This window comes from Sphingobium psychrophilum (assembly GCF_012927105.1).
GTDB lineage: Bacteria > Pseudomonadota > Alphaproteobacteria > Sphingomonadales > Sphingomonadaceae > Sphingobium > Sphingobium psychrophilum.
Window position 1 is genome coordinate 224,721 of the sequence record NZ_JABBFV010000001.1, and the last position, 110,076, is coordinate 334,796.

Here is a 110,076-nt window from a genome sequence, read left to right on the forward strand (position 1 = left end):
CGCTGATGGCGCGCATCACCGGCATACGCCGCCAGTTGTCGAAGGAACTGGGCTTCGTCGTGCCGATGGTTCGCGTGAAGGACAATCTGGCGCTGGAGCCGAACCAGTATCGCATCACCATCGCCGGCGTGGTCGTGGGCGAAGACGAAATCTGGCCCGACGATCTGCTCGCGCTCGACAGCGGCGCGCTGGAAGGCGTGGTCGCCGGTCGCCCGGCCAAAGACCCGACCTTCGGCCTCGACGCCGTCTGGATCAGCCAAGCCAAGCGCAGCGAAGCGGTAGTCGCGGGCTATACCGTGGTCGATCCGCCGACGGTCGTCGCCACCCATCTGAACCAGCTGATCGCGATGAACGCCGCCGAAATGTTCGGCCTGGACGAAGCGCGCAAGCTGCTCGACACATTGAAGGACGCCGCGCCCCAACTGGTCGATGGCCTGACGCCGGGCACGCTCAGCCTGACGCAGATCAGCGCGCTCTGCCGCGCTCTCCTGTCCGAAGGCATCGCGCTCAAGGATTTCCGCCGCATCTGCGAAGCCATGGTCGACGCCGCGCGCCCCGACATGAGCCACGAACAACTGGTCGAAGCGGTGCGCCAGCGCATCGGCGCGCTCATCATCCAAGGACTTGTGCCCGTGAAGATGCCGCTGCCGGTCATCACCCTGGACGGCGATCTGGAAGGATTGCTGGCGCAGGCGATGCGCGTTGCAGGCGATGCCAAGCATCCGATCGAACCGGCGCTCGCCAACCGCATCGTCGAAGCGGTGATCCACGCCGCCCGGCCGCTGCTGGGGCAGGCGCGCAATTTCGCCATCGTCACTTCGCCGGTCGCGCGCCGTGCGCTGGCCCGCCTGTTCAAGCCGCATCTGCCCGAAACGCCGATATTGTCCTTCCTCGAAATCCCCGATGGCAAGGGCGTCGAGGTCGTGGCCGTCGTCGGCAACGAACAACGCCCCACGCCCCGCCACGACCCCGCGCCCCAGCGCGAACCAGCGCGCGAGCGGGTCGCCTGAAAGGAGGCTGAGTCATGTATATGAACAAGATCGCGGCCGGCGCCCACACCTATGCCAAGCCCGGCGACAACAGTCCCGAACGGCTGGCCCGCCAATATATGCCGCTGGTGCGCAAGATCGCCTGGCACGTCCATGGCCGCGTTTCGACCGCGATCGATATCGAGGATCTGCTCCAGATCGGCATGGTCGCGCTGGTCGAATCCGCCAACAGCTTCGAGGATCGGGGGCTGGGCTTTGCCGCCTATGCCCAGTTGCGCGTGCGCGGCGCGATGATCGACCATCTGCGGCGGCAGGCAACAATTTGCCGGTCGGCCATGGCCAAGCGGAAACAACTTGCCGGGGTGCGTAATCGTCTGGAGCAGAAGCTAGGCCGACTGCCGACCGAGGCCGAAATGTCCGCGGACATGGGGCTGGAGCCGGCCGCCTATCGAGAGATCGCCGACAGCGTCGAAATGGTCCAGCACACCAGCATGGACGAGGTCTATTCCGACCAGTCGATGTGGTTTGCCGATGTCGAGGACCGCGCCGACGACATTATGGAGAAGGAATCGCTGAAAAAGGCGCTAGCCGCCTGTATCGGCGAACTGCCCCAGCGCGAGGCCTTGGTACTGCAACTCTATTTCGTCGAGGAACTCAATCTGGAGGAAATCGGCCAGACCATGGACATCGGCGCAGCGCGGGTGTGCCAGATCAAGAAAGCGGCGCTCGACAAGCTTCGCGAGAAACTGCGCGACTGGGACGACTGAAAGACCACACTTCATGTTCCCCGGCGAAGGCCGGGGTCCAGTTGAAACGGCTGGACTGGACCCCGGCCTTCGCCGGGGAACATGCTGTCACTCATCATTCGCCGCCAGCGGCCCGACCCGCCGACCGTCGGTGCTCGGCCAGCGGAAGCGCAGCGGGCGATAGCTTTGCGTGCGCCACCATGGATCGGCGACCTGGAACAGGCCATTCTCCTCCGCCTTGCGCCCCAGATCCTTGCGGGCGGTCAGCGCGGCCAGCACGGGCGCGGCGAACAGCCCGGCGACCACCGGCGACATCCAGCCCAGGCTCCCGACCTTCACCGCCATGGTGGTCAGCCCCGCGCCCAGCAGCAAATGCCATTTGAACAGCCAGATCGCACTGGTCATGGCCATGCCGTCGCGATCGCGGGTCTGCCCGTTCCAGCTCGCCTTGCGGCCCATCAAGATGCTGAACAGGTTGATCGTCTGGGTCAGCATTGCCACCGGCGCCATCAGGATCGACAGGATGATATCGACCAGCACGCCGCGCGTCATCCGCGCCGCCCCGCCAAAGCCGATGCGCCGCGCCGGATCGGCCATAGCCCAGATGATCGCCAACAGCTTGGGACCAAATAGCAGCACCGCCGTCAGCGCCAGCAATCCGCCCGACGGCAGGATCGCGCTCGGCGGCCACACGCCGGTCAGCGCGCCACCCAACACCACCAGCATCAGCGCCAGCCACAGCGGCGACGTGCAATAAGCCGATGCGCCGACCAGCAGCTGAAACCGGCTGACCGGATGCAGGCCCTTGATCTTCACCAGCAGGGGCACATGCTGGATATTGCCTTGGCACCAGCGGCGATCGCGGGTGAACAGGTCGGGCATGGACGGCGGAAATTCTTCGAAACTGTCGTCGGCCGTGACCATATGCACGTCCCAGCCGCGCCGCCGCAGCAAGGCGGCCTCCAGCATGTCGTGGCTCAATATATGCCCGCCGAACGGCGCGCGGCCCGGCAATTCAGGCAGGCCGCAACTCTCGGCGAAGGCGCTGACCCGCACGATGGCGTTATGGCCCCAGAACATGCCTTCCGATCCCGCCCACCAAATCATGCCGGCGGCCGAGGTCGGCCCGAACAGGCGGCTGGCGAACTGCTGCCAGCGCGCGAACAGGGTGGCGGCGCCCATCACGGTGGGGACGGTCTGGATCAGTCCGACATGGGGATGTCGTTCCATATCGGCGGCCAGGCGCGCCATGGTCTGCCCGCTGACCACGCTGTCGGCGTCCAGCACGACCATATAGTCGTATCCGCCGCCGAAGCGCTGCACCCATTCGGCGATATTGCCCGGCTTGCGCCCGATATTGAGCGCGCGCCGACGATAATGGACGGGGCGCGAGAAGGAGGCGCGCATCTCCTGAAAGGCGCGGCGCTCGATTTCGCCACTTTCGGGATTGGAATCCGACAGGATGAAAAATTCAAACCGTTCGCCGCCCATCACCTGCGCCAGCGATCGTTCCATGATCGACAGGCGGCCGAGCACGCCCAGGAAATCCTCGTTGCATACCGGCAGCAGGATCGCGGTCTTGCCCTTCAGCGGGGTGGCGGCATTGAGCGGCCGGGGCGTGACGCTGCGGCCCTTGCCGACCGTCAACAGCAGGAAACCGATCATCGCGGTGGCGAAGCCGAAAGCGATCCAGGCAAATAGCGGAATGAAGAGCGCGAGATAGACGCCCTCCCACGCGGAAATGCCGTCCAGCCCGATCGAGCGGCGCATTTCATGCGCGGCCATGGCGGCGGGGAGGAGGGCAAGCAGCACAACCAGCAAACGGCGCGCCCAGATATCGATGTTGAGCGGGCGACGCGCGATCAAATCCGGTCGGGCACCGAAATCCTGTTCCGGCATGGCCAGCGCGCTTTCCGGCGGCACCTGTTCAAAGGCGCGCGCCAGCGGCTTGCCCCCGGCATCGGTGGTCGGCGCCTGCACGCCTCCATTCCCCGTCATTCATCAGACCCATCGCGATTGACCCAATATGTCACAACCGCCCGATGCATAGACGGTTCCCTTCAGACACCCAGCGGATAATGCACATATTCGCTTAAGGCCCGATCGCCCGCCCGCAATTGCAGCCGGATATCGGCCGACTTGCCCTGCGCGCGCTGTATGTCGAGCACCGTGCGGAACAGGCCTTCGCGGCCCAGTACCGGATAACCGGCTTTCTTGATGAGCGTGCCGCCGGCCACATCCGCCCAGATGTCGGGCTTGCTACCCGCAGCGACGCCGGCAAAGTCGATCACCAACCGATCGGCATCGCCGTCACCGCGTCCGCGCCAGACATTCTCGACGATGGCGATGCCGGTAGAAGCTGGGCCGGTCGAAGCGGGCGTGCGCGCCGCCGACCAGTCGAGCCGATAGGCGAGGTCGATCCGTGCACCCGCGCGCGGCGCAGCGTCGGGCGTCCAGTAAGCGGCGACATTGTCGGTATATTCGCTGTCGGTGGGGAAGGCGTAGAGGCGCACGGCACCTGCACCAAGCGGCCTGGTGGGCGTCGACCAGAGCGAGGGGCGACGATCGTAGAAGACGCCGTCATCCTGATAATGGTCGAAGTCGCGGTCGCGCTGGAGCAGCCCGAAGCCCTTGGGACTGACTTCCTTGAAGGCGCTGAAATGCGGGGCGGACGGGTTGACGATCGGCCGGGCATGGGCGGAACCATCGGCGCTCGCGATGGATAGCATGTCGCTGTCATGGATTTCCGGCCGCCAGTCGGTCCCCTGAACCCGGTTCGCCTGATCGTACCAGAACATGCTGGTCATCGGCATCAGCCCCAGTTCGGGGATGGCGCGGCGCGGGAAGAGCGCGGCGGTGACGTCCTGCTGCACGCCCTGCGGCCCAAGGCTACTGACGAAGCGGAAGGCACCGGCGATCGACGCGCCGTCCAGCAGCGCATAGATGGTGACGCTGCTATTACCCGTCCGCTCCAGCCAGAAATGGGTGAAGCGGGGAAACTCTTCTTTGCCCGCCAGGCTGGTGTTGATCGCGATCGCGCGGGCCGACAGGCCGAACTGCTTTTGCGGGCTGGGCGCGCGGAAATAGCTTGCCCCCAGGAAAGACAGCCAATCGCCGTCGCGCGCTGCATTCATGATGCGGAATCCGGCAAAGCCCGCATCCGGTCCCAGCGCTGCGACGGCATTCCCCGCGGGCGTTTCGAACATGGTCGGGTCATAGCGCAGCGGCGTCGCGCGGCCCTTCTCCACGATCGCGATCGACACCGGCTGGGCGGCGTTCACCGACAGCGGAAAGAAACGGACCCCGGTATCACCGGGCAGGTCGCCCCACAGGGTGCGCGCGTCACGGAACCGCGCCTGATGCAGCGCGTCATAATCGACCTTCGCCGCGCCGGGATGGGGCGGCGTCTCCTTGAACGGCGCGCGCGCCAGGCGCTGCGCCTGCGCCACCAGCCGGTCCCAGGAAAAGGCGTCGCCGCCGGTCTGGGCGAACAGCATGTCCGGAAGGAGCAGGGCGGATGCGGAGGCGGCGATCATCGCGCGCCGGTTGATCTCATTCATGGCTTTTATCATGGGGCGGACAACCGGCGAAGCCAAGTCTGTATCCGCGCCCATGCGAAGAAGCCTCCGCCCGGGGGGACGGAGGCTTCAATGAGGCTGGTCGTTCGATCGAAGGTGTCGCCCCCGGCACGGTGGGGACTGTTGATGTGCCGGGGGCCACTTGGGCGGCTTTCGGTGACCAAGACCTCAGCCGACCAATCTGGTTACGCCTTAGCCGATCAGCTTCAGAACGCCCTGCTGGCTCTGATTGGCCTGGGCCAGCATCGCGGTGGACGCCTGGCTCAGGATCTGCTGCTTGGCGAGCGCCGTCGTTTCGGCCGAGAAGTCGGCGTCTTCGATGCGGCTGCGGGCGTCGGTCAGGCTGGTGATGTTGTTGGTCAGGTTGTTGACCGTCGATTCGAGGCGGTTCTGCACCGCACCGAGATTGGCGCGGGTCGTTGCGACCGAAGCCAGCGCGGTGTCGAACGTGTCGAGGTCGGCGGTGGTGGCGGTGGTGGCGTCAACCGCCAATGCGTCGGTCATGGCGGTCGTCACATCGTCCAGCGTGATCGTTACCGTGTCGGATGCATTGGCACCGGCCTGGATCGTCACGTCCGTAACCGAACCGTCGAACAGCTTGGTGCCGTTGAATTCGGTGTTGGCCAGCGTGTCGGTGATCTGGGTCTGGAGCTGGGCGACTTCCGCCTGGATGTTTGCCTTGGCGTCGGTGTCGTTGGTGCCGTTCAGCGTCTGGACGGTCAGTTCACGCATACGCTGCAGCATGTTGCTGACTTCGTTCAGCGCGCCTTCCGCCGTCTGCGCCAGGCTGATGCCGTCATTGGCGTTGCGGACGCCCTGGGTCATGCCCTTGATCTGCGCCGTCATGCTGGATGCGATGGCGAGGCCGGCGGCGTCGTCCTTCGCGCTGTTGATGCGCTTGCCGGTCGACAGGCGTTCCATCGCGGTGCCCAGCGCCTTGGTGGCGGCGGTCGAAGCGTTGGCCGAGCGCATGGCGCCAGTGTTGGTTCCGATAACAGTCATGGTGTTCCCTTTCGTTTCACTATCAGGTCGCTGCCATCCGTTAGTGCGCTTGCGGCCTCGAAAGGGGATAACGGCGGGGCGTCACGAGCTTTTAGCGCCGACGTCGTTTTTTTTTGAAAAGGGTGTGATTCGGGCGGCCCGGAAATGCCCTTACGCGGGCGCGACGTGCGCGCTTTAGACCAAGGTCGAAGATATTGCCGTTTTTGCCGGAAAAAAACTGCCGCATTGCGGCAAGCGGACCGACGGCATTAACTATCTGATAACCACAGATGGCGTAATTATTAACCATCGAAGGGGGTTGGGGCGTACGGGGGTACAAGCCAGCCAAAAGATGGGGTTTTGTTCATGTCGACACTAGACGTGAGCCGTGGCGTCTGCGCGCTTCTTCCGGGCTTGCAGCACTGGCTTGAAAATGCCTTTTATGAGGTGCGCATCGTCGATGCGGCAGGCCCCCGTGACCGGGACAGCCAACGTATCTTGTTGGCGACCGAAATCGGTCACGCCACCTATCGCGATATCCTGATCAACGTGCATGACGGTGCGCCCTCCCTGGTGCCCGCCGCCAACGGCCTGCCGGCGCGGGTCGCCTTTGGCATAGCGGACATGGGCTTTGCCTTTGCCCTGATCGCCGAACTGGCCCGTCCCGCCGCGATCCCCGCAGTCGGCGACAGCGGCAGCGCACGGCTGATGACGCTGGCCGGCCGTGTCGCCCGCAGCGACGCCACCGTCCTGATCCAGGGTGACACCGGCACCGGCAAGGAGGGCATGGCGCGCTTCCTGCACGCCCAGTCGGGCCGCATCGACCATGACTTCATCGCCGTCAACTGCGCCGCACTCCCCGAAACCATGATGGAAGCGATGCTGTTCGGACATAAGAAGGGCAGCTTCACCGGCGCGTCGAACGCATCGGATGGCCTGTTCCTGGCGGCCGATGGCGGCACGCTGTTCCTCGACGAAATCGCCGAACTGCCGCTGGCGCTCCAGTCCAAGCTGTTGCGCGCGCTGCAAGAGGGCGAAGTGCTGCCCGTCGGCGCGACCCACCCAATTCCGGTCAATGTCCGCATCATCGCGGCCTGCAACCGCGATCTGGCGGGTGAAGTCGCCGCCGGCCGCTTCCGCGAAGATCTGTACTGGCGTCTCAACGTCATGCCGCTGGAACTGCGCCCGCTGGCCGAACGCCCTGGCGATGTCGCCGCGATCGCCGCCGCCATGCTGTTGCGGCATCAGGACATGGCCAAGGCATCGTTCGTGTGGCCGACCGCCGCTGCGCTCGACAAGCTTGCCGCCCATGTCTGGCGCGGCAACGCCCGCGAACTGGGCAATGTCCTGCAACGCGCGCTGGTGCTCCGCGACGGCGCGATGATCGAGGCGGACGACCTGCACCTGACCGGCGCGCCGCAGCCGCTGCGTATCGTGCCGCCGATCGTTGCGCCCGCCTCTATCAATGTCGAACCGACCCGCCTGCGCGACGTCGCCCATCACAGCAAGCTGGAGGCCATCCGCATCGCCCTGCGCGAAACCGATGGTCACCGCGCCGCCGCCGCCCGCAAACTGGGCATTTCCGAACGCACGCTTCGCTATCGGCTCGCCGAAATGCGTGAGCTGGCAGCGGCTTGAAGGAGGGCTGAACCATGGCCATCAACGGCGTTTCACCCACAGACAGCGTCATGGCGATCCGCAACGCCATCCTGCAAAAGAACGCGGCCCTGCGGGACGTCGCCTCGACCGGAACGGTCGGCGCACCCGGCGTCGGCGGCGCCCAGGGCACGGCGCCGGGTGGCTTTACAGAAGCGCTCAACAGCGCCCTGCAACAGGTCAACGGGCTCCAGACCCAGGCCGGTGAAGCCGCCGCCTCGTTCGAGCGTGGCGAAACCACCGATATCGCCGCGGTCATGCTGGCCAAGCAGCAGGCGTCGGTCAGCTTCGAAGCGACCCTCCAGGTCCGCAATAAACTCCTGTCCGCCTATAAGGACATTATGAGCATGCCGGTCTAAACCATGGAAAACGCACTCAGCACCAATGTCGGCGCATCGGCGCCTGCTCTCACCCCCGCTTCCGGCTTTGGCGGCAACGCTAAGGGCATGGACGCACTCAAGGCGCGCTTCACCGGCTTCATCAAACAGCCCGCCGTGGCCAAGAGCCTGCCGCTGCTCGGCCTGCTCGGCACTGTCGCGGTGGCTGGTGCGGCGTGGCTCGCGCTGCGCGAACCGCCGCAGCGCGACCTGTTCCGCGCCTTGCCCGACACCGACAAGTCCGCCGTCGCGCAGATATTGGACCAGAGCGGCATCAAATATGACTTCGACAACGGCGGCGGCATGACCGTTGGCGAAGACGATTATTTCAAGGCCAAGATGATGCTCGCCGCCCAGGGACTGCCCAAGAGCGCGCCCGATGGCAACAGCATGATCGACAGCCTGCCGATGGGCGCATCGCGCGCGGTAGAGGGCGAAAAGCTGCGCACCGCCCGCGAAATGGATCTCGCCCGCACGATCGAGGCGATCGACAGCGTCGAAACCGCCAAGGTCCATCTGGCCGTCGAACCGCCCAGCGTGTTCCTGCGCGAACGGTCGAAGCCCTCCGCGTCGGTCATGCTGCGCCTGGCCAATGGCCGCACCCTCACCGATGCGCAGGTCAACGCCATCGTCCATCTCGTCGCCTCCTCCATTCCGGAACTCAACCCGGACGATATCTCGCTGGTCGATCAAAATGGTCGCTTGCTCAGCAATAATGACGGCAACGCCGCCGACGATCGGCAACTGGCGGTCCAGGGCAAGATCGAGGATCGCTATCGCCAGTCGGTGATTGCGCTGCTGACCCCGATCCTGGGCACCGGCAATTTTTCCGCCGAGGTCCATGCCGAACTCAACTTCGCCGAACGCCAGGCGACCCGCGAAACCTACCCGCAGGACGAAGCGCGGCTGCGCAACGAAACCGGCACCTGGGCGTCCGATCCGCGCGGCCAGGGTGCGGGCGAAGCGTCCGGCATCCCCGGCGCGCTCAGCAACCAGGCCCCAGTCAACCCGACCGTGACCCAAACCAATCCGAACGGTCAGGCGGTGACGCAGGGTCAGACGGCGCAGGGCGCGCAAGCGGCCCCCGGCTCTCCGCCCAACCCGCTGATGAAGACCGAGGAAACCTTCAACCGCAGCTTCGAACTGGGTCGTGAAGTTTCCGTCACCCGCGATGCCATCGGCACGGTCAAGCGCCTGTCGGTCGCCGTGGCGCTCGACACCGCACCCGACGGCAAGGCCCGCACCCCGCAGGAAATCGCCGCGCTGGAAGCCTTGGTGAAGGGCGCGGTCGGTTTCGACCAGGGGCGTGGCGACGTGGTCGCCCTGTCCTCGCGCAGCTTCCTCAAGACGGCGGAGGTTACCCCGCCCTGGTATGAGGCGGACTGGATGTCGCCGCTGGTGCGCAACCTGTCGGCTCTGCTGGTTGCCCTGCTGGTCATCTTCGGCATCGGTCGCCCGCTTCTGAAGCGCCGCGCCGCTGCGCCCGACGCTCTGGCTGCCCCGACCCCGCAGGAAGGCCAGCGCATCGGTCGCGAGATTTCCAGCGAGATCACCAAGCAGGCGGTCGTCGCCGGGCCGGACGGCGCGGAAGCCAAGATCACGCTCGACATGATCTCCTCCACTTATGATTATGCCCAGCGCGCCGACCTCATCCGCAACTTCGTCAAGCAAGACCCCGATCGGGCCGCGCTCGTCGTCCGCGACCTCCTGAAGGAGGGGAAGAAGGAAAATGCCTGAGATCGTTCCCGGTCGTCCCGAAGCGCTGAAGGGCAGCGCCGCCGCCGCCGTTCTCCTCATGCTCTTTGACGAGGATGAAGCCGCCCAGATCCTTTCGCGCCTGGAGCCTGACGAAGTGCGCCAGCTCGGCTACGCCATGTATGATGTGGCGGACGTCGATCCCGAAGAGGTGAACGAAGCGCTCGATCATTTCGTGACCAAGGCGAAGAAGCGCACCACCATCGGCTATGGCGCCACCCGCCATATCCGCGGCGCGATGACCAAGGCCCTGGGCGAGGAACGTGCGGAAACCATCCTGGCCCGCATCACCCCGCCGACCCGTTCGACCCAGCTGGAAATGCTGAAATGGATGGACGCCAAGGAGATCGGCACGCTGATCGAGGCGGAGCATCCGCAGATCATGGCGATCGTGCTGGCCCATCTGGAAGCGCCGGTCGCGGCCGATGTGCTGCAATTGCTGCCGTCCGAATATCAGGAAGAGATCGTCTATCGCATTGCCACGCTCGGCCCGGTGTCGAACGAGGCGCTGGACGATCTGGAGCAACTTCTGCTGCGCGGTCCGGTCAAGAAGCAGGGCGCAGCCTCGCAACGCGGCGGCACCGTCGAAGCCGCGGCGATCATGAACAACGTCCGCAAGGATAATGAACAGCGGATCATGAAGGCCGTCGCCAAGCGCGACAAGATGATCGCCCAGACGATCGAGGAGGAGATGTTCGTCTTCGACAACCTCATCGACATGGACGACAAGAATCTGGGCACGCTGATGCGCACTGTGGACAGCGCCGTTCTGGTCGTCGCCTTGAAGGGCGTCAACGACCTGCTCAAGGCCAAGATCTTCAGCTGCATGTCCGCCCGCGCCGCGCAGGCCATCGCCGACGAGATTGAGGAACGCGGGCCGATCCGCCTGGCCGAAGTCATGGATTCGCAGAAACTCATCATCGCCACCGCGCGCCGCATGGCCGACGCCGGCACCATCATGCTGGGCGGCAAGGGGAACGACTTTGTCTAACTTTTGGGGCGCGCAGGCGATTCAGGAGGCCGCGCCTGTCGCGGTCGCCGGCTTCCGCCCGGCCGAAGGCGGCTTCCGCAGCCTCTACACCTCGCCGCAAGCGCCTCTGGCCGGCACGATGCGCAATGGCGTGATCGAGGCGGAACCGGAAATCGACCTGATGGAGGAGGCCCGGATGGAAGCCTTCACCATGGGTTTTGACGAAGGCTGCCGCGTCACCGCCCAGACCCATGGGCAGGAAAGCGAGGCGCGCACGCGCCTGACCGATGCGCTCGAAACCCTCGCGCCCGCGCCCAGCGGCATGTTGTCCACCATGTTGTCGGCCACGGTCGTCCGCCTGGTCGAACAGATTGTGGGTGAGGTCGAAATCGACATCGAACGGCTGGTCCAGCGCTGCGACACCGTCGCCGCCTTCATCGAAGATAATGAAGGCAAGAGCGCGCTGCATCTCCACCCCGAAGACATCACATTGCTGGAAGGCGAGACGATCGGCGTCAAGCTGGTGGCTGACAAGGCCATGCATCGCGGCTGCGTGCGGCTCGAAACCGCCGATGGCTGGGTCGAGGATGGCCCGGACGTCCGCCTCGCCCGGCTGCGCGCCTTGATGGACGATATGGAAGGCAAGCCATGATCCGCGCCGCGCTGACCCAGGCCGAAAGCCTGTTCGACCATCTCCAGGTTCAGAACCGCGCGCCCCGCCGGATCGGCCGACTGGTCAGCCATGACGCCGGGATGCTGGAAGTCACCGGCTTCCGCCGTCCGATCGGCTCCGGCGCGCGCGTCATGGCCAGCGACGGCTCCGTCTGCCGCGCCGAAGTCGTCGGTTTCCGCGGCGACCGCACCCTGCTGGTGCCGCTGGACGCCGACGCACCGCTGGAAAACGGCATCCGCGTCGAACCCGACAGCCAGGCCAATATGGTGCAGGTGGGCGACGGCCTGATCGGACGCGTCATCGACGCCATGGGCCAGCCGCTCGACCGCAAGGGACCGATCATCGCCGGCGGCACCTGGCCGCTTAACGGCGTGAAGGGCAATGTCCTCGACCGCGGCCGCGTCACCGAAGCCTTTGACCTGGGCGTTCGCGCCGTCAACGCGCTGCTCACCGCCGGGCGCGGTCAGCGTATCGCCATCATCGCTGGCTCTGGCGTGGGTAAATCCGTCCTGATGGGCCAGATGATCGCCGGAGCCGAAGCCGACATCGTCGTCGTCGGCCTGATCGGCGAACGCGGCCGCGAAGTCAGCGACTTCCTCGAAACGAAACTCAAGCACACGATGCACAAGAGCATCGTCGTCGCCGTCCCTGCCGATCATCCCCCGGTGCTGCGCCTGCGCGCCGCCGCGCGCGCCACCGCCATCGCCGAATATTATCGCGCTCGTGGCAAGAAAGTGCTGCTCCTCATCGACAGCCTGACCCGCTGCGCCCATGCCCAGCGTGAAATCGGCCTGGCGCTGGGTGAACCGCCCGCGATGAAGGGCTATCCGCCCTCCGCCCTGGCGCTCATCCCCCGTCTGGTCGAACGGGCCGGGGTGGACGCCCGCACCGGCGGTTCGATCACGGCGCTCTACACCGTGCTGGCCGATGGCGATGATACCGACGATCCGATCGTGGACGCCGCCCGCGCCATTGTGGACGGCCATTTCGTCCTGTCGCGGCACCTGTCCGAACAATCCATCTTCCCCGCCATCGACATCGGCAAGTCCTTGTCGCGCGTCATGGCCGATGTGGTGGACGACGATCATCGCATGGCCGCCGCCAATTATCGCCGCCTCTGGGCCGCCTATGAGGAAAATCGCGACCTCATCCTGATGGGCGCCTATCGCCCCGGCAACGATCCCGTCATCGACGAAGCGGTCAAGCGGCGGCAGGAAATATTGGACTTCATCCGGCAGGACCAGAAAAGTCGGATCGACCTAACCATCAGCGCTGATGCGCTGATCGCCGGATTCGGCGCATGAAGGGCCTGGTCGGCCGCCGCCAGCGCGTGTTGCGTGTGCGTCACGTCCAGCACGCCATGGCGGTCGCAGAAACCGCCCGCGCCCGCGACGAGGCCGACGGCCTTGCCCGCAATATCGACCGCCTGACCAAGGTGCGCAGCGAATTGTTCGAAACTGAAGGCATGGCCACCGGCGCGTCCTTCGCCGCGATGCAGGAACTGGCGACCCGCCTCGAACAGGCCGGGCGACAGCTCGACGGCGCGCTTTATGATGCCAAGCGCAAGGTCGAGGCCAAAGAAGGCATGACTCTTGCAGCGAACCGGGAAAAGGAAATCGCCACCCGCCTCAAGGACCGCGCCCGCGCGGATCTGGAGGCGTGGCGCGAGACAAAGCTTGCCGCGCTGCCGCGCTATCGCCGGATGCAGCGCAACGGGGACGTTTGACGATGACCATGCTGACCAGCCTCAAGGCGCTTTTGTTCGCCACGCCCGCATCGCCGGGCGGGAAAACAGACGCTATGCCGGCCGGGGGCAGCACCAATTTTGCGCAATTGTTGAACAGCGTCGACGCCGTACCGACCGTCGCCGCGCAGTCGGGCGCGCCGGTTTCCGCCGACAGGGAAACTACGGCACCTGTTCAAAATAACTTTGAAAATCAGGGTGTTGATATTCCTGTTTGGCATCCTGCCATCGCGATTGCGACACCTCCGGCTGCCGCTGTCGCATCCTTGCCAGAATCGGAAAAACCCCAAACAACTGTCCAACTCGCCGTCGCACGTCCCGATGTGGACGAGACGTTAGCGCCCGCCACACCCGCCACACCCGCCACACCCGCCGTGCCTGCCGCACCCGCTGTGCCCGCCACACTGACCGCAGCGGTCGAGCCACCGGTTGAGATGGTTTCCATCGATGATGACGAAGCGCCGGCCGACATTCCCTTGCCGCAACAGACGGAGGGTGCCGGGGCTGCTCCGGAGCTGCTCGCGCCCGTAGCGGTTGCCACGGCCCCAACCGCACCTGCTGCCGTCAAGCAGGAGTCCGCGCCCGCGCCGGTCAGGGCGCATCCCGCGCAGCCGCATGATGCTGTCCCGGTCGATCCTGCCGCCGCCTCGCTGCCGACCGAAACATCCGATGTGCAGGACGCCCACGAACCGTCGGCGTCCGAAGACGAGACGGTGCCCGTTGCGCCGGACGACAGCCAGCCGCCGGTTCAGCCGACCGCGCCGGTCATGGCGTCCCCTGTTCCAATCGCTCCGCTAGTCGTCGCGCAATCCGAAATAGCACCAGCCCAAGCGACCCACGCCACGGCCGCTGGTCCGTCCCCCGTCTCGCGATCGACCGCCGCGCCGACCCCCATGCCGCGGCCTGTTCCGGGCGCATCGGTCGATAGCCCCAGCCTCGCCGCTACGGAAGCGACCAAATCGCCAACCCCCGTCACCTCGACGCCCCCAGCCGTCGCGTCGAACGACGCCGCGCCGCTGCCGATCGAGGCCGCGCCGCTTTCATCCGTCGCACCAAAGCCGGAGGCGATCGCCGCATCGCCGCTGCTGACACAAGCTGCGATCGACCCCACCGATAGGCTTGTGGAGCAGACGGCGATCGGCAAGTCCGCCGCCACGCCTGCCCCGCGCCCGGCCAGCCAGCCCGCTCCGGCAACCCCGATACAGAATGCCAGCCCGCCGCCAGCCGCCGAGCCGGCGCCGCAGGCTACGCCCGCGTCGCCTATCACTGCGCCGTTAGCGGAAACCGTGGCGACCACCCCAGTTGCGATGCCCGTACCCGCGGAACCGCTCGAAACTGCCGACCAGCCCATCGACATCGCACAGGCCAGTCCCCCCGCCGCACCCGCCAAGCCGCGCGCGGAGGCCGTCTCGCTGCTCGAGTTGGTGCGCGACCATATGGGCCTGCGCGTGCCGCGCCGCATCGAAACCGCCGTGCCTGGCCAAGATGTCGCCACCGACGCTGCGCCCGCGATCCTGACGATGGCCACGAATGACAGCATATCGTCTCTGGCGCCACTGGTGCAGCCGACCGTCCAGCCGCTCGCGGCCACCGCGCCGTCCATCCCGACCGTCGATCTGTCCGCCAGGCTTGGCGCGCAGGTGGTCGATATGGGCGTGTCGGGCCAGTGGATCGACGGACTGGCGCGCGATATCGCTGGCCTGTCTGCCAATGGCGCGCAGGGCCGGTTCCAGATCAACGCCGATCAGCTCGGCCCGATCCAGGTCGATATCCGGCAGGGCGAAGATGGCGCGACCATCAGCCTGACCGTAGCGACCGAGGCGGCCGAACAGGCGTTGCGGCAGGAAGGCGACCGGCTGAAGCTGGACGCTGGCTTGTCCGCCATGCGCATCAGCGAGATGAAGATCGAGCGGGCACCCCATGTCGCCGAAACCGCGCGTGCGGACAGCAGCGGCAACCAGACAATGTCGCAGCAGCAATCTGGCGGCCAGAACCAAAATCAGGGCCAGAACGGCCATCAGGCCATGGGGCAGGGCACTGGTCAGGGCATGGGCCAGTCGTCGGCCCAGTCGCATATGCAGGGCCGTGGCCAGCAACGTGAAAATATCGCGCTGGGGCATAAAGCGGGGAGCGACGCTGCCGTTCTTAACCATACGGACGTCGGCGAAAACGCCGGCGGTGCCGTTCGCGCGCGCTATGCGTGACCAGCGCTTTTCCTAGGGGACCAGAACGATGAGCGACGAGCCAAAGGCCAAGAAAAAGAAAGGCGGGAGCATGAAAATGATCCTGCTGCTGGTCGTGGGCGTCGTCGTGGGTGGCGCAGGCGCAGCCGGTGGGCTCTATGCCGCCGGTTTCTTCAGCCCGAAGGCGGAGGGGCCGAAGGAAGACCCCAACAAGCCCGTGCTGGTGCTGGCCGGTGAGGATGCGCAGGCGATCGCGACCGCTCATGGCTGGGCCGGCGAAGCGGGCGGCGGCGAAGGCGGCGGTAAATCCGGCGGCGGCGAAAGCCATGCCGTGTCCGCGGGCCACGCGCCGGGCAAGGGCATCGATCTGCCCACGCCAGCCAATCCGGCCGCCTATCAGGCCACCTATTTCCAGCTCCAGGCACCCTTTACGTCGAACATGTCGGACACCGACGCCTTTGCCCAAATCTCCGTCGCGGTATCGACCTATTATGATTATCGCGTGATCGCCGCGATCAAGCAGCATGAAATGCCGATCCGCAGCCAGATGCTCATGATGTTGGCGGAACAGCCGCAGGAGGTGCTCGACACCCCGCAGGGCAAGCAGGCGCTACAGGGCAAGATCAAGGTCATCATCAACGATGTGCTGAAGCAGAAGACCGGCTATGGCGGCATCGACAACGTCTATTTCACCAACTTCGTCATTCAGTAAGGCGGCCGCTTTGGCGCTCGTCCGCTGGCGCCGCTCGTCGCCCTGTTAACTCCAATTTTACCATTTTCGTTATTAATGGCGCTGCGCCAAAGGATCAGGACGTCCCCTGATCCGCCATGGGGCAGGGGACCAATATGGACGACGTACAGACCTACGCCTTCGGGCGCGGGGATTCGCAGGCGCCGATCATGCTGTCGGGGCTGGACCGGCTGAGCGAGAAGCTCGGCCGGCGCATGCGCGCCCTGATTGAGCCGATCGCCGGCGTGCGCCCGCATATCGTGGCGCAGGATACCCGTGTGCTGGATTTCGCCGCCTGGACGGCCGAAGTGCCTGCCTTTTGCAGCCTGTCCATCTATCGCCTGCTGCCGCTGAAAGGGCAGATGCTGTTGCGGATGGATGCGGCGATGATCTCCACCATGGTCGATTGTTTCTATGGCGGCATCGGCAACCGGGCTTTGCCCGCGCGCGGCGAATTCACGCCGACCGAAGACCGGCTGATCGCCCGCCTTTCCGATAGCATCGTCACCCGCCTGGTCGAAACCTGGGCCGACATCCTGCCGCTGGAACAGGGGCTGATCCTGCGCGAAAGCGCGGTCGGCTATGCCGCCTCCGCGCAGCCGGGCGACCAGATGGTGCTGCAACGCTTCACAATCTCCATCACCCGCGATCAGGAATGGCCGATCGACATCGTCTTTCCGTTGTCGGCGCTGCGCGGCGTTGAAGCGTTGATGGGCAGCAACCTGCCCGCTGACGAGGAACAGCGCGATCCCGTCTGGCAGACGCGCATCGCCCGGCGGATGCGCGACATCCGGATGCCCGCGCGCACCGTATTGGCGCGCCCCAACCTCTCGCTGGCCGAGCTGATGCAGCTCAAGGTCGGCGACGTCATTCCCGTCACCATCGGCCGATCGCTGCCGTTGATCGTCGGCAACCGCATCGTCGCGCATGGCACGATCGGCGAACAGGACGGCCGCGCCGCCTTCCAGATTGAAAAACTCGCACAGGAACCCGACCAATGAGCGATATGAGCGAAGCCCCCCGCATGGATCGGGGCGAAGACCCGCTGAGCAAAATGACCAACAATCGCCAGTTCAAGCTGCTGGCCGATATCCCGGTCCGCATGTCGGTGGAGGTCGGTTCCACCTCGCTGCGCCTGGCCGAAGTCATGGACCTGGCCGAAGGCAGCATCGTCGAACTGGATCGCCAGGCTGACGACCTGCTCGACATCATGGTCAATGGCGCGCTGATCGCCAAGGGCGAAGTGGTGACGGTCAATGGTCGCTATGGCATCCGGATCGTCGATATCGCCGCGACCGAAAATCGCCTCGCCGGGATCGAACGGCGCGGCTGACGGGCCGCTTCTGATTTTAAGCTTGCCTTCGGCCGCGAAACTGCGGATCGCAGGCGCTGTTAACCATAGCTGCGGGCAGGCCATTTCATGTTCTGGTATTTCGTCAAACTGCTGATCATGCTGCCGTTGGTAGGCGGGATGGCCTTTGGCGCGCTGTGGCTGTGGCGCAAATATCAGCCCGGCATGATGGCGGGGCAGGGCGACCGCTCCTTGAAACTGCTTGAAGCGCTGCCGATGGGCGCTTTTGGCAAGCTCGCCGTGGTGGAGTTTGAGGGCAAGAAAATCCTGCTGTCCGTCACCCGCAGCCGGATCGAGAAGATCGCGGAAGGCGATCATGTCCGCCTTCGCTGAGGCCGGACCGTTGAGGCGGTGGTTGCCCGCCCTTGCGGCCATGATCCTTTTCGCCCTCCTGCTCTTCACCGTCCCCGCCTTCGCCCAGGCCGCGCCCGCCGCCACCCCGCCGGTCGACAATAGCGGCGCATTGAGCCGCGCCATGGGCCAGATTTCGGGCGACGGTCGCTCGCTCTCGCTCAGCCTCCAGATCCTCGTCCTGATGAGCCTGCTGACGGTGCTGCCGTCGCTCGTGCTCATGATGACCAGCTTCACCCGCATCATCATCGTCCTTTCGCTGCTGCGCCAGGCGCTGGGCCTGCAACAGACGCCGCCCAACCAGGTGCTGGTCGGCCTCACCCTCTTCCTCTCGCTGTTCGTGATGCGCCCCGCGATCGATGCGATCAACGCCCAGGCCTTCGACCCCTATGGCAAGGGCCAGATCAGCATCGAGGAAGCGGTCGGCCGGTCGGGCAAGGTGCTGCACGGCTTCATGGCCAAGCAAACCCGCGAAAGCGACCTCAAACTGTTCCAGAATCTCGCCAAGGCACCGGCCTTCCGTACGCCCGACGACATTCCCTTCACGATCCTGCTGCCCGCCTTCGTCACCAGCGAATTGAAGACCGCGTTCCAGATCGGCTTCATGATCTTCCTGCCCTTCCTCATCATCGACCTGGTCGTCGCCTCCACGCTGATGGCGCTGGGCATGATGATGCTGTCGCCCACGATCATATCGATGCCGTTCAAATTGCTGCTGTTCGTGCTGGTCGATGGCTGGGCGCTGACCATGGGGTCGCTCGCGGGATCGTTCGCGACATGACCGGCGTCATGCTCCAACATCCGTTCGTTTCGAGCGTGTCGAGAAACGGTTGCGCTGCCGCTTCTCGACTGCGCTCGAAGCGAACGGAACGGGGTATCTAGTCCGCATGGAAAATGCCGATTTCTTCATGGGGTTGGCCCAACAGGCGTTGTGGATCACGGCGCTTGCTGCTGCGCCTGTGCTGATTCCGGCGCTGATCGCAGGCCTCATCATCGGCATGGTGCAGGCGGCGACCTCTATCAACGAGCAGACATTGAGCTTCATCCCCAAGATCATCGTCGTCGGCGGCATGCTGGCGCTGTTCGGCGGGTCGATCATGGTGCTGATCGCCGACTTCACCCGCGAAATCTTCGAACGCATCCCGGACCTGTTGCAATGAGAGTCGGGCCGTGATCGCGCCGGGCTTCGCCGGGGTCGAAAATCAGCTCTGGGTCTGGTTGATCGCCATGATCCGGCCGGGCGCTGCTTTCATCGCCGCGCCGGTCTTCGGTGCGCCCGCCGTTCCGCTGCAACTGCGCCTGATCCTCAGCCTCGCGCTGGGCCTTGCCGCGCTCAACAGCGTCACCATCACCCTGCCACAGGACGGCGTCGCCAGCTTCGAAGGTGTGATGATGGTCGCGGGCGAAGTCATGGCGGGCCTGGCCTTGGGCTTTGCGGTTCAGATCGGCTATGCCGCCGCCTTCGTCGCGGGCGAAACCATCGGCAACGCCATGGGCCTCAACTTCGCCGCCATGGTCGATCCGTCGTCAGGCCAATCGACCCAGGTGCTCGGCACCTTCCTCTCCATCCTCGCCACCTTCCTGCTGCTCGGCATGGATGGCCATCTGCTGCTCGCCAGCTTCGTCGTCCAAAGCTACCAGGCGATCCCGCCGGGCGCGGGCATATTGTCCAACGACACGGTCTGGCGCCTGATATCTTTTGGTGGCGCGTTGCTGGGGGCGGGCGTCACCGTCGCGCTGCCGGTCGCCTTCGCGCTGGTGCTGGTGCAGGTGGTGATGGGCATGTTGGCGCGCGCCGCGCCCTCGCTCAACCTGTTCGCGGTCGGCATGCCGGTGGCGATGATGGCCGGCCTGATCCTGCTCGCCATCGCCACGCCGATCATGGCCGAAGGCATGACCGCGTCGCTCAAGGCCGGGCTTGAAGAAGCCCAGTCGATTGCGGAAGGACGCTAAACCATGGCGGACAGTCCCGGCGGCGGCGAAAAGACCGAGAAACCGACCCAGAAGAAACTCGACGACGCGGCCAAGAAGGGCGACATCCTCCAGTCGCGCGAACTGGGCACGGCGCTGGTGGTGATGGCGGGCATCGCCTGGCTGGCGATCACTGGCCCGTCCCTGATCGACGCTTTGTCGGACATGCTGGCCGACGCCCTACGCTTCCGGCGCGAGGATATTATCGACTTCTCGCCAGCCGCGCGCGGGGCCGAACTGCTCGGCACCATCGCCTTGCCGGCCGCGGGCGTCATGCTCGCCACCTTCATCGCCGCGATCGCCGCGCCGGCCTTGCTCGGCTCCCTCGGCTTCCGTCCCGGCGCCTTCGCCCCCAAGATGTCCAAGATGAATCCCGGCGCGGGCCTCAAAAAGATTTTCGGCACGCAGGGCCTGATCGAACTGGTGAAATCCATCGCCAAGATCGGCCTGCTCGGCAGCATTGGCATCTGGTTCATTTGGGATCGGCTGACGCAGATCACCGCGCTGGGCAAGATGGGCGTCGCGCCCGCCATGGCGGACCTGGGCAACCTCTTCATCCTGACCTGTCTGGTGATGGCGGGCGGCCTGTTCCTGATCGCGGGCATCGACGTCCCCGCGCAGATCATGCAGCGCGCCAAGCGGCTGGGCATGAGCAAGCAGGAGATCAAGGACGAGCATAAGGAAAGCGAGGGCTCGCCCGAAATGAAAGGGCAGCTGCGCCGCCGCCAGTTCGAGGTGCTAAACGGCTCCACCCGCCAGGCGGTCGCCGAAGCCAGCGTCATCATCACCAACCCCACCCATTTCGCCGTCGCCCTGCGCTACAAGCCCGGCGTCGACGCCGCCCCGGTCGTGGTCGCGCGCGGCTGCGATGCGATCGCCGCGGCGATCCGCGAACTGGCGGACCAGAATGGCGTGACTGTCCTCCAATATCCCGAACTGGCGCGCGCCGTCTATTTCACGTCCCGCGCGGGGCAGATCGTCAACGAAGGCCTGTATATGGCCGTGGCGACCGTCCTCGCCTTCGTCTTCCGCGTGGAAAACAAGATGGCGACGGAAATGGACCGGCCCTTCATCACCGTGCCCGAAGACTTGCGGTTCAACGCGGACGGGCAGAAGCAATAGGCGCGATGGCGGCTCGGCCCAAACCCGGCCTCGCCCCCAACGCGGCACCCTTCATCTGATGCGCGAAAAAAATGTGGATGATGCCCTAAAGTTTAACCGCACCCGTCCGTAATCTCTTCATTGGGGACGCATTAGGATTGGTGCGTCATGAACGACTATGTTTCCAGAAGCGAACTGACGCCCGTCGACAGGGCCGTTTCGCGTGCGCCCGCACCCGTCCAGGCTGTTCAGCCTGTGGCACCCAGTCGTTCGACCCAGATCCCCGCAAACCAGGCAGCCAGGACGTCCCCGCAAGGCGACGGCGTCGTCGTGGATGATGATCTGGCCAGCATCGCCGAATATGTCGAGGTGCATGCCAGGATCGCCGACATATTGGCGGACCTCCAGTCGGGCGTCGGCGGGGTCGATGATGCGGCCGACGCGATCCAGTCGATGATTCCGCGCCCCATGGTGCTGGTGCCGCTGCCGCCCGCCAGCAAGGAAGCGGTGGAACATGCCGCCGTCCTTGCCAAGCGGATCGTCGAACGGGCATCCTACGCCCATGGCGCGCACGCCCATGTGTCGCGCGCCACGGTCGAGCAGGTCACGTCTGCGGGCTGATTTCCGCGGTTCCGGCGCAGCGCAAATCATTCCTAAAGGTCTTGCCGTTAGCGCCGTTCTATCCCCTTGAAAGGACGGCGCATGACTTCGGTAGGCAGCAGCATTTTGACGGCGCTCAACGCAGGGTCGGGTATCGACACCTCCGCGTTGGTGACCAGTCTGGTGAGCGCGACCCGCGAGCCCAAGCAGACGGCGATCACCAATCGCCAGACGCTCAACACCTCGCGTATTTCGGCGCTGGCCTCCGCCGCCAGCTCGCTCGACACCTTCGCCAACGCCCTGACCGAAGTGCTGTCGGGCGCCGCCTATACCGGCACGGCCGCCTCCAACGACGCCAGCATCGCATCGGTCACCCTGCTCAGCGGCGGCAGCCCCGCCGGTCTGCCTGCCCAACTGACCGTCGATCAACTCGCTTCCGCCCGTGTCTATTCAACCGGTGCGACCAGCAGCGCGACGGCGAGCAGCCTGATTGGCGCAGGCACGTTCACCATCACGAAACCCGGCACGGACCCCCAAAACCCGACCGTGTTCAATATCACCGTCGATGAGAACGCGACCTTCGCTGATGCTGCCGCAGCCATCAATGCCGCCGACACCGGCGTTACCGCGCGCGTCGTGACTGATACGCAAGGTACACGCCTCGTTTTCAAAGGCGAAACCGGCGCGGACAATGACTTTTCCGTTAGCGCCGCGCGTGCTGATGCTAACGATTCGTCAAGTCCAATCAGCCAGATGAGCTTTGCCAGCACTTCCACGGCGCAGAACGCCAAGATCACGCTGGACGGCGTCGCCTATGAATATGCCAGCAACACGATCGACGATGCGATCCCTTATCTGCGGATCGACCTGAACAAGGCGTCGCCCGGCACCACCGTCACCCTGTCGATGAGCCAGCCCACGGCCGGCCTGTCCGACCTGCTCAAGGAATTTGTCAGCGCCTACAACACGTTGATGGGCGCGCTAAACACCGCGACGGCGACCGGCGCGGATTCGTCCAGTGCGGGCGTGCTGAACGGCGTGGCCGGCGTGCGCGACATGAAGCGGCAGCTGTCGGCAATCACATCGACCCAGCTGGCGGCGACCGGCACCTACAAGACGCTGGCCGATATCGGCGTGTCGACCAATCGCGACGGGACGTTGACGCTCGACACGGTCCGGCTGGCATCGGTGATGGAGGCGGACCCTGAAGCCGTCACCAACATGGTGAACCCCAAGGTGTCGACCGCTACCAGCCCCGGCCTGTCGGCGCTGATGGACACGGTCCGCGACAATATCGAGAAAGAAGACGGCCCGCTCAAGACCGCGCAGGCGCGCTACGATGCCGAGGCCGAGGAATTTACCAGGCAGCTCGAAGATCTGGATGAGAAGATGACCAACTATCAGGATCATCTGACCACCATCTACGCAGCGATGGAGACGCGGTTGTCCGCGCTCAAGGCGACACAAAGCTACCTCGAACAGCAGATCGAGGTCTGGAACAATAGCGACAGTTAATCGGGGACGCAGACGATGTTCTATAATCAGGGTTATGCAGGCGCCAGCGCGGCGCGCCGTTACGCCGCCATCCATTCGGGCAGCCGCACCGAAGGCGCGACGCCGCACGCATTGGTGAAGATCCTGTTCGACGAACTGCTCCAGGCGCTGGAAGCGGCGGCGCTGGCCGAACGCAATGGCGACCGGGTCAAGGTGTCGGACAAGCAGGCGCGGGCGATGTCGATCCTGTTCGCGCTCGAATCGAGCCTGGACTTCGACAAGGGCGGCGACATTTCGGTCGGCCTGGCGCAAATCTATCGCGAAGCGCGCCGGTTGTTGCTGATCGGCGCCAAGGAACGGTCGGCCGATCCGGTCGATCAGGCCCACGCCATCGTCGCCGAAATCGCCGAAGCCTGGACCCAGATCGGCCGTTGACGGCCGCGCGCCCGCCCGTCCGGGCGGGGTTGCGCCCCAAACATGCCCCCTGTATAGGCGGCACTCGCACAAGGGCGGCCCGGCGGGGGCCGCCTTTTTGCGTTATATTCAATGCGCACAGGACGCGCAGCATCACCCAGAAAGGGAAGGCTCATGTCGATTACGCCGCTCATGCCCGTTTACCCCCGGTGCGATGTCCGTCCGGTGCGAGGCGAGGGCTGCTATCTGATCGGCGAGCGCGGCGAGCGTTATCTCGACTTCGCCAGCGGCATCGCGGTCAACCTGCTTGGCCATGGCCACCCCAGGCTGGTCAAGGCGATCGCCGATCAGGCGGCGACGCTGATGCACATATCGAACCTCTACGGCTCGCCGCTGGGGGAAGCGTTCGCGCAGAAGCTGGTGGACAACAGCTTCGCCGACACCGTCTTCTTCACCAATTCGGGCGCCGAAGCGGTCGAGTGCGCGATCAAGACCGCGCGGCGCTATCATTATGCCAATGGCGAGCCGCACCGGCACAAGATCATCAGCTTCGACAACGCCTTCCACGGGCGCACGCTGGGCACCATTTCGGCGACCAGCCAGCCCAAGATGCGCGACGGTTTCGAACCGCTGCTGCCCGGCTTTACCGTGGTGCCGTTCAATGATCTGGACGCCGCGCTGGCCGCGATTGATGACAACACCGCCGGCTTCCTGCTGGAACCGGTGCAGGGCGAAGGCGGCGTTACTCCGGCGACGCAGACGTTCCTCAAGGGCCTGCGCCAGGCATGCGACGCGCATGGCCTGCTACTGATCCTGGACGAGGTCCAGTGCGGCTACGCCCGCACCGGCACCTTCTTCGCCCATGAACAATATGGCATCACGCCGGACATCATGGCGGTGGCCAAGGGGATCGGCGCGGGCTTCCCGCTCGGTGCCTGCCTCGCGACCGAAGAAGCGGCCAAGGGCATGGTGTTCGGCACCCATGGTTCGACCTATGGCGGCAATCCGCTCGCCATGGCGGTGGGCTTGGCCGTATTGGAAGAAGTGCTGGCTGAGGGCTTTCTCGACCGCGTGACCGCCATGGGCGCACGCCTGCGTGCGGCACTGGAACAGCTCATTCCCAATCATGACGACATGTTCGAGGATGTGCGCGGCATGGGCCTGATGCTGGGCGTCAAGCTGAAGGACACGCATGACGCGCGCGCTTTCGTCGGCCATCTGCGCGACCATCATGGCCTGCTGGCCGTGTCGGCCGGCCAGAATGTGCTGCGCATCCTGCCGCCCCTCGTCATCGAGGAAAGCCATATCGCCGAAGCCATCGAGAAGATTTCCGCGGGCGCGCGGACCTTCGCGGCGGCGCAGGCGGCCTGACCAATCCCACCCCCGTTCGTGCTGAGTAGAGGCTGAGCGAAGTCGAAGCCCGTATCGAAGCATTGATCCTTCGATACGCCATTTCGACTTCGCTCAATGGCTACTCAGGACGAACGGCGGTTGGAAGCGGGGAAAACTTCCAATGACCAAGCATTTCTTAAATCTTTCCGATGCGGGCGGCGACGCCATCGCCGCGATGATCGCGGACGCCATCGACCGCAAAGCCGCGCGTGCGGGCAAGCCAAAGGGCGCGAGCGATGCCGACGCGCCGCTGGCCGGTCACACGCTGGCGATGATCTTCGAAAAGAACAGCACCCGGACCCGCGTCAGCTTCGACATGGCGATCCGCCAGTTGGGCGGCTCGTCCCTGATCCTGGAAGGCGCGACCAGCCAGATCGGCCGTGGCGAAACGATCGCCGACACCGCGCGCGTCCTGTCACGCATGGCCGACGCGATCATGATCCGCACCGACGACCATGCCAAGATCGAGGAGATGGCGCATTACGCCACCGTCCCGGTCATCAACGGCCTCACGGACCTGTCGCATCCCTGCCAGATCGTCGCCGACCTGCTGACCGTGGTCGAACATGGACTGGCGCTGCCGGGCAGCCAATGGGCCTGGCTGGGCGATGGCAATAATGTGCTCCATTCGATCGTCGAGGCGGCGGGTCTGCTCAAGTTCGATGTGCGCATGGGCATCCCCGACGGCTATGATCCCGACCCGGCCTTTGCCGATGCGGCGCGCGCGGCAGGATCGACCATCACCCTGACGCGCGATGCGGCAGTGGCGGTGGCGGGCGCGGATGTCGTCGTCACCGACACCTGGATCTCCATGGGTCAGTCCCACGCCGAAGAAAAGCTGGCGGCGATGATGCCCTATCAGGTCACGCCCGATCTGATGGCCAAGGCCAAACCAGACGCGAAATTCCTCCACTGCCTGCCCGCCCATCGCGGCGAGGAAGTGGTGGCGCAGGTTATCGACGGCCCGCAGTCGCTGATCTGGGACGAGGCGGAAAACCGCATCCATGCCCAGAAATCGGTGCTGCTCTGGGCGCTTGGGCACCTTGGTTGAGTTTGCGGGCGGGCTTCCTATCTAGGCAGCTCGCCCGCATCATAGGATGCCGCCTTCTTGTCCGATCGCTGATAGGCCGGACGACCGGAGTTCTACATTGACGTCTGCCGCCCATCTCGACCAGGCCATTGGCTTCACCATCCCCGCGCGTCATGCGCGGGGTCGCCTTGTACGGCTGGGGCCGGTGCTGGACCAGGTGCTGGCCGCCCATGCCTATCCGCCCGCGATCGAGCGGTTGCTCGCTTCCGCCCTGGTGCTGGCGGCGCTGCTGGGCAGCACGTTGAAGCAGGCCAACGGCCAGCTGACCTTGCAGGCGCAGACCGAAAACGGCGTCGTCAGCCTGCTGGTCGCCGATTATAAGGATGGCGACGTGCGCGGCTATGCCAAGTTCGATGCCGATCGCCTGGCCGAACAGGGCGCCGATCCGACGCTGTTCGGCCTGTTCGGCAAAGGCTATCTGGCGATCACCTTCGACCAGGCGGTGAGCGGCGAACGCTATCAGGGCATCGTCCCGCTGGAGGGCCAGTCGCTGGCGCAGGCCGCCGAACATTATTTCTTCCAGTCCGAACAAATCCCCAGCGTGATCCAGATCACCACCCGGCATGACAAGGGCGCGGGCTGCGTGGCCGCCGGTATGCTGCTCCAGCATCTGCCGGAGGGCGAGGTGGGGCGCGAGCGGCTGCACGTCCGCCACGACCACCCGGAATGGGAGCATGTTCAGGCGCTGGCCCAGACATTGAAGCCGGACGAGCTGACCGACGAGGCGCTTCCGCTGGCCGATATCGTGTGGCGCTTGTTCCATGAGGAAGACGAAGTGCGGGCAACCGATCCGACGCCGCTCGCCAAGGGATGCCGCTGCGACATCAACCATATTCGCGACGTGATCGGTCGTTTTCCCGCCAGCGAACGAATCGACATGGCCGACGAACAGGGCATCATTGGCGTGGATTGCGCCTTCTGCTCGCGGCTGTTCCCGCTCGCGCTCGACAGTTTCGTCGCCCATTGATTCGGCAATCGTTTCGCTAACGCTATTTGTAATTGGGGCAGGCATGGCCGCTTGCGCTATGAAAATGCCGTAATTTGGCGTCATGGACAGCGTGGGCGGCCATGAGCCGCGAGAGCCTTTGTGGCGGGTCACGGGATTGAGCGGAATCATGAAGAGGGCGGAACGGCACGCGCTCGGCGCGGTTGCGATGATCATGGCGGCGATGACCGCATCGTGGATCGGCTCCATGGCGGAGGCGGCGAACGTCCCGACTCCACCGATCGCGCATCAGGCTTTGCGCACGCTGGAACCTGGCGAATGGGAATTGCGCGGCCGGGGCGAAGGCGCGGAAACGCGCAAGCTGTGCGTCAGCGACCTGCGCCAGTTGTTGCAGGTCCAGCATGGCCGGGCGCTCTGCCGGAGCTTCACCATCAGTGACGATGCGCACGCGATCACGATCACCTATGATTGCGCGGCGGCGGGCAACGGCCGCACCGACCTGCGCGTGGAAACCAATAAACTGGTCCAGATTCGGTCGCAGGGCGTGGCGCAGGGCGCGCCCTTCGCCTTCGCCGCGGAAGGGCGGCGCATCGGCGCCTGTTCCTGATCGTGACGCCTGATCGTGCTGCGCTTGCGCATCGGCGTTCTGAGCGGTAGCGCGGAATAATGGTTGCCAATAATGGAAAATTCGCCGTCGTGCTGCTGTCGGGCGGTCTCGATTCGATGGTTGCGGGCGGGCTCGCGCGGGAGGCTGGCTATCGCATCCTGGCCCTGTCGATCGACTATAATCAGCGCCATCGCATAGAATTGCGCGCCGCTGCCCGCGTCGCCGAAGCACTCAACGCGATCCGCCACATCGTCCTGCCGCTGGACCTGACCGCGTTCGGCGGATCGGCGCTGACCGCCGACATCGCCGTGCCCAAGAGCGGGGTGGGCGACGAGATTCCCGTCACCTATGTCCCCGCGCGCAACACGATCTTCCTGTCGCTGACCCTGGGCCTGGCCGAAGTGGCGGGGGCGAGCGACATCTTTATCGGCGTCAACGCGCTCGATTATTCGGGCTATCCCGACTGCCGACCGGAATTTATCGACGCCTTTCAGACAATGGCGACGCTGGCGACCAAGGCGGGTGTGGAAGGCCATCCGATCCGCATCCAGACGCCGCTGCAATATATGAGCAAGGCCGACATCGCACGCGAGGCGCACCGGCTGGGCCTGAATGCGGGCATAAGCTGGTCCTGCTATGATCCGACGCCCGACGGCAAGCATTGCGGCCTGTGCGACAGCTGCCGCCTGCGGTCGAAGGGCTATCAGGAAGCGGGCCTGCCCGATCCCACCATCTATGCCACGCAGCCCTGAACGATGAGCTATGCGGTCAAGGAAATGTTCCTGACCCTTCAGGGTGAAGGGGTGCAGGCCGGGCGGCGGGCGGTTTTCCTGCGCTTTGCCGGCTGCAATTTATGGAGCGGACGCGAGCAAGACCGGCGCGATGCCGTCTGCCGTTTCTGCGACACCGATTTCGTCGGCACGGACGGGCTGGGCGGCGGCAAATTCGCCGACGCCGACGCATTGGCCGATGCGGCGCTCGCCTTCTGGGGCGAGGGCGGCGAGGGTCGCTATATCGTCCTGACCGGTGGCGAGCCGATGTTGCAGGTCGACGATGCGCTGGTCGATGCGCTCCATGCGCGCGGCTTCACCATCGCGATCGAAAGCAACGGCACCATCGCCGCTCATCCTGGCATCGACTGGATCTGCATCAGCCCCAAGGCGGGCAGCGACGTCGTGCAGCGGTCCGGCCACGAACTGAAACTGGTCTGGCCGCAACCCGATGGCGGGCATAGCCTGGCCGATGTCGCCGCGATGGAGGGATGGGCGTTCGACCATCATCTGCTCCAGCCACTGGACGATCCCCATGCGGCCGACAACGCCCGCGCCGCGATTGCCGTGGTGATGGACCGGCCGCAATGGCGACTGACGGTGCAGGCCCATAAATATCTGGGCCTGCGGTAAAAACGCTTTTTGGAGCGATTGTCGGCGAACCGGAATTGTTCGGGCGCTTCAGCACGCCCTCACATCATTCATTGATGCGTAGAAATCACGAACAGGCGGATTGCTTCCGTCCACGCATGATCATCGAAATATCGCTAGTACTGTCGCACTCGCTGTCTCAACCCAAGCTTTCCAACCCTGGCGTGCCGCCAAATTAGAGTATGATGATTTACTTTGATCCGTTCGTCCTGAGTAGCCCCTTCGACTGCCTGCGAAGGCAGTCGCTCAGGACAGGCATGAGCGCAGTCGAATTGGCGTATCGAAGGACCGCGCGCAGCCTCTGATGCTTCGATATGGGTCTTCGACAAGCTCAGCCCCTACTCAGCACGAACGGGGGTGGGCCGCTTCAATGTCATCACGCTCTGGGGCGGCTGGCCCGCCGTAATCGAGCCACTAGCTGCTATGCGTACAGCCTGTTTCTAAGAGCGCCAGAGGGCAGTCCAGGCGTCGGGAGTGGGTTCCTGTCTGCCCGGCAACATATGTTACCAAGCGGTCGGCACAGCCCTCACGGCTTCACGCCCGTCCGATCGTTCCATGCCTGATGACAGACCGGCAGCAGCACGCCCTTCTTCCAGCATGTGGGCGCGAAGGATGGCAGGGCGACGACATAATCATAGCCCGGTGTGCCATAAAATTGCTCGCCCGCTGCGACCAGCGACTTCTTGATCGAACCTAGGCCGACGCGCCCCACTTCGTTCAGCGTGCCGCGCTCGGCAAAGATCGCCTGCCGCCCGACTTCCGCTGTGGCCTGGCAGAAGCCCTTTTGCGCCTGCACCGTCGAATAGCCCGAATAGATTCGGGTATTATACATGTCCGACGCCGACTGGCCCGGCTTGCCCTTGCCCACGGTGCGCTGGAAATAGCCCAGCAGCACGGCCTGCGCCGTGTCCAGCTCCGCATCATGATGGGCGATCATCGCATTATAATTGCTGATCGCCAGCAAGGTCGGCTCGAACTGGCATTGTAGCGCCGCGACATTGAGCGCGGCGCGCAAATTCCACGCCAGCCCGGCCTTGACCTCCGCCGCTGTGGCGCCCGGCAGCCCCATCGCGGTCGCGGCGGCGGCATCGGTCAGCGGCGGGGCGCTCATGTCGGGCGGCGACCAGAAAAACTGGGCCGATGCCGGCTGCGCGATCATCGGCGCGATCGCCAGGGTGAGGCTGGCCAGCGCGCGGCGCAACGGGGAACGCAATGTCATTCGAATCTGCCTCTCGGGAAGCGCCTGGTAACCAGCGCCTTCATATTATGCGGTTATGATATCAGGCCTGAACGATCCCGCCAGCCCTACTGGTCGGACAGGACTTCCGCCTCTTCCGCCGGCGCTTGTTCCGGGGCGGCCTTGGCGGGCGTGCTGCTATTGTCTGCGGCATTGCCGCTGGGCAGGGCGATGGCAGTGCCTTCGCTCTGCACGCCGTCCAGGTCGGTCATGGCGTCGGTCGCGGTGCCGTCCACCACTTCCATATCCTTCATCTGCACCTTGTTCCCGCCCTGGTCCTTGTCGCCGCACGCCGCGAGCGCGATGCAACCGGCCAGCAATGCGGCGGTAAGGGCAGTCTTCGTCGTCCGGCGCATCCGGGTCTCCTTGATAGAGGGTTCAGGCGCGGCCCCGCCCGGCGAAAGAAGTCGCGAACCTAGCCGCCCGCCTCGCATTGCTCAACCCCTGTGCCGCAACGGGCCAAGCGACTGAGAAAAAGTGGGAAATGATCGTGCAGCGCCTTATCCAGCGCCGCCATGGAGGCGTCACCGCCAAGGGCCGCGATACTGGTCACCGGAAATTCGCTGATGCCGCAGGGTATGATGCCCCCGAAATGGGACAGGTCGGGATCGACATTGATCGAAAAGCCATGGAGCGTAACCCAGCGCCGCACCCGGATGCCCAGCGCCCCGATCTTCGCCTCGCGCCCCGCCGGATCGTCGGTCCAGATGCCGATCCGTCCCTCCGCCCGGCGCGCCGCTATGCCCACGTCGCCCAGCGCTGCGATCATCCAGCCTTCGAGATGATGGACGAAATTGCGGACATCCTTGCCCCGTTGGCCAAGGTCGATGTTGAGATAGCCGATCCGCTGCCCCGGCCCATGATAGGTATAGCGTCCGCCGCGCCCGGCATCATAGACCGGAAAGCGTGGGGACAGGAGTTCGGCCGGATCGGCGCTGGTCCCGGCGGTGTAAAGCGGTGGATGCTCCAGCAGCCAGACACGTTCCTTGGCCTGTCCCTCATGGATGGCGGCGGCGCGCGCCTCCATATCGGCCAGCGCCGTTGGATAATCGACCGGCGCGGCGGCGATTCGCCATTCGACCTGATCGGGAAAGGGCAGGGGCGGCATCATGGCGCTTCCTTGACTTGAAGTGGGTGAGCGATCAAGGCTCGGCTCTCCCATTTTCCGAACAGAGATCAGGTTCAACATATGGCGACAATGTCGATCGGCAAGGCGTGGGAAGACAGCCAGGCCTTCATCAAGCGGGAAGGGCACTTGCTTTTCCCCGTTGCCTTGCTGTTCCTGTCGGTGCCGCTCGCAATTGTGCAGCAGATGGTGCCGGCCAATTTCATGCAACTTCAGCCGGGGCAGGCGCTGGATGCGCTGCCACCTTTGCCGGTCGGTGTCAGCCTGAGCGTGATTTTGGGTGCGATCATCATGGTGGCGGGATCGCTGTCGGTCTACGCGCTCGCGTTGCGGCCGGGCATCAGCGTGGCGGAGGCTATCCGCCTTGCCTTGTCCCGCCTGCCTACGCTGATCGGCGCGTCGATGCTGGCTGGCCTTGCTCTGGTGCTGGCGTTGTTTGGGGTGGCGCTGGTTGGCGGCCTGCTGGCGGGCGTGCTTGGCAAGGCCGGGGGGGTGCAGATTGCGCTTCTGCTTATGACCGGCGCACTGCTCTATGTCGGGGGACGGCTGGTGCCGCTCAGCGCGGTGGTTATCGATCGCCGCCTGGGTGTGGTCGCGTCACTGCGGGCGACATTGGGGCTAACGAAGGGGCAGGTCGGCCGAATGGCGGCGTTCCTGATGATTTCGATGATCCTGATCTTCATCGTTCAGTTGGCGGTTCAGTCTGCGGTCGGCGTGGTCGGCACGCTGGCGTTCGGCAAGGAAGCTGGCCGGTCGATCAGCGAAGTGGCGGTCGCGCTAATGTCTGGGGTGCTCAACGTCTATCTGCTGGTGTTGACGGCTCGCATCTACCGCCAGCTTGAAGGCATGGAGTCCTGACTAGCCCAGCAGCGGCATATGCGGCGCGGCGTCGCGCGGCAATATGCCGGCCAGCCGCGGATCGGCGAAAGTCTCGATCTCCCGCGCATAAGGTACGAAACCAGACCGTATGTAGAAGGGGAGCGCCGCCTGGCTATCGAGCGTGCAGGTGTGGACCCAGAATCGCGTCACCCCCTTGCGCCAGGCCAGCGACTTGGCCTGCGCCATCAGCCAGCGGCCCATTCCTTTGCCGCCCAGTTCCGGCACCAGTCCGAAAAAGCTCAGTTCGCAATCGGGCAGGGATCGGAAATCCAGTTCCAGCAGGCCGATGGCGGTGCCGCGCGGATCGGTGACGGCATAGACCTCCACGGCCGGGTCATGGATAATCGTCGCCAGCGCCGAATCGGCCATCACCAGTCGCGAGAACCATAGCCATGGCGTTCCGACGCGCCGAAACAGCGTGCGGTAGGCGTCCAGATCGGGCGTCTTCCACGGCACCAGTCGCAGCGGGGCCACCGGGACCGGCGCGGGCCTGGGCCGGTCTCGCATTTCCAGATGGGTGACGATCGTCGCCACCATGCCCCGTTCGACCGGCGTCAGCGCCATGGGGTTCAGCTCCAGCTCGCCATCGGCGGCAGGCTCATCAGGATCGCGTCGATATTGCCGCCGGTCTTGAGGCCGAACAGCGTGCCGCGATCATGCACCAGGTTGAATTCCGCATAGCGCCCCCGCCATTCCAACATGGTGCGATAATCCGCCTCGCTCCAGGCATCCTCCATGCGCCGCCTTACGATCGGCGGGAAGGCGTTCAGGAAGGCGTCGCCCACCGCCCGGGTGAAGGCGAAATGGGCGTCGAACGCGGCATCATCCGCACATTCCAGATGATCGTAGAAGATGCCGCCCACGCCGCGATGCACGCCGCGATGAGGGATGAAGAAATATTCGTCGGCCCATGCCTTGAAGCGCGCATGATAGTCCGGGTCATGGGCATCGCAGGCGGCCTTCAGCACGCCATGGAAATGCTCCGTATCTTCCGCATGGGGCAGCGGCGGATTGAGGTCCGCGCCGCCGCCGAACCAGCTTTTGGTCGTGACCAGATAGCGGGTGTTCATGTGGACGGCGGGCACATGCGGATTGGCCATATGCGCGACCAGGCTGATGCCGGTGGCGAAGAAAGCGGGATTGTCGGCCGCGCCATGAATCGTCTGGGCGAATCCGGGCGCAAATTCGCCGCCCACGGTCGATATGTTGACGCCGACCTTTTCGAACACTTTGCCCTTCATCACGCCGCGCACGCCGCCCCCCCCCTGATTATTGGCGCCTTCGCCGGGGGCCTGTCCTTCGGCTTCCCGATCCCAGGCGGTATAGTCGAACCGCGCGTCGCTACCCGCCTCCCGCTCGATCGCCTCGAACTCGGCGCAGATCCGGTCGCGCAGCGATTCGAACCAGTTGCGCGCCGCCTGTTGCCGGGCGTCCAGGGCGAAGGGCACGGCGGGAATCGGGTTGCTGGCGGTCATTGGGGAAACTTTCCGGTCTGGCGAAGGGCTTCGGCGACGGCGATGCCCGTGGAAACGGCGATGTTCAAGGATCGAAAGCCCGGCGCCATGGGGATGCGGACACGAATATCGGCCAGATCGCGCACATCATCAGGGACGCCGGCGCTTTCCGATCCCATCATCAGCACGTCGTCGGGGTGGAACTGGACGTCGGGCAACGTCTGGGAGGCATGGGCGCTCATCAGCAGCAGGCGGCGGCCTTCCGCGCGGCGGACCGCGTCGAAAGCCGCGAAATTGGCGTGGCGGGTGACGTCGGCCGCCTCGCCATAATCCATCGCCGCGCGTTTCAGGCGGGTGTCGGAAAAGGCGAATCCGGTCGGCATGATGATGTCCACGGGAACGGCGAAACAGGCGGCCAGGCGCAGGATCGCGCCGACATTGCCGGCGATCTCTGGTTGATAAAGGGCGATACGCATGGCCCGCGCCTTAATGCACTGCGGCAAATTGTCATAGGGGGCGCGAGTTTGCTGTTGGCAAAGAGCGCGCAGTCCGGTTATCAGGCGCGCAAACCACGCCGGGGGGTAGGCGGGGACCGTACTTGCACGGCACCCTAAACCCCTTGATAAACAGAGTCGGTCACGGCATTGCGGCGGGGTCAGGGACGTTATTGCAAGGGTAGAGGTGCATGGCGAGCGTTGAACATATAGACGGCACGGGTCCATCGGGCGAAGATGGCGTGCGCCGCCGCGATTTCATCAACATCGCCGCGGTCAGCTTTGCGGGGGTCGGGGCTGTCGCCGTCGTCCTGCCGCTTATCGACCAGATGAACCCCAGTGCCGACGTGCTGGCGCTTGCGACATCGCCGGTCGATCTTTCGGCGATCCAGCCGGGGCAGGCGATCAAGACCACCTTCCGCAGCCAGCCGCTGTTCGTGCGCCAGCTGACGCCGAAGGAAATCGCCGAAGCCGACAAGGTGGACGCCTCCACGCTGCGCGATCCGCAGACGCTGGAAGAGCGCACCGTCGACGGCAAGAAGCAGTGGCTGGTGACGATGGGTGTGTGCACCCATCTGGGCTGCGTGCCGCTGGGCGCGGGCGAGGGCGAGAATCGCGGCGAATATGGCGGCTATTTCTGCCCATGCCATGGGTCGTCCTACGACACCGCCGCGCGCATCCGTAAAGGCCCCGCGCCCAAGAACCTGGAAGTGCCGAAGTTCAGCTTCACTTCCGACACCGCCATTCTTGTAGGCTGAGGTAAGAAACCATGAGCTTTCCCTGGGCTGAGCAATACACCCCCAAAAATCCGCTGACACAGTGGATTGACGAGAAGCTGCCGCTGCCGCGTCTCGTCTACAACGCCGTGGGCGCGGGCTATCCCGTGCCGCGCAACCTCAACTATTTCTGGAACTTCGGTGTTCTGGCCGGCCTGGCGCTGGTGATCCAGATCGTCACCGGCGTCATCATGGCGATGCATTATGGCGCCAATGACCTTGTCGCTTTCACCACCGTCGAACAGACGATGCGCGACGTAAATGCGGGCTGGCTGATGCGCTACGCCCACGCCAACGGCGCCAGCTTCTTCTTCATCGTGGTCTATCTCCACATTTTCCGCGGCCTCTATTTCGGCTCCTACAAGGCGCCCCGCGAAATGGTGTGGCTGCTCGGCCTCGTCATCTTCCTGCTGATGATGGCGACCGCGTTCATGGGCTATGTGCTGCCCTGGGGCCAGATGTCCTACTGGGGCGCGAAGGTGATCACTGGCTTGTTCGGCGCGATCCCGGTCGTGGGTGAACCGATCCAGACCTGGCTGCTGGGCGGTTTCGCCCCCGGTAACGCCTCGCTCAACCGCTTCTTCTCGCTCCACTTCCTGCTGCCCTTTGTGATTGCCGGTGTCATCATCCTGCACATCTGGGCGCTGCATATTCCAGGGTCCAACAACCCGACCGGCGTGGAAGTGAAGGGGCCGCAGGACACTGTGCCCTTCCATCCCTACTACACCGCCAAGGACGGCTTCGGCGCGGGCATCTTCCTGATCGCCTTTTCGATCCTGCTGTTCTTCGCGCCGAACTTCCTGGGCCACCCGGATAACTATATCGAGGCGAACCCGCTTTCGACCCCCGCGCATATCGTGCCGGAATGGTATTTCTGGCCCTTCTACGCCATCCTGCGCGCCTTCACGGTGGACTTCCTCTTCATCCCCGCCAAGCTGCTGGGCGTGCTGGCGATGTTCGCATCGATCCTGCTGCTGTTCTTCTTGCCCTGGCTCGACACCTCGCCGGTGCGGTCGGGCAAGTATCGGCCCACCTTCAACAAGTTCTTCTGGATTCTCTGCCTCGACGTGGTGATCCTGGGCTGGTTGGGCGGCGCGCCGGCGGAAGAACCCTATGTCATGATGAGCCAGGTCGCGGCGGCCTATTATTTCGCCCACTTCTTGATCATCCTTCCGCTGATCTCGCGCTTTGAAAAGCCGCTGCCGCTGCCCGGCTCGATCACCGAGGCCGTGTTGGCGAAATATGGCAAGACCGACGGCGCAACCGTCGCGGTCCCGGCCGAATAAGGGGTAGAGGTAAAATGGTACGCTATGGTGCAATCGCCGTTGGCCTCTTCTTTGCAGGCTGGCTGTTCATTTCCTTCCTGATCGGCGCGGTGGCTTATGTCTCCGAGCCGCCAGTACCCACCGTCGAACATGAGTTCCACGAAGCGCCCAAGCATGTGTCCTTCTCGTTCGACGGACCGCTCGGCAAATATGACCAGGCGCAGCTCCAGCGCGGCTTCCAGGTGTTCAAGGAAGTCTGCTCGGCCTGTCACAGCCTGAAGTTCGTGGCGTTCCGCGATCTCGCGGCGCTTGGTTATAACGAAGCCGAAGTGAAGGCGATTGCCAAGCAGTGGGCGATCAAGACCCCGTCGGTCGATCCGGCCACGGGCGAAGCCTCCACCCGCGAACCTGTGCCGTCGGATTATTTCCCCAAGCCCTTCGCGAACAATGTCGCGGCGGCCGCGGCAAACAACAATGCGATCCCGCCAGACCTGTCGCTGATGACCAAGGCTCGCCACCATGGCAGCGCCTATGTCTATTCGCTGATCACCGGCTATCAGGCGCAACCGGCCGAATTGCTCAAGGAGTTCCCCGACTCCAAGACGCCGGAAGGGTTGCACTACAATCCCTATTTCGCCAACCTGAACCTCGCCATGGCGCCGCCACTGTCGGCCGATGGTCAGGTGACCTATGGCGACGGCACCAAGCCGACGGTGGACCAGATGGCGCAGGACGTCGCTGCCTTCCTGACCTGGACTGCCGAACCCAAGCTGGAAAACCGCCGCCGTGCGGGGCTTGCGACTATCCTCTTCCTGCTGATCGCAACGGGCCTGGCCTATATGTCCTATCAGAATATCTGGGCGGACAAGAAGAAGGCGGCCGCCTGATCCACGTCCGTCACGGACGGTGGTAGAGATCGGGGCGCGGTTCCTTGTGGGAACCGCGCCCTTTCTTTATGGGGGCCGCCATGAGCACCGACAGCCTGACCGCGCTGGTCCGCACCATCCCCGACTTTCCCAAGCCGGGCATCCTGTTTCGCGACATCACCACCCTCCTGGCCGACGGCGACGGCCTGCGTGACCTGGTGGATCGCATGGCGGCGGTTGCCCGGCCGCTCGACCCGGACCTGATTGTGGGGATAGAGGCGCGGGGCTTCATTCTGGGTGCGGCCCTCGCGCTGGCGCTGGGCAAGGGCTTCGTGCCCGTTCGTAAAAAGGGCAAGCTGCCCGGCAAGACCGTGGGCATCGACTATTGCCTGGAATATGGCACCGACCGACTGGAGCTACATGAAGGCCAAGTGCCGGTCGGCGCGCGCGTGTTGCTGGTCGATGATCTGATCGCCACCGGCGGCACGGCGCTGGCGGCGACGCAATTGCTGCGCGAACAGGGCGCGAGCGTGCTGATGGCGCTGTTCGCCATCGACCTGCCCGATCTGGGCGGCATGGCGGCACTGTCGGCTGACGGCGTCGCGGCGCAGGCGATCATCGCCTTCGACGGCGAATAGCCGTCAGGCGGCGCGCGCCAGCGCTTCAGGCAGCAGGTCCACGGCCGCCGCCAGCCGCTCGTCGAGCAGGCCCAGCAATGCCGTCCAGCTGTTGATATGGTCCAGTTCGCCCGGCCCGTCCGATATGCCGCGCAGCCCCATCAGCGGCACATCGAAACGCGCGCAGGCCCGCGCCACCGCAAATGTCTCCATATCGACCATGTCGGCATCGATCGTGGCATAATCCTCGCCGCCCACGATATTCGCGCCGGTCGACAGGCGGGCGAGGGGCAGGGCCAGCGGCGTCGCCAGCGGCAGGTCGACAGGGTGGTCGATGAACGGCGTCACCCCCTTGGTGAAGCCCAGCCGCGACGCATCCATGTCGCGCCACGACACGCTCGCCACCTGGAATATGTCGCCCAGCGGGCAAAGGCGCGATCCCGCCGAACCTAGGCAAACGACGAGATCGGGCAGGGTCCGTTGCCGCGCCAGTTCCTGTAGCGCCATGCCGGTGGCCAGCGCCGCTTCGACCGGTCCGACGCCGGTCAGCAATGGGGTGAAGCGCGCGCGCAGATGCGGCCCATATTCGGCATCGACCGCCATCACGAACAGCACGCGCCGCGCGCTTATGGTTTCGCATCCCATCGTCATGGCTGTGGTCCTGCCCTCATTGCCTGTCTGTAATGTTCGGGACATCCCCGTGACAGCCGCGCAGACTATAGTCGAGATCATGTTTCCTCATGAGTTGACCATCGACATGCCCGTTCCCATTCCCTTTCCCGCCCGATTTTCCGATACGGAAACGATCACCGCTGCCGACATAGAGGCCTGGGCCAAGGTCGAGCGCGCTCTGGCGGGCAAGCGCGACGCTTGTCACAAGCTGCGTCAGGGACATGTCGCGGCCCGCTGAACCGGGTCTAACAGAAACTGGAAAAGAGAAAGCCCGCCGCTTCGAAAGAAGCGACGGGCTTTGTCATGGTGGGCGTGGCAAGGATTGAACTTGCGACCCCTGCGATGTCAACACAGTGCTCTACCACTGAGCTACACGCCCGCCGTGGAGGGGGCCAATAACGGGGGTCGGGCTGGCGCGCAAGCAGGAAATTGAAACGGGCCGATATTCTTCTGGACAGGGCAGGGGCGGCCCATATGCTGCCAGTCAAACAGGGGACGCCAAGACATATGCTGCCATCGCCATCCTCGCCGATTCAGACGGCGCCACGGCTGCCCTTCTACCGTCAGTTGTACGTCCAGGTGCTGGTCGCGATCGCGCTGGGCGTCCTGATCGGGCATTTCTGGCCCGATGCGGGCAAGCAACTCAAGCCCTTGGGCGAGGCCTTCATCAAGCTGGTGAAGATGATCATCGCGCCGGTGATCTTTCTGACCATCGTCACCGGCATTGCCGGCATGAAGGAACTGGGCGCGATCGGCCGGGTGGCGGCGAAGGCTTTCGCCTATTTCTTCACCTTCTCCACCCTGGCGCTGATCGTCGGCCTGATCGTCGCCAATGTCGTTCAGCCCGGCGCGGGGCTCAACATCGATCCGGCCACGCTGGATGCGGGCAAGGTGGCGGACTATGCGCATAAGGCGCATGAAAGCAGCCTGACCGGCTTTCTGATGAACATCATCCCGTCGACCATGGTGTCGGCGGTGGCGGACGGCAACATTCTCCAGGTGCTGTTCGTGGCGATCCTGTTCGGCATTGCGCTGACCATGATCGGCGACAAGGCGCAGCCGCTCATGACGGTGCTCGAATCCGCCAGCCATGCGGTGTTCAAGCTGGTTGCCCTGCTGATGAAGGCGGCGCCGATCGGCGCGTTCGGGGCGATGGCCTTCACCATCGGCGAATATGGGGTCGGCACGCTTGCCAATCTCGCGGGGCTGGTGGCGACCTTCTATCTGACCGCGCTGCTGTTCGTGCTGGTAGTGCTGGGGACGGTGGCATGGTTCGCCGGCTTCAACATCCTGCACCTGATCCGCTATCTTAAGGCGGAATTGCTGCTGGTGCTGGGCACCTCCTCGTCCGAAGCCGCGCTGCCCAGCCTGATCGAAAAGATGGAGCGCGCCGGGTGCCGCAAGTCTGTCGTGGGGCTGGTCGTGCCGACCGGCTACAGCTTCAACCTGGACGGCACCAATATCTACATGACGCTGGCGGCCTTGTTCATCGCCCAGGCGTGCAATGTCGATATCAGCCTAGAGCAGCAGATATTGCTGCTCCTGGTCGCGATGATCTCGTCCAAGGGTGCTGCGGGCGTCACTGGCGCGGGCTTCATCACGCTGGCCGCCACGCTCTCGATCGTGCCGTCAGTGCCGGTGGCGGGCATGACGCTGATCCTGGGCGTCGATCGCTTCATGAGCGAGGTCCGGGCGCTCACCAACTTCATCGGCAATGCGGTGGCGACGGTGGTGGTGTCTGTCTGGGAAAAGGGGCTGGACCGCGAACGGTTTAACGCCGCCATGGCGGGAATCCCGCTCGATCCGACCCCCGACATGGAAGAAGTGGTGCCCGACTAAGGCTGATCGGTCGACGCCGGCACGCTTTCGGCGCCGAACATCCGTTCGACCTCCAGCACCAGGTCGCGCAGGTGGAAAGGCTTGGACAGCACCTTGGCCTGCGGCACCGCCTTGCCAGCCTTCAGCGTGACGGCGGCGAAGCCGGTGATGAACATGATGCGCATGTCCGGCGCTACGGACGCTGCATGTTGCGCCAGTTCGATGCCGTCCATTTCGGGCATCACGATATCGGTCAGCAAAAGGTCGAACCGGTCCGAATCGATATGGGGCAGCGCATCGCGGCCATTCTCCACCGACACGACCTCATAACCCGACCGTTCCAGCGCACGGGCCAGATAGGTCCGCATGCTCTCGTCATCTTCGGCCAATAAAATGCGAACCATCGCCCCCAACACTCTCATCCGGCCGCCCCGCAGCCCTTTGCACGCACCCGACGGGGTGGCGCGAAGCCGCACTATATGCGACAAGGTGTAAATATTATCCAGCCGGGCAAGATTTTTCGGCGTGCTGGCGAAAGGAGCCGCATTGGATCATTCCGCGCCGCGCGCCCCGACTCATAGCGAAGCCGCTTTCGACCTTTATGGTCCTGCGATTCCCGATCGCCCTGTCCTGATTTCCGTCCCCCATGCGGCGCGCGACTATAGCGATGATTTGCTGGCCGCCGCGCGCGTGCCCTTGTCGATCCTGCATCGGCTGGAGGATCGCTGGGCCGATCTTCTGGTCCATCCGCTGATCGCGCAGGGTTTCACCGTTATAGTCGCCCGCGCGCCGCGTGCATTGATCGACCTCAACCGGCATGAGCGCGAGATCGATCCCGGCATGATCGCCGACCTCCCGCGCGACGCCGCGCTGCACAGCAGCGCGAAGCTGCGCGGCGGCCTCGGCCTTTTCCCGCGCCGCCTGCCGGGCGCACATGAATTGTGGCGCGGCCCGATGCGCTGGGCGGAGGCGTGCAGCCGGATCGAGACGCTGCACCGGCCCTATCATGCGGCGCTGGGTCAGATGATGGCCGCCGCGCGCGACGCCCACGGCCATGCGATCTTGATCGACATCCATTCCATGCCGCCGCTGGCGCCCACCGGTGCGGGACAGCCTGCGCCGGGCGTGGTGCTGGGGGATCGCTTCGGCCGCAGCGCATCGGGCCGGCTGATGACGCTGGCGGCCGATGTCGTGGCGAGCCATGGCCTCATCGTGGCGCAAAATCATCCCTATGCCGGCGACCATATGATCGACCGGCATGGCCGGCCCGATCATGGGTTGCACGCGCTCCAGGTGGAAATCGATCGGGTGCTGTATCTGGACGCGACGCTCGACCGGCCGGGGCCGGGCGTGGCGCGGATGCAGGCGGTCGTGACGCGCATGGCGCAAGCGTTGGCGGCCGAATTGCCGCGGGCGGGCTATGCGCTCGCCGCCGAATAGGTCAACGGCCGGCTGCGATTACCCACCGCGCGCCTGCGGTGCTCAGATGATGCGAATCGAAATAGAGCGGCTTGCCGTCGCGTTCGATGGCACACGTGCCGGTCGGGCATAGCGCCGCGACAGGATCGATCAACGACACGCCGCGCGCCTGCCACCGGGCGAAGAGCGCGCGCAGGTGCCCGGTCCGGGCTTCCACATAGGCGCGGTCGATGCCGCGGGCTTGCTCCAGTTGCCCGGCCTGCGCCAGATGGGCCAAGCGGCGGGGCACGTCGAAGGGCTGGGGCGGGACGGGACCGATCAGCACCACCTGCCGCCCTAGCCCCCGGATCGCGGCGATGGTGCGGTCCAGCTGGCGCACGAAGGCGGTATCGTCGAAAACGCCATTGGCCCAGAAGGCGGCGAGATAGACGCGCCTGATCCCCGGATCGGCGCGAATCGCATCATATGCCGCCTGGTTGGCGGCGGCGCAGCGCGTATCCTTCGCCTGATAGACCAGCACCGGCGGGCAACTGGACGTGGTGCGTTCGATCAGCGATCGACCCTGCGCCTTGGCGTCCAGCGACAAGGCATAGACCAGTTCGACGCCATGGCTGTCGCCCCACAGCATCGCGTCGGGCGGAACCGCCGCGCCAAGCATGCAAGGCGTCGCGTTGCGCATGAACGTGTCGTGGCATGACTTTCGCGTGGGTGCGAAATCCTGTTGCCCGGCCATCTGCGCCAGCACCCGCGGGGCGAAGCGCGACGGCCAGCCCCCCATCGCCAGCAGGGCCAGCGCCATGACGCAGAGCAGTCCCATCGCTGCGCCGGTGAACAGGAAGATCGCCCGCCTTGGCACGCGCTGCGAAACGCGGAAAGGGCGCTCGACAAAGCGCCAGGACAGCGTCCCCGCCAACAGCGACGCGGCGATGACCGCAACCTGCGTACCCCCCGACAGCGGCAGGTCGGTCGCATATTCGGTGAAGACGATCAGCGGCCAATGCCACAGATAGAGCGAGTAGGAGATCAGGCCCAGGCCGACCAGCGGACGCCAGCCCAGCATCCGCCCGATTCGCGTGCCCGGCGCGGCATGGATCAGTGCCGCAGAGCCCAGGACGGGGGGCAGGGCGGTGACGCCGGGGAAGGTCGTCGTGCGATCGTAAAGCGCCACCGCCAGCACTATCGCGACCAGCCCGCATCCCGCAATCGCCTCGCGTAGCCAGCGCGCGCGGACGACCGGCGCCGCGCCTAGCGCCAGCAAGGCCCCGGCGAACAATTCCCAGGCCCGCGTCGGCAACAGGTAGAAGGTGAAGCCGCTGGTGTCCCGCTGCATGACGATGGCAAGCGCCAGCGATCCGGCCGCGATGGCCGCGACGACCCCGGTGCGCCATCGCGGCGCATGGCGCGCCAGCAGCATCAGCAGGATCGGGAAGCCGATATAATATTGCTCCTCCACCGCCAGCGACCAGGTGTGCAGTAACGGCTTCACGTCCGCGCCGCCGGAAAAATAGCCGGTGTCGGTGAAAAACCACAGGTTGGAGGCGAACAGGGTCGCGGCCAGCGCGGATCGCGGTACGCCTTCCAGGTCGCCGGGCAGGTAAAGCCAAGCCGCACAACCCAGCACGGCCATGATCATCAGCGCCAGCGCGGGCATGATCCGGCGGAAACGGCGTTCATAGAATCGGGCGAGCGAGAAGCGGCGGTCATCGACTTCGCGGGCGATGATGCCGGTAATCAGATAGCCCGATATGACGAAGAAGATATCGACCCCTACATAGCCGCCCGAAAAACCCGGCACATGGGCGTGGAACAGCAGCACCGGCAGGATCGCGAGCGCGCGCAAGCCGTCTATGTCGCGGCGATACCGCCCGGTGGCATGAGGGGCGTTGGCGGTCCCATCCGCCGGTCCCGAAGCTGGCGCTGGTCCGTGCATGGAGTCGGGCTTAACCGCCAAGCCCTGACATTTGCTTTATGCGGGCGGGGGCGACTCGGACGCAGGCGACGATCGGGTGCCGGGCCATCACGGTGCCGCTATTTTCGGCAAGCGATTGCGGATTTTGCAATCGCGCTTTTGCCCTTCGCATTTGCGTAAATTCGGCCAGCAAGACAGAAAGACTGTGCCTTTCAGGCATCCTCTCCTAAAACTTTCGGGCCGATCTCGCGATCGGCCTTTTTTTTGTCGCGGTGTTGGTCTAGAGGATCGTTGCTGCTCGGCGCGCCAACTATAACAAGTTTCTGGAGAGGAGCCGCCGGTAAGACCGGCAAGGCGAGCCGAAGCATCAGGGGGATCGAGCGCACACCGCGCTCTCCCCCTTTTTTCTTGCTTGGCTCAGGCGCTCGCCATTTCCTTGCCATAAGCGACCACCGCTTCGACTTCAGCCTTGTCCCCCAGCACCACGCCGACCCGCTGGTGCAGGCCGGTTGCGGGCACGTCCATGATGGGCACGAAGCCGTCGCTCGATGCGCCGCCCGCCTGTTCGATCAGATAGCTCATCGGATTGGCTTCATACATCAGGCGCAGTTTCGCCTTGCCCGGATTGCGATGGTCATAGGGATATAGGAAGATGCCGCCGCGCTTGAGGATGCGATGCACGTCCGCCACCATGGAGGCGGTCCAGCGCATGTTGTAATCCTTGCCGCACGGCCCCGCGCCGCCCGCGACGCGCTCGTCGATATAGCGGGTGATGGCGGGCGACCATTGGCGGCGGTTGGACATATTGATCGCAAATTCGCACTTGCCCTGGGGCATCTGCATGTCCGCGTCAGTCATGACCCAGCTGCCGACTTCCCGGTCCAACGTAAATTCATAGACGCCGGTGCCGACGCTCAGCACCAGCAGCGATTGCGGGCCATAGATGGCATAGCCTGCCGCGACCTGCTGACGGCCGTCCTGCAGGAAATCCTCTTCGGTCACTTCGCGGCCCGCGCAGGCGTCGGGGGCCTTGAGCACCGAGAATATGGTGCCGACGGACAGGTCGACGTCGATATTGCTGGACCCGTCGATCGGATCGAACAGCAGCAGATATTCGCCCTTGGGATAGCGATTGGGGATGAGGTGGATCGTCTCCATCTCTTCGGACGCCATCGCGGCCAGATGCCCGCCCCATTCATTGGCGTCCAGCAGCAGTTCGTTGGCGATCACGTCCAGCTTCTTCTGGATTTCGCCCTGCACATTTTCGCTGTCCAGGCTGCCCAGCACTTCGCCCAACGCGCCCTTGCTGACCGCATGGCTGATCGTCTTGCAGGCGCGGGCGACGGTTTCGATCAGCAGGCGCAGTTCGGCGGGCAGGACATTGGCGTTGCGTTGCTGTTCGATCAGGAAACGGGTCAGGGTGGTTCGGGACATAGGCCGCCTTTCGCAAGAAATGTGGGACGCCGGGCAGGAAAGAGTGAATGCGCCCTTCGCTAGGACAGACGGCCAGCCTAGTCCAGCCATGGCCCCCTTTCAAACCGGCCTGTTAGCGCTGTCATGTTACAAAGCATGTATGAGGGAACCGGGCGCGCGGGATTTTGGTTTCGGGACCGTGCCGATCAGCAATAAGCATCAGCATTGAGCAAGGACCGATATGGACAGCCTGATTACCGCCTTCACCGACCCCACGGCCCTTGCCGCGCTGATCGCGCTGGTGGTGATGGAGGTGGTGCTGGGCATCGACAACCTCGTCTTCATTTCCATCCTGACCAACAAATTGCCGGAGGTGCAGCGGCCCAGGGCGCGCAAGATCGGCATCGGCCTTGCGCTGGGCATGCGGCTCGTCTTGCTCTCGATGATCGCCTGGATCGTCGGGCTGACCGCGCCGGTATTCGATCTGGGCATCAGTGGCCCGCTGGACCAGCATGGCGCGCCGACCTTCGAAACCGATTTTTCCTGGCGCGACCTGATCCTGATTGCAGGCGGCCTGTTCCTGATCTGGAAGGCGACCAAGGAAATCCATCATACGGTGGACCCGGCCGGCGGCGACGATGTGCTGGACAAGAAAAGCGTGGCGACCATCACCTTCGGCGCGGCGATCACGCAGATCATCCTGCTCGACATGATCTTCTCGCTCGATTCGATCCTGACCGCAGTGGGCATGACCGATAATCTGGCGGTCATGTACATCGCCGTGATCGTGGCCGTGACGGTGATGCTGATCGCGGCCGACCCGCTGGCCAACTTCATTGCGCGCAACCCTACCGTGGTGATGCTGGCGCTCGGCTTCCTGCTGATGATCGGCGCGGTGCTGATCGCCGACGGCTTTGGCGTGCATGTGCCCAAGGGTTATATCTATGCGGCGATGGCCTTTTCGACGCTGGTGGAGTGCCTCAACATCTTCGCACGGCGGGCGCAGAAGCGGAAAAGCGCGCAGTAGAAAGGCAGCGTGGAAGTGCACAAGGCTGGGGCGCGATGACTTTTGCTCTATGCAGTTCAACCTAAAGTCATCCGGCTCTAATTTTCGAGATAATGCTAAATCATCGTTTTGAAGAAATATTACCGACGCCAGTAAAATCATTAACCCTTTCAGCGCATCGTTGTACCAACTGGATAATGTATCGCTAAATGTAAGGACATTTATGAGAGGGTGGGATTTCTTCTACTTTTCACGCCGTAGCAGGAAGCAACGATCAATGGCGGTTACGGCACATTTACCTGGATGTTCGGTAACATACTCTTTGTTGGCTGAAGAATTTGCGGAGCAGGCATCGCTCGCGATGGTTTGCGATGGGGCGACCTCCGCGCCGTCACGCAGCTATATCCTGGCCGGTCGTCTCCAGCGTTTCCGGACGTTGATGAACAAGAGCACCGCAAATCGTTGCCCCTCGAAGATCGTGCAGGTCGCGTGATCCCCATTTGAACTGCTCCGGCGCTGCCATACCATCCCTGGCAAACGTCTTCCTATTCCGCCGCTATCGAACGGTACGGATTATCGGTCGCCCCACAATGATGCAGGGCCACCCCGCTGCCGCCGTGTCTGGCACGCAATAGATCTCCAGGCCAGCAGCGGCAGAGGGACGAACGCCGCCTATTTCTCACGCGGCCGCGCGGCGCTCCTTCAGTTCTTCGTTCAGCATTTCGGCTAGCAGGAAGGCCAGTTCCAGGCTCTGCGCCGCGTTCAGACGCGGATCGCAATGGGTGTGGTAGCGGTCGGCCAACCCTTCGTCGGTTATGGCGATCGCGCCGCCGGTGCATTCCGTAACATTTTGCCCGGTCATCTCCGCATGGATACCGCCGCCGAAGCTGCCCTCCGCGCGATGCACGGCGAAGAAACCGCGCACCTCGGCCAGGATGCGCTCGAACGGGCGGGTCTTGTAGCCGTTCGCCGCCTTGACGACATTGCCGTGCATCGGGTCGCACGACCAGATCACCGGATGGCCTTCGCGCAGCACCGCGCGCACCAGTTTGGGCAGGCCGGCCTCGATCTTGTCATGGCCATAGCGGGTGATGAGCGTGATCCGCCCGGCTTCACGAGCGGGGTTCAGCGTGTCGAGCAGGCGCAGCAGCGCGTCCGGCTCCAGCGAAGGCCCGCATTTCAGGCCGATCGGATTGCCGATGCCGCGCAGATATTCGACATGGGCCGACCCTTCGAACCGGGTGCGGTCGCCGATCCACAGCATGTGCGCGGATGTGTCGTACCAGTCGCCTGTCAGCGAATCCTGCCGCGTCATCGCCTGTTCGAACGGCAGCAGCAGCGCTTCGTGGCTGGTGTAGAAGCTGGTTCCGCCAAGCTGCGGCACGGTTTCCGCCGACAGGCCGCAGGCGCGCATGAAGTCGAGTGCCTGGCCGATCTGGTCGGCCATCAGTTCGAACTTCGCGGCCCAAGGGCTGCGGCCCATGAAATCGAGCATCCAGCCATGCACCCGGTCCAGGCTGGCATAGCCGCCGGTCGAGAAGGCGCGCAGCAGGTTGAGCGTCGCGGCCGACTGGTTATAGGCCTGCACCATCCGCTGCGGGTCCGGCTCGCGCCCTTCCGCGGTGAAGGCGATGTCGTTGACATTGTCGCCACGATAGCTGGGCAGTTCGACCCCGCCGATCGTTTCGGTGTCAGCCGAACGGGGCTTGGCGAACTGGCCGGCCATGCGACCGACCTTCACCACAGGCAGCTTGGACGCGAAAGTCAGCACGACCGCCATCTGGAGCAACACGCGAAAGGTGTCGCGGATGTTGTTCGGATGGAACTCCGCGAAGCTTTCCGCGCAGTCGCCGCCCTGCAACAGGAAGGCTTCGCCGTTGACGACCTTGGCCAGGTCGGTCTTCAGGTTGCGCGCTTCGCCCGCAAAGACGAGGGGCGGAAACTGGCCAAGCTGGGCTTCTACCGACGCCAATGCGCCTGCGTCCCGGTAAAAGGGCATCTGAATGCCCTTTTGGCTCCGCCAGCTATCCGGCGTCCACTTCGCCGCCACGTCGAGTCTCCTTCGCATGTGATAAAATAGGGGGCGCACCTACGCTTGTCTGGGGGGCAAGGCAAGATTGTACCAGTTGGGCCATAGCGCTGCGCAATGATTTGTCTATTTCTGGCAGGGCCAGCGTTCGTTGAGCGCGACGCTGACGAGCAGCGAGGCGGGCGTCTTGCGCTGGTCGGGCCAGCGTTCGAGATAGGCGATGACGGTGCGCCGGGCATCGTCCGCACTCATCCGGTCGGGCCAGCAAACCGGGCGCGCCCGGCCGATGAACATGTCTTTGCGGATGCCATCGACCACGCCGACGATATAGGCGGTGCAAGCCAAGCTATATTCGGGTTCCTTGTTGCGGCATTTGGCGAGCAGGGTCGTGCCGGTTTCGAACATGAACGCCTGCGCCGCGACCGGGGTGGGGGACGCGGCGAGCAGGGACGTGGCGAGGAGGAGGCGCATCATTCTTGTCTCTCACGGAAGAGTGCGAGTCTAGATCACGCCCCCCGTTCGTGTCGAGCGAAGTCGAGACACCGTTGCGCAGCGTTAGCCGCTTCTCGACCCTTCGACAGGCTCAGGACAGGCTTCGCTCGAAGCGAACGGAGGATGTCAATCCTTCCGCTTCGCGGTGAAGGCGAAGGTGAGCGCGACCGTGGGCGTCAGGCCGGTGCTGCTGTCGCCATTGCCCACGCCAAAGGCCGCGCGGGCGATGGTGGCGCTGCCCGATACTTTGCGGGTGGCGTCCTTGCCAGCAAGCGTGAAACGGATTGTCTGCGGCTTCGACACGCCCTTGAGCGTCAGCGTGCCGCGGGCGCGATAGGCGTTGGGGCCGGTCGCCTTTGCGCCCTTGGCCACGAAGGTCGCGGTCGGGTGCGCGGCGACGCCGAAAAACTCGTCGCCCGGCAGCATTCCGTCCTTATAAGAGTCGCCCACGTTGGCTGACGCCATGTCGATCGTCACCTTCATGTCGGCGCTGTCGGGATGGTCGGGGTCCATCACGATCTGCGCGGTCCATTTGGAAAAGCTGCCGCTGATCGCCTCGCCGTCATTGCCGACCGAAAAGCCGATGCGGCCGCCCGGCTGGACGGTCCAGGCGGGGGGCGGGCCAACCGTGTCTTCGGCGGCGGCTGCGCTGACGTTGGCGGTTGCGTTGTCGGCGGCGTTGACAGCTTCGGCGATGTTGGCGGGCGCGGTTTCGTCAGCGGTTTCGTCAGCGGGTTCTGCCGCGATGGGCGCGGGCGCGACTTTTGGGCCCGGTAGGATCGCGCGGCCAGCGACGAAGCCGACCAGGATCAGGGCAGGGAGCGCGACCAGCAGCGCGGTCGAGCGCGCCGGGATTATGCGCCAGATCAGGCCATCGCGCATCAGGATGTGATGGCGCAGCGCGCCCGCGACATGCAGCGCCACCAGCGCGATGCCCAGCCAGGCGATCAGGCCATGGCCGTTTTCAGCCAGGCCATGTACGGCGGCTGGCAAAGGCAGATGGGGCAGGGGGATAACGCCGAAGATCAGCGTCGGCACCTTCACCTTCGCCGTCGACACCAGCGCCCAGCCGGTGAGCGGCGCGCCGAGCATGAAGGCGTAGAGGCCGATATGCACGCCCGACGCCAGCGCGCCCTGCCAGCCGCCCTCCACTTTCGCCGGGCGGGGTTTCCAGTATCGCACTGCGATCCGCGCCAGCGTCAGCGCCAGCACGGTGATGCCGACCGACTTGTGCAACTGGTAGAGGGCGAAGCCGCGCGCGCCCAGATCCTCCAGCGCCCAGCCGACGGCGATCTGGAAGGCGAGCAGGGCGGCGATCGCCCAGTGCAGAAAGATGGCGGCCCGGCTGTATCGTTGCATGGTGGTTCCCTGGATCATGGCGGACCCGAAACTATGATGCCCGCATGGCCAAGTCCATCGGGCGGGCGCGAAACGCTTTGTTGCCGCTCTGTCGCCTTCTGTGTCCCAAAGGACGCAGTTGCGGCATTTTTATGGGCGCGATTGCATCACCCGTCATCCGGGTTAAGAGGCTTATCTGTTGGATTGACGCGATTTCCGGGCGTCGGACGCCTGTCCGATCGGCAATCGCTACGGCACGCTCATTATCAGGGAAATAGCAGGACATGGCCAAACCCGAATCCTGGCGTCTGAACGCAGAGGCGTATCGCTTCGTCACCAGCATCGACACGCGGTTTCAGGATCTCGACACCATGGGCCACATCAACAATGTGGCGATTTCCGGCATTTTCGAGACTGCGCGTATCCGCTTCCACCATCATATGGGGCGTCATCCGCAGGAACAGGGCGTGCGCTGGCTGGTGGCGAACGTGAACCTGAATTTCGTCGAGGAATCGCACTTCCCCTATCCGTTCGAAGTCCATTGCGCGATCGGCCATATCGGCCGCACCAGCTGGACGATCAGCTCGGCCGGGTTCCAAAAGGGCGTATGCGTCGCGACTTGCGACACCACGGTCGTCACCCATGGCGCTGAAGGCCGGCGGTCGATCGACGAAACGCTGCGCGAGGCGATGGAACTCAACTTCCTGCGCCAGCCGGACTGACTCCGAGCGCGCCGCGCTTAAATTTCGGGGTAACCGTTAACGAAAACCAGCCATGCGCCGGCTCCATTGCACCGCGATCACCGCGCCCTTGACCGGTTGGATCATCGCCAGCGCCAGCGCGATCGCCAGGCTGGGCCAGATCAGCGCCTGCCAGCCCAGCGGTATGGCCAGCGCGCTGTTCACTTCGATCATAAGGGGCACCAATATATGCCCCAGCAGCAGGATCACGATATAGGCGGGGAAGTCATCCGCCTGATGCACGTCCAGCACCAGGCCGCAGGTCGGGCACGCCGGCGCGGTTTTCAGGAAGCGCGCGAACATCCGCCCCTGCCCGCAGGCCGGGCAAAGGCCGCGCAGCCCATGGCCGATGGCGGCACCGGTCGGGCGGTCGGACGAGGGCGCAGGATCGGTCATGCCTTGGCAGCTAGGGTCTTTGAGGGCCAAGCGCAACGGCGTGCGCCCTCCTTACCGTCTTTCGCCGATTGTAAAGCCTGTTAAGAAGCGCCCATGCGTCTGCCCGGTCCCCATGAAGTCTATTGCCTGTTCGACGATGCGCGCGCGCGCAGCGTCGCGCCGGCGCGCCTCTACCGCGACCCGGTGGACGTCGTCGTCGCGCATCGCATGGCCGATGTGCAACCCGCGCTCGACCGGATCGCCGAAGCGCAGGAAAGCGGCCTGCATGTCGCGGGCTATATGGCCTATGCGGCAGGACTGGCGCTGGAGGATCGGCTGGCACCGATCGCGCGCGGGCAGGACGAGGGGGGCGCGCCGTTGCTATGGTTCGGCCTGTTCGAAGGGGTCAGGCTGATCCCGCCCGGCACGCTGCCCGACCTGCTCCCCGATCCGGCGGGTGCGACCGTCGGCCCGCTGCGCCCGCTGGTGGACGAGGCCGCCTATGGCGCTGCCTTCGCCCAGGTGCAGGACTATATCCGCGCCGGCGACATTTATCAGGTCAACCTGACCTTCCCCTGCGACGTCGATGTGACCGGCGATCCGCTCGCCCTCTATGCCGCGGTCAGGCCGCGCGCCGCGGCGGGCTATGGCGGGGTGATCCGTACCGGCGATCGATCGATCCTGTCCTTTTCGCCCGAACTCTTCTTCACCCAGGTTCGCGGGCAACTGACGGCGCGACCGATGAAGGGCACCGCCACCCGCGTCGCTGACCCGGACGCGGACGCCGCGCAGGCCCTGTGGCTGCAAAGCGACGCGAAGCAACGCGCCGAAAATCTGATGATCGTCGACCTGCTGCGCAACGACCTGTCGCGGGTGTCGCGCGCGGGCAGCGTGACCGTGCCCGACCTGTTCAAGGTCGAAACCTATCCCACTGTGCATCAATTGGTGTCGACGGTCCGCGCACGCATATTGCCCGGCCTGTCGCCGGTCGATGTGCTGCGCGTACTGTTCCCCTGCGGCTCCATCACCGGCGCGCCCAAGGTGCGGGCGATGGAGATCATTGATTCGGTCGAACCCCATGCGCGCGGCGTCTATACCGGCACGATGGGCTGGATCGACCCGGAGGGCGACGCCGCCTTCAATGTTGCCATCCGCACCATTTCCGTCGAAGAGGGCGCAGGGACGGGGCGGCTTGGCCTGGGGTCCGGCATCGTCGCGGATTCGGATTGCGCATCCGAATGGGCGGAGTGTCTGGCCAAGGGGCGCTTCCTCTCGCTCTCCTAACCTTGGGCTTGATCCTTAAAGGGGTGGTTGACTTTTGGTGCTCAAGGGCTTGAAAAGTTTCAATGGCATTGGCTGACGGACGGTTCGACCTCATCGAAACCATGGCCTTCGACCCGCTCGAAGGCATCAGGTTGCTGGAACTGCATCTGGCGCGGATCAAGGCCAGCGCCGACGCGCTCGGCTTTCATATCGATCGCCATGATGTGCGCAACGAATTGCAGGCCGCGACCTTCCGCCTGCGCGGCCGCAGCCGGGTGCGGCTGATGCTGTCGCGCGGCGGGGCGATCGCGATCGAGGTGCGCGATCATCGGGGCTGGCCCGATCCGATCATGAAGGTCGCCGCCGTGCCGCGCCATGCGCCCGCCGATGACCTGCGGCTGCTCCACAAGACCAGCGACCGCAGCCTCTACAAGGACGCGCTGAAACGTGGCGGCACCTATGAAGTGCTGCTGATCGACGCGCAGGGCTATCTGACCGAGGGCTGTTTTTCCTCCATCTTCGTCGAGCGGGGCGACAAGCTGGTGACGCCGCCTTTGGCGCGGGGCATCCTGCCCGGCATCCTGCGCCAGAGCCTGATCGATATGGGGGAAGCGGTGGAGGGCGATCTGCGCCCCTATGATCTGGAGCGCGGCTTCTTCATCGGCAATGCGGCGCGGGGCATGGCGGCGGCGACATGGTCGCGATGACGAGGCGGCGATAGCCGGTCTATTGTGCCGTAAATCCAATAAGCGGCATCTGGCGGTTGCCCCGTCTTCCGTTGCGCACTAAGGGACGCCGCGTCCGCTTTTATTGCGGGCCTTGGGGATTCTTCAGCGAGTTTATTACCATGAGCCAGACTTCCGCCGCCTTGGGTCGTATCCAGCCGTCCGCTACGCTCGCCATGAGCGCCCGCGTGAACGCGCTCAAAGCGCAGGGCGTGGACGTGATTGGCCTGTCGGCCGGCGAGCCGGATTTCGACACCCCCGATTTCGTCAAGGAAGCCGGCATCGCCGCGATCCGCAACAACCTGACCCGCTATACCGACGTGGACGGCACCGCCGACGTCAAGGAAGCGGTGATGTTCAAGTTCAAGCGCGACAACGGGCTGGATTACAAGCGCAGCCAGATCAGCGTCAATTCGGGCGGCAAGCATACGCTGTTCAACGCGCTGGTCGCGACGGTCGATGTGGGCGATGAAGTCATCATCCCTGCGCCTTATTGGGTCAGCTATCCCGATATCGTGAATTTCGCGGGCGGCACCCCGGTCTTCATCGAAGGGCCGGCGAGCCAGGGTTACAAGATCACCGCCGATCAGCTGGAAGCCGCGATCACCCCGCGCACCAAATGGGTGATGCTGAACTCGCCGTCCAACCCCTCCGGCGCGGCCTATTCGGCGGATGAATTGAAGGCGCTGGCCGACGTGCTGCTGCGCCACCCGCATGTGCTGGTGATGACCGACGATATGTATGAGCATGTCTGGTACGCATCGACGCCCTTCGCCACCATCGCGCAGGTGTGCCCGGACCTGTATGAGCGCACGCTGACGGTCAATGGCTGCTCCAAGGCCTTCTCCATGACCGGCTGGCGCATCGGTTTTGCCGGTGGACCCGAATGGATCATCAAGGCGATGGGCAAGCTGCAATCGCAGTCGACCAGCAACCCCTGCTCGATCAGCCAGGCCGCCGCCGTCGCGGCGTTGACCGGCCCACAGGACTTTTTGGAGGAACGCAATGGTGTGTTCCGCAAGCGCCGCGACATGGTGGTCGCGATGCTGAACGACGCGCCGGGGCTGGATTGCCCGACCCCCGAAGGCGCCTTCTACGTCTATCCTGATGCGAGCGGCGTGATCGGCAAGGTGACGCCCAAGGGCGTGACCATCGACAGCGACGAGACGCTGATCGCTTATTTTCTGGACGAAGCGAAGGTCGCAGCCGTCCATGGCGCCGCCTTCGGCCTCTCGCCCGCCTTCCGCATCAGCTATGCGACGTCGGACGATGTGCTGAAAAAGGCCTGCACGCGGATTCAGGAAGCCTGCGCCGCGCTTCGTTAAGGCTAAGACCGCACCGGCCCCCCCCCCCCCACCCGACCGCCCACCCAGGATATACTGTGGGCGGTCGGGTGGGGGGTGTGGGCCGGTGCGGCATCGCCACGCTCAAAAATGTCACAAAATGGAAACGGTCCTTTTCCCGCCGTGCCGTCTTGCGATTGACGCAGCGCGGCTTATATGTCCGTTGCATAGAGAAACTTATTTAAAGGCTGCCATCTTTCGTCGTTCTATCCCTGGCACTGGTCGAAACCCGCTCCCACGCGATCGACCGTTCAGTCAGGAGCAAGGCGCATGGAGGTAGTCGACAGGTCGAGACGGCCTGAACCATATTTTAGAAAGGCGTTGGCCATGGTGGCATTCCTGAAATCCGATCTGTTCCTGCGCTTCCTGGGCGGGTTCGCGATTGGCGCGGTGGGCATGTTCATGCTCCAGCCGGAGGAAGCGCCGGTATTCGGATCGCCCGCGATTGCGGCGACGTCGACCAACAGTGCGACGCTCTGACCGCCTAGCCCTCGTGTTCCTGGCGGCGCTTGCGCTCGCCACACCCCTGCGTGCCGAGCGCACGGTGCTCGCCCCCGTGCCTACTGTGGACGCCACGCCCACGCGCAAGCTGGAGACGGCAGTGTTCGCGGGCGGCTGCTATTGGGGTGTGGAGGGGGTCTTCTCCCACGTTAAAGGTGTCGAACTCGTCGTCTCCGGCTTTGCGGGCGGACCGCGCGATCGCCGCGTCGATTATGAGATGGTCAGCGTCGGCGACACCGGCTTTGCCGAGGCCGTGCGCGTCACCTATGACCCGGCACAGGTCAGCTATGGTACTTTGCTGCGCATCTTCTTCTCGGTGATCGCCGATCCCACGACGCTCGACTATCAGGGGCCGGACCATGGCACCCAATATCGCAGCGCGCTGTTCCCGCTCAACGCGGAGCAGGGCAAGGCCGCCAGCGCCTATCTGGCCCAGATCGGTAAGGCGGGCCTGTGGCGTGAGCCGATCGTGACGAAGGTAGAGCGCTTCACCGGCTTCCAGAATGCCGGGCAGGATCACCAGGACTTCATGCGCAAAAACCCGCGCCACCCCTATATCCTGCGCTGGGACGCGCCCAAGCTGGCCGCGTTCAAGGCGATGTTCCCGGCCTTGTATCGGGACAAACCGTCCGCCTGAATGGGCGGCGCGGTTCGTCCCGACCGTCCGTGCTTAGAAGTCCACCGTTGCCGACAGCCACAGCCGACGACCTTCCTGGTTTATCGAGTAGGCAGGCGTAAAGACGGTGGCAGCACCGCTTTGGTAGGAGACATATTCGGCATAGTCGGTGTCGAATATGTTGTTGACGGTGGCCGCCAGGCGGAAGGCCGGTGCGATCTGGTACGAGCCGCCAATATGGAACAACTCGTAACCCCGGAAGTCGCCGACCGCGCTTTGCTGCGCATTATTACCGCGATAACGACTCGACCGTATTTCCGCGCGCGCCCAGACGCTGGCCTTTTCACCCAGCTTCCAGCGTAGATTGCCGTTCAGCATATGTTTGGGCATGCCGACCAGCGGCAGGCCTTCTTCCGCGCCGCTTAACTGCTCGCTTTCGGAATAGGTATAGTTGGCGGACAGCGACAGGCTGGACGTGAAAGCGAAGCGGGCCGCCACTTCCACGCCGCGCGTGCGCGCCTTGTCGATATTGATCGACTGACCGAGCAGATCGACCGTGGGGAACGGCCCGACATCAAGGCAGCCCGGCCGGTCGGGATTGCCCGCGAACTGGCAATTGGGGATGCCGGGACCAGTTGCGATCTTGTCGTCGAAATCATTGTTGAACACGGTTATATTGCCGCTGAAGAAACCATGGCCGTCATAATAAAAACCGGCTTCGTAACTTGTGCTCGTTTCGGGGGTCAGCCCCGGCGTTCCGATTAACGGGATGCGGCCTTGACCGCCGAACCCGATAATCCCCTCGGCGATTTGTTCGACGCGTGGCGTCTTGAAGCCGCGGCTGACACCGCCCTTGACCGTGACAGCGTCGTTTATGTTCCACACCGCATAGGCGCGCGGCGACCATTTGCTGCCGAAGGTCGAATGATCGTCATAGCGCGCGCCGCCGGTCAGGTTGAAGCCGTCGACGATCGTCCATGTGGCTTCGGCAAAGCCGGCCCATTGGGTGAATGTGAAGGGTTCTGGCGCGACGCCTTCGACCATGCGGGCTTTCCAATATTGGCCGCCAACGGTGAAGGCGAGAGCACCGACCTTGCCTGCAAAGCGCGAGTCGACGATGTCGTTGCGCGCTTCGAGTGTACGGGCGCTGCCCGGCGTCGCGCCCGGCGTGCCGGTGGGGATCAGGCGACCGATGGTTTCCGTGTCGTTGCGCGTCAGCGTGGTGTCGAGCTGGCCAAAGCCCAAGCGCCAGCTATGAGCCAGGACATAGTTGCTGCGGTTGAACTGCTGTTCCGGTGCGTAGCCGCCCGATCCCAGAGTGCCCAGCCGCCCTTCGCTATTATCATAGCTCTGCTCGTTGCGATCATATTCGATCCACAGATCATGATCGGCATGGGGGGTGAACGTCAGGCGGCCACCATAGGTGTAGATGTCCGACCGCACCGGGTTGCGGCCTAGCGTGAGCGCCGGATCACCGGGGATGGGGATGTCCGATCCTTCGCGGTGGAACACGCTGCCGCGCAAGGTCAGGCCGACGAGATTGTCGATCACCGGACCCTGGGCAAAGCCGTTGATCGATTGGATATTACCGAAACGATCATCACCCTGGATGGTGCTTTCGGCGGTGGCGGTGCCGACCCAGCGGTCGCCGACCTTGCGGGTGATGATGTTGACGACACCGCCCATCGCATCCGATCCATACAGGGTGGACATTGGCCCGCGCACGACCTCAATCTGTTCAATTGCGGAAAAAGGCGGCAGGAAGCTGGTGGAGGTTTCGCCAAAACCATTAGGGGTAACGCCGCCAGGCGCATTCTGGCGGCGGCCGTCGATCAGGACCAGCGTATAGTCGCTGGGCATACCGCGAATCGAGATGTTGAGGCCACCGGTCTTGCCCGCTTCGCCGCCAACATCGACGCCTTGCACATCCTGCAAGGCTTCGGCCAGGCTGCCGAAACGCTTTTCCTGCAACTCCTCGCGGCGCAGCACGGTGATGCTGGCGGGGGCTTCGACGATGTCCTGGGCGTAACCGGCTGCGGTCACGACGATCGCGTTCGACTGGTCGTCCGTCCCTACGGGTGCCTGCGCCAAGGCTAGGCATGGCGATAATCCCGCGACCAGCGCCAGCGCGCTGACCCGAAGCCGCATGGAACGCGACGTCAGTGAATGATTTCGGACCATCAATTTCCACCCCAATTAATATTGCGAGTAAGTCGCACTATATGAAGCAGCCGATGACGGGGCGGGTGGATATGGTCAAGCCGACTGACGGTGGAGGGGCGGAAAGCAATCTTTCCTTACAATATTAGGCGGGAGATCGCGCCGATTATTGCTGTGCATTTACACAGCCGCCTTGCCAAATCAGCGCAAAGCAAAAGGGCGACGCCTTGCGGCACCGCCCTTTATATCTCTCAACCTGGTGTGGCGTCGCTTATTTCGGCGACAGCACCATCAGCATCTGGCGACCTTCCATGCGCGGATAGGCTTCCACCTTCGCGACTTCCTGGACATTCTCGGCCACCCGCTGGAGCAGGGCCATGCCGAGCTGCTGGTGGCTGAGTTCGCGGCCGCGGAAGCGCAGGGTGATCTTCACCTTGTCGCCGTCGCCGATGAAATCATGGACCTTCTTCATCTTCGTATCATAATCATGATCGTCGATGTTCGGACGCATCTTGATCTCTTTGAGTTCCTGCGTCTTCTGGGTCTTGCGGGCGATATTCGCCTTTTTCTGGGCTTCGTACTTGAACTTGCCGATGTCCAGAAACTTACAGACCGGCGGATCGGCATTGGGGGAGACTTCGACCAGGTCAAGGCCCACTTCGGCCGCCTGTTCGATCGCTTCCTGCGTAAACATCACGCCCAGATTTTCGCCTTCGTCGTCGATCACGCGCACCTTGGGCACGGTGATGAACTCGTTATACCGGGGGCCGGACTTCGGCGGCGGCGCCAGTGGGCGGCGCATCATCGGGGGACGTATAGCAGTATCTCCTATGGTCGTTTCAAAAACGAGTGGCTCTTAGCGGCTTTTTGGCAAAGCCGAAAGGGGTCCGTGTCCCCGCCGTAACGGAATCACGAACCCTTGTGGCATTGCTGCCTCACCGCATATCGGGCGCGCGGGCCTCAATTGCAAGACGCGAAATAACCTCGTCGAGGGAAAGGACGCTTTGCCCCTCCTTGCCCAGTTCGCGCAGCGCGACCGTGCCTTCATCCGCTTCGCGTCGTCCGACGACCAGCAGATTGGGCACTTTGGCGAGGCTATGTTCGCGCACCTTGTAGTTGATTTTCTCGTTGCGGACGTCGATTTCCGCGCGGATTCCCGCCGCGCGCAGCTTTTCGACGGCCTGCCTGGCATAATCGTCGGCGTCGGACACGATGGTCGCGACTACCGCCTGAACCGGCGCTAACCACAGCGGGAACCGACCCGCATAATGTTCGATCAAGATGCCGATGAAGCGTTCATAGCTGCCGAAGATCGCGCGATGCAGCATGACCGGCCGGTGCCGTCCGCCATCTTCGCCGACATAGGAGGCATCGAGTCGGTCGGGCAGCACGCGGTCGGACTGGATCGTGCCGACCTGCCAGGTGCGGCCGATGGCGTCGGTCAGATGCCATTCCAGCTTGGGCGCGTAGAAAGCGCCTTCGCCCGGCAATTCTTCCCAGCCGAACTCCGGCGTGTTCAGGCCCGCGGCGGCGACGGCGGCGCGCAGCTCATTCTCCGCCTTGTCCCACATCTCTTCGCTGCCGAAGCGCTTTTCGGGGCGCAGCGCCAGCTTGATCGAATAGGTGAAACCGAAATCCTTGTAGATGCGATCGGCGAGCGCGCAGAAGGCGCGGACTTCCTCGACGATCTGGTCTTCGCGGCAGAAGATATGCGCATCGTCCTGCGTGAACTGGCGCACACGCATCAGGCCGTGCAGCGCGCCATGCGGCTCGTTGCGGTGGCAACAGCCATTTTCGTAGAAGCGCAAGGGCAGGTCGCGATAGCTTTTGATCCCCTGGCGGAAGATCAACACATGCGCAGGGCAGTTCATCGGCTTCAATGCCATCCAATCGGCATCGTCCGACACCAGCGGGCCTTCATCGTCCACATTGGGCACTTCGTCGGGGATGACGAACATATTCTCGCGATATTTGCCCCAATGGCCCGACGTTTCCCACTGGCGCGCGTCCATCACCTGCGGGGTCTTGACCTCGCGATAGCCCGTCGCGTCGATCGCCCTGCGCATATAGGCTTCCAGGCTCCGCCAGATCAGATAGCCCTTGGGGTGCCAGAAGACGCTGCCATGCGCTTCCTGTTGCAGGTGGAACAGGTCCATTTCCGCGCCCAGTTTGCGATGGTCGCGCTTCCCCGCTTCCTCCAGCCGCGTCAGATGCTCGGCCAGCTGCTTCTTGTTGAGCCAGCCGGTGCCATAGATGCGGGACAGCATCGCATTCTTCTGGTCGCCGCGCCAATAGGCGCCCGACACCCGCGTCAGCTTGAACGCGGCGGGATCGAGCCGCCCGGTGGAGGCCAGATGTGGTCCGCGGCACATGTCGTACCAGTCGCCCGAGCGATAGACGGTCAATTCCTCGCCTGCCGGCAGTTCGGCGGCCCATTCGGCCTTGTAGGTCTCCCCCATCGCGCGCCAGGCGGCGATCAGCGCGTCGCGGTCCATCACCTCGCGCACCAGCGGCTTGTTGGCGGCGATGATCTTGCGCATCTCCGCCTCGATGGCGGGCAGGTCTTCCTCGGTAAAGGGCCGCTCTGCCGGCGCGAAATCATAATAGAAGCCATCGTCGGTCGACGGGCCGAAAGTAATCTGCGTGCCGGGGAACAGCGCCTGCACCGCTTCGGCCAGCACATGCGCGAAGTCGTGCCGCGCCAGTTCCAGCGCGTCGGCCTCGTCCTTGTTCGTCACCAGCGCGAGGTGGGCGTCGACCTCCAGCGGGCGCGTGATGTCGCGCAATTCGCCGTCCACGCGCGCGGCGATGGCGGCCTTGGCCAGGCCCGGCCCGATCGCCGCTGCAATGTCCGCCGGGGTAGTGCCGGGCGCGACATCACGCACGGAACCATCGGGCAGGGTAATCTTGAGCATGGCGGACACGGACATGGCTTTCTGTGAAATGGGCAGGTTGTGCGGCCCCAATTGCCGCGCCTTCCCCTTAAATGGGCCGCCCGCACTGTCAATAGAAGCCCTCTTGCCAACGCCTGTCGCAAAGCGCATGTTTCATGTGTTGTTATAACATATTTCAACAGGAGGGTTTATGGCTTTGCACCTTGCACGCCCGGATGTAGCGGACGCGCCGATGGGCGAGATGAACACGACGCCGCTGATCGACGTCATGCTGGTCCTGCTCATCATGTTCATCATCACCATTCCGATGCAGACGCACAGCGTCGGCATCGACCTGCCGCAGGCGCAGGTCCAGCCGTCCCAGCCCATGCCCGATCCCGTGAAGAACAAGGTGACGATCGATCCCGCCGGCATGATCCGGTGGAACGGCGCGGCGATCGATCGGCTGACGCTGCGCCGCTATCTGGCGCGGTCACTGGCGTTGCCGGTGGAGCCGGAATTGCAGTTCCAGCCCGACGCCGCTGCGCGCTATGTGGTGGTCGATGAAGTGCTGGCCGATATTCGCCGGTCGGGCGTGACCAAACTCGGCTTCGTCGGCAACGAACGCTATCAGGATTTCTGACAAAGCGCCTGCGCCTTGCCCCCGGCCTGCATCGCCGATAGCATCGGCGGGCGGAAAGGAGGGCAGGGCGCATGAAGATGGTTCGCTATGGTTTGATCGCCTTCTTCTGCCTGGGTGCCACCTGGGGCGTTGCCCATCTCGCGACCTTGCCGGGCGCGGATGCGCTGTCGCCGTCCGGCCTGTCGATCACCCCCGCCGCGCATGATCATGCGCAGCAACGCTGGCGCTTCCTGCCGGTCCTGCGATAGAATCAGGCGAAGAGCAGCCGGGCCTGATCGTCCGTCGTTTGCAGGAAGCCGACCGGACCGCCGGTTTCGACGCCGGTGGGCAGGTCTGCGGCTGTCATGCCGCACAGGGCCAGGCCGCTCTGGCAGGCGATCAGGATCACGCCCAGTTCCAGCGCGTCGTCCAGCAGCGCGGCAAGGTCAGGCAAGCCCGCGGCGCGATGCGCGCTATCGTGCGGCGCGGCGATCGGCGCGCGCAGCAACGCAACCGCGTCCAGTTGCAGGAAGATGCTTGCCGCACCGCCCAGCGCAGCCTGCGCCGCCGCCAGCATCAGCGCGCCGCGCAGCCGCTCCGCATCGGCCGTCGCAACGACGATGTTCAGGGCGCGCATAGTTCCACCGCGCATCCCGGACAGGCAGGGTCTTTCGGCACGTCCAGCGTGCGGAAACGCATGGAGAGCAGGTCGGCGATCAGCAGCCGCCCGGCCATGTCCGTGCCGAACGGCACCAGCGCGCGAATCACCTCCAACGCGGCCAGGCTGCCCATGGCGCCGGTCAGCGCGCCGATGACGCCGGTTTCCGCGCAATTGCGTTCTGGCGCATCCTGCGGCGCGCCGACCAGGCAGCGATAGCAGGGTTTGTCCGCTTCCCAGCCGCGATAGGTGGCGATCTGCCCCTCGAATGGGCCGACCGCGGCCGACACCAGTGGGATGCGCAGGTGCTGCGCGCTGTCCGCCACCGCCAGCCGGGTGTCGAAATTGTCGCAGCCGTCCAGAATAACGTCCGCGTCGCGCAGCATGATCGCGGCATTGTGCGCGTCGATCCGGGCGTTGATCGGGATCAGCTTCACGTCGGGATTGATCCGCGCCACCGCGGCCATCGCCGCTTCGGCTTTGGGCGCGCCGACATCGGCGGTGCCGAACATTATCTGTCGTTGCAGATTGGACAGGGCGACCGCGTCATTGTCGATCACGCGGATCGTGCCGACCCCGGCGGCGGCGAGATAAAGGATCGCCGGGCTGCCGATGCCGCCCGCGCCGATCACTGCGACGTCCGCCGACAGCATCCGTGCCTGGCCCGCGCCGCCGATTTCCTTCAGGATGATGTGCCGGGCGTAGCGGTCCAGTTGTTCGTCGCGCAGCGTCACGGCGCGTCGGACCAGAGGAAACGGACTTGCGAGCGCATCCAATAGGGTTCGGCCGCGCCGCTTTTGGGAAACGACCCGCGCAACGTGCCCAGGATACGGCCGCTCACGAACTTCTCCACCTCCGGGCAGCGGGCGTTGACCGGCGCGATCTTCAGCGGCTTGCCGTCGCCCGACAGCAGGAACAGCATGTCGATCTCCAGCAACCGCGATCCTTCATAATTGACCGCGCCGCTACAGCGGCCATTGCGATAGAGTTTCGCGACATTTTCCGACCAGCGCGGTGAAATTTTACGGCCCTGCCATTCCTGAATCACCGGGACGGTGGCCAGATCCTGCGGCATGGGCGGGGCGTTCCCCGGCATTGGGCCAGGCACCGGGATTGCAGCCAGCATCAGCGAAAGCAGCATCGTCATCGCATCACACTCCTGTCGAACCGAACCCGCCCTGTCCCCGGACGGTATCGTCGAGACTATCGACTTCTGTAAAGCTGGCAAGCTGCACCGGCGCCGCGACTAGCTGTGCGATCCGGTCGCCGCGCGCGATGGGGAAGGGGGCGTCGCCCAGGTTGATGAGGATGACCTTCAATTCGCCGCGATAATCGGCATCGATCGTGCCAGGCGTGTTGGGCAGGCTGATGCCATGCTTGAGCGCCAGGCCGGAGCGCGGGCGGACCTGCACTTCATAGCCCTCTGGAATAGCCATTGCAAAGCCGGTCGCCACCGCATGGCGGCCACCGGGCGCGAGTATGAGGTCTTCGGCCGACACCACATCCATGCCCGCGGCGTGCGCAGTGGCATAGGCGGGGACGGGCAGTCCTTCGCCATGGGGCAGGCGCTTGAGCTTTATGTCAATCGGCAAGAGCGGCGAGGGCATGGGCGACCTTTTCGATGAGTTTGTCGGCGACCGCGCTTTTGGGCAGGGTCGGCCAGGATTCGATGCCAGCGGCGGTGACGATCTGCACGGCGTTGGCGTCGCCGCCCATTACGTCACCCGATACGTCGTTCGCGACGATCCAGTCCGCGCCTTTCTTCGCCAGCTTGGCCTGGGCATGGGTTGCGATATGCTGGGTTTCGGCGGCGAAGCCGACCAGCAGCGTGGGGCGGTTGGCGTGGCGGCCCAGAGTGGCGAGAATGTCGGGATTTTCGACCAAAGCGAGCGGGGCGGGCTGGCCTGATCCGTCCTTCTTGATCTTTTGGTCGGGTGCATCGGCGGTGCGCCAGTCGGCAACGGCCGCGACCATGATCGCGGCGTCGGCGGGCAGCGCAGCCTCGACCGCGGCCAGCATCTGCCGGGCCGTCTCCACGTCGATCCGGTCGACGCCGGGCGGCGTGGGCAGATGCACCGGCCCGGCCACCAGCGTCACCCGCGCGCCCGCCTGCGCAGCGGCGGCAGCGATCGCGAAGCCCTGTTTGCCCGATGACCGATTGGCGATGTAGCGCACCGGATCGATCGGCTCATGCGTCGGCCCGGCGGTGATGAGGATGTGCTTGCCACCCAAAGCCCCGTTCGTTTCGAGCGAAGTCGAGAAACGAGGTAAAGCCGAGTTCAGCGAAGCTAAACGCTGCATCTCCCCCGCGAAATCCGGCTGATCCGCCAGCGGATCGACGCCCTTCGGCATCGCCAGTAGCCGCTCGATTTCCGCCGCGATCACCTCCGGTTCCGGCAGTCGCCCCTTACCAAATTCTCCGCACGCCATCGCGCCATCGTCCGGCGTCATGATGTGAACGCCGTCGGCATGCAGCCGCTCAAGATTGCGCTGTGTCGCCTTGTGATGCCACATCCGCACGTTCATCGCGGGCACGGCCAGCACCGGCTTGTCGGTCGCGAGCAGCAGCGTAGTGGCCAGGTCGTCGGCGATACCATTCGCCATCTTGGCCAGGATATTGGCGGTCGCCGGCGCGACCACGACCAGGTCGGCCTGGCGGCTTAGCTGGATATGCCCGATTTCCTGCTCGTCCTTCAGGTCGAACAATTGGGTAAAGACATGATCCTCTGTCAGCACGCCCAGCGACAGCGGCGTCACGAACTGCTGCGCGCTCTGCGTCAACACCGCCCGCACCGCGACTCCGCGCCTGCGCAGGACGCGGACCAGTTCGAGCGCCTTATAGGCCGCAATGCCGCCGGAGATGATGAGGAGGACGCGCTGGGTCATGGTCGATCGCACATTTGGTCGTGCGGTGATGGCTTGTCCAGACTATTGATCGTTTGATGAGGTGGAGTTGTCGCATGATAAAATGGCTTGCGCCCGGCGCGGCGATGCTTCTGGCGGGATGTTCGCCACCGCCACCCGTCGTTATTGCCGCGTTAGAGGGCGGCAAACTGACTTTTCATATTCGTCAAGGCGGCATGGTCGGACGCATTTTCGGCTGGGACGATAACAAGGAAACAGTTCAGCGGCTCACCCTGATGGTCGGAAAGACGGCGGCCATAAGCTTCGAAATGAACGGTAGGATGTTTCGCTCTTGTCAGTCGTCAATGAATTTTCCGGTTCAGTTCGCTGAACAGCGCTGCGGCTATGCGTGGAAGGGGGCGTCTGCTTTTCGGCCCGGCGTGATCTATGACGTCCATCTGAAGCCTTGTTTTGGGCCGCCGGGACAGTGCGATGACAGTTACGGGCCATATTGGTCAGATGGGCTTGTGGGGCGTTTCAAGATCGGCAGAGATGGACGTGTCGTCAATTTTCGGCCCGATTATGGCGCGACAGAGGGCGGCGCATAAGCCGCCGCACATCATCCCGGTAATAATCAGGTTGGTCAGAAGCGCCTGCCCCAATCCCAACGGAAAGGAATAGGCAAACAGAGCAATCGGCCCCAGGATGAAGCCGCCTCCAATCCAATAAAACCAGTTCAATTTTCGGGAAGCGGCAGGTTCGAAGCGCAGCATGAATTGCGTGACGAAAAGCACGATCGGCCAGACGGCGAACAGAGCAAACAGGCCGGACGGAAGGATCAGGAACAGCGCACCGACCGCCAAGCTGGCTGGGTCGGAAATCTTATCCCAATTCGGCCCGAAAGGTGATCCGGGATAAATCTCCAGCACGAAGCACAGCCCCGACAACCAGCATGTCAGGACGGACGCAAGAAGCAGGCGAGAATAAGGATTATCCCGCCGGTTCGTCGTCACAGGAACTGCGCGACCCACATAGCGCCAGCCCCGGCCGCCGCCGCGATCACTGCGACCAGTACGTAGCGCCAGCCGCCGCCCACGCGGATCAGCTTGATCTCGCTCAAGGGGGGCGGGGGCGGAGCGCCGCCCTTTTCGGGGAAGGCGTCCTCGATCCGCTTCACCAGCCCCGGCAGGCGTTGTAGCGTGCGCCAGTTTTCGATCAGCGTGTCGGCGGCCTTCGCTTCCGGCCCCAGTTCGTCGCGCAGCCAGCCCTTTACGAAGGGGCCGCTCGTTTCCCACATGTTGATGTCGGGATCGAGGCTGTGCGCCACGCCCTCCACCATCACCATCGTCTTTTGCAGCAGCAGCAGGTGCGGCTGGGTCTGCATGTCGAAATCGCGGGTGATGGCAAACAGGCCGTCGAGCATCCCGCCGACCGACAATTCGCTGGCCGCTTTGCCGCGCATCGGCTCGCCCACCGCGCGTAAAGCCGTAGCAAATTCATCCACATTATGATGGCCGGGCACATATTGCGCTTCGAAATGGATTTCCGCGACGCGCTTATAATTGCCGGTGATCAGGCCGTAGAGAATCTCCGCCAGCCACATGCGCGCGCGCCGGTCGATCCGGCCCATGATGCCGAAATCGATTGCGACGATGTCGCCATTGGCCCGCACGAACAAATTGCCCTGATGCATGTCGGCGTGGAAGAAGCCTTCGGAGATCGCCTGTCGCAGAAAGGCGTTGACGAGGCGGGCGGCCAGAACCTTCACATCATGGCCCGCCGCGATCAGCGCATCGCGATCGGAAATCTTGATGCCGTCGATCCACTGCATCGTCATGACCTTGCCGGTCGTGCGATCCCAGTCGATGGCGGGGATGCGATAGCCCGGCATCGCCTCCATCATTTCGGACAATTCGGACGCCGACGCCGCTTCGCGCCGCAAATCCAGTTCGCGCGCCGTCCACCGCTTCATGTTGGCGATGACCAGCCGCGGGCGCAGGCGCGCGATCTCGCCGCCCAGCATCTCGACATGGGCGGCAGCCCATTCATAGGTCTGGATGTCGCGGTTGAACTTCTCGATCACGCCGGGGCGGATGACCTTGACCGCGACATCGCGGCCGTCGGTAGTCAGCGCGCGGTGGACCTGCGCGATCGAGGCGGCACCGACCGGCACTTCATCGAACCGGCTGTAGAGCGCGTCGAGCGGGCGGCCGAAACTCTGCTCGATCTGCGCCTTGATCGTCTCGAACGGGACGGGGGGCAGGGCATCCTGCAACCGCAGCAGGTCGTTTGCCGCATGATCGCCAACCAGGTCGGGCCGGGTCGCCAGCGTCTGGCCCAGCTTGATCGCGGCTGGGCCGATCGACTGGAAGGCGTCGGCATAGCGCGGCTGCTTGGGCACCCGCGCGCCGAAACGGGCGATGCGGACCAGTCGGCGCACCGGTGCCGGGGTCAGCGGATCGCGCTCGATCCCGGTCAGCGCGCCATGCCGCGCCAGCGTGCGGCCCCATTTCAGGAGACGCCAGATATGCGTGATGTGAGCGGTCATTGGGGCGTCAAATCTTCCAGCCCGAATGGATCGCGACCAGCCCACCCAATATCGGCTCGACCTTCGTGTTCACGAACCCGGCCTCGCGGATCATCCCTTCGAACTTGGGCATCGGCGGGAAGCGGCGGATCGATTCGATCAGGTAGCGATAACTGTCGGCGTCATTGGCGAACAGCTTGCCCAGATGCGGCACCAACTTGTGCGAATAGACGTCATACACGTCCGAAAAACCCGGCCAGGTGGTGGTCGAAAATTCCAGGCAGAAGAAACGACCGCCGAATTTGAGGACGCGGTGCGCCTCGCTCAGCGCCTGGTCGATATGCGTGACGTTGCGGATGCCAAAGGCGATCGTATAGGCGTCGAACGCCCGGTCGCCGAACGTCAGATCTTCCGCATTTTGTTCGGACCAGATCAGACCTTCATGGCCCTTTTTCTGCGCCCGCTCGACGCCCACGGCCAGCATTTCGGGATTGATGTCGGACACGGTCACCTGCGCGCCAGCCCCATGCATCCGAAACGCGATGTCGCCGGTGCCGCCCGCCATGTCGAGTATCTGCTCGCCGGCGCGCGGCTTCACCCGGCGCACGAACTGGTCCTTCCACAGCCGATGCGCGCCGCCGGACATGGCGTCGTTCATCAGATCATATTTGGCCGCGACGTTGGAAAAGACTTCGCGGACCATGCCCTGCTTGTCGGCGGCATCGACGTCGCGATAACCGAAGGATGCTGTGTCGTTCATGAATAAGCCCTCTAAACAGAGATTGCGCGCCGTTCCAGCCAAGAAGCTGGTTATTGCACCTGCCATTTCCTAGATGTTCTCAATGCCTGAACTTCCCGAAGTCGAAACCACTGTCGCTGGCCTGCGCGCCGTCCTCCAGGGGGCGGTGCTGACGCGGGTGGAGCCGCGCCGCGCCGACCTGCGCTGGCCGATCCCCGTCGACCTGCGCCAGCGCATGACCGGGGCGCGGGTGACGGGGCTGTCGCGCCGGGCCAAATATGGCCTGATCGAAACCGATCGCGGCGACATGATGATCTTTCACCTCGGCATGTCGGGCCGCTGGCGAATCGATCCGACGGAGATCGGCACGCACGACCATCTGTTGCTGGAAACGGGCAGCGGCCATGTGCTGGCGCTCAACGACCCGCGGCGCTTCGGCTCGCTCGATCTGGTGCGGTCGGATGCCTGGGCTAGTTACACGCCCTTCACCCGGATGGGGCCAGAGCCGCTGGGGCCGGATTTCGACACAGCGCGCCTAGCCACCGCGCTCAAGGGCAAGGCGACGTCGATCAAGGCGGCGCTGCTCGACCAGCGAATCGTCGCGGGCCTCGGCAATATCTATGTGTGCGAAGCGCTCAACATGGCGGGCATCGCGCCGACTCGCGCGGCGGGCAAGATCGGTCGACCGCGACTTGGCGTTCTGGTGGAGGCGATTCGCGACGTCCTGTCCGCCGCCATCGTCGCGGGCGGCTCCACCCTGCGCGATTATGCGCGGCCCGACGGGGAACTGGGCTATTTTTCGAAACAATGGCGGGTCTATGGGCGCGAAGGCGAATCCTGCCTGTGCGGCGGCACGGTCCAGCGCCGGGTGGATAGCGGGCGATCGACCTTCTTCTGCCCCAAATGTCAGAAATAGCCTGGCCCGAATCCGTTGACGCCTGCCCCGAACCTCTGTAAGGGGCGCACCTTCACGAGGCATGTCGGTTGTTCGGCGGGCCTCTTCCCGAGATTTGATGAGAACCGAGGAATAGAATGGCCAATACGCCGCAAGCCAAGAAGCGCATCCGTCGCAACGAGCGTCGCGCCGAAATCAATGGCGCCCGCATCAGCCGGATCCGCACCCTGGTCAAGAAGGTGGAAGCCGCCCTCGCCGCCGGTGACAAGGATGTTGCTGCGACCGCCCTCCAGGCCGTCCAGCCCGAGCTGGCCCGTGGCGTCGCCCGCGGCGTGCTGCACAAGAATACCGCGTCGCGCAAGTTCGGCCGCCTGACCAAGGCTGTCAGCGCGCTCGCCTAAACCCTTTCGGGTTTTTCGGCAGATCATAAGGCCCGCCCCATCGCTGGGGCGGGCCTTTCGTCGTTAGTTCATAAATCGGTCATTTTTGACGATCGGCCAATTTCCCGCGATTCGACGCGAAGCGTTACGATTACATGCCCACAAAGTATTGAAATAAGGCGATAATTTCATTGTCGTTCGATTCCCGCGGCTTTGCTGAGTCAACGGCTTTATTTCACTTTTTTGAACCATGCTGCCCTTGATCCGGCGGTGCGCCCCTGTCTATTTTTGAAATCCGGCCGCTGTCGAATCACCTTGATGCGGCCGTCATGTGAGATTGCATATCGTAAGGAACTCGGGATGGCGGGGGCTTTTCCGATCGAGGATCTTTGCGTCTTTTTTCCTGCCCGGACCGGGGGGCATAGTTGGTAGGTCGTCGAAAAATATGAAGGATGTTGTGGGCGTGGTTGGTTGGCAGGACGGAGAGATGATCCAGGCCGATGCGGGTCTGGAATCTGTCTGGACCAGCATCCGTGCAGGCCTGCGTCGTGACGTCGGCGCGCGTATGTTCGACCAGTGGTTGAAGCCCGTCCGCCTGGGCGACTATTGCCCCGAATCGCAGACGCTCGACCTGCTGGTCGCCAGCGACTTCAGCGCCAATTTCGTGTCCGGCCAGTTTGGCGACCGCCTGCGCATGGCCTGGCGCAGCGCCGGGGCCGCCGTGCGCGAGGTGCGGTTGCGCCGTGCGCCCGACGCCACCGGCCCGCGCCTGCTGGAAGTAATGCATGTCGAACCGGCGACGCCGGCCGAAGATGCCACGCCCGTCGCCATCGCCTCCAACTTCCTGCCGCGCCACGGCTTTGACGATTTTATAGTGGGCGAAACCAATCGCTTGGCCTGGTCTGCCGCTCAGGCGATGGCCGGCGAAGCCACGCCGCGGTTCAGCCCGCTGTTCATCCATGGCGGCACCGGCCAGGGCAAGACCCACCTGCTTCACGCCATCGCCCGCGCCTTTTCGGCCCATTCGCCCGCGGCTCCCGTGCTCTACATGTCGGCCGAACGCTTCATGATGGAGTTCGTGAACGCGATGCGCGCCAATGAGACGATGGCGTTCAAGGGCCGGTTGCGCGCCGCCCGGCTGCTGCTGATCGACGATATTCAGTTCATCGCGGGCAAGGGATCGACGCAGGAGGAATTTCTCCACACGATCAACGACCTGATCGACAGCGGCGCGCGCATCGTCGTGACCGCCGACCGGCCGCCGCAGATGCTCGAATCGATCGACCCGCGCATTCTCTCTCGCCTGGCCGGCGGCCTGGTCGCGGACATCCAGCCGGCCGGCCTCGACCTGCGCCTCGCCATCCTCGAATCCAAGCGCGCGGTGGCTGGCGATCCGCCGGTTCCCGACGCAGTGATCGATTTCCTCGCTCGCGCGATCCGGTCGAACGTGCGCGAACTGGAAGGGGCGTTCAACAAACTGGTCGCCTATGGCCAGCTAACCGGCCGCTCGATCGACCTGGACTTTGCGCAGGGTATGTTGGCCGACGCGGTGCGCGCCAATGCGCGGCGCATTACAGTGGACGAAATCCAGAAGGCCTGCGCCGCCCATTTCAAGATCGACCCGTCGGAAATGCGCTCCAAGCGCCGGGCCCGCGCCGTCGCCCGGCCGCGCCAGGTGGCGATGTACCTCGCCAAGAAGATGACGCCCCGCTCGCTGCCCGAAATCGGCCGGATCTTCGGCGGGCGCGATCACAGCACGGTGATCCATGCCGTGCGCACGATCGAGGCGCTGCGCGAAAGCAACCCGGACATGGACGCCGACGTCCGCGCGCTCCAGCGCCTGCTGGAGGGCTGACACAGCCCCCTGGCGTCCAGCGGCGGAGTGACTAGGGTAAGTGCATGATTCGCCCGCTCCTGCTGCTCCTCGCCGCCCTCCTTGGCCTGTCGCCTGCAATGGCCCAGCCTCCGCAAGAGGCACCGGCCGACGTCCGCGTCGCGCTGGACACCGATGCCGGACGGATCGTAGTCGCCGTCCATGCCGACAAGGCGCCCGTCACCGCCGCCAATTTCCTGCGATATGTCGATCAGAAGCGGTTCGACGGCACGCTCTTCTATCGCGGCGTGGGCGCGGCCGATTATGGCTTCGTCCAAGGCGGGACACAAAATGATCCGAAGCGGATATTGCCGCCGATCAAACATGAACCCACGACCCAGACCGGCCTCACCCATGACGATGGCGCGCTGTCGATGGCCCGCTATGCGCCCGGCAGCGCGACCGGGGACTTCTTCATCGTGCTGGGTAAGATGCCGGCCATGGACGCCCAGCCGCAACAGGCAGGCGGCGACAATCAGGGCTTTGCCGTCTTCGCTCATGTGGTCGAGGGCATGGACGTGGTGAAGGCGATCCTGGCCGCGCCCAAATCCGCCACCGCAGGGGAGGGCGTGATGAAGGGCCAGATGCTTGCGGCCCCGGTGAAGATACTGACGGTGCGGCGGGTGCCGTGAAGCGGGTGCCGTTTCCTCATCAAACCATTTGGTTATAGGGCTATGGTGTTCCCGCGCAGGCGGGAACCCAGTCCAAACGGCGGAACTGGACTCCCGCCTGCGCTATGCCTTGGCCTCACCCGCCCGATCCAAAATCCGCGCCGCCGCCATGTCGGCGGTGACATTGCCGACCGTGCGGAAGATGTCGGGCACCGTCTCGACTGCCAGCAACAGCGGCAACGCCTCCACCGGCACGCCCATGGCCAGGCAAATGGGACCGGTGGTGGTGAAGAAGGTGATCTGGCTGGGCAGGCCGACCGCCGCCAGGCTGACGATCGCGGCCACCAGCACCCCCATCACCAGTTGCGCCGGGCCAAGCGTCACGCCGTTCATCGCCGCCACATAGAGGGCGACGCCCAGATTAGCGGGCGGGCTGGTGATGCGGAACAGCGATATGGCGAGCGGCAGGACGATGCTGCGTGTGGTTTCGCGCACGTCCAGCGGCCCGTCGCTCGCCTGGATCATCGCGGGCAGGGAAGCGATCGAGCTTTGGGTGGAAAAGGCGATGGCCTGGGCGGGCAGGGCGGCGCGCGCGAATCGGCCCAGCCCGATTCGCCCGGCGATCACGACCATCGGATAGACCAGCAGCGTCACCGCGACGCAGATCAGCACGATGAAGCCGATATAATGGAGCAGCGCGCCCGCCGTCGCCAGGCCCGACCGGGCGCCCGCGACCAGCGCCAGCGCGAACACGCCGATCGGCGCGAGCCACAACACCCAGCCGACCACCACCAGCAGCGCGTCGGCCAGCGCCTGGAAGAAACCGGTCAGTTGCGCGCGGCGATCCGGTGCAATGCGCGTGACGGCAAAGCCGAAAACCAGCGCGAACAGCACCACGGCGACCACCTGCCCCTCGCTTGCGGACTTCAGCGGATTGACCGGGATGAAGCCCAACAGCCATTCCGCCGACGGGCGCACGTCCGGCACCTCCGATAGGCCGTCCGCGCCCGCCAGCGCGCCGACCGCTCCGGGCGGCACAGGCCACAGATGCAGCATCAGTGGCCCGATCAGCGCGGCGACCGCGGCCGCCACCGTCAGCAGGATCGCGAATAGCGCGATCGCGCGGCCGGCCATGAAGTTGGTCCGCGCGCTGGTCGCCGCCTGGGTGATGCCTGTCACCAGCAGCGCGAAGATCAAGGGGATCAGCGGCATCTGCAACCCGCCCAGCCAGGCCTTGCCAATCGGCTGCGCCACCGCGACGACGTCGCCGGCCCAGCCGCTCTCCAGGCCGCCGCCCCATTCGGCCAGAGCAATGCCGCTGCCCAGCCCCAACGCGAGCGCGATCAGGATGCGGACGGTCAAGGACATAGGCGTGGTTCCCCCGTAGACGCTGGCAATGGCGCTGCCGATGGCAACGGACCGGGGCACGCTATCCGCTATGCCGGGGCAGGGGACAGCGGAAAATGGCGCAAGGCTTGGCTATCTGCGTGGTCAGGGGGGCATCAACGCAAAAAGCCCGGCGCTTGGGGGCAAGCGCCGGGCTTTTCAAAACCGCTATGCCTGATGTCAGCCCTTCTTTTCGGGCGGCAGGGTGATCTTCACATCTTCCCCATTCTGGCCGGGGAAGTTGGTGAACATCGCGTCGATCAGGTTGGGCACCAGATAGGTCAGCTTGTTCGACAGCGACTGGGCGCTCGCCTTGCCTTCGAACAGGCGGCGATTGTCGGCCGCGCGGTCGATCTTCATGCTGAGGTCGCTGGTGTAGACGGTGTAGCTCGACACGTCGTTGAAACCGCCACCGCCGAACAGCCACGGATCATAGAAGCCATAGCCCCAGGGGCGACCCCAGCGGCCACGGCCCCAGCCGCCGCCCCAGGCACCACCGAAACCGGCGCCATAACCACCGCCGATCCCGGTCGAGCGGACCTTTTCACGGCCATTATCGACATCATAGGCGACACGCACGATCAGGTCGGCACGGGCCGGGTCGCTGGCCTGGACATAGCCGGTCTGCGCCAGCCGCTGCCCGACCATGTCGGCATAATGGGCGAATTCCAGGCCACCGGCGAGCTGCGGATTGTCGGCGACGACGATATAGCTTTGCCCGGCAGGAGCGGGGAGCTGCTGGAACCGCGCGACATCGGCCTTGAAACCGGTGGTGCAGCCCGAGAGCGCCACCAGCGCTAGAGCGGGTGCCGCTATCAGGCCGAACTTCTTGAAACGGGTCATTTTTCTGCGTCCTGTACCAGGCATGAGCCTTTGAGCATCATTGCGCGTTGCGATAGCAAAACGCAACTGAACATCGATTGAACGCGCGAACCGACCGAACGGGCGCACACCATGTCCCTGTCGAAAACATGGACGACGCTCGCCCCGCCTTCCCGTACAGGCCATGCCCAGCGGCCGGCCGTTTAGGCCGACCCTGTGACATTATCGCATCAGGCCCATCGCGTCATAGGCTGCCCGCAACGTCGGTTCCGCCGCCGCCGCCGCCTTCGCCGCGCCTTTATCGAGGATCGCGTCGAGTGCCGCGTCGTCGGTGCGCAATTCGAGGAAGCGCTGGCGAATCGGGCGCAACGTGTCGACCAGCACCTCGCCCAGCGCCGGCTTGAACGCGCCGAATCCCTTGCCGGCAAATTCCGCGCAGACCGCATCGGGCGTGGTGCCCGACAGGGTCGCGTAGATTCCGATCAAATTGTGCGCTTCGGGCCGACCCACCAACCCGGCGGCCGTTTCGGGCAGCGGTTCGGGATCGGTCTTTGCCTTCTTCACCTTGTTCATGATGGCGTCGTCGTCATCGGTCAGGTTTATGCGGCTCATGTCACTGGGATCGGACTTGGACATTTTCGCGCTGCCGTCGCGGAAGGACATGATCCGCGCCGATTCCTTGGGGATGATCGGATCGGGCAGGGTGAACAGTTCGACGCCGAAATCGCTGTTGAACTTCGCCGCAATGTCGCGCGCCAACTCCAGATGCTGTTTCTGGTCCTCGCCCACTGGAACATGGGTGGCGTTGTAGAGCAATATGTCGGCGGCCTGCAGCACCGGATAGACGAACAGGCCGATCGAGGCACCCTCGCGGTCCTTGCCGACCTTGTCCTTGAACTGGGTCATGCGATTGAGCCAGCCGATGCGCGCGGTGCCGTTCAGCAACCAGGCGAGTTCGGCATGGGCGGGCACGCGCGCCTGGTTGAATAACACGCTGCGATCCGGGTCGATTCCCGCGGCGACCAGAGCGGCGGCCATGTCGCGCACATTGCGGATGCGCTGTTCGCGCCCTTCATGCACGGTGATGGAGTGCATGTCGGCCAGAAAGAAGAAGCACTGCGCATCGCCGGTCATCTCGTCCTGCATCCGCACCCAGTTGCGGATCGCACCCAGATAGTTGCCAAGGTGCAGATTGCCGGTGGGCTGGATGCCGGAAAGGACGCGCATGGATTGATCCGTTCTTACGAAGTTGCACTTTTGCGGCGCATCAGCGCCTTGATGTCGGAGAGCCGATAGGCTCCGGTGACGAAGGACGCCAGCCCGTACAGCGCCACGCCCGCGCCGACAAGCAGCGCCAGCGCGACATAGCGCTGCACCATCGCCCCGGACAGCCAGGGATCGAGCAGATCCTCGCCCGCCCACAGCGCAACGCCCATGATGAGCGCGGCGATGGCCAGCCGCGGCAGGCGACGGCGCAGCCCGGCATCGGCGGCGAAATGGCCGCGCTTCACCAATGTTCGGTAGAGCATCGCGACATTGACGGTGGAGGCGAGCGCCGTCGCGAGCGGCGGGCCGATATGGCCGAGCGTGGGGATCATCGCGAGGTTGCCGATGATGTTGATGAGGATCGACAGCATCGCATAACGCACCGGCGTCTTCGTGTCGCCGCGCGCATAATAGCCAGGCGTCAGCACCTTGACGAGGACGTAGGACGGCAACCCGATCGAGAAGGCCGACAGCGCCCAGCCGCACCGCATCGCATCGTCCGCGGTGAAGCGGCCATATTGGAACAGCCCGCGCACGATCGGTTCCGCCACCACCAGGAAGGCGACGGTCGCGGGCAGGGTCAGGAACAGGGCGAGTTCGATGCCTCTGTTCTGCGTCTCCATCGCCGCGGCATCCTCTCCCTTGGACAACATGCGCGAAATGGTGGGCAGCAGGATAGTGCCCAGGCCAATGCCGATCAGGCCCAGCGGCAACTGGTTCAGCCGGTCGGCATAATAGATATAGGTGATAGACCCGGACGCCAGCAGCCAGCCCGACAAAGCGGTGGAGATCAGCAGGTTGATCTGCGACGCGCCAGCCCCTGCGGCCGCGGGCAAAATCTTGCGCAGCAATTCGCGCACGTCCTTGTCCAGCCGCGGCCGCTTGATCGTCATCTTAACGCCTGCGCGCCTGCATGCCCAGATCAGCCAGAGCAGTTGCAACGCCCCGCCGATCGTCACCGACATCGCTTGCACCCGCGCCGTTTCATATTCGTCGGCGCCGTGGAAGAACCACAGGCCCGTGATCATTGCGACGTTCAACAGGATCGGCGCGGCGGCATTGACCCAGAATTTGTCGAGCGAATTGAGGATGCCACCCAGCAGCGAGGCGAGGCTGATGAGCGCCAGATAGGGCAGGGTGATGCGCGAGAGCGTCACGGCGAAGGCGAACTGATCGGCCGTCGGGTTTTGCCGCGCAAAGCCACCCGACAGCGCCCAGGTGACGGGCCAGGCGGCGGCGATCAGAATGAGCGTGAAGAGGATCAGGACCGGCAGCAGCACCGCCAGCGCGCGCTCGGCAAAATCATAACCTGCGGGTAATCCACCCTCGCCCGCCGCCTTTTTGTTGAACAGGGGGATGAAGGCCGCGGAAAAAGCACCCTCGGCAAAGAGCGCGCGGAACATGTTGGGCAAGCGGAAGGCGACGCCGTTAAAGGCGTCCGACGCAAAGCCCGCGCCGACATAACGCGCCGCCAGCGAATCGCGCACCAGCGCCAGCACTCGGCTGACAAGCGTAAGCCCGCCGACCGACCCAAGGGCGCGGACGAGTTTCATAGCCTCATCCCTCTGGCGATAAACATCCGTTCGTCCTGAGTAGCCACTGAGCGAAGTCGAAGTGGCATATCGAAGGGCAATTTCGCGGATGCTTCGATATGGGCCTTCGACAAGCTCAGTCCCTACTCAGCACGAACGGATATCAGAATTATCAGGCGTGACCGGCCGGTTCGCCCGTCGTGACTTCCATCTGCTGCGCCTGTTGCAGGTACAGCGCGCCGAAATCGATCGGGTCGAGCAGCAGCGGCGGGAAGCCGCCGTCGCGGATCGCGTCGGCCAGCACGCGCCGGGCGAAGGGGAAGATCAGGCGTGGCGCTTCGGCCAGCATGAAGGGCTGGATCTGGTCTTCGGGCACGTTGCGCATCCCGAAAATGGCGGCGTAGAGCAGTTCGACGGCAAAGGCGGTGCCCTGCGGCGCGATCGCCTTCACTTCGATCTTCAGCGCGATTTCCAGCACTTCATCACCGACCTTTTCGGCACCGATGTTGAATTGGACGTCGATCTGCGGCTGGTCCTGCCACTGATACACCGCCGGCGCGTTCGGATTTTCGAACGACAGATCCTTCACATATTGGCTGATCAGCGCAATCTGCGGCGCGGTGTCGGCGCCGTTGCCCAAAGCGCCATTACCCAAGTTTGTGGTGATGTGATCCGTTTCGTCGGCCATGCTCTTTACCTAGACTTTCGCTGTTGGCGGCGGCGCGAAGGCCCCCGGACAATGATGACCCGCGCGCTTAGCAGGGGCGTTGGATCAGGGCAATGGCGCACCCTGGCGAAACGCTGTGCGATGGGCCATTTGAAGTTGGGTGCAAACATGCCTATGTTGGCTGGAACATTGTCCCACGCAAAAGGGTATAGCCTTCCGTGTATGTGATCGTCATCCTCGCCATGATCGCCGGTTTTCTGGCGCTGCGGCTCTATTCGGTGCTCGGCAAGCGCACGGGCCACGAACAGGAACCCGCGCTGCGTCCGGCCGATGAACGCGCCAAGGTGACGGTGCTGCAACCCGGCCCTGTTGCGCAGAATAGCGGCGACTCCATTCGCTTGGCCGAAGGGCTGATTGCGCCGGACGCGGAAAATGGCGTGCGCGCGCTGATCGCCGCCGACCGCAGCTTCGATGTTCCCCAGTTCGTCGACGGTGCCAAGAGCGCCTATAAAATGGTGCTGGAAGCTTTCTGGCGTGGCGACCGTGACGAACTGGCCTGGCTGTGCGACGATGACGTCCGCGCCTCGTTCGAGGAAGCGATCGCCGGACGGGAAGCTGAAGGCCATGTCCTCGACAACCGCCTGGTGCGGATCGAAAAGGCGCAGATCGTCGAAGCTTCGCTCAACGGCCGCATCGCCGAAGTCGCGCTGCGGTTTGAGGCCGACATCGCTGCCATCACCCGCGACAAGGACGGCAACGTCGTCGCCGGGTCGATGACGGACGCGGTCGGCACCAAGGATGTGTGGACCTTCACTCGCGACATCCGCAGCGCGGACCCCAATTGGAAGCTTAGCGAAACCGACGACGTCGCATGATCGCGCGCCAGTCGGGGGCGGCGCTGCTTGCAGCGCTGATGTTGTCTGCCTGCGCGGGCGGCATGATACCTCCCTCCGCCACCGGTCCCGCGCGCCCGATTCCGTCCGGCGAAGCGACCCGTCCCGTTCCCGCCACGCCGCGCCCGACCCTGCCGGTCGAATTGCCTGCCGACCCCGCGCTGGACAAGGGCACGGCGGCGGGCGTGGGCGTCACCCGCGGCCCGGACATCGCGAGCCTCATCCCGTCGGGCGAACGTGCCCGCGTGGCGCTCCAGGCATTCCGCATCTCCTGCCCGACTCTGATGAAGCGCACCGACGCCAGCGGCCTGACCAAGGGGTCCGACTGGAACAACGCCTGCGCCGCCGCATCCAGCTGGCCCGAAGCATCGGCCAGCGAATTTTTCTCCCGTTATTTCGAAGCGGTGCAGGTGGGCGACGGCGCGGCCTTCGTCACGGGCTATTATGAGCCTGAAATCGCCGGATCGCGCACCCGCCAGCCCGGCTATGAGGTGCCGATCTATCGCCGCCCCACCGACCTGATCGATGTCGATCTCGGCCAGTTCAGCGATAGCCTGAAAGGCCGCACGATCCGGGGCAAGGTGAACGGCACGAAGTTTGTCCCCTATGATGATCGCAGCCAGATCGTGTCGGGTACGATCGCCGGGCGCGGGTTGGAGCTAGCCTATGCCGCCGATCCGGTGGAGTTCTTCTTCCTTCAGGTGCAGGGCAGCGGCCGGCTGAACCTGCCCGACGGCGGCGTCATGCGCATCGGCTATGACGGACAGAATGGCCGCGACTATACCGGCATCGGCAAGCTGATGAAGGATCGCGGGCTGATCCAGGCCGGGTCGATGCAGGACATCATGCAATATCTGCGCGCCCATCCGGCCGAAGGCGCAGCGATCATGAACGAGAATCGCAGCTTCGTCTTCTTCCGCGAACTGACCGGCGCCGGGCCGATCGGCGCGCTCGGCGTGCCGGTGACGGCGGAAGCAACGGTCGCGGCCGATCCCAAATTCATTCCGCTGGGCGCGCCGGTGCTGCTTTCGCTCGACCGGGCCGAACCGGCGGGCGTGTGGATCGCGCAGGATACTGGCGGCGCGATCAAGGGCGCCAACCGGTTCGACAGTTTCTGGGGCGCGGGCGCGCGGGCGCGGGGCATAGCAGGCGGCATGTCGGCGCGGGGCAGCGCGCTGGTGTTGCTGCCGATCGGCTCGGCGGCGCGCCTCGTTCGACCCTGATCCGCGCCATGGCCCGGCGTCGCCTGTCCAGCGAGGAAGAAGCGCTCTGGTCCGCGCTGGCCCGCACCGTGCGCCCGATCCGGCCCAGCGCACGGCCCGTCGCCGGCCTGACCAACGCCCCGCTGCCGATCGAACCACCGATCAAAACAAGGTTAACGCCGCCACCGGTCCGGACCCCGAAACCGCCCCCTGTCGCGCCGCCCGCACGGACCCCCGCGGCGGTGCTCGATACCGGGTGGGAGCGCCGAATCCGTAGCGGCAGTATCAGCCCCGACACCAGCATCGACCTGCATGGCCATACCCTCTCCGCTGCCCATGCACGCCTTAACCAGTCGATCGCCGCCGCCCTGTCGCGCGACGCCCGCGTCCTGCTGGTCGTCACCGGCAAACCGCCGAAAAGCGCGGCGAGCGAGGGTAAGGGGCGCAGGGGGGCAATTCGCGGCGAAATCGGCCATTGGCTCGAAACCAGCCCCTATGCCGATCGCATTGCCAGTGTGCGCGTCGCCCACCCGCGCCATGGCGGCGACGGCGCGCTCTACCTGATATTGCGCCGCAAAAAGTGACGTTTTTCGGACGTTTTGCTGACCCTTTCTTAACCACTGTCCTTCATATCCGACTGATCGGGGGCCTCGCATCGGGGCCGGTATCGGGCTGGGAGGCACATGCAGGGCGTGACGTTGAAAAGCCGCGCTGCTGCCTTCGCCTGTGCCGCAGGGGCGCTGGTGTTCATCCTCTCGCTGGTGCTGGGCTATACGCCGGGCCAGGAAGATGACCTGATCCAGATCGGCCGCGCGCTGATCATCGCCATATTGTGCGGCACGATGAGCTGGGCGTCGGCCCGGCGCACCATCGCCACCACCGCTACCGCCATCGATGCCGCTACCGACCGGCTGCTGTCCGCCGCGCATGGCGACCTGCAATCGCTGGTGCCGGCCGAAATCGGCCAGGAACTGCCCGATCTGTCGGTCGCGATGGAAAGCCTGTTTAGCCAGGTCCGCACCAATCTCGACCATGTCCAGGCGCTGGCGCTGTTCGACCAGATCACTGGCCTGGCTAATCGCACCAGTTTCTGCCGCCAGGTCGAACGGCTGCTCGCGGAGCGCGACGACAACGGCCTCGCCACGCTGTTCTTCATCGATCTAGACGGGTTCAAGTCGGTCAACGACACGCTGGGCCATGCCGCGGGCGACCAGTTGCTGGCGCGCGTCGCGGGTCGCCTGCGCGAAGTCGTGATGGCGCAGGTCAGCGGGCTTATCGGCATCGGCGGCGGCGACGCCGTCATCGGGCGGCTGGCGGGCGATGAATTTGTGATGTTCTTCCCCCATCTGTCCGGCCCCGCCGCGGCGCAGCGGATCGCGCGCGCCATCCAGTTCGCGCTGGGCGAGCGCTTTGACCTCGGCAGCCAGCATGTCGACCTTGGCGCATCGATCGGCATCGCATGCTACCCCGATCATGGCGCAACGCTGGCGGACCTGCTGTATGCCGCGGATATCGCCATGTATCATGCCAAGCATCAGGGGCGCGGCCGGGCGGAAATCTATACCGACGCGCTCGCGCTGAAGGCGGAAGACCGTGCCGAGCTGGAACGCGACCTGCTGCGCGGGCTGGAGCGGGACGAATTTCTGCTCGAATTCCAGCCGCAGATCGACGTCGTCAGCGGCCGCGCGGTATCGGCCGAAGCGCTGGTGCGCTGGGCGCATCCCGAACGCGCGCTCGTCATGCCGGGCGCTTTCGTGCCGGTGGCGGAGGAAAGCGGTGCCATCGTCGCGCTGGGCGATTGGGTCATGAGCCGGGTGTGTCAGACTGCGGCGCGCTGGGCGCAGGCCGGCGTGCATCAGCGGATCGCCGTCAACATCTCGACCCGCGAACTGGCGCAGGCCGACTTCTTCCTGCGCCTGCGCCATGCCATCGCCACCCACGGCACCCCGCCGTCCATGCTGGAGCTGGAGATCACCGAATCGCTGGCGATGGAGATGGACCCGCGCGTGCTGGAGCAACTGCGCGCGCTGCGCCGCGATGGCGTGCGCGTCGCCATCGACGATTTCGGCACCGGCTATTCCAACCTGTCGCGGCTCAAGGACCTGCCGGTCGACCGGGTCAAGATCGACCGCAGCTTGGTCCGCGACATCGCCACCTCCGCCGAAGCCCGCACCATCTGCTCCGCCGTCGTCGGCCTCATTCAGGGGCTGGGCATGGAAGTGGTGGTCGAGGGGATCGAAAGCGAAGCCCAGATGGACGTACTGCGCGTCATCGGCTGCACCCTGTTCCAGGGCTATCATCTCGCCCGCCCGACCGGGGAGCAGGATTATCTGGCGCAATTCGGTGCGCAGCAGAGGGGCCAGGTCCGCGACGCGGGGTAGGGTGGCGGCTAATTTGGGTGGTTTCCTGCCATTCCCCAATTCCAAACATCCGTTCGCCCTGAGCCTGTCGAAGGGCCATACTTCTTTATAAAGGGGAAATTTAAAGAAAGAGCAGGGCTTCGACAGGCTCAGCCTGAACGGATGTTGGGTATCGGCAAATAGTCGCCGGCAGCCAGAATTTCCGGGCCGCCCCAGCCACTCACCCCAGCGCCCGCTCCACCACCAGAGCATAAATTCGCACCAAATCCCGCAAATCCTGCACCGCGACCGCCTCGTCCAGCTTGTGCATGGTCGCGTTGTTCAGCCCGAACTCCACCACCGGGCAAATGCGCGACAGGAAGCGCGCGTCGGACGTGCCGCCGGTCGTGGACAGCTCCGTTTCCACGCCCGTCACATCGCGGATCGCGCCGCTGACCAGATCGCTGAACGCGCCCGGCGCTGTCAGGAAGGATTCACCGCTGATCTTGGCCTCGACCGTGCCGCCCTCGGTCGCGGCGATCCCTTTGATCCGTTCGATCAGCGAAGCGCCGCGATGCTGGTCGTTGAAGCGGATCGAAATGCGCGCGGTCGCCAAGCCGGGGATGACATTGTGCGCGACATTGCCGACCTCCAGGTCGGTGATCTCGATATTGCTCGGCTGGAACCAGTCGGTCCCCTCATCCAGAACCTCCGCTTCGATCGCCGTCAGGATGCGCACCAGTCTGGGGATCGGATTGTCGGCCAGATGGGGATAGGCGACATGGCCTTGGCTCCCCGCCACCCTGATCCACATATTCACCGACCCGCGCCGGCCGATCTTCACCACATCGCCCAGCCGCTTGGACGATGTCGGCTCCCCCACCAGGCACAGGTCGGGTCGCAAATCGCGCGCCTGCATCCGGTCCATCAGCGCCAGCGTGCCATAGACCGCCGGCCCTTCCTCGTCCCCGGTGATGATCAGGCTGATGGTCCCCGGCAGATTGTCGGGCAGCGTGTCCAGCGCCGCGACGAAGGCGGCGATCGAACCCTTCATGTCCACCGCGCCCCGCCCGTAGAGCAGGTCGCCGCGAATCTCCGGCGTGAACGGATCGCTGGTCCAGCCCGGCCCAGGCGGGACCACGTCCAGATGCCCGGCAAAGGCGAAATGCGGCCCGGCCCCGGTGGTGCGCCAGGCAAGCAGATTTTCTACCGGCCCGTCGGGCGCCTCGCCCACCACAAACCGGTCGACGGTAAAGCCGCGCGGGACCAGCATCGCCTCCAATACGGCGAACACCTCGCCGGTCGCCGGGGTCACGGACGGGCAGGCCAGCAAGCGCTGGGCCAATGCCACCACATCGTCATTGGTGCTGGTCATGCTCATGTTGCGGCGTTAGCGAAAGCCATGCCGGTTGGCCAGCTTTAGGGGCCAGCCACCGGAGGAGGAGCGGCCCATGCCACGGATCGACCTGGACAGCATCGACCAGACAAATAGAACCGGCTATCCCGCCGACCATGCCGCCATCGTGCAGGGCCGCTGGGTGCGACGGCTTGGCCCCGCCCATGGCCTCAGCGATTTCGGCGTCAGCCATGTCGTGCTGAAGCCCGGCGCCGCCTCTTCCCAGCGCCACTGGCATGAGGATGAAGACGAGTTTGTGCTGATGCTGGCGGGTCAGGCCGTGCTGGTGGAGGAAGGTGCGCGCACGCCGATGGCGACCGGCGACATGGCGGCCTTTCCGAAGGGCGAGCCGAACGCGCATCATCTGGTCAATGAAAGCGCGGCCGACTGCGTCTTCGTCGCGTTCGGCCGAGTACCGACCGGAGATTGCCATTATCCCGATGTCGACCTTCTCTGGTCGGGCGGGGCCTACCGCCACAAGGATGGGAGCAGCTATTGACGATGCGGATGGATCGACGCGGCGCGCTGACGGGCATGGGCGCTATGCTCGCGGCGATGGGTGCCCCGGCTTACGCCGCACCTGTCGCCCTGGTGAAACCCGCGCGCCTGCGCGAAGGCGACACCGTGGGCCTGATCGAGCCGGCGGGCTTCACCGATGACGGTTTCGACCTCGACCTGGTCAAGGACACGATCGTCGCCATGGGCCTGAAGCCCAAAGCCGCGCCCCATCTGGCGGGCCGTTACGGCTATCTGGCGGGGACCGATGCGGACCGGGCGGCGGACGTCAATGCGATGTTCGCCGACCCGGATGTGCGCGCGGTATTCGCGGTGCGCGGTGGCTGGGGCTGCGCCCGCATCCTGCCCCGGCTGGATTTCGCGATGATTCGCAAAAATCCCAAGCTGCTGGTCGGCTTTTCGGACATCACCGCATTGCACCTCGCCTTCGCCGCCAAGGCGGGCTTCACCACCATCCACGGCCCCAATGCCGCGAGCAGCTGGGGCCGGTTCAGCTGGGACGCCTTCCGCGCCGTCGCCTTCGACGCGGCCACGCCGACCTTCGCCACCCCGGTCGGGCAAGAGGATCGGCTGGCACAGCGCAGCGGCCGCATCCGCACCTTCCGCCCCGGCGTGGCGCGCGGGCGGCTGCTGGGCGGCAACCTCACCGTGCTGGCTGCGCTGATGGGGACGACTTGGCTGCCCGATTTCACCGGCGCGATCCTGTTCATCGAAGATATCGGCGAGCAGCCTTATCGCATCGACCGGATGCTGACCCAGCTGTCGCTGGCGGGCGTGTTGGGCAGGCTGGCGGGCGTCGCCTTCGGCCAATGCACGGACTGCGGCCCCGGCGGCGCCAGCTATGGCGGATTCACCCTGTCGGAAGTGCTGCAACAGCATCTCGAACCGTTAGGCATCCCCGTCTTCCAGGGCGGCCAGTTCGGTCATGTCGCCAACCAATATAGCCTGCCGCTGGGCGTGATGGCGGAGATGGATGCGGAAGCGGGGACGATAAGGTTGCTGGAGGCGGCGGTCAGTTAGGGAGGATAGGCGAGGCGCATTTCGCTTCGTCATCCCGGGCTTGACCTGGGACTCCACTTTCCTTTTGGGCGAGTGGTAGGCGAAGAAGCGGGACCCCGGATCAAGTCCGGGGTGACGATAGCTGCTGTATTTGTTGCCTACCCCTTCCCATCCAATCCCGCCACAGTCCCGCTGCCCGCCGGCTCGCCAGCCATCCCGGCTGCGACCTTCGCCGCCGCCGCCATCACGCGCAGTATATTCTCGCCCGCCAGCTTCGCGATATCCCGGTCGCTCCATCCGCGGCGCATCAATTCGCTCAGCAACGCCGGATAGGTTTGCACCCCGCTCAGCCCCTGCGGCAGCGACCCCACGCCATCGAAATCGCTGCCGATGCCGACATGACCGACGCCCGCCACTTTGGCGATATGGTCGATATGATCCGCAACCTGCGCCAAAGTCACCACCGGTTCGGGATTGGCCTTCTCCCATACCGCCAGCGCCGCCTTGGCGCCCTCCGGATCGCCGATATACAGCCCACCAAAGGGCGGCGCATTATAGCGCGCGACCTCCGCGCTGCGGGCCGCGCCCCAGATGCGGCGCGCTTCCGACACATATTGCGGCGCATAATTCACCATCACCACCCCGCCATTGGCCGCGACCTTCTGCAACAGCGAGTCAGACACGTTGCGCGGGGTATTGCAGATCGCCCGCGCGCTGGAGTGGGAGAAGATCACCGGCGCCTTGCTGACCCGCAGCGCGTCCAGCATCGTGTCCTCGCTGACATGGCTTAGATCCACCAGCATCCCCAGCCGGTTCAATTCAAGCACCACCGCCTCGCCGAACGGGGTCAGCCCGTCATGTTGTGGATTGTCGGTCGCGCTGTCGGCCCAGGCGATGGTGCGGCTGTGGGTCAGCGTCAGATAGGATGCGCCCAGCGCGCGATAGCTGCGCAGCACGGCCAGGCTGCCATCGATCTGGCCGCCGCCTTCCACGCCCAGCAGCGACGCGACCCGTCCCGCCTTGTGCGCCGCCCGCAATTCCGCCGCCGTGGTGACGAACGCGAAGTCCTTGGGGTAACGGCGCGCGAAACTATGGGCGAGGTCAATCTGCTCCAGCGTGTCCTTCACCTGCTGCAATTCGGGCAGGTCGGCCGATACCCACACCGACCAGAATTGCCCGCCTACGCCGCCCGCCCGTAACCGCGCGATGTCGGTGTGGAACGTCGCCGGGTCCAGCCGGTCGAGCGCCATCGTCCAGCGTTTGTCCTTCGCCTTGTCGGCTAGCGCTTCGGGCCAGTCATTATGCCCGTCGATGAGCGGCGTGGCCTTCAGCACCCTGGCGATGCGCGCCGCATAGGGATCGGCGGCGGCATGGACGGCGGGGGCGGCGAGGAGGATCGGCAGCAAGGCCAGGGACAGCATTTTCATGACCCGGAACGCTAGAGCCGCACCGCCCCAAGTCAATCATGCAACCACCATGGCAGGACAGGGCTTCCCCCCGTCGCCGCGCCTGCCTATCCTGTCTTTGATGATGATCGATCCGCATGTCCTGCTCCAGGCCTATTCCATCGGCGTCTTTCCCATGGCCGACGATCGCGACGCGGACGAAGTCTATTGGGTCGAACCCAAACAGCGGGCGATATTGCCGCTCGAGGGCTTTCACCTGTCGCACTCGCTGTCCAAGCTGATCCGCCGCGACCGTTTCCGCGTCACCGCGAACCGCGCCTTTGCGCAGATTTTGGCGCTCTGCGCCCAGGCCGCGCCCGATCGCCCGTCGACCTGGATCAACCACCAGATCGAAGCCGCCTATCGCGACCTGCACGCCGCCGGCTTCGCCCATTCGATCGAGATATGGGAAGGGGACGAGCTGGTCGGCGGCCTCTATGGCGTCGCGATCGGCCGCGCCTTTTTCGGCGAATCCATGGTGTCGCGCCGGACCGATGCGTCGAAAGTGGCGCTGGCCTGGCTGGTGGCGCGGCTATGTTTTGGCGGCTTTACCTTGCTCGACTGCCAGTTCATGACCGATCATCTGCGCACCATGGGCGCCGTCGAAATCAGCCAGCGCGACTATCTTCAGTTGCTGGGCGCGGCGACAGGCGGCGTGGCGCTGGGGGCAGGGGCCGGCGCGCTGGCGGCCGGTTCGGGCGCAGCGGCGGAACTGGCGTTCGCGCCGCTGGCGGGCGAGGACGCTGCAACCGGTTCGCCCTTGGCGCCCAGCTTCACCGTATCCGGTCCGGTTTCGGGCCAGGCCATCGTACAGCTTCTGACCCATACGTCATAGATCGGATGCTGCACGACATTGCGGTCGGGCCGTTCGCGGAACAGCCAGCCGGAAAAATTGCGCCGCCATTTGCCGTCCGCGCTGCTGCGCACGTCCAGCTGCACGAAAGCGCCGGTTTCCTGCACATTTTCCCATGGCGCGCTGATTTCGCACGCCTGCAAGCGCACGATCGCATCGCCCACGCGCAGCGCCTCGCCCGGCTTCATCGTCAGGTCGCGGGTCAGGCCGTTGCGCTTGTTGAGCAGCCCGATGACCGCCGTGCGCTCGGCCATCGGCGTGCCGGGCAGCGCGCCGCCGGAGCCGGACAGGATCGGCGCGCCCTGGACCTTGACCGGCCCGGTCTGGTTGCCTGCGGGCACATCATCGCGGCCACACGCGGCCAGCGCCAGCGCACAGGATAGCAAAGGCACGTGAAACAGGATCGGCGGGATGCCCCCCGCCGGACGCCGGCTCATGCCGCGTCGGGGCTCCACGCCTCATAATCGCCGGTCGCCTTCTGGCGCTGGCCGCCCTTTTCGAGCGCGCCCGACGGGCGATAGGCGTTTACGGTGCCGGTCGCGTTGGGCGTCGATTCCAGTTCCCAGATGCGCGGCGGCGGCAGGAAGCTTTCGGGCGTACCCTCGATCGTGTGGTGCAGCCAGCCATGCCATTCGGCCGGCACGCGGCTGGCGTCGTTGACGCCATTATAGATGACCCAGCGGCGCGTCAGGCCATTGGGGTCGATGCCGCCCTGATAATAGATATTGCCCTGATGGTCTTCACCGACCTTGCTGCCCTTGCGGGAGGTGAAGAGCGCGGTGCCGATGGTCGCGCCATCCCACCAGGTGAAGATCTTGCCGAGGATTCCCATGGGCCAAGCGCTTAGCCGCTGCGACGGGCGTGGGCAAGGAGGATATGGCGCTATCGCGGCGCGGCCGGACAGAAATTCAAGTCGGTCGCGACCGTCCCGCCCGGCACGGCGCAACCGCCCCAGTTGACGACATCGCCTTCCGCGAGTCCCAACTCCGCCGCGCGCCCGCCGCGCAGTTCCAGCACGGCGGCGACGGGCACGCCCGCCGACACCGGGATGCGCGAATAGGGCTGCGCGTTGTTTTGCAGGAAAGCGATCGTCCCGTCGGTATGGATGAAAAGCATGTCGAGCGGAATCAGCGTGTCCTTCATCCAGAAACTGGCCGTGCGCGGCGGGTCCATCGGGAACAGCATCCCGCCGTTTTCGGGCAATTCCTTGCGGAACATCAGCCCTTTTTCCTGTTCCTGCGGCGTAGCGGCGACCTCGACGTCGAACCGATGCGCGCCCTTAGCTGTGGTGATGACGACCGGGAGGAGCGCGGCGACGGCCTGCGCCTGCGCGCTGTTGTCGGGCGCAGGCTGGGGGCTGGAACAGGCAGCGAGCAGGCCGAGCGCAAGAAGGGCGGGGAAGCGGATCATCGGCACTGCCTAATGCGATTCGCGCGCTATTGGGAGGGGGTTAACCCTTAATGTGCTGGTGGCGGGGATGGCCGCTAACGACCAGTTTTGGACGGTAGCCATTCGCCTTGATGCTCCCTAAACCCGTCATTCTTAAAGGTCACGCGGAGCAGCGGCAGTGGACGATAGGCAGTGGGCTGAATTGTGCGGTGGCTACCGAACGCCTTATGATCCGAGAGGCGCGATTAGCAGATTGAGCGGCGACGATGCCCAAACAGCATGGGCTGAGCTTTGGCAGGAACTGTATCATCAAGGCGATGTCGGCGAGGCATCATATGCGGCTGTGCCGTTGCTCGCCGGCGCGCTCGAGGCGCGAGGCGTTGCCGACTGGAATACATATGCCATAGCAGCGACTATCGAAGGGGCACGCCAGAAACCGCATAATCCCAGCGTGCCGGACTGGCTGCTCGATGACTACGACGAGGCTTGGCGGAAGCTGCAAACACTGGCGATAACCGAGTTGCCCGTGGCAACGGCAGCCGAACTTATAGACAGCATCATTGCAGTCTTAGCTTTCGGAAAAGGCCGTGCCAGTCTCGGTCAAATGGCAATGCTAGGAGACGATGAACGCAAGGAATTGTTGGAGGGGAGCGGTTGGAATTGACGTCCGGTAAGTCTGGCTGCAAGCCTACAACCGGACTGTCGCCTGTCCACCCAAAATCCCCTTCCAATGTAGGATTTCATCTGATCTATCCTTGTAGATGGACCAGCATCCGCACCCCGCTCCGCCCGCGCCTACCGCGCCAACCCCCGCCGACCCCGTCCGCTGGACGCCGGAAAAACAGCGGCTTTTCCTCACCGGCCTGCTCGCCACCGGCAATGTGACGCAGGCGGCCCGCGCCGCCGGCATGTCGCCCGCCAGCGCCCATCGCTTGCGCCGTCGCCTCGCGTCCGCGCCGTTCGACCGGACCTGGGCCAAGGCGCTGGCGCTCCACGCGCAAAGCCTGGCCGATGCTTTGCACGGCAATGACGCCAGACCCGTGACCCGACAGGCGCGTCGCTGATGCTTCGGCGGCGCGTTGGCATGACCCCGATGGTCGAAAGCCAGGAGGCCCTCGGCGCGTCGCTGGCGCGTCGCGCGTGCATAGCCGGCGCTTCGTCCTGTCTTTCCCCCGCAAAATCATGCCAACAACGGTGTGAACTTCGCCGGCGTGACCCACTCATGACCCTGGCCTATTCGTCTTCCGCCGTCATTGGCTCCCCTGGCGGCGCATCGACCCAGCGCCGCGCCACGGCATAAGCATGGCCCGCCCTCAGAAACGCAGCGATCGCTTTCTCCCGTTGCTTGGGGTCCAGCGGCCCGGTCGCATAGGGGCCGACCCGCTTGCGCCGGGCGAAGCGGTCCGCCGCCGCCCAGGCTTCGGATGCGATCTGCACGTCCGCCTTTTCCCGATCCTCCTCGCCGATTCCCGCCGCGCGCAATTCCTCGCCGATGCGCCGCGCGCCATAGCCGCGCCGGGCCAGCGCCCCGCTCTTCATCACCGCATAGCCCGCGTCGTCGATATAGCCCAGATCCACGAAGCGATCCGCCAGCCCATCGGGGTCCGCCGGCTCATCGCCGCCCCATCCGCGCTCCTTGATCTTGCGCTTGAGATAGCTGAGCAGCTTGCCCCGGCTGGTGGCGAAGCGGGCCACATGGCGCAGCGCCATGTCGCGCAGCGCGCTTTCGTCGAGCGGTGGGGGGAGGCGTTTGCCGGTAATCATGATGCAACATGCGACATGCGCCATCTTTATGCCACAGTCGGGCCGGAATTTCACCGTGCCTTGTCGGCTATGAGGGCATGTTGGAATACAACTATCCGGTGCAAATGGCGGTCAAAGCTGCTAGCGGCCCCGGTTTCAAGATTTTCAAGACATTGGGTCAACCAATATGACGGGTTCGCAAGAGATGATGGCACCGACGCCGACCACCGATGATCTGCCGCGCCGCTTCTCCGATTTCGGGACGCTGGGCGAAGCGCTGGACTATGCGGCGCAGGGCAAACGCGGCCTTAATTTCCACGATGCGCGTGGCAATCTGGCGCGGCCCTATCCGTTTGCCGAATTGCGCGCCGACGCCATCGGCTGCGCCCATCGCCTGATCGCCCATGGCGTGAAGCCCGCCGATCGCGTCGCCCTCGTCGCCGAAACCGGCGCGGATTTCGCCATGCTCTTCTTCGGCATCATCTATGCCGGCGCCTGGCCGGTGCCGCTGCCGCTGCCGACCAGCTTCGGCGGCAAGGACAGCTATATCGACCAGCTGAACGTCCAGCTGTCCAGCTGCGACCCGATGCTGTTCCTTTTCCCAAAGGAACTGGAAGAGATGGCGGGCGAATCGGGCCGTCAGAAGAATGTCGAGAGCATCGCGTTCGAAGATTTCATCGCCCGCGACGCCGTGCCCGCCGCCCTGCCGCAGGCGCAGCCGGAAGAAATCGCCTATCTGCAATATAGCAGTGGTTCGACCCGCTTCCCCCATGGCGTCGCGGTGACGCATCATGCGCTGCTGTCCAACCTGTCGGCGCACAGCCACGGGATGCAGGTGCAGGACAGCGATCGCTGCATCAGCTGGCTGCCCTGGTATCATGACATGGGTCTGGTCGGCTGCTTCCTGTCCGTCGTCGCCAACCAGGTGTCGACCGACTATATGAAGACCGAGGATTTCGCCCGCCGTCCGCTGGCCTGGCTCGACCTCATCAGCCGGAACGAGGGCACCTCGATCAGCTATTCGCCGACCTTCGGCTATGACATCTGCGCGCGGCGCATCTCCAGCCAGACCAAGGCGGACGAGCGGTTCGACCTGTCCCGCTGGCGCCTGGCCGGCAATGGCGCGGACATGATCCGCCCCGACGTGATGCAGAGCTTCGTCGATGCGTTCGCCGACGCAGGGTTCAGCCCCAAGGCGTTCCTGCCCAGCTATGGCCTCGCCGAAGCGACGCTGGCCGTCACCATCATGCCGCCGGGCGAGGGGATCATCGTCGAACTGGTCGAGGAAACCGACCTGTCGGGTGGTCACGCGACCGAGGGGCGGCCCCAGCGGTTCCGCTCGATCGTCAATTGCGGCAAGCCTGCCAAGGACATGGTTGTGGAAATCCGCGACGAGGATGGCGGCCTGATGAACGAGCGCCAGATCGGCAAGGTGTGGACCACCGGACCGTCGCTGATGGTCGGCTATTTCCGCGACGAAGCCGCGACCAAGGCGTGCATGGTCGACGGCTGGCTGGACACTGGCGACATGGGTTATCTGTCCGACGGCTATCTCTACATCGTGGGCCGCGCCAAGGACATGATCATCATCAACGGCAAGAATCACTGGCCGCAGGATATCGAATGGGCGGTGGAGCAACTGCCCGGCTTCAAGCAGGGTGACATCGCCGCCTTCGCCATCACAACGCCGGGCGGCGAGGAAGCGCCCGCCGTGCTGGTCCATTGCCGCACGTCGGACAATGAGGAACGCTCGCGCCTGCGCGATCAGATCCGCGAACGGGTCCGCGCCATCACCGGCATGAACTGCGTTGTCGAACTGGTGCCGCCGCGCACCCTGCCGCGCACCAGCTCGGGCAAATTGAGCCGCTCGAAGGCGCGTAACCTCTATCTGACCGGCGAAATCCGGCCCTACGACATCGCTGCCTGACGCTCGGCCTGATCGCACTATCCTTTCGGCCAAGGTTACCGATTGATAACCCATGACTGCTAACCCAGTCCCGTGGGTAGCAAGCAGGAACAAGTCGCGGAACCGGACCGCCAGGAGCGTGCGTCGCTGCGCGCGATCATGGGCCTGTGTCCCGTCGCGCAAGATGGCGGAATCCGCGTGCTGGAAGCCCAGCTGCGATCCGCCGACAGCGTCGCCATCCTGCGCCATGGCATGAATATCTGCGGGATGCTGTTCTTGTGGCAGGTCTTTTCCCATTGCTGTCCGCTGCCCCTGCTGGGCGGCTGGAGCGCGGCGCTGGTCGCCGCGACCACCATCGCCCTGCTGATGGACCGACAACGCCATCGCGCCAACAATATCGGCCTGTCGCCCGCCGACCTGCGGCGTCATGCGCTGGGCGGACTATTGCAAGGGCTGGTCTGGGCCGCCTGTATGGTGCTGGTGTCCCGGTCCGGGCAGACCGAGGAACTGGTGGCGCTGTGGACGCTGATCAGCTGCGTCATGGTCTGCGGCGCGATCAGCTATGCAGCGACGCCGCTGTCCGCCACGGCCTATCTTCTGCCCTGCATCCTTGGCCTGTTCGCCATGTTCGACGAAGGCGGGCAATTGCCGTTGCGGGCGCTGGCGACCAGCTATGCGCTGTCGCTGCTATGCGGCTGCTTCATCTATGCGCGGACTTTCGCCCGCCAGCACAGCACCACCGCGCAACTGGCGGAAAAGAGCGAAGTCGTCAGCTTGCTGCTGCGCGAATATGAGGTGGGCGGGTCCGACTGGCTGTGGCAGACCGATGCGCTGCGCCGGATCAATGGCGTGTCCAGCCGCTTCGCCGAAACGCTGGGCATGGAGCCGCACCAGCTGGAGGGCGCGCCGCTGGTGCAGATATTGGCCGGCAGCGGCTGGGACGATGGTCGGTTCGCCGCCGGCCTGCACAGCCTGGCCGACCATCTCAAGCGGCGGGAGAGTTTCAGCAATCTGGTGCTGCCGGTCGAGGTGCAGGGGCAATGGCGCTGGTGGGAGCTGTCGGCGTCGCCCCGCCATGACGAAAATGGCATTTTCCAGGGTTTTCGCGGGGTCGGGTCGGATGTGACGGCGCAGCGCGAATCGGCCGACAAGATCGCCCAGCTTGCCCGCTTCGATCCGCTAACCGGCCTGCCCAACCGCAGCCATCTGCGCGAGGTGCTGGACCAGGCGATGGACGCGGCCAAGGGGCGGTCGCCCGGCTGTGGTTTCCTGATGATCGATCTCGACCGGTTCAAGTCGATCAACGATACGCTGGGCCACCAGACCGGCGACAAGCTGCTGAGCCAGGTGGCGCGGCGGTTGCGGCAGGTTTGCGACACGGACATATTCTGCGGCCGGATCGGCGGCGACGAATTTGCCGTGATCATCCCGCATATCGCCGACAGTGCCGCCATTCCCCGCCTGTCGTCGGCGATCATTGGCGCATTGTCGATGCCCTATCAGGTCGACCAGCATATGCTGTATGTCGGCGCGTCGGTCGGATCGGCGTTGTCGCCGATGGACGGCCGCGATTCCGAAGCGTTGATCCGCAGCGCCGACCTGGCCCTCTATCGGGCCAAGGATGAAGGCGGTGGCGTGCATTGCGCCTATGAGCCGCGGCTCCACGCGCAGGCGGAGGAGCGGCGGCAGCTGGAATTGGCGCTGCGCGAGGCGCTGGAAAAGGATCAGCTGCACGTCCTTTACCAGCCGGTGGTCGATGCCGAACATGGCGTTGTGCTGGGGTTCGAGGCGCTGGTGCGCTGGACCCACCCGCAACTCGGCGCCATTTCGCCAGTCAAGTTCGTGCCGGTGGCGGAAGAGGCCCGGTTGATCGCGCCGATCGGCGAATGGGTGCTTCGCACCGCCTGCATGGAGGCGGTGACGTGGCCGGATGACATCCGCATCGCGGTCAACGTCTCGGCCGAACAGCTGACCCATCCCAGCTTCGTCGCCGCGGTTGTGTCCGCGCTGGCGCAGAGCGGGCTGGATGCCCGCCGGTTGGAACTGGAAGTTACCGAGAGCGTGTTCATGAATGAGGATGCTGGCGCGCTCAAAGTGCTGGACCAGTTGCTGAGCCTCGGCATCCAGCTGTCGCTCGACGATTTCGGGACCGGCTATTCCTCGCTCGGCTATCTCAGCCGGACGCGGTTCAACACGATCAAGATCGACCGCAGCTTCGTCGTTGGCGCGTCCAAGAATACCCCCGAAAGCCTGGCCATCATCCGGGCCGTGGTGACACTGGCGGACAGTCTGGGCATGAGCACCACGGCCGAAGGCGTGGAAACCGAAGCCGAATTGCAGATGGTTCGGCGATTGGGCTGCAAAAAGGTGCAGGGCTATTATTTCGGCCGGCCGATGATGCCCCAGGACGCGGCCCGCCTGTTCCCGGCACCTCAGCGGGTCGCCATAGGCTGAGCGCCGCTAGTCGACCTGCAACTGCCGTTCCACCATCGTCCATAGCGATGCAAAGGCCTGTGCGGGCTGCGACGCCGGGGCGAAGGCACCCAGCGGCTTGCGGCGCACCGTCATCTGTTCGATCGCGCTCGCCATCGGAATGGCGGGCCAGTCCGGCTGGCTGTCCAGCGCCGCGCGGTGGAGGCTGCGGCGGCGATCGACCATCGAATAGACCGGCAGGATCGGCGCATGGTTACCGCCGCGCTGGACCAGATAGCGAGCGACTTCCCCCATCGCCCGCTGCGACAGGGGGGAGGGGATGACCGGAATGACGATCAGGTCGGCGGCCCGCAACACCTGTTCGCTGGTTTCGGTGAGGCCCGGCGGGCAGTCGAGGATGATGCGATCATAATCGCGCCCCAGGCTTTCGATCAGCTTGGCCAGCCGCTTCTTCTTGTCCATTTCGCGGAATAGATGGTCCAGGCTGCGCAGCGATGTATCGGCCGCGATCAGGTCCAGCCCCGCCACGGTTGAAGGCTGGATCAGCTTGCGGACGTCCACATCCTTGCTGAAGATCGCCTGCGCCGCGTCGCGGCTTTCCATGTCCGTGGACAAGAGCCAGCTCGACGCCGCCTGCGGGTCCAGATCCCATAGCAAGGTGCGCCGCTTGGAGATGGAGGCAGACGCCCAGGCCAGGTTGATCGCGAAGGTGGTTTTGCCCACGCCGCCTTTCAGACTGTAGACGGCGATGGTCGCCAATGTCGGTTCCTTTGCCATGGGGCGAGAGGCTACGGCTTCCCGCCATCAAAGCAAGCGCTCAATCATGGCTTTGTTACGCGCTTGTTACGCGCTTTATGATGGCAACGCGATTGACAGAGGATATCGCGCGACGCATAGCGCCACTCGCGAATAATTCGCAATATCATAAAATTTGTCCATCGGGGGGCATCGTTATCATGTCGAAATCGCGGATTTCCGATTTATGCTGGGGAAGCGCGTCGTCGCTGGCTCTGTTCCTGTCACTCGCGATGCCAGCACGGGCGCAGACGGTCCCTGCCGATACGGTAACCGAGGACCAGATCGTCGTAACTGGTTCCTATACCACTAATGACAAGCTGGGATCGGCCACCGGTCTTAATCTGTCGTTGAAGGAGACGCCCCAATCGGTGACGGTAATGACCGCGCAGCGCATGGAGGATCAGGCGATCCGCACGCTGAGCGACGTCATCAACAACGCAGCCGGCGTATCCGCAAAGTCCTTCGACAGCGCGCGAAACGGCTTTTCTGCACGCGGGTTTTCGATCGACAATTACCAGATCGACGGCATCCCGGTGCAGTGGGACGCAGGCTATAGCGCTGGCGAGTCCGAGATCGACATCGCTTTGTATGAACGGGTGGAGATTGTGCGTGGCGCAACAGGCCTGATGACGGGTGCCGGCAATCCTTCGGCATCGATCAACCTCATCCGCAAACATGCCGACAGCGAGCGCTTTACTGCCACGGTGACGGCGGCGGCCAGCCGCTGGGACAATTATTTCGCGATGGCGGACGTGTCTTCGCCGTTGTCAAGCGATGGCGCGATCCGCGCGCGCGTGGTTGCGAAATATGAGGAAGGCGACAGCTTCACCGACCTGCTGCATAACAAGAAGCTGGTGCTTTACGGTGTGATCGACGGCGATCTGACGCCCGACACCCATGTTAGTTTCGGCGCCAGCTATCAGGATAACAGCCCGAGCGGCACGCAATGGGGTGGCCTGCCGGTTTGGCATTCCGATGGCAGCCGGACCGACTGGAAGCGGTCGAAGACGATCGGCGCGGACTGGACCCGCTGGGCGTCGACCAACCAGACCTATTTCGCCAATCTGACCCAGCAAATCGGCACCAATTGGTCGCTCAGGCTGTACGGCAATTACACCATCAATGAAGGCGACATGCAGTTGCTCTATTTGTCGGGTTCGCCGGACCGGACCACGGGTCTGGGGATGGGCGCTTTCCCGGCCAATTACCGGGGCAAGTTGGAACAGGCCGATGTCGGCGCGCGCTTGACGGGCAAATATCAGCTTTTCGGTCGCGACCATGACCTGATCCTGGGTGCGAGCTACGCCCGTCAGCAACAGGATTTCTACAGCCGCGCGGCGCTCGATTCGGTGTCGGCTGGCGACTTCAACAATTGGGACGGGTCGATCGCTGAGCCGCGCTGGAGCAGCACCCTGTCGCATGATCTTGACCAGAGGACCAAGCAGTGGGGCTATTTCGCCGCCACGCGCCTGTCCGTCAGCGATCCGTTCAAGCTCATCGTCGGCGGCCGCCTGAGCAGCTGGGAACGCAAGGGTGTTTCCTATGGTGCACCCATCGACTTTGGCGACAAGAACCGCCTGCTGCCCTATGTCGGCGCGCTCTACGACATCACGCAAAATCACAGCGTCTATGCCAGCTTCACCAAGATCTTCCAGCCGCAAAGCGCGCAGGACCGCAACGGCAATTTTCTGGCCCCGATCACCGGAAATAATTATGAAGGCGGCATCAAAAGCAGCTTTTTTGGCGGCGCGCTCAATACTGCCATTTCGGTATTTCGTATCGAGCAGGACAATCTGGCCCAGTCTGATACCGGCTATCTGATTCCCGGCACCATTTTCGAAGCCTCCTATGCTGCGGAGGGTGCGCGCAGCACCGGCTTCGAGGTTGAGGCCAATGGCGAGATTCTGCCGGGCTGGTCGGTCGCGGGTAATTATACTCAGTTCAAGGCGAAGGATGCGAACGGCGATCGCGTGAACACGCTGTTCGCACAGAAGCTGCTGCGCCTGTTCACAACCTATGATTTCGCCGGTTCGCTCAAGGGGCTAACCGTGGGCGGTGGCGTCAATTGGGAAGGGCTAAGCTATACCGACACCACAAACCCGGTGACCGGCGCGGACGAACGGTTGAAGGTGAAGCCCTATGCGCTGGTCAACCTGATGGGCCGCTATGAATTTGTCGAGGGGCTGTCGGCCCAGGTCAATATCGACAATCTGTTCGACAAAAAATATTATTCGCAGATCGGCTTCTACAATCAGTTGGCCTTTGGCGAACCGCGCAACGTCACCTTCACGCTGCGCTATCATTATTGAGACGAAAGAGGGGACGAACCGCTGGTTCGTCCCCTCTTTCGTTCGGTTCGCACCAATGTGCAGCGCAGTTATAGAAGCTTCTGCGCCTTTTCCGGTGGGCGGGCTATAACTGCGCCCTTGTCGGTAATGACGATGGGCCGCTCGATCAGGATGGCGTGCTGCGCCATCGCGTCCAGCACCGCATCGTCGTCGCTGGTGTCGAGGCCGATCTCCTTGACCACCGCTTCGCCTTTGCGAACCGCTGCCGAAGGACTGACGCCAGCCTTGGTCAGTACCGCCGCAATCTGTTCGCGGGAGGGCGGGGTCTTCAGATAGTCGAAGATCTCCACCTCCACTCCCGCCGTTTCCTCCAGAATAGCCAGCGCCTGGCGCGACTTGGAGCAGCGGGAATTATGCCAGATGACGGCCTTCACTGGCCATCTTCCCGCGCCAGCCATTCTTCCAGCCACTTGATCGTGTAATTGCCGTCGAGGAAATCGGGATCGCGCAACAATGCCTGATGCAAGGGAATCGTGGTCTTCATCCCCTCGATCACATATTCCTCCAGCGCGCGCTTCAACCGCATGATCGCGCCCTCGCGGGTGCGGCCATAGACGATCAGCTTGCCGATCATGGAGTCGTAATAAGGCGGCACCTTATAGCCCTGATACAGGCCGCTATCGACGCGGACATGCATCCCGCCCGGCACATGATAGCTGGTGACGGTGCCCGGCGAGGGGGCGAAGGTCCGGGGATCTTCGGCATTGATGCGGCATTCGATCGCATGGCCGGTGAAGCGCAGTTCGTCCTGCGTCACCGACAGCGGCTTGCCCTCGGCGATGCGGATCTGTTCGCGCACCAGGTCGACGCCGGTGATCATCTCCGTCACCGGATGTTCCACCTGAAGCCGGGTGTTCATCTCGATGAAATAGAATTCGCCGTCTTCCCACAGGAACTCGATCGTGCCCGCGCCGCGATAGCTCATGTCGGCCATCGCCTTGGCGCAAACGCCGCCGATGCGGTCGCGATCGGCTTGGCTCAGAATCGGGGAGGGGGCTTCTTCCAGCACCTTCTGGTGACGGCGCTGGAGCGAACAGTCGCGCTCGCCCAGATGGATCGCATTGCCATTGCCGTCGCCGAAGATCTGGATTTCGATATGGCGCGGATTGCCGAGATATTTTTCGAGATAGACGGTCGCGTCGCCGAACGCGGCCTTCGCTTCCGAACCGGCCTGCTGCATCAGCGTTTCCAGCTCGTCGGGCGAGTTGCACACTTTCATGCCGCGACCGCCACCGCCGGACGCCGCCTTGATGATGACCGGGTAACCGGCCTTCTCCGCGATCGCCTTGGCTTCCTCCAGGTCGCTGATCGCGCCATCGGAGCCGGGGACGAGCGGCAGGCCCAGCGCGCCAGCGGTGCGCTTGGCTTCGATCTTGTCGCCCATGGTGCGGATATGTTCGGGCTTGGGCCCCACAAAGGCGATGCCGTGCGCTTCGACGATTTCGGCGAACTTGGCGTTTTCCGACAGGAAGCCATAGCCCGGATGGATCGCGTCCGCGCCGGAGATTTCCGCAGCGGAGATGATCGCGGCGACGTTGAGATAGCTGTCCTTGGCCGCGGGCGGCCCGATGCAGATCGCTTCGTCGGCCAGCCGCACATGCATGGCGTCGGCGTCGGCGGTCGAATGGACCGCCACCGTCTTGATGCCCATTTCATGGCAGGCGCGGTGGATGCGCAGCGCGATTTCGCCGCGGTTGGCGATCAGCAGCTTTTCGATGGCCATGGGTCCGACGGCCTTATTCAATGACGATCAGCGGCTGGTCATATTCGACCGGCTGGCCGTTATCGACCAGAACGGCCTTGACCGTGCCCGCAACTGGCGCGGCGATGGCGTTCATGACTTTCATCGCTTCGACTATCAGGATCGTCTCTCCAGCCGCGACCTGCGATCCGATGCGGGCGAAGGGGGCGGAGCCGGGTTCGGCCGACAGATAGGCGGTGCCGACGATCGGCGATTTGACGAGCGTGCCGGCGGGCAACGATGCTTCGGCAGGCGCAGCCGCGGCGGCCGGTGCAGGCGCTGCGGCGGGGGGCGCGGCAGCAGGGGCGGGCGCGGCATAGACCGGCGCGGCGCTGGCCGCGGCCTTGCGCGCGACGCGGATCTTGCGGTCGCCGTCCTCGACCTCGATCTCGGTCAAGTTGGTGTCGTCGAGCAGCGCGGCGAGATCGCGCACCAGCTGTACGTCTACCTGCATAGCGCCCTTTTCTTGTTTTTCGGTCATGTGAGTCCCTGGCCGGTGAATATCGGTTCTGGTGCCCGCGCCTATGCGCATTTACGCCCAAGCGCAACTTTTGTGCGCTCAAACGCGCCGCCTTATAGTTCCAGAGCGGCCTCCAGCGCCAGCATGTAGGACATCGGGCCAAAGCCCGCGATCGTGCCCTTGGCCGCCATGCCGACATAGCTTTTATGGCGGAAGGCTTCGCGCTTGTGCGGGTTGGACAGGTGGATTTCGATCACCGGCACGGTCACCGCCTTGATCGCGTCGTGCAGCGCGACCGACGTGTGGGTCAGGCCGCCGGGATTCATGATGATGGCGTGGGCGCCCTCCGCATGGGCTTCCTGCACCCAGTCGATCAGATGGCCTTCATGGTTGGACTGGCGGAAATCGATTTCGACATGGGCGCGGGTCGCCGCGTCGTCCATCCGCTCGGCAATATCGTCCAGCGTGTCATAGCCGTAGATTTCCGGCTCGCGCGTGCCCAGCATGTTCAGATTGGGTCCGTTCAATACATAGATTTTACGCATGTCGGCCATGGCGATCCCCTTGCATGTTGCGACCGGGGCAAGGCCGCCCCTATATGCGGCACGATCCTTAGCCCTTCGTGTCTCGCTTAGTCGAGACATCTTCGCATGTTCGGGAAAGCCATTATGAGCACAGACGGCACCATTTCCATCCACATCAATGGCGAGCATCGCCGTATCCGCGACGGTCTGACCCTCGCGCAACTGGCGAGCGAACTGGGCTTCGTGCCCGAAAAGGTTGCAGTCGAGCGCAATTTGGAGGTCGTGCCCCGATCGACCCTGGCGCAGGTCATGGTCGAGGATGGCGACGAACTGGAGATCGTCCACTTTGTCGGCGGCGGTGATGTGTCAGCAGTGGCGGACGACAGCTGGACCGTGGCGGGCAAGACATTCCGGTCGCGCCTGATCGTGGGCACCGGCAAATATAAGAGCTTCGAACAGAATGCGGCGGCGGTGGCGGCGTCGGGCGCGGAGATCGTCACCGTGGCGGTGCGTCGCGTCAATGTGTCCGATCCCAATGCGCCGATGCTTACCGACTATATCGATCCCAAGAAGATCACCTATCTGCCCAACACGGCGGGTTGCTTCACCGGCGAAGATGCGATCCGCACCTTGCGCCTGGCGCGCGAGGCGGGCGGCTGGGACCTGGTGAAGCTGGAAGTGCTGGGGGAGGCGCGCACGCTGTATCCCGACATGGTCGAAACGCTGCGCGCGACCGAGATATTGGCCAAGGAAGGCTTCAAGCCGATGGTCTATTGCGTGGACGATCCGATAGCGGCCAAGCGGTTGGAGGATGTCGGCGCGGTCGCGATCATGCCGCTGGGCGCGCCGATCGGGTCGGGCCTGGGCATCCAGAACCGGGTCACCATCCGCCTGATCGTGGAGGGCACCAAGTTGCCGGTGTTGGTCGATGCCGGCGTAGGCACAGCATCCGAAGCGGCGCAGGCGATGGAACTGGGCTGCACGGGCGTGTTGATGAACACCGCCATCGCCGAGGCGAAAGACCCGGTGTTGATGGCCGCCGCGATGAAGGCGGGGGTCGAGGCCGGTCGCATGGCCTATCGCGCCGGACGCATGGGCCGGCGGATGTATGCCGACCCGTCCAGCCCGCTGGCGGGGTTGATCTAGGCTGGCGCGTTCGCGCGCAGGTCCAGCCGGCTCGCCCGGTCGAAAATCGTCAGCACCAGAGGATCGGACTCCGCTGCCCGCATCGCGACCTGAAATTCGACCGGGGGCATGGCGGGGGCATCGGGCACCGGCACAAGGCACCCGTTTGCGATGTGCTGGCGCACCATCGGCTGGGGGAAGATGCCGATTCCGCCGCCTTCCAGCACGATGTCGATCATCGTGCGGACATTGTTGCACAGGTTGAGCGGGCAGTCGGCGAGGTCCGACGCGGCGATCGCCTCCTTCATGATGCGATAGAGCGGCGACAGGTTGGTGAGCGACCAGATCGGCGTCTGGGCTGCGTCCATGGCGCGGACTATCGACGGACTGGCCAGCCAGAGCAGATCGACGCTGCCGATCGGGGCGGTGCGCAGCATCGGATGGGCGATCCGGCCCGCGGCAAAGGCGATGTCGGTGCGGCCGGAGGCGAGTTGCTGGATCAGATCGACCGTTAGCGCAATGTCTACCTCCAGTGACACATGGGGCAGGTCCAGTCCCAGTTGCGCGACGAAGCCGGGCAGGCAGCTGGCCGCGGCGATCTCCCCCGCGCCGATGCGGATGATCCCGGTCGCGCCCGATATGTCGCTGCATCCCATCAGTACGCCCTGGAACCGCGCCCACAGCGGTTCGCTTTCGCGGACCAGTTCGCGCCCGGCCGGAGTTAGCGCCATGCTGCGCCCCTCCCGACGGAACAGTGCGGTGCCCAGATGGCCTTCCAGTTCGCGCACGCGCGCCGAAATGGCGGGCTGGGTGGTGTTAAGCCGCGCCGCCGCCGCTGCGAAAGTGCCGAGCCGGGCGATCCAGAGCAGCGTTTCGAGATGATAGAAGGCGATGCGATTGATAGACATCACTTATGTTTAACCGAAAAAACAAATCATTGGTATTGATTGGTTGTGATGCCTAAGAGCGGTGTGAACTTTCAAAAAAGGAAGGATGCCGATGGCCAGGAAGCTTTACCCCGATGCCGCTGCGGCGCTGGAAGGATTGCTGTTCGACGGGATGCATCTGTGCGCGGGCGGCTTTGGCCTGTGCGGTATTCCCGAACGGCTGATCGACGCGATCCGCGATGCGGGCGTCAAGGATCTGACCATCGCGTCCAACAATGCCGGCATCGATGGCGAGGGGCTGGGCAAGCTGCTGCGCACGCGCCAGGTCAAGAAGATGATCTCCTCCTATGTCGGCGAGAATAAGGAGTTCGAGCGGCAATATCTGGCGGGCGAGCTGGAGGTGGAATTCTGCCCCCAGGGGACACTGGCCGAACGCTGCCGCGCGGGCGGGGCGGGCATCCCCGGTTTCTACACCAAGACCGGCGTCGGCACCCAGGTCGCCGAGGGCAAGGAGGTCAAGAGCTTCGATGGCCAGGATTATATATTGGAGCGCGGCATCTTTGCCGATATTGCGATCGTCAAGGGCTGGAAGGCCGATGAAAGCGGCAACCTGATCTTCCGCAAGACGGCGCGCAACTTCAACCAGCCGATGGCGACCGCGGCGAAAATCTGCATCGCCGAAGTCGAGGAAGTGGTGCCGACCGGCAGTCTGGACCCCGACGCGATCCATCTGCCCGGCATCTATGTGAAGCGCATGATCGTGGGCGCGCCCTATGACAAGAAGATCGAGTTTCGGACGGTGCGGACTCGGGAAGCAGCCTGATGTCGGTGGCGAAGCGCTTGGGTTGGGCGCTGCTGCTGGCGCCGTTGGCGGCTTGCGCGACCGTAGCGCCGTCGCCCGCGCCTGTGGCCGATCCACCTGCAGGGATGCAATATCTCTACGGATCGGGCGAAGGAGCCGCGATTTCGGCGCAGGCCTGGAATGGGCTGCTGACCTATGTATCGGCCAAGATTAAGTCGCGGCCGACGGACAGCGTCGTGCTGGCCGATGGGGCGAGCCTTGCCGCGCCACGGTTCGTGCCCTGTGGCGACAAGCCCTTTGCCGCGGTGTTCGACGTCGATGAAACGGTGATGCTCAACATCGGCTATGAATATCATGATGCGAAGACCGGCCGGGGCTTCGATGCTGCCGCCTGGGACGCTTGGGAGAAGACGGGCGAGGGCGCGGTCGGGCCGGTGCCGGGTGCCGACCGGGGGGTGGCCGCGCTGCGCGGCCTGGGCGTGACCGTCATCTTCAACACCAACCGGTCGGCCGCCAATGCCGATGCGACCGTGCGCGCGATCAAGGCCGCGGGCCTGGGCGACGCGGTGCATGGCCGGACGCTGTATCTGAGCGGCGACGATTCGATGGGATCGCGCAAGGATGGCCGCCGCGCGACGATCGCTGCGCAATATTGCGTCATCGCGATGGGCGGCGACCAGCTTGGCGATTTTTCGGACCTGTTCAACTCCGCGCAGCCCGTATCCGCACGCCGCGCCGCAACGCTGCAACCGCCGGTCGCTGGCCTGTGGGGCCATGGCTGGTTCGTGATGCCCAACCCCGTCTATGGCAGCGGCCTCAAGGGCGGGTTTGACGACATATTTCCTATGGACAAGAGGTGGGCGCCGCCCGCCGGAGAGGCAGGAAGATGATGGGAAGCGCGGAATGACGCAAACCAATCATGTCAACGCCATATCGCTGGATCATGGGGATGTGTTGACTGACCAGTCACATGAGATCGTGCGTGTTTGGGTAACGAACGGGGCAGGGAGCCATGTCTGGATTTCTGCCCGAATGCTCGAAGACCCAACGATATTCGGCTATCTGATGTCCGACACGATCCGACATGCGGCGCGGGCTTACGCCACGACTTGGGGTGTCGATGAGGCACAGGCTCTACAATCGATCGTCGCCGGACTGTCGGCGGAATTACGCAATCAGGTCGGCGAAATAACGACCATTCAGGAAGGAAGTCTAAACTGATGCCCTGGACTCGTGACGAGATGGCCGCGCGCGCGGCGAAGGAATTGCAGGATGGTTTCTATGTGAATCTGGGCATCGGCATTCCGACGTTGGTGGCGAATCATATTCCAGCCGGAGTCGAAGTGACGCTCCAGTCGGAAAACGGCATGTTAGGCATCGGCCCTTTCCCGTTCGAGGGGGAGGAAGATGCCGACCTGATCAATGCGGGCAAGCAGACGATCAGCGAATTGCCCCAGACCGCCTATTTCAGTTCGGCCGACAGCTTCGCCATGATCCGTGGCGGCCATATCGACTTGACGGTGCTGGGCGCGATGGAAGTCGCGGAAAATGGCGACATCGCCAACTGGATGATCCCCGGCAAGATGATCAAGGGCATGGGCGGCGCGATGGATCTGGTCGCTGGCGTCAAGAAGATCATCGTCGTCATGGAACATACGTCCAAAAATGGCGATCCCAAGTTCATCCCGGCCTGCACGCTGCCGCTGACCGGCAAGAATGTAGTCGATATGATCGTGACGGACCTGTGCGTTTTCCAGCGTCCCGACCATGATAGCCCGTTCAAGCTGGTCGAATTGGCTCCGGGCGTGACGGCGGAGGATATCGCGGCTAAGACCAGTGCACATTATGTGAGCTGAGGACGGCCAGGATGAGCCTTGACGGCGTTTATGACGACAATAATCCCTTTGCCCTGATCCTTGCGGGCAAGATTCCGTCGATCAAATTATACGAGGATGCGCATACGCTCGCCTTCCTCGACATCCAGCCGCAGTCGAAGGGGCACAGCCTGGTCATTTCCAAATGGTCCAGGGCACGCAATATATTGGAGATCGAGGACGAGGCGCTGGCGCAAGTGATGGCGACCGTCAAGAAGGTCGCCAACGCGACGTGCAAGGCGCTGGCCCCCGACGGCATCCATGTCGCCCAGTTCAATGGCGCGCCGGCCGGGCAGACCGTGTTCCACCTGCATGTCCATATCGTGCCGCGCTGGGAAGGCGGGCCGTTGGGATTCAGCGCCCATGCGCAAGGTAATGTCGTCGACGCGGCGGCGCTCACGGCGTTGGCCGACGAGATTCGCGCCCAATTCTGATGCGCGCCCGTTTCGCCGCTAGGCCGATATCTACGCGGGGAGCGCGCTGATGGCGCTGCGTCCCTTCAACGCGCCCGGCGCGCGCCTTGCGCTGCGGTCCAAGCGCGCCAGCCAGCTGTTTCAGGGCGAGCGCGGCGAAAGCGAGGTGATCCTCGATATTTCGCGGCTGCTGTCCCGTTCCTTCCATCCCGCGCCGACGGGCATCGATCGCGTCGAATATGTCTACGCGCGCGAATTGCTGGGGCGGATGCCCGATCGTCTGGCGTTTTCGGCGGTGCATCCTGCCGGGGGTTATTATGGGCGACTGAATAGCGCTGCCGTGCGGCAGTTCCTGGCCTTTACGGCCTCCAAATGGCGTAGTGCCCGATCGACCGATGCCGGCGAGGGCAAAGCCGCGGTGATCCGCCACCTGTTCGCCACCCGGCCCCGCCCGGTGCCGCGCGCGTCGGGGCCGCGCGTATATCTGCAGGTGTCGCCGCACCATCTGGACGACCATGCCCAGGTCGGCGCGATCCTGCGGGCGGAAGGCGCGAAGTTCATCACCCTGGTACATGACGTCATTCCGCTGAGCCATCCCGAATATGCCCGGCCGCAGGGAGCGGACGAACATCGCCGCCGGGTGCGCACGATCGACAGTTTCGCAAGCGGCATCATCGGCAACAGCCAGGCGACCATTGATGCGCTGGCGCCCCATATGCGCCACGGCCTTAGCGGACGGGCGATTCGCGTCGCGCATTTCGGGGCCGATGCGGCCGACATCTTCGGCGCCAAGGGCGAGGCGCTGCCCGAACGACCCTATTTCGTCTATATTTCGACGATCGAGCCGCGGAAGAATCACCTGCTGCTGCTCAACCTGTGGCGGCGCATGGTCGAACGGCTGGGCGATGCGACCCCGGTGCTGGTGTTGATCGGCCGACGCGGCTGGGAAAACGAAAATGTCATCGACATGCTGGACCGGGCCGAGGCGCTGCGCGGCCATGTGATCGAAGCGGGCGAGGTGTCGGACAATCGCATGCAGGCGCTGGTCGCGAACGCCCGCGCCATGTTGATGCCGTCCTTCGCCGAAGGCTTCGGCATGCCCGTGGTGGAGGCGCTGGCGGCCGGCGTGCCGGTGATTTGCAGCGACATCACCGCCCATCGCGAGGTTGGCGGCGATGCGCCGGATTATCTTGACCCGCTCGACGGACTGGGATGGATGCAGGCGATCGAGGCCTATAGCCAGCCCGATGCGCCCGATCGCGCGGCCCAGATCGCGCGGCTGGCCCATTGGCGCGCGCCGACCTGGCGCGACTATTTCGACATAGTGACTGACCTGATCGAAGAGGTGACAGCGCAAGTTTCTTGACGCTCGTTGATACAGCCCGCATGGAAGCGGAGAACCGATTGAAAGACCGGCCGTTTGCGCCGAATGGGGGCAAATTGATCGAGCCAGGACATGATCTCTGGCGCTGGCGTGGCGGGCCTGCCCATGCATAGACTGGTGACCCATCCCATATTCCTGCGCTCGCCACCTTTTCCCGGTGTCGCCGTATCGGTTGCGGCTGTGAGTGCCGCTGCGGAAAGCGCGCCGGTTGGCGATAGCGTATTGGACGCCGTGGCGGATGCGCGAGTAGGTGGCGCCTTCTGGGGTGATCGGCCGGAACGTATCACCATCGTCGTGCGTGCGGGCGTCACGGTTTCGGCCGAACGGTTGAGCGGGGTCGATTCGGACCGCATCGGCATCGTCGGTGATATGCCGTCCATGGTGCAGGGACGCCGATTGCGCGATCCTGTCGATCCCTGGCATCTGATTGCGGGCGCCGATGCGGTCCATGCCGACATCGAGGACGAACTGGCTATTGTCGCCGGCCTGCTGGGCGTTGCGGTGTTCGATGGGCAGGGGCGGGCGGTGCCGACCGACCGATTACGTCATGCGGCGCGCGCGCGTATCGGAATGGCGCGCTATCGCGACTGTTTCACAGATAGGGACGTGCCGGTCGCGCAGGCCATCGAGCGGCTGGGCGAATGGCGCCGTCATCTCGACGGCAATCGCGGCATTGCCGCCGCCAGCGGCATGGCCTTCTGGAAGCGAGACATGATGCGCCAGTTTCTGTGGGATGGCTTGCGCGCACCATCTTTTCTTCCTCCCGAAAAAGGCCTGCGCAGCGCCCAGGAATCGGGGCGCGCGCTGGCGATATGGCCTTCACGAGTGCCGGCTTCAACAACGCACGACGCCGAACGGATGCACGTTCCGATCTGTCGGGTGGAAGACGGATTTCTAAGGTCCAACGGGCTGGGAGCTGGTTTGCATCCGCCCAGTTCGGTGGTGATCGATCATGCCGGCATCTACTATAACGCCTGCGCGCCCAGCGATTTGGAGCATGTGCTGGCGACTCATCCGTTTCCGCCGGCGCTGGTCGATCGGGCGAAGCGTCTACGCGCCGCCATCAGCGAGGCCGGCGTTACCAAATATGGGATCGAGGCCGGCCGGATGATCGATTTGCCGGCCGGTCGTCGCACCGTGCTGGCGGTGGGCCAAGTGGACGACGATATGTCCGTGCGCCTGGGCGGGGCAGGGGTGGAGGGCAATCTGGACTTTCTGTCCCGCGTGCGCCGCAGCGAGCCAGATGCGTGGATCATCTACCGTCCCCATCCCGACGTCCAGGCCGGGCATCGCCGCGGTCATCTGAGCGACGCCGCGATCCTCAGCCATGCCGACGCGATCGATAGCGGGGCGCCTTTGATGGCGATGGTGCAGGCGGTCGATGACGTGCATGTGCTGTCGTCGTTGACCGGATTCGAGGCGCTGGTGCGCGGACAGTCCGTGACCGTCCATGGCATGCCCTTCTACGCCGGTTGGGGCCTGACCCGCGATCTTGCCGAACCTACGGGCCGCCGGGGACGTCGGCTGACCGTGGATCAACTGGTCGCCGGCACGCTCATTCTCTATCCTCGATATATTGATCCGGTGACGCGTTTGCCTTGCGGCCCGGAACTGATGGTGGATCGCATGGCAAGTGCATCGACACCGAACCTCACCTGGCTTATCAGAGCACGAGCGGCACAGGGAAAGCTACGAAGATTTATGACTTTGTGCGCCGAGTTTCTTCATGACTGACGCTTCGACACGGACGTTTCTTTTCCTGCAAGGCCCGCATGGCCCCTATTTCGCTATGCTGGCCGATGCGTTGCGCAAGCGCGGGCATATCGCGCTGCGGATCAATATCAATGGCGGCGACAAGATCGACTGGCCAGGTGAAGCGAGCGATTACAGAGGCACGTTTCGCAACTGGCCGTTGTTTTTCGACGATTTCGTCGTGAACCATGGCGTTACCGACCTGATCCTCTATGGCGACTGTCGACCCTATCACGCCTCCGCGCATGGTATGGCCAGATTGCGGTCCGTGCGGGTGCATGTGGTGGAGGAAGGCTATATCCGTCCAGACTTCCTGACGTTGCAGGATGATGGCGTGAACGGCAATTCGACCCTGCCGCTCGATCCGCAATGGTATCTGGATGAAGCCCGTAAGCTTGATCAGGTAGAGGTGACCTTCCCTCCCGTACCGTCTACGTTTCGCGCGCGTGCGCGAAACACCATGCGCAACGGCCTGGCATCTGCGTTGATGCGGCCGCTTTTCCCCTATTACCGCACGCATCGGCCCCATAGTTTCATCATGGAATCGGTAGCTTGGACCTACAAGTTGCTGGTGGGCAAGCACCATGCGGCTAAATCCTTGACGCAATGGGAAAAGGTGCGGGATCGCCCTTATTTCGCGCTGCCTCTGCAACTTAATTCCGACTATCAGATTCGGATACATTCGCCCTTTGGGGATATGCGCGCCGCGTTGCGCTTCGTCCTCAAGAGCTTCGCACACCATGCGCCCGACGACGTCGCGCTGGTGGTGAAGCGGCATCCGCTCGATTCAGGCCTGGTGTCCTGGTCGCGGCTGACGCGCAGGCTGGCAGCGAAATATGGCGTCGGCGACCGGGTCTTCTATCTGGAAGAAGGCGACATTGCCGAACTCGTCCGCAATGCGGTGGGTGTCGTAACCGTCAACAGTACGGTCGGAACACTGGCGCTGAACGAAGGCAAACCTGTCACGGTGCTAGGCCATGCGGTCTACAAGGTGCCTGGGATCGTCAACACCGGGCCGCTCGACGCCTTCTGGACGGAACCCGGAAAGCTCGATTGCGACCTATATTCCGCATTTCGCCGGGTGTTGATGGATCGTTGCCTGATCCATGGCGGATTGCTAAGCGAAGAAGGGCTGACGCTGCTGGTCGATAATGCGGTGCGTCGCCTGGCCGGTGAACGCGAACAGGCGAAAGGCGCTGTGATCGTCGCTCATTCCGCCATCAGCCGCAAATTGCTTTCTTATTAGCGTCCGCTGAACTGAACTGTTCTGTATGGCGGTTTTTGCTGGGAGGCAGTTTCGATTTGAAGTGCGAGATCCATGGGATGCGTAGCATTTCATCCAGGGCGGGGCGAGCCCCACCCTGGATGGCAAAATCTGTCGGGCATTGAGGAGAGTGATTTGCCCCGTCAGAACCTCATGCGCGGTGCGACAGTTCAAGTACTTGCGAGGGGTGCTGTTGATGCGATCAGCTACGGCCTGGATTTCCTATATCCAATAGCAACGCC

Annotated in this window: 115 protein-coding genes, 1 tRNA gene and 1 pseudogene (1 of these 117 cut by a window edge); 71 read left to right on the top strand and 46 right to left on the bottom strand. The window is 64.3% G+C overall.

All coding sequences use genetic code 11. The features are described 5' to 3' along the window. A protein-coding gene (gene flhA / locus HHL08_RS01120) for a flagellar biosynthesis protein FlhA (protein WP_169570611.1) crosses the window boundary here: on the top strand, positions 1 to 1,010 show its end. 1,123 nt of this gene lie to the left of the window's left edge; the window shows 1,010 of its 2,133 coding nt (coding positions 1,124-2,133); its start codon lies off the left edge, out of view; it ends in the stop codon at positions 1,008 to 1,010. A 14-nt stretch (positions 1,011 to 1,024) separates the two neighbouring features. Then, positions 1,025 to 1,756, top strand: a complete 732-nt coding sequence (locus HHL08_RS01125; protein WP_169570613.1) for a sigma-70 family RNA polymerase sigma factor — start codon at positions 1,025 to 1,027, stop codon at positions 1,754 to 1,756. A gap of 87 nt (positions 1,757 to 1,843) precedes the next feature. On the opposite strand, the gene mdoH is transcribed toward HHL08_RS01125, so the two are convergent. The 3 genes from mdoH to HHL08_RS01140 form a co-directional block, all read right to left on the bottom strand. After that, positions 1,844 to 3,733, bottom strand: coding sequence for a glucans biosynthesis glucosyltransferase MdoH (mdoH, locus tag HHL08_RS01130; protein WP_169570614.1), 1,890 nt, complete (start codon positions 3,731 to 3,733; stop codon positions 1,844 to 1,846). Positions 3,734 to 3,795: 62 nt separating this feature from the next. Then, complete coding sequence (locus HHL08_RS01135) at positions 3,796 to 5,295, bottom strand: glucan biosynthesis protein (RefSeq protein ID WP_169570615.1); 1,500 nt, start codon at positions 5,293 to 5,295, stop codon at positions 3,796 to 3,798. 210 nt (positions 5,296 to 5,505) lie between these two features. After that, positions 5,506 to 6,315 carry a flagellin N-terminal helical domain-containing protein gene (locus HHL08_RS01140; RefSeq protein ID WP_169570617.1) on the bottom strand — a complete coding sequence of 270 codons (810 nt, stop codon included), beginning with the start codon at positions 6,313 to 6,315 and terminating at the stop codon, positions 5,506 to 5,508. A gap of 345 nt (positions 6,316 to 6,660) precedes the next feature. On the opposite strand from HHL08_RS01140, the gene HHL08_RS01145 reads away from it, so the two are divergent. The 25 genes from HHL08_RS01145 (at position 6,661) to queE (ending at position 29,102) form a co-directional block, all read left to right on the top strand. Then, a complete protein-coding gene (locus tag HHL08_RS01145; protein WP_169570619.1) occupies positions 6,661 to 7,932 on the top strand; it encodes a sigma 54-interacting transcriptional regulator in 1,272 nt (423 codons plus the stop codon). A 20-nt stretch (positions 7,933 to 7,952) separates the two neighbouring features. Continuing rightward, positions 7,953 to 8,309 (top strand): flagellar hook-basal body complex protein FliE, encoded by a 357-nt coding sequence (fliE, locus tag HHL08_RS01150; RefSeq protein ID WP_169571075.1) that lies wholly within the window; start codon positions 7,953 to 7,955, stop codon positions 8,307 to 8,309. A gap of 3 nt (positions 8,310 to 8,312) precedes the next feature. Further along, positions 8,313 to 10,064 (top strand): flagellar basal-body MS-ring/collar protein FliF, encoded by a 1,752-nt coding sequence (gene fliF, locus HHL08_RS01155; RefSeq protein WP_169570621.1) that lies wholly within the window; start codon positions 8,313 to 8,315, stop codon positions 10,062 to 10,064. After that, positions 10,057 to 11,073, top strand: coding sequence for a flagellar motor switch protein FliG (fliG, locus tag HHL08_RS01160; protein ID WP_169570622.1), 1,017 nt, complete (start codon positions 10,057 to 10,059; stop codon positions 11,071 to 11,073). Before fliF ends, fliG begins: the two co-directional genes overlap by 8 nt. After that, the gene (locus HHL08_RS01165) at positions 11,066 to 11,704 is read left to right on the top strand and encodes a FliH/SctL family protein (RefSeq protein ID WP_235954599.1); all 639 of its coding nucleotides are present in this window, start codon (positions 11,066 to 11,068) and stop codon (positions 11,702 to 11,704) included. The genes fliG and HHL08_RS01165 overlap by 8 nt, the downstream gene beginning before the upstream one ends. Further along, positions 11,701 to 13,029, top strand: coding sequence for a FliI/YscN family ATPase (locus tag HHL08_RS01170; RefSeq protein WP_169570624.1), 1,329 nt, complete (start codon positions 11,701 to 11,703; stop codon positions 13,027 to 13,029). Before HHL08_RS01165 ends, HHL08_RS01170 begins: the two co-directional genes overlap by 4 nt. Beyond that, positions 13,026 to 13,451 (top strand): hypothetical protein, encoded by a 426-nt coding sequence (locus HHL08_RS01175; protein WP_169570625.1) that lies wholly within the window; start codon positions 13,026 to 13,028, stop codon positions 13,449 to 13,451. Before HHL08_RS01170 ends, HHL08_RS01175 begins: the two co-directional genes overlap by 4 nt. A gap of 2 nt (positions 13,452 to 13,453) precedes the next feature. After that, on the top strand, positions 13,454 to 15,673 hold the full coding sequence (locus HHL08_RS01180; protein WP_206377627.1) for a flagellar hook-length control protein FliK: 2,220 nt from the start codon (positions 13,454 to 13,456) through the stop codon (positions 15,671 to 15,673). Between the two features lie 28 nt (positions 15,674 to 15,701). Further along, positions 15,702 to 16,364: a flagellar basal body-associated FliL family protein gene (locus HHL08_RS01185; RefSeq protein ID WP_169570628.1), complete on the top strand. Its 663-nt coding sequence runs from the start codon at positions 15,702 to 15,704 to the stop codon at positions 16,362 to 16,364. 134 nt (positions 16,365 to 16,498) lie between these two features. Further along, positions 16,499 to 17,383 carry a flagellar motor switch protein FliM gene (locus HHL08_RS01190; RefSeq protein ID WP_169570630.1) on the top strand — a complete coding sequence of 295 codons (885 nt, stop codon included), beginning with the start codon at positions 16,499 to 16,501 and terminating at the stop codon, positions 17,381 to 17,383. Next, positions 17,380 to 17,715, top strand: a complete 336-nt coding sequence (gene fliN, locus HHL08_RS01195; RefSeq protein ID WP_066600042.1) for a flagellar motor switch protein FliN — start codon at positions 17,380 to 17,382, stop codon at positions 17,713 to 17,715. Before HHL08_RS01190 ends, fliN begins: the two co-directional genes overlap by 4 nt. Before the next feature lie 87 nt (positions 17,716 to 17,802). Continuing rightward, on the top strand, positions 17,803 to 18,066 hold the full coding sequence (locus tag HHL08_RS01200) for a FliO/MopB family protein (protein ID WP_169570631.1): 264 nt from the start codon (positions 17,803 to 17,805) through the stop codon (positions 18,064 to 18,066). Between the two features lie 40 nt (positions 18,067 to 18,106). Beyond that, positions 18,107 to 18,865: a flagellar type III secretion system pore protein FliP gene (gene fliP / locus HHL08_RS01205; RefSeq protein ID WP_206377628.1), complete on the top strand. Its 759-nt coding sequence runs from the start codon at positions 18,107 to 18,109 to the stop codon at positions 18,863 to 18,865. A 106-nt stretch (positions 18,866 to 18,971) separates the two neighbouring features. Further along, positions 18,972 to 19,244: a flagellar biosynthesis protein FliQ gene (fliQ, locus tag HHL08_RS01210; RefSeq protein WP_066600048.1), complete on the top strand. Its 273-nt coding sequence runs from the start codon at positions 18,972 to 18,974 to the stop codon at positions 19,242 to 19,244. Positions 19,245 to 19,254: 10 nt separating this feature from the next. Then, complete coding sequence (fliR, locus tag HHL08_RS01215) at positions 19,255 to 20,037, top strand: flagellar biosynthetic protein FliR (RefSeq protein ID WP_066600050.1); 783 nt, start codon at positions 19,255 to 19,257, stop codon at positions 20,035 to 20,037. A gap of 3 nt (positions 20,038 to 20,040) precedes the next feature. Continuing rightward, on the top strand, positions 20,041 to 21,177 hold the full coding sequence (locus HHL08_RS01220; protein WP_169570634.1) for an EscU/YscU/HrcU family type III secretion system export apparatus switch protein: 1,137 nt from the start codon (positions 20,041 to 20,043) through the stop codon (positions 21,175 to 21,177). A gap of 147 nt (positions 21,178 to 21,324) precedes the next feature. Then, entirely contained in the window at positions 21,325 to 21,777 is a 453-nt protein-coding gene (locus tag HHL08_RS01225; protein ID WP_169570635.1) for a hypothetical protein, read from the top strand. Between the two features lie 81 nt (positions 21,778 to 21,858). After that, entirely contained in the window at positions 21,859 to 23,271 is a 1,413-nt protein-coding gene (fliD, locus tag HHL08_RS01230; RefSeq protein WP_169570636.1) for a flagellar filament capping protein FliD, read from the top strand. A 15-nt stretch (positions 23,272 to 23,286) separates the two neighbouring features. Continuing rightward, positions 23,287 to 23,685 (top strand): flagellar export chaperone FliS, encoded by a 399-nt coding sequence (locus HHL08_RS01235; RefSeq protein ID WP_169570637.1) that lies wholly within the window; start codon positions 23,287 to 23,289, stop codon positions 23,683 to 23,685. A gap of 153 nt (positions 23,686 to 23,838) precedes the next feature. Further along, on the top strand, positions 23,839 to 25,035 hold the full coding sequence (locus HHL08_RS01240) for an aspartate aminotransferase family protein (protein ID WP_169570638.1): 1,197 nt from the start codon (positions 23,839 to 23,841) through the stop codon (positions 25,033 to 25,035). Positions 25,036 to 25,177: 142 nt separating this feature from the next. Continuing rightward, on the top strand, positions 25,178 to 26,107 hold the full coding sequence (gene argF / locus HHL08_RS01245; RefSeq protein WP_169570639.1) for an ornithine carbamoyltransferase: 930 nt from the start codon (positions 25,178 to 25,180) through the stop codon (positions 26,105 to 26,107). Positions 26,108 to 26,204: 97 nt separating this feature from the next. Continuing rightward, entirely contained in the window at positions 26,205 to 27,113 is a 909-nt protein-coding gene (hslO, locus tag HHL08_RS01250) for an Hsp33 family molecular chaperone HslO (protein ID WP_235954605.1), read from the top strand. A gap of 148 nt (positions 27,114 to 27,261) precedes the next feature. Next, complete coding sequence (locus HHL08_RS01255; RefSeq protein ID WP_169570641.1) at positions 27,262 to 27,699, top strand: DUF3617 domain-containing protein; 438 nt, start codon at positions 27,262 to 27,264, stop codon at positions 27,697 to 27,699. Between the two features lie 59 nt (positions 27,700 to 27,758). Beyond that, entirely contained in the window at positions 27,759 to 28,451 is a 693-nt protein-coding gene (queC, locus tag HHL08_RS01260) for a 7-cyano-7-deazaguanine synthase QueC (protein WP_169570642.1), read from the top strand. Positions 28,452 to 28,454: 3 nt separating this feature from the next. Further along, a complete protein-coding gene (queE, locus tag HHL08_RS01265) occupies positions 28,455 to 29,102 on the top strand; it encodes a 7-carboxy-7-deazaguanine synthase (protein ID WP_169570643.1) in 648 nt (215 codons plus the stop codon). A 544-nt stretch (positions 29,103 to 29,646) separates the two neighbouring features. Here queE and HHL08_RS01270 read toward each other — a convergent pair. The 3 genes from HHL08_RS01270 to lipB all read right to left on the bottom strand — a co-directional run bounded on the left by HHL08_RS01270 (position 29,647) and on the right by lipB (position 31,468). Then, positions 29,647 to 30,339 carry a hypothetical protein gene (locus HHL08_RS01270; RefSeq protein WP_169570644.1) on the bottom strand — a complete coding sequence of 231 codons (693 nt, stop codon included), beginning with the start codon at positions 30,337 to 30,339 and terminating at the stop codon, positions 29,647 to 29,649. 86 nt (positions 30,340 to 30,425) lie between these two features. Continuing rightward, entirely contained in the window at positions 30,426 to 30,713 is a 288-nt protein-coding gene (locus HHL08_RS01275) for a hypothetical protein (RefSeq protein ID WP_169570646.1), read from the bottom strand. 59 nt (positions 30,714 to 30,772) lie between these two features. Then, positions 30,773 to 31,468, bottom strand: a complete 696-nt coding sequence (gene lipB, locus HHL08_RS01280; RefSeq protein ID WP_169570647.1) for a lipoyl(octanoyl) transferase LipB — start codon at positions 31,466 to 31,468, stop codon at positions 30,773 to 30,775. A gap of 78 nt (positions 31,469 to 31,546) precedes the next feature. Here lipB and HHL08_RS01285 point away from each other — a divergent pair, with 78 nt between their 5' ends. Then, a complete protein-coding gene (locus tag HHL08_RS01285) occupies positions 31,547 to 32,341 on the top strand; it encodes a hypothetical protein (protein WP_169570649.1) in 795 nt (264 codons plus the stop codon). Here HHL08_RS01285 and HHL08_RS01290 read toward each other — a convergent pair whose 3' ends face one another. From HHL08_RS01290 to HHL08_RS01300, 3 genes are read right to left on the bottom strand one after another with little or no spacing between them, the layout of a single operon-like run. Further along, positions 32,342 to 32,926 carry a GNAT family N-acetyltransferase gene (locus HHL08_RS01290; protein WP_169570651.1) on the bottom strand — a complete coding sequence of 195 codons (585 nt, stop codon included), beginning with the start codon at positions 32,924 to 32,926 and terminating at the stop codon, positions 32,342 to 32,344. Positions 32,927 to 32,931: 5 nt separating this feature from the next. Next, the gene (gene hemF / locus HHL08_RS01295) at positions 32,932 to 33,837 is read right to left on the bottom strand and encodes an oxygen-dependent coproporphyrinogen oxidase (protein ID WP_169570652.1); all 906 of its coding nucleotides are present in this window, start codon (positions 33,835 to 33,837) and stop codon (positions 32,932 to 32,934) included. Further along, positions 33,834 to 34,292: a tRNA (cytidine(34)-2'-O)-methyltransferase gene (locus HHL08_RS01300; RefSeq protein WP_169570654.1), complete on the bottom strand. Its 459-nt coding sequence runs from the start codon at positions 34,290 to 34,292 to the stop codon at positions 33,834 to 33,836. The genes hemF and HHL08_RS01300 overlap by 4 nt, the downstream gene beginning before the upstream one ends. 209 nt (positions 34,293 to 34,501) lie before the next feature. Here HHL08_RS01300 and petA point away from each other — a divergent pair, with 209 nt between their 5' ends. From petA to HHL08_RS01320, 4 genes are all read left to right on the top strand, one after another. Next, the gene (gene petA / locus HHL08_RS01305) at positions 34,502 to 35,068 is read left to right on the top strand and encodes a ubiquinol-cytochrome c reductase iron-sulfur subunit (protein ID WP_169570655.1); all 567 of its coding nucleotides are present in this window, start codon (positions 34,502 to 34,504) and stop codon (positions 35,066 to 35,068) included. Between the two features lie 11 nt (positions 35,069 to 35,079). Further along, the gene (locus tag HHL08_RS01310) at positions 35,080 to 36,372 is read left to right on the top strand and encodes a cytochrome b (protein WP_169570657.1); all 1,293 of its coding nucleotides are present in this window, start codon (positions 35,080 to 35,082) and stop codon (positions 36,370 to 36,372) included. Positions 36,373 to 36,386: 14 nt separating this feature from the next. Next, positions 36,387 to 37,238 (top strand): cytochrome c1, encoded by an 852-nt coding sequence (locus tag HHL08_RS01315; protein ID WP_169570658.1) that lies wholly within the window; start codon positions 36,387 to 36,389, stop codon positions 37,236 to 37,238. A gap of 80 nt (positions 37,239 to 37,318) precedes the next feature. After that, complete coding sequence (locus HHL08_RS01320; RefSeq protein WP_169570660.1) at positions 37,319 to 37,855, top strand: adenine phosphoribosyltransferase; 537 nt, start codon at positions 37,319 to 37,321, stop codon at positions 37,853 to 37,855. Positions 37,856 to 37,858: 3 nt separating this feature from the next. Here HHL08_RS01320 and HHL08_RS01325 read toward each other — a convergent pair whose 3' ends face one another. Beyond that, positions 37,859 to 38,485 (bottom strand): 5'-methylthioadenosine/S-adenosylhomocysteine nucleosidase, encoded by a 627-nt coding sequence (locus tag HHL08_RS01325; RefSeq protein ID WP_169570662.1) that lies wholly within the window; start codon positions 38,483 to 38,485, stop codon positions 37,859 to 37,861. 49 nt (positions 38,486 to 38,534) lie between these two features. On the opposite strand from HHL08_RS01325, the gene HHL08_RS01330 reads away from it, so the two are divergent. Further along, a complete protein-coding gene (locus HHL08_RS01330; protein WP_169570663.1) occupies positions 38,535 to 38,744 on the top strand; it encodes a hypothetical protein in 210 nt (69 codons plus the stop codon). A gap of 66 nt (positions 38,745 to 38,810) precedes the next feature. Here the strand turns inward: HHL08_RS01330 and HHL08_RS01335 are convergent. Next, positions 38,811 to 38,885 (bottom strand) — tRNA-Val (locus HHL08_RS01335). Positions 38,886 to 39,013: 128 nt separating this feature from the next. On the opposite strand from HHL08_RS01335, the gene HHL08_RS01340 reads away from it, so the two are divergent. Continuing rightward, positions 39,014 to 40,345: a dicarboxylate/amino acid:cation symporter gene (locus HHL08_RS01340; protein WP_169571077.1), complete on the top strand. Its 1,332-nt coding sequence runs from the start codon at positions 39,014 to 39,016 to the stop codon at positions 40,343 to 40,345. Here the strand turns inward: HHL08_RS01340 and cpdR are convergent. Then, positions 40,342 to 40,728, bottom strand: coding sequence for a cell cycle two-component system response regulator CpdR (gene cpdR / locus HHL08_RS01345; protein WP_169570664.1), 387 nt, complete (start codon positions 40,726 to 40,728; stop codon positions 40,342 to 40,344). The two genes, HHL08_RS01340 and cpdR, sit on opposite strands and share 4 nt — an antisense overlap. 142 nt (positions 40,729 to 40,870) lie before the next feature. On the opposite strand from cpdR, the gene HHL08_RS01350 reads away from it, so the two are divergent. Next, positions 40,871 to 41,764: an N-formylglutamate amidohydrolase gene (locus HHL08_RS01350; protein WP_169570666.1), complete on the top strand. Its 894-nt coding sequence runs from the start codon at positions 40,871 to 40,873 to the stop codon at positions 41,762 to 41,764. A gap of 1 nt (position 41,765) precedes the next feature. On the opposite strand, the gene HHL08_RS01355 is transcribed toward HHL08_RS01350, so the two are convergent. Continuing rightward, entirely contained in the window at positions 41,766 to 43,673 is a 1,908-nt protein-coding gene (locus HHL08_RS01355; protein WP_169570667.1) for an acyltransferase family protein, read from the bottom strand. Positions 43,674 to 44,069: 396 nt separating this feature from the next. After that, positions 44,070 to 45,086: a class 1 fructose-bisphosphatase gene (locus tag HHL08_RS01360; protein ID WP_169570669.1), complete on the bottom strand. Its 1,017-nt coding sequence runs from the start codon at positions 45,084 to 45,086 to the stop codon at positions 44,070 to 44,072. 220 nt (positions 45,087 to 45,306) lie between these two features. Here HHL08_RS01360 and HHL08_RS01365 point away from each other — a divergent pair, with 220 nt between their 5' ends. Further along, on the top strand, positions 45,307 to 46,092 hold the full coding sequence (locus HHL08_RS01365) for a TerC family protein (RefSeq protein ID WP_169570670.1): 786 nt from the start codon (positions 45,307 to 45,309) through the stop codon (positions 46,090 to 46,092). Between the two features lie 658 nt (positions 46,093 to 46,750). Here HHL08_RS01365 and HHL08_RS01370 read toward each other — a convergent pair. The 3 genes from HHL08_RS01370 to HHL08_RS01380 form a co-directional block, all read right to left on the bottom strand. Then, positions 46,751 to 48,121: a class II 3-deoxy-7-phosphoheptulonate synthase gene (locus tag HHL08_RS01370; protein ID WP_169570672.1), complete on the bottom strand. Its 1,371-nt coding sequence runs from the start codon at positions 48,119 to 48,121 to the stop codon at positions 46,751 to 46,753. 105 nt (positions 48,122 to 48,226) lie between these two features. Next, complete coding sequence (locus tag HHL08_RS01375; RefSeq protein WP_169570673.1) at positions 48,227 to 48,574, bottom strand: Rap1a/Tai family immunity protein; 348 nt, start codon at positions 48,572 to 48,574, stop codon at positions 48,227 to 48,229. A gap of 144 nt (positions 48,575 to 48,718) precedes the next feature. Beyond that, positions 48,719 to 49,951, bottom strand: coding sequence for a YceI family protein (locus tag HHL08_RS01380; RefSeq protein WP_169570675.1), 1,233 nt, complete (start codon positions 49,949 to 49,951; stop codon positions 48,719 to 48,721). A gap of 263 nt (positions 49,952 to 50,214) precedes the next feature. Between HHL08_RS01380 and HHL08_RS01385 the strand changes: the two genes are divergently transcribed. Further along, on the top strand, positions 50,215 to 50,652 hold the full coding sequence (locus HHL08_RS01385) for an acyl-CoA thioesterase (protein ID WP_169570676.1): 438 nt from the start codon (positions 50,215 to 50,217) through the stop codon (positions 50,650 to 50,652). Positions 50,653 to 50,688: 36 nt separating this feature from the next. On the opposite strand, the gene HHL08_RS01390 is transcribed toward HHL08_RS01385, so the two are convergent. Then, entirely contained in the window at positions 50,689 to 51,066 is a 378-nt protein-coding gene (locus HHL08_RS01390) for a DUF983 domain-containing protein (protein WP_169570678.1), read from the bottom strand. 93 nt (positions 51,067 to 51,159) lie between these two features. Between HHL08_RS01390 and pabB the strand changes: the two genes are divergently transcribed. The 5 genes from pabB to msrA all read left to right on the top strand — a co-directional run bounded on the left by pabB (position 51,160) and on the right by msrA (position 55,514). After that, positions 51,160 to 52,329, top strand: a complete 1,170-nt coding sequence (pabB, locus tag HHL08_RS01395; protein ID WP_169570679.1) for an aminodeoxychorismate synthase component I — start codon at positions 51,160 to 51,162, stop codon at positions 52,327 to 52,329. Positions 52,330 to 52,391: 62 nt separating this feature from the next. Continuing rightward, complete coding sequence (locus HHL08_RS01400; RefSeq protein ID WP_169570681.1) at positions 52,392 to 53,015, top strand: aminotransferase class IV; 624 nt, start codon at positions 52,392 to 52,394, stop codon at positions 53,013 to 53,015. Between the two features lie 140 nt (positions 53,016 to 53,155). Continuing rightward, positions 53,156 to 54,358: a pyridoxal phosphate-dependent aminotransferase gene (locus HHL08_RS01405; RefSeq protein WP_169570682.1), complete on the top strand. Its 1,203-nt coding sequence runs from the start codon at positions 53,156 to 53,158 to the stop codon at positions 54,356 to 54,358. 345 nt (positions 54,359 to 54,703) lie between these two features. Beyond that, the gene (locus tag HHL08_RS01410) at positions 54,704 to 54,856 is read left to right on the top strand and encodes a hypothetical protein (protein WP_169570684.1); all 153 of its coding nucleotides are present in this window, start codon (positions 54,704 to 54,706) and stop codon (positions 54,854 to 54,856) included. After that, the gene (msrA, locus tag HHL08_RS01415) at positions 54,843 to 55,514 is read left to right on the top strand and encodes a peptide-methionine (S)-S-oxide reductase MsrA (protein ID WP_169570685.1); all 672 of its coding nucleotides are present in this window, start codon (positions 54,843 to 54,845) and stop codon (positions 55,512 to 55,514) included. Before HHL08_RS01410 ends, msrA begins: the two co-directional genes overlap by 14 nt. Before the next feature lie 33 nt (positions 55,515 to 55,547). Here msrA and HHL08_RS01420 read toward each other — a convergent pair whose 3' ends face one another. The 3 genes from HHL08_RS01420 to thrS all read right to left on the bottom strand — a co-directional run bounded on the left by HHL08_RS01420 (position 55,548) and on the right by thrS (position 60,568). Beyond that, the gene (locus tag HHL08_RS01420; protein ID WP_235954610.1) at positions 55,548 to 57,641 is read right to left on the bottom strand and encodes a TonB-dependent receptor domain-containing protein; all 2,094 of its coding nucleotides are present in this window, start codon (positions 57,639 to 57,641) and stop codon (positions 55,548 to 55,550) included. A 283-nt stretch (positions 57,642 to 57,924) separates the two neighbouring features. Beyond that, positions 57,925 to 58,458, bottom strand: a complete 534-nt coding sequence (gene infC, locus HHL08_RS01425; RefSeq protein WP_088184477.1) for a translation initiation factor IF-3 — start codon at positions 58,456 to 58,458, stop codon at positions 57,925 to 57,927. 130 nt (positions 58,459 to 58,588) lie between these two features. Continuing rightward, positions 58,589 to 60,568 carry a threonine--tRNA ligase gene (gene thrS / locus HHL08_RS01430; protein ID WP_169571078.1) on the bottom strand — a complete coding sequence of 660 codons (1,980 nt, stop codon included), beginning with the start codon at positions 60,566 to 60,568 and terminating at the stop codon, positions 58,589 to 58,591. A gap of 169 nt (positions 60,569 to 60,737) precedes the next feature. Between thrS and HHL08_RS01435 the strand changes: the two genes are divergently transcribed. Together HHL08_RS01435 and HHL08_RS01440 are read left to right on the top strand one after the other, a co-directional pair. Continuing rightward, positions 60,738 to 61,169 (top strand): ExbD/TolR family protein, encoded by a 432-nt coding sequence (locus HHL08_RS01435; RefSeq protein WP_169570688.1) that lies wholly within the window; start codon positions 60,738 to 60,740, stop codon positions 61,167 to 61,169. 71 nt (positions 61,170 to 61,240) lie between these two features. Next, on the top strand, positions 61,241 to 61,417 hold the full coding sequence (locus tag HHL08_RS01440) for a hypothetical protein (protein WP_169570690.1): 177 nt from the start codon (positions 61,241 to 61,243) through the stop codon (positions 61,415 to 61,417). A 2-nt stretch (positions 61,418 to 61,419) separates the two neighbouring features. On the opposite strand, the gene HHL08_RS01445 is transcribed toward HHL08_RS01440, so the two are convergent. Genes HHL08_RS01445 through HHL08_RS01465 form a run of 5 tightly spaced genes read right to left on the bottom strand, consistent with a single transcriptional unit; the run spans position 61,420 to position 64,692 of the window. Further along, a complete protein-coding gene (locus HHL08_RS01445) occupies positions 61,420 to 61,785 on the bottom strand; it encodes a DsrE family protein (RefSeq protein WP_169570692.1) in 366 nt (121 codons plus the stop codon). Further along, the gene (locus HHL08_RS01450; RefSeq protein ID WP_169570693.1) at positions 61,773 to 62,540 is read right to left on the bottom strand and encodes a HesA/MoeB/ThiF family protein; all 768 of its coding nucleotides are present in this window, start codon (positions 62,538 to 62,540) and stop codon (positions 61,773 to 61,775) included. Before HHL08_RS01450 ends, HHL08_RS01445 begins: the two co-directional genes overlap by 13 nt. Next, positions 62,537 to 62,953, bottom strand: coding sequence for a hypothetical protein (locus HHL08_RS01455; RefSeq protein WP_169570695.1), 417 nt, complete (start codon positions 62,951 to 62,953; stop codon positions 62,537 to 62,539). The genes HHL08_RS01450 and HHL08_RS01455 overlap by 4 nt, the downstream gene beginning before the upstream one ends. Positions 62,954 to 62,957: 4 nt before the next feature. Next, complete coding sequence (dut, locus tag HHL08_RS01460) at positions 62,958 to 63,413, bottom strand: dUTP diphosphatase (RefSeq protein ID WP_169570696.1); 456 nt, start codon at positions 63,411 to 63,413, stop codon at positions 62,958 to 62,960. Next, positions 63,388 to 64,692 carry a bifunctional phosphopantothenoylcysteine decarboxylase/phosphopantothenate synthase gene (locus HHL08_RS01465; protein ID WP_169570698.1) on the bottom strand — a complete coding sequence of 435 codons (1,305 nt, stop codon included), beginning with the start codon at positions 64,690 to 64,692 and terminating at the stop codon, positions 63,388 to 63,390. The genes dut and HHL08_RS01465 overlap by 26 nt, the downstream gene beginning before the upstream one ends. 74 nt (positions 64,693 to 64,766) lie before the next feature. Between HHL08_RS01465 and HHL08_RS01470 the strand changes: the two genes are divergently transcribed. Next, positions 64,767 to 65,258, top strand: coding sequence for a hypothetical protein (locus HHL08_RS01470; protein WP_169570700.1), 492 nt, complete (start codon positions 64,767 to 64,769; stop codon positions 65,256 to 65,258). Here HHL08_RS01470 and HHL08_RS01475 read toward each other — a convergent pair. From HHL08_RS01475 to HHL08_RS01485, 3 genes are all read right to left on the bottom strand, one after another. Next, entirely contained in the window at positions 65,166 to 65,579 is a 414-nt protein-coding gene (locus tag HHL08_RS01475) for a hypothetical protein (protein ID WP_169570702.1), read from the bottom strand. The two genes, HHL08_RS01470 and HHL08_RS01475, sit on opposite strands and share 93 nt — an antisense overlap. Positions 65,580 to 65,659: 80 nt before the next feature. Continuing rightward, entirely contained in the window at positions 65,660 to 67,198 is a 1,539-nt protein-coding gene (gene ubiB, locus HHL08_RS01480; RefSeq protein WP_169570703.1) for a 2-polyprenylphenol 6-hydroxylase, read from the bottom strand. A 7-nt stretch (positions 67,199 to 67,205) separates the two neighbouring features. Then, positions 67,206 to 67,937, bottom strand: a complete 732-nt coding sequence (locus tag HHL08_RS01485; RefSeq protein WP_169570705.1) for a class I SAM-dependent methyltransferase — start codon at positions 67,935 to 67,937, stop codon at positions 67,206 to 67,208. An 82-nt stretch (positions 67,938 to 68,019) separates the two neighbouring features. Here HHL08_RS01485 and mutM point away from each other — a divergent pair, with 82 nt between their 5' ends. The 4 genes from mutM (at position 68,020) to HHL08_RS01505 (ending at position 71,696) form a co-directional block, all read left to right on the top strand. Continuing rightward, complete coding sequence (gene mutM, locus HHL08_RS01490) at positions 68,020 to 68,832, top strand: bifunctional DNA-formamidopyrimidine glycosylase/DNA-(apurinic or apyrimidinic site) lyase (protein WP_169570706.1); 813 nt, start codon at positions 68,020 to 68,022, stop codon at positions 68,830 to 68,832. 116 nt (positions 68,833 to 68,948) lie between these two features. Next, entirely contained in the window at positions 68,949 to 69,212 is a 264-nt protein-coding gene (gene rpsT / locus HHL08_RS01495) for a 30S ribosomal protein S20 (RefSeq protein ID WP_088184488.1), read from the top strand. Positions 69,213 to 69,636: 424 nt separating this feature from the next. Continuing rightward, positions 69,637 to 71,046: a chromosomal replication initiator protein DnaA gene (dnaA, locus tag HHL08_RS01500; protein WP_169570707.1), complete on the top strand. Its 1,410-nt coding sequence runs from the start codon at positions 69,637 to 69,639 to the stop codon at positions 71,044 to 71,046. A gap of 44 nt (positions 71,047 to 71,090) precedes the next feature. Continuing rightward, complete coding sequence (locus tag HHL08_RS01505; RefSeq protein ID WP_169570708.1) at positions 71,091 to 71,696, top strand: peptidylprolyl isomerase; 606 nt, start codon at positions 71,091 to 71,093, stop codon at positions 71,694 to 71,696. 102 nt (positions 71,697 to 71,798) lie between these two features. Here the strand turns inward: HHL08_RS01505 and HHL08_RS01510 are convergent, their stop codons facing one another. Next, positions 71,799 to 73,043: a dicarboxylate/amino acid:cation symporter gene (locus tag HHL08_RS01510; RefSeq protein WP_169570710.1), complete on the bottom strand. Its 1,245-nt coding sequence runs from the start codon at positions 73,041 to 73,043 to the stop codon at positions 71,799 to 71,801. A gap of 40 nt (positions 73,044 to 73,083) precedes the next feature. Between HHL08_RS01510 and HHL08_RS01515 the strand changes: the two genes are divergently transcribed. Beyond that, positions 73,084 to 73,239, top strand: a complete 156-nt coding sequence (locus HHL08_RS01515; RefSeq protein ID WP_169570712.1) for a hypothetical protein — start codon at positions 73,084 to 73,086, stop codon at positions 73,237 to 73,239. 2 nt (positions 73,240 to 73,241) lie between these two features. Here HHL08_RS01515 and HHL08_RS01520 read toward each other — a convergent pair whose 3' ends face one another. The 4 genes from HHL08_RS01520 to secB all read right to left on the bottom strand — a co-directional run bounded on the left by HHL08_RS01520 (position 73,242) and on the right by secB (position 77,369). Further along, the gene (locus tag HHL08_RS01520; protein WP_169570713.1) at positions 73,242 to 73,904 is read right to left on the bottom strand and encodes a DUF4136 domain-containing protein; all 663 of its coding nucleotides are present in this window, start codon (positions 73,902 to 73,904) and stop codon (positions 73,242 to 73,244) included. 201 nt (positions 73,905 to 74,105) lie between these two features. Continuing rightward, positions 74,106 to 75,110 (bottom strand): tryptophan--tRNA ligase, encoded by a 1,005-nt coding sequence (trpS, locus tag HHL08_RS01525; protein ID WP_169570715.1) that lies wholly within the window; start codon positions 75,108 to 75,110, stop codon positions 74,106 to 74,108. 14 nt (positions 75,111 to 75,124) lie between these two features. Further along, on the bottom strand, positions 75,125 to 76,702 hold the full coding sequence (gene murJ / locus HHL08_RS01530; RefSeq protein ID WP_169570716.1) for a murein biosynthesis integral membrane protein MurJ: 1,578 nt from the start codon (positions 76,700 to 76,702) through the stop codon (positions 75,125 to 75,127). Positions 76,703 to 76,853: 151 nt separating this feature from the next. After that, positions 76,854 to 77,369 (bottom strand): protein-export chaperone SecB, encoded by a 516-nt coding sequence (gene secB / locus HHL08_RS01535; protein WP_169570717.1) that lies wholly within the window; start codon positions 77,367 to 77,369, stop codon positions 76,854 to 76,856. A gap of 197 nt (positions 77,370 to 77,566) precedes the next feature. Between secB and HHL08_RS01540 the strand changes: the two genes are divergently transcribed. The 4 genes from HHL08_RS01540 (at position 77,567) to HHL08_RS01555 (ending at position 81,824) form a co-directional block, all read left to right on the top strand. Beyond that, on the top strand, positions 77,567 to 78,223 hold the full coding sequence (locus tag HHL08_RS01540; RefSeq protein ID WP_169570719.1) for a Tim44/TimA family putative adaptor protein: 657 nt from the start codon (positions 77,567 to 77,569) through the stop codon (positions 78,221 to 78,223). After that, complete coding sequence (gene mltA / locus HHL08_RS01545) at positions 78,220 to 79,464, top strand: murein transglycosylase A (protein ID WP_169570720.1); 1,245 nt, start codon at positions 78,220 to 78,222, stop codon at positions 79,462 to 79,464. The genes HHL08_RS01540 and mltA overlap by 4 nt, the downstream gene beginning before the upstream one ends. 8 nt (positions 79,465 to 79,472) lie before the next feature. Next, positions 79,473 to 80,027 carry a Smr/MutS family protein gene (locus HHL08_RS01550; protein WP_169570722.1) on the top strand — a complete coding sequence of 185 codons (555 nt, stop codon included), beginning with the start codon at positions 79,473 to 79,475 and terminating at the stop codon, positions 80,025 to 80,027. A gap of 99 nt (positions 80,028 to 80,126) precedes the next feature. Further along, positions 80,127 to 81,824, top strand: coding sequence for a putative bifunctional diguanylate cyclase/phosphodiesterase (locus HHL08_RS01555; RefSeq protein ID WP_169570723.1), 1,698 nt, complete (start codon positions 80,127 to 80,129; stop codon positions 81,822 to 81,824). A gap of 199 nt (positions 81,825 to 82,023) precedes the next feature. Here HHL08_RS01555 and dapE read toward each other — a convergent pair whose 3' ends face one another. Then, positions 82,024 to 83,163 (bottom strand): succinyl-diaminopimelate desuccinylase, encoded by a 1,140-nt coding sequence (dapE, locus tag HHL08_RS01560; RefSeq protein ID WP_169570725.1) that lies wholly within the window; start codon positions 83,161 to 83,163, stop codon positions 82,024 to 82,026. A 70-nt stretch (positions 83,164 to 83,233) separates the two neighbouring features. On the opposite strand from dapE, the gene HHL08_RS01565 reads away from it, so the two are divergent. After that, positions 83,234 to 83,677, top strand: a complete 444-nt coding sequence (locus HHL08_RS01565) for a cupin domain-containing protein (protein WP_169570726.1) — start codon at positions 83,234 to 83,236, stop codon at positions 83,675 to 83,677. 2 nt (positions 83,678 to 83,679) lie between these two features. Further along, entirely contained in the window at positions 83,680 to 84,714 is a 1,035-nt protein-coding gene (locus HHL08_RS01570) for a S66 peptidase family protein (RefSeq protein ID WP_169571079.1), read from the top strand. 137 nt (positions 84,715 to 84,851) lie between these two features. Here HHL08_RS01570 and HHL08_RS01575 read toward each other — a convergent pair whose 3' ends face one another. Further along, on the bottom strand, positions 84,852 to 86,120 hold the full coding sequence (locus HHL08_RS01575; RefSeq protein WP_169570728.1) for a dipeptidase: 1,269 nt from the start codon (positions 86,118 to 86,120) through the stop codon (positions 84,852 to 84,854). Between the two features lie 100 nt (positions 86,121 to 86,220). Between HHL08_RS01575 and aat the strand changes: the two genes are divergently transcribed. After that, a complete protein-coding gene (aat, locus tag HHL08_RS01580) occupies positions 86,221 to 86,973 on the top strand; it encodes a leucyl/phenylalanyl-tRNA--protein transferase (RefSeq protein ID WP_169571080.1) in 753 nt (250 codons plus the stop codon). Between the two features lie 35 nt (positions 86,974 to 87,008). Here aat and HHL08_RS26080 read toward each other — a convergent pair. The 3 genes and pseudogenes from HHL08_RS26080 to HHL08_RS01595 form a co-directional block, all read right to left on the bottom strand. Then, positions 87,009 to 87,428, bottom strand: a pseudogene (locus HHL08_RS26080) (DUF2155 domain-containing protein); the annotation flags it as partial. Further along, on the bottom strand, positions 87,425 to 87,823 hold the full coding sequence (locus tag HHL08_RS01590) for an NADH:ubiquinone oxidoreductase subunit NDUFA12 (protein ID WP_169570729.1): 399 nt from the start codon (positions 87,821 to 87,823) through the stop codon (positions 87,425 to 87,427). The gene HHL08_RS01590 and the pseudogene HHL08_RS26080, both read right to left, overlap by 4 nt. Before the next feature lie 50 nt (positions 87,824 to 87,873). Then, complete coding sequence (locus HHL08_RS01595; RefSeq protein WP_169570730.1) at positions 87,874 to 88,401, bottom strand: DUF192 domain-containing protein; 528 nt, start codon at positions 88,399 to 88,401, stop codon at positions 87,874 to 87,876. 232 nt (positions 88,402 to 88,633) lie between these two features. Between HHL08_RS01595 and HHL08_RS01600 the strand changes: the two genes are divergently transcribed. Together HHL08_RS01600 and HHL08_RS01605 are read left to right on the top strand one after the other, a co-directional pair. Further along, complete coding sequence (locus HHL08_RS01600) at positions 88,634 to 89,044, top strand: hypothetical protein (protein ID WP_169570731.1); 411 nt, start codon at positions 88,634 to 88,636, stop codon at positions 89,042 to 89,044. A 97-nt stretch (positions 89,045 to 89,141) separates the two neighbouring features. Further along, positions 89,142 to 89,444, top strand: a complete 303-nt coding sequence (locus HHL08_RS01605) for a terminase small subunit (protein ID WP_169570733.1) — start codon at positions 89,142 to 89,144, stop codon at positions 89,442 to 89,444. A 169-nt stretch (positions 89,445 to 89,613) separates the two neighbouring features. On the opposite strand, the gene HHL08_RS01610 is transcribed toward HHL08_RS01605, so the two are convergent. Next, complete coding sequence (locus HHL08_RS01610) at positions 89,614 to 90,141, bottom strand: regulatory protein RecX (RefSeq protein WP_169571081.1); 528 nt, start codon at positions 90,139 to 90,141, stop codon at positions 89,614 to 89,616. A 187-nt stretch (positions 90,142 to 90,328) separates the two neighbouring features. Between HHL08_RS01610 and HHL08_RS01615 the strand changes: the two genes are divergently transcribed. Together HHL08_RS01615 and HHL08_RS01620 are read left to right on the top strand one after the other, a co-directional pair. Beyond that, positions 90,329 to 92,050 carry a fatty acyl-AMP ligase gene (locus HHL08_RS01615; protein WP_169571082.1) on the top strand — a complete coding sequence of 574 codons (1,722 nt, stop codon included), beginning with the start codon at positions 90,329 to 90,331 and terminating at the stop codon, positions 92,048 to 92,050. A 138-nt stretch (positions 92,051 to 92,188) separates the two neighbouring features. Beyond that, positions 92,189 to 94,483, top strand: a complete 2,295-nt coding sequence (locus HHL08_RS01620) for a putative bifunctional diguanylate cyclase/phosphodiesterase (protein WP_169571083.1) — start codon at positions 92,189 to 92,191, stop codon at positions 94,481 to 94,483. Positions 94,484 to 94,489: 6 nt separating this feature from the next. On the opposite strand, the gene HHL08_RS01625 is transcribed toward HHL08_RS01620, so the two are convergent. Continuing rightward, positions 94,490 to 95,239, bottom strand: a complete 750-nt coding sequence (locus tag HHL08_RS01625) for a ParA family protein (RefSeq protein ID WP_169570734.1) — start codon at positions 95,237 to 95,239, stop codon at positions 94,490 to 94,492. A gap of 179 nt (positions 95,240 to 95,418) precedes the next feature. On the opposite strand from HHL08_RS01625, the gene HHL08_RS01630 reads away from it, so the two are divergent. Continuing rightward, positions 95,419 to 97,569 (top strand): TonB-dependent siderophore receptor, encoded by a 2,151-nt coding sequence (locus HHL08_RS01630; RefSeq protein WP_169570735.1) that lies wholly within the window; start codon positions 95,419 to 95,421, stop codon positions 97,567 to 97,569. Between the two features lie 68 nt (positions 97,570 to 97,637). On the opposite strand, the gene arsC is transcribed toward HHL08_RS01630, so the two are convergent. The 4 genes from arsC to aroQ all read right to left on the bottom strand — a co-directional run bounded on the left by arsC (position 97,638) and on the right by aroQ (position 100,363). Beyond that, entirely contained in the window at positions 97,638 to 97,982 is a 345-nt protein-coding gene (gene arsC / locus HHL08_RS01635) for an arsenate reductase (glutaredoxin) (protein WP_169570736.1), read from the bottom strand. After that, positions 97,979 to 99,331, bottom strand: coding sequence for an acetyl-CoA carboxylase biotin carboxylase subunit (accC, locus tag HHL08_RS01640; RefSeq protein WP_169570737.1), 1,353 nt, complete (start codon positions 99,329 to 99,331; stop codon positions 97,979 to 97,981). The genes arsC and accC overlap by 4 nt, the downstream gene beginning before the upstream one ends. A 13-nt stretch (positions 99,332 to 99,344) precedes the next feature. Then, positions 99,345 to 99,830: an acetyl-CoA carboxylase biotin carboxyl carrier protein gene (gene accB, locus HHL08_RS01645; protein WP_169570738.1), complete on the bottom strand. Its 486-nt coding sequence runs from the start codon at positions 99,828 to 99,830 to the stop codon at positions 99,345 to 99,347. 92 nt (positions 99,831 to 99,922) lie between these two features. Beyond that, positions 99,923 to 100,363, bottom strand: coding sequence for a type II 3-dehydroquinate dehydratase (aroQ, locus tag HHL08_RS01650; RefSeq protein WP_129927167.1), 441 nt, complete (start codon positions 100,361 to 100,363; stop codon positions 99,923 to 99,925). Between the two features lie 114 nt (positions 100,364 to 100,477). Here aroQ and thiS point away from each other — a divergent pair, with 114 nt between their 5' ends. Then, entirely contained in the window at positions 100,478 to 101,479 is a 1,002-nt protein-coding gene (gene thiS, locus HHL08_RS01655) for a sulfur carrier protein ThiS (RefSeq protein WP_169570739.1), read from the top strand. On the opposite strand, the gene HHL08_RS01660 is transcribed toward thiS, so the two are convergent. Beyond that, the gene (locus tag HHL08_RS01660; RefSeq protein ID WP_169570740.1) at positions 101,476 to 102,366 is read right to left on the bottom strand and encodes a LysR family transcriptional regulator; all 891 of its coding nucleotides are present in this window, start codon (positions 102,364 to 102,366) and stop codon (positions 101,476 to 101,478) included. The two genes, thiS and HHL08_RS01660, sit on opposite strands and share 4 nt — an antisense overlap. Before the next feature lie 91 nt (positions 102,367 to 102,457). Between HHL08_RS01660 and HHL08_RS01665 the strand changes: the two genes are divergently transcribed. From HHL08_RS01665 to HHL08_RS01700, 8 genes are all read left to right on the top strand, one after another. Beyond that, positions 102,458 to 103,168, top strand: a complete 711-nt coding sequence (locus HHL08_RS01665) for a CoA transferase subunit A (RefSeq protein WP_169570741.1) — start codon at positions 102,458 to 102,460, stop codon at positions 103,166 to 103,168. Then, positions 103,168 to 104,037, top strand: coding sequence for an HAD family acid phosphatase (locus HHL08_RS01670; protein WP_169570742.1), 870 nt, complete (start codon positions 103,168 to 103,170; stop codon positions 104,035 to 104,037). The genes HHL08_RS01665 and HHL08_RS01670 overlap by 1 nt, the downstream gene beginning before the upstream one ends. Before the next feature lie 13 nt (positions 104,038 to 104,050). Then, complete coding sequence (locus tag HHL08_RS01675) at positions 104,051 to 104,368, top strand: DUF5076 domain-containing protein (protein WP_169570743.1); 318 nt, start codon at positions 104,051 to 104,053, stop codon at positions 104,366 to 104,368. After that, complete coding sequence (locus tag HHL08_RS01680) at positions 104,368 to 105,003, top strand: CoA transferase subunit B (RefSeq protein ID WP_088183237.1); 636 nt, start codon at positions 104,368 to 104,370, stop codon at positions 105,001 to 105,003. Before HHL08_RS01675 ends, HHL08_RS01680 begins: the two co-directional genes overlap by 1 nt. Positions 105,004 to 105,014: 11 nt before the next feature. After that, the gene (locus HHL08_RS01685; protein WP_169570744.1) at positions 105,015 to 105,455 is read left to right on the top strand and encodes an HIT family protein; all 441 of its coding nucleotides are present in this window, start codon (positions 105,015 to 105,017) and stop codon (positions 105,453 to 105,455) included. A 49-nt stretch (positions 105,456 to 105,504) separates the two neighbouring features. Next, the gene (locus HHL08_RS01690) at positions 105,505 to 106,800 is read left to right on the top strand and encodes a glycosyltransferase family 4 protein (protein ID WP_169570745.1); all 1,296 of its coding nucleotides are present in this window, start codon (positions 105,505 to 105,507) and stop codon (positions 106,798 to 106,800) included. Positions 106,801 to 106,923: 123 nt separating this feature from the next. Continuing rightward, a complete protein-coding gene (locus tag HHL08_RS01695) occupies positions 106,924 to 108,552 on the top strand; it encodes a capsular polysaccharide export protein, LipB/KpsS family (protein WP_206377666.1) in 1,629 nt (542 codons plus the stop codon). Beyond that, on the top strand, positions 108,545 to 109,816 hold the full coding sequence (locus tag HHL08_RS01700; RefSeq protein WP_169570746.1) for a capsule biosynthesis protein: 1,272 nt from the start codon (positions 108,545 to 108,547) through the stop codon (positions 109,814 to 109,816). The genes HHL08_RS01695 and HHL08_RS01700 overlap by 8 nt, the downstream gene beginning before the upstream one ends. The last annotated feature ends 260 nt before the right edge of the window (positions 109,817 to 110,076 follow it).

Coding starts and splice junctions, on each gene's coding strand:
- HHL08_RS01455 (WP_169570695.1), bottom strand. CDS start 62,953: ATGACGATGCTGCTTTCGCTGATGCTGGCTGCAATCCCGGTGCCTGGC.
- HHL08_RS01440 (WP_169570690.1), top strand. CDS start 61,241: ATGAAGATGGTTCGCTATGGTTTGATCGCCTTCTTCTGCCTGGGTGCC.
- HHL08_RS01200 (WP_169570631.1), top strand. CDS start 17,803: ATGTTCTGGTATTTCGTCAAACTGCTGATCATGCTGCCGTTGGTAGGC.
- HHL08_RS01570 (WP_169571079.1), top strand. CDS start 83,680: ATGCGGATGGATCGACGCGGCGCGCTGACGGGCATGGGCGCTATGCTC.
- aat (WP_169571080.1), top strand. CDS start 86,221: ATGATGATCGATCCGCATGTCCTGCTCCAGGCCTATTCCATCGGCGTC.
- HHL08_RS01275 (WP_169570646.1), bottom strand. CDS start 30,713: ATGCGCCGGACGACGAAGACTGCCCTTACCGCCGCATTGCTGGCCGGT.
- mutM (WP_169570706.1), top strand. CDS start 68,020: ATGCCTGAACTTCCCGAAGTCGAAACCACTGTCGCTGGCCTGCGCGCC.
- ubiB (WP_169570703.1), bottom strand. CDS start 67,198: ATGACCGCTCACATCACGCATATCTGGCGTCTCCTGAAATGGGGCCGC.
- hemF (WP_169570652.1), bottom strand. CDS start 33,837: ATGACCGCCAGCAACCCGATTCCCGCCGTGCCCTTCGCCCTGGACGCC.
- HHL08_RS01470 (WP_169570700.1), top strand. CDS start 64,767: ATGATAAAATGGCTTGCGCCCGGCGCGGCGATGCTTCTGGCGGGATGT.
- HHL08_RS01340 (WP_169571077.1), top strand. CDS start 39,014: ATGCTGCCATCGCCATCCTCGCCGATTCAGACGGCGCCACGGCTGCCC.
- dnaA (WP_169570707.1), top strand. CDS start 69,637: ATGAAGGATGTTGTGGGCGTGGTTGGTTGGCAGGACGGAGAGATGATC.
- HHL08_RS01375 (WP_169570673.1), bottom strand. CDS start 48,574: ATGATGCGCCTCCTCCTCGCCACGTCCCTGCTCGCCGCGTCCCCCACC.
- HHL08_RS01285 (WP_169570649.1), top strand. CDS start 31,547: ATGGCGACAATGTCGATCGGCAAGGCGTGGGAAGACAGCCAGGCCTTC.
- HHL08_RS01225 (WP_169570635.1), top strand. CDS start 21,325: ATGAACGACTATGTTTCCAGAAGCGAACTGACGCCCGTCGACAGGGCC.
- mdoH (WP_169570614.1), bottom strand. CDS start 3,733: ATGACGGGGAATGGAGGCGTGCAGGCGCCGACCACCGATGCCGGGGGC.
- dut (WP_169570696.1), bottom strand. CDS start 63,413: ATGCCCTCGCCGCTCTTGCCGATTGACATAAAGCTCAAGCGCCTGCCC.
- HHL08_RS01390 (WP_169570678.1), bottom strand. CDS start 51,066: ATGACCGATCCTGCGCCCTCGTCCGACCGCCCGACCGGTGCCGCCATC.
- infC (WP_088184477.1), bottom strand. CDS start 58,458: ATGATGCGCCGCCCACTGGCGCCGCCGCCGAAGTCCGGCCCCCGGTAT.
- murJ (WP_169570716.1), bottom strand. CDS start 76,702: ATGAAACTCGTCCGCGCCCTTGGGTCGGTCGGCGGGCTTACGCTTGTC.
- HHL08_RS01170 (WP_169570624.1), top strand. CDS start 11,701: ATGATCCGCGCCGCGCTGACCCAGGCCGAAAGCCTGTTCGACCATCTC.
- HHL08_RS01680 (WP_088183237.1), top strand. CDS start 104,368: ATGCCCTGGACTCGTGACGAGATGGCCGCGCGCGCGGCGAAGGAATTG.
- HHL08_RS01360 (WP_169570669.1), bottom strand. CDS start 45,086: ATGTCCCGAACCACCCTGACCCGTTTCCTGATCGAACAGCAACGCAAC.
- HHL08_RS01665 (WP_169570741.1), top strand. CDS start 102,458: ATGGCCAGGAAGCTTTACCCCGATGCCGCTGCGGCGCTGGAAGGATTG.
- HHL08_RS01180 (WP_206377627.1), top strand. CDS start 13,454: ATGACCATGCTGACCAGCCTCAAGGCGCTTTTGTTCGCCACGCCCGCA.
- HHL08_RS01310 (WP_169570657.1), top strand. CDS start 35,080: ATGAGCTTTCCCTGGGCTGAGCAATACACCCCCAAAAATCCGCTGACA.
- aroQ (WP_129927167.1), bottom strand. CDS start 100,363: ATGGCCGACATGCGTAAAATCTATGTATTGAACGGACCCAATCTGAAC.
- rpsT (WP_088184488.1), top strand. CDS start 68,949: ATGGCCAATACGCCGCAAGCCAAGAAGCGCATCCGTCGCAACGAGCGT.
- HHL08_RS01465 (WP_169570698.1), bottom strand. CDS start 64,692: ATGACCCAGCGCGTCCTCCTCATCATCTCCGGCGGCATTGCGGCCTAT.
- HHL08_RS01270 (WP_169570644.1), bottom strand. CDS start 30,339: ATGACATTGCGTTCCCCGTTGCGCCGCGCGCTGGCCAGCCTCACCCTG.
- HHL08_RS01605 (WP_169570733.1), top strand. CDS start 89,142: ATGGACCAGCATCCGCACCCCGCTCCGCCCGCGCCTACCGCGCCAACC.
- HHL08_RS01435 (WP_169570688.1), top strand. CDS start 60,738: ATGGCTTTGCACCTTGCACGCCCGGATGTAGCGGACGCGCCGATGGGC.
- HHL08_RS01365 (WP_169570670.1), top strand. CDS start 45,307: ATGGACAGCCTGATTACCGCCTTCACCGACCCCACGGCCCTTGCCGCG.
- HHL08_RS01290 (WP_169570651.1), bottom strand. CDS start 32,926: ATGGCGCTGACGCCGGTCGAACGGGGCATGGTGGCGACGATCGTCACC.
- fliG (WP_169570622.1), top strand. CDS start 10,057: ATGCCTGAGATCGTTCCCGGTCGTCCCGAAGCGCTGAAGGGCAGCGCC.
- HHL08_RS01550 (WP_169570722.1), top strand. CDS start 79,473: ATGGCCCGGCGTCGCCTGTCCAGCGAGGAAGAAGCGCTCTGGTCCGCG.
- HHL08_RS01300 (WP_169570654.1), bottom strand. CDS start 34,292: ATGCGTATCGCCCTTTATCAACCAGAGATCGCCGGCAATGTCGGCGCG.
- secB (WP_169570717.1), bottom strand. CDS start 77,369: ATGGCCGACGAAACGGATCACATCACCACAAACTTGGGTAATGGCGCT.
- HHL08_RS01555 (WP_169570723.1), top strand. CDS start 80,127: ATGCAGGGCGTGACGTTGAAAAGCCGCGCTGCTGCCTTCGCCTGTGCC.
- HHL08_RS01700 (WP_169570746.1), top strand. CDS start 108,545: ATGACTGACGCTTCGACACGGACGTTTCTTTTCCTGCAAGGCCCGCAT.
- HHL08_RS01400 (WP_169570681.1), top strand. CDS start 52,392: ATGGCATTGGCTGACGGACGGTTCGACCTCATCGAAACCATGGCCTTC.
- HHL08_RS01185 (WP_169570628.1), top strand. CDS start 15,702: ATGAGCGACGAGCCAAAGGCCAAGAAAAAGAAAGGCGGGAGCATGAAA.
- fliQ (WP_066600048.1), top strand. CDS start 18,972: ATGGAAAATGCCGATTTCTTCATGGGGTTGGCCCAACAGGCGTTGTGG.
- fliP (WP_206377628.1), top strand. CDS start 18,107: ATGATCCTTTTCGCCCTCCTGCTCTTCACCGTCCCCGCCTTCGCCCAG.
- HHL08_RS01630 (WP_169570735.1), top strand. CDS start 95,419: ATGTCGAAATCGCGGATTTCCGATTTATGCTGGGGAAGCGCGTCGTCG.
- HHL08_RS01140 (WP_169570617.1), bottom strand. CDS start 6,315: ATGACTGTTATCGGAACCAACACTGGCGCCATGCGCTCGGCCAACGCT.
- HHL08_RS01410 (WP_169570684.1), top strand. CDS start 54,704: ATGGTGGCATTCCTGAAATCCGATCTGTTCCTGCGCTTCCTGGGCGGG.
- HHL08_RS01380 (WP_169570675.1), bottom strand. CDS start 49,951: ATGCAACGATACAGCCGGGCCGCCATCTTTCTGCACTGGGCGATCGCC.
- HHL08_RS01510 (WP_169570710.1), bottom strand. CDS start 73,043: ATGTCCTTGACCGTCCGCATCCTGATCGCGCTCGCGTTGGGGCTGGGC.
- HHL08_RS01385 (WP_169570676.1), top strand. CDS start 50,215: ATGGCCAAACCCGAATCCTGGCGTCTGAACGCAGAGGCGTATCGCTTC.
- HHL08_RS01575 (WP_169570728.1), bottom strand. CDS start 86,120: ATGAAAATGCTGTCCCTGGCCTTGCTGCCGATCCTCCTCGCCGCCCCC.
- HHL08_RS01670 (WP_169570742.1), top strand. CDS start 103,168: ATGTCGGTGGCGAAGCGCTTGGGTTGGGCGCTGCTGCTGGCGCCGTTG.
- argF (WP_169570639.1), top strand. CDS start 25,178: ATGACCAAGCATTTCTTAAATCTTTCCGATGCGGGCGGCGACGCCATC.
- HHL08_RS01625 (WP_169570734.1), bottom strand. CDS start 95,239: ATGGCAAAGGAACCGACATTGGCGACCATCGCCGTCTACAGTCTGAAA.
- petA (WP_169570655.1), top strand. CDS start 34,502: ATGGCGAGCGTTGAACATATAGACGGCACGGGTCCATCGGGCGAAGAT.
- HHL08_RS01520 (WP_169570713.1), bottom strand. CDS start 73,904: ATGACCCGTTTCAAGAAGTTCGGCCTGATAGCGGCACCCGCTCTAGCG.
- HHL08_RS01695 (WP_206377666.1), top strand. CDS start 106,924: ATGCATAGACTGGTGACCCATCCCATATTCCTGCGCTCGCCACCTTTT.
- thrS (WP_169571078.1), bottom strand. CDS start 60,568: ATGCTCAAGATTACCCTGCCCGATGGTTCCGTGCGTGATGTCGCGCCC.
- HHL08_RS01405 (WP_169570682.1), top strand. CDS start 53,156: ATGAGCCAGACTTCCGCCGCCTTGGGTCGTATCCAGCCGTCCGCTACG.
- dapE (WP_169570725.1), bottom strand. CDS start 83,163: ATGAGCATGACCAGCACCAATGACGATGTGGTGGCATTGGCCCAGCGC.
- HHL08_RS01590 (WP_169570729.1), bottom strand. CDS start 87,823: ATGGGAATCCTCGGCAAGATCTTCACCTGGTGGGATGGCGCGACCATC.
- HHL08_RS01660 (WP_169570740.1), bottom strand. CDS start 102,366: ATGTCTATCAATCGCATCGCCTTCTATCATCTCGAAACGCTGCTCTGG.
- pabB (WP_169570679.1), top strand. CDS start 51,160: ATGCGTCTGCCCGGTCCCCATGAAGTCTATTGCCTGTTCGACGATGCG.
- HHL08_RS01355 (WP_169570667.1), bottom strand. CDS start 43,673: ATGCACGGACCAGCGCCAGCTTCGGGACCGGCGGATGGGACCGCCAAC.
- thiS (WP_169570739.1), top strand. CDS start 100,478: ATGAGCACAGACGGCACCATTTCCATCCACATCAATGGCGAGCATCGC.
- HHL08_RS01595 (WP_169570730.1), bottom strand. CDS start 88,401: ATGATCCGCTTCCCCGCCCTTCTTGCGCTCGGCCTGCTCGCTGCCTGT.
- HHL08_RS01135 (WP_169570615.1), bottom strand. CDS start 5,295: ATGAATGAGATCAACCGGCGCGCGATGATCGCCGCCTCCGCATCCGCC.
- HHL08_RS01620 (WP_169571083.1), top strand. CDS start 92,189: ATGGGCCTGTGTCCCGTCGCGCAAGATGGCGGAATCCGCGTGCTGGAA.
- HHL08_RS01615 (WP_169571082.1), top strand. CDS start 90,329: ATGATGGCACCGACGCCGACCACCGATGATCTGCCGCGCCGCTTCTCC.
- HHL08_RS01565 (WP_169570726.1), top strand. CDS start 83,234: ATGCCACGGATCGACCTGGACAGCATCGACCAGACAAATAGAACCGGC.
- queE (WP_169570643.1), top strand. CDS start 28,455: ATGAGCTATGCGGTCAAGGAAATGTTCCTGACCCTTCAGGGTGAAGGG.
- mltA (WP_169570720.1), top strand. CDS start 78,220: ATGATCGCGCGCCAGTCGGGGGCGGCGCTGCTTGCAGCGCTGATGTTG.
- HHL08_RS01445 (WP_169570692.1), bottom strand. CDS start 61,785: ATGCGCGCCCTGAACATCGTCGTTGCGACGGCCGATGCGGAGCGGCTG.
- HHL08_RS01420 (WP_235954610.1), bottom strand. CDS start 57,641: ATGCGGCTTCGGGTCAGCGCGCTGGCGCTGGTCGCGGGATTATCGCCA.
- fliN (WP_066600042.1), top strand. CDS start 17,380: ATGAGCGATATGAGCGAAGCCCCCCGCATGGATCGGGGCGAAGACCCG.
- HHL08_RS01485 (WP_169570705.1), bottom strand. CDS start 67,937: ATGAACGACACAGCATCCTTCGGTTATCGCGACGTCGATGCCGCCGAC.
- HHL08_RS01175 (WP_169570625.1), top strand. CDS start 13,026: ATGAAGGGCCTGGTCGGCCGCCGCCAGCGCGTGTTGCGTGTGCGTCAC.
- queC (WP_169570642.1), top strand. CDS start 27,759: ATGGTTGCCAATAATGGAAAATTCGCCGTCGTGCTGCTGTCGGGCGGT.
- HHL08_RS01315 (WP_169570658.1), top strand. CDS start 36,387: ATGGTACGCTATGGTGCAATCGCCGTTGGCCTCTTCTTTGCAGGCTGG.
- HHL08_RS01255 (WP_169570641.1), top strand. CDS start 27,262: ATGAAGAGGGCGGAACGGCACGCGCTCGGCGCGGTTGCGATGATCATG.
- fliF (WP_169570621.1), top strand. CDS start 8,313: ATGGAAAACGCACTCAGCACCAATGTCGGCGCATCGGCGCCTGCTCTC.
- trpS (WP_169570715.1), bottom strand. CDS start 75,110: ATGCGCGTCCTTTCCGGCATCCAGCCCACCGGCAATCTGCACCTTGGC.
- HHL08_RS01145 (WP_169570619.1), top strand. CDS start 6,661: ATGTCGACACTAGACGTGAGCCGTGGCGTCTGCGCGCTTCTTCCGGGC.
- HHL08_RS01220 (WP_169570634.1), top strand. CDS start 20,041: ATGGCGGACAGTCCCGGCGGCGGCGAAAAGACCGAGAAACCGACCCAG.
- HHL08_RS01235 (WP_169570637.1), top strand. CDS start 23,287: ATGTTCTATAATCAGGGTTATGCAGGCGCCAGCGCGGCGCGCCGTTAC.
- lipB (WP_169570647.1), bottom strand. CDS start 31,468: ATGATGCCGCCCCTGCCCTTTCCCGATCAGGTCGAATGGCGAATCGCC.
- accC (WP_169570737.1), bottom strand. CDS start 99,331: ATGGCCATCGAAAAGCTGCTGATCGCCAACCGCGGCGAAATCGCGCTG.
- HHL08_RS01675 (WP_169570743.1), top strand. CDS start 104,051: ATGACGCAAACCAATCATGTCAACGCCATATCGCTGGATCATGGGGAT.
- HHL08_RS01515 (WP_169570712.1), top strand. CDS start 73,084: ATGGCAACGGACCGGGGCACGCTATCCGCTATGCCGGGGCAGGGGACA.
- HHL08_RS01320 (WP_169570660.1), top strand. CDS start 37,319: ATGAGCACCGACAGCCTGACCGCGCTGGTCCGCACCATCCCCGACTTT.
- HHL08_RS01190 (WP_169570630.1), top strand. CDS start 16,499: ATGGACGACGTACAGACCTACGCCTTCGGGCGCGGGGATTCGCAGGCG.
- accB (WP_169570738.1), bottom strand. CDS start 99,830: ATGACCGAAAAACAAGAAAAGGGCGCTATGCAGGTAGACGTACAGCTG.
- HHL08_RS01325 (WP_169570662.1), bottom strand. CDS start 38,485: ATGACGATGGGATGCGAAACCATAAGCGCGCGGCGCGTGCTGTTCGTG.
- HHL08_RS01125 (WP_169570613.1), top strand. CDS start 1,025: ATGTATATGAACAAGATCGCGGCCGGCGCCCACACCTATGCCAAGCCC.
- HHL08_RS01690 (WP_169570745.1), top strand. CDS start 105,505: ATGGCGCTGCGTCCCTTCAACGCGCCCGGCGCGCGCCTTGCGCTGCGG.
- cpdR (WP_169570664.1), bottom strand. CDS start 40,728: ATGGTTCGCATTTTATTGGCCGAAGATGACGAGAGCATGCGGACCTAT.
- HHL08_RS01685 (WP_169570744.1), top strand. CDS start 105,015: ATGAGCCTTGACGGCGTTTATGACGACAATAATCCCTTTGCCCTGATC.
- HHL08_RS01505 (WP_169570708.1), top strand. CDS start 71,091: ATGATTCGCCCGCTCCTGCTGCTCCTCGCCGCCCTCCTTGGCCTGTCG.
- HHL08_RS01240 (WP_169570638.1), top strand. CDS start 23,839: ATGTCGATTACGCCGCTCATGCCCGTTTACCCCCGGTGCGATGTCCGT.
- fliD (WP_169570636.1), top strand. CDS start 21,859: ATGACTTCGGTAGGCAGCAGCATTTTGACGGCGCTCAACGCAGGGTCG.